At 51.6% G+C, this 89,830-nt stretch carries 80 protein-coding genes (1 of these 80 only partly in view); 35 read left to right on the top strand and 45 right to left on the bottom strand.

The annotated features are described in order from the left end of the window. Window positions 1–254 precede the first annotated feature (254 nt). On the top strand, window positions 255–1,862 hold the full coding sequence (locus ABC502_RS11425; RefSeq protein ID WP_345915971.1) for a serine hydrolase: 1,608 nt from the start codon (window positions 255–257) through the stop codon (window positions 1,860–1,862). 6 nt (window positions 1,863–1,868) lie between these two features. On the opposite strand, the gene trpA is transcribed toward ABC502_RS11425, so the two are convergent. Genes trpA through ABC502_RS11395 form a run of 6 tightly spaced genes read right to left on the bottom strand, consistent with a single transcriptional unit; the run spans window position 1,869 to window position 8,425 of the window. Beyond that, complete coding sequence (gene trpA, locus ABC502_RS11420) at window positions 1,869–2,675, bottom strand: tryptophan synthase subunit alpha (protein ID WP_345915970.1); 807 nt, start codon at window positions 2,673–2,675, stop codon at window positions 1,869–1,871. Beyond that, a complete protein-coding gene (gene trpB, locus ABC502_RS11415) occupies window positions 2,672–3,877 on the bottom strand; it encodes a tryptophan synthase subunit beta (protein WP_345915969.1) in 1,206 nt (401 codons plus the stop codon). Before trpB ends, trpA begins: the two co-directional genes overlap by 4 nt. Continuing rightward, window positions 3,864–5,249: a bifunctional indole-3-glycerol-phosphate synthase TrpC/phosphoribosylanthranilate isomerase TrpF gene (trpCF, locus tag ABC502_RS11410; RefSeq protein ID WP_345915968.1), complete on the bottom strand. Its 1,386-nt coding sequence runs from the start codon at window positions 5,247–5,249 to the stop codon at window positions 3,864–3,866. The genes trpB and trpCF overlap by 14 nt, the downstream gene beginning before the upstream one ends. Next, the gene (gene trpD, locus ABC502_RS11405) at window positions 5,242–6,252 is read right to left on the bottom strand and encodes an anthranilate phosphoribosyltransferase (RefSeq protein ID WP_345915967.1); all 1,011 of its coding nucleotides are present in this window, start codon (window positions 6,250–6,252) and stop codon (window positions 5,242–5,244) included. Before trpD ends, trpCF begins: the two co-directional genes overlap by 8 nt. Further along, the gene (locus tag ABC502_RS11400) at window positions 6,249–6,842 is read right to left on the bottom strand and encodes an aminodeoxychorismate/anthranilate synthase component II (RefSeq protein WP_330088306.1); all 594 of its coding nucleotides are present in this window, start codon (window positions 6,840–6,842) and stop codon (window positions 6,249–6,251) included. Before ABC502_RS11400 ends, trpD begins: the two co-directional genes overlap by 4 nt. Next, window positions 6,839–8,425 (bottom strand): anthranilate synthase component 1, encoded by a 1,587-nt coding sequence (locus ABC502_RS11395; RefSeq protein ID WP_345915966.1) that lies wholly within the window; start codon window positions 8,423–8,425, stop codon window positions 6,839–6,841. The genes ABC502_RS11400 and ABC502_RS11395 overlap by 4 nt, the downstream gene beginning before the upstream one ends. A 459-nt stretch (window positions 8,426–8,884) precedes the next feature. On the opposite strand from ABC502_RS11395, the gene ABC502_RS11390 reads away from it, so the two are divergent. Genes ABC502_RS11390 through rluB form a run of 6 tightly spaced genes read left to right on the top strand, consistent with a single transcriptional unit; the run spans window position 8,885 to window position 13,454 of the window. Then, window positions 8,885–9,448 (top strand): hypothetical protein, encoded by a 564-nt coding sequence (locus tag ABC502_RS11390; protein WP_345915965.1) that lies wholly within the window; start codon window positions 8,885–8,887, stop codon window positions 9,446–9,448. A gap of 51 nt (window positions 9,449–9,499) precedes the next feature. Continuing rightward, the gene (locus tag ABC502_RS11385; protein WP_345915964.1) at window positions 9,500–10,360 is read left to right on the top strand and encodes a PHP domain-containing protein; all 861 of its coding nucleotides are present in this window, start codon (window positions 9,500–9,502) and stop codon (window positions 10,358–10,360) included. Between the two features lie 49 nt (window positions 10,361–10,409). Continuing rightward, window positions 10,410–11,030 carry an L-threonylcarbamoyladenylate synthase gene (locus ABC502_RS11380; protein WP_345915963.1) on the top strand — a complete coding sequence of 207 codons (621 nt, stop codon included), beginning with the start codon at window positions 10,410–10,412 and terminating at the stop codon, window positions 11,028–11,030. A gap of 26 nt (window positions 11,031–11,056) precedes the next feature. After that, window positions 11,057–11,884 carry a segregation/condensation protein A gene (locus ABC502_RS11375; protein WP_330088302.1) on the top strand — a complete coding sequence of 276 codons (828 nt, stop codon included), beginning with the start codon at window positions 11,057–11,059 and terminating at the stop codon, window positions 11,882–11,884. After that, on the top strand, window positions 11,881–12,498 hold the full coding sequence (gene scpB / locus ABC502_RS11370) for an SMC-Scp complex subunit ScpB (protein WP_345915962.1): 618 nt from the start codon (window positions 11,881–11,883) through the stop codon (window positions 12,496–12,498). The genes ABC502_RS11375 and scpB overlap by 4 nt, the downstream gene beginning before the upstream one ends. Further along, entirely contained in the window at window positions 12,495–13,454 is a 960-nt protein-coding gene (rluB, locus tag ABC502_RS11365; RefSeq protein WP_330088300.1) for a 23S rRNA pseudouridine(2605) synthase RluB, read from the top strand. The genes scpB and rluB overlap by 4 nt, the downstream gene beginning before the upstream one ends. A gap of 59 nt (window positions 13,455–13,513) precedes the next feature. On the opposite strand, the gene galE is transcribed toward rluB, so the two are convergent. Then, window positions 13,514–14,530 carry a UDP-glucose 4-epimerase GalE gene (galE, locus tag ABC502_RS11360; protein WP_330088299.1) on the bottom strand — a complete coding sequence of 339 codons (1,017 nt, stop codon included), beginning with the start codon at window positions 14,528–14,530 and terminating at the stop codon, window positions 13,514–13,516. Between the two features lie 9 nt (window positions 14,531–14,539). Next, window positions 14,540–14,839 (bottom strand): YciI family protein, encoded by a 300-nt coding sequence (locus ABC502_RS11355; RefSeq protein ID WP_345915961.1) that lies wholly within the window; start codon window positions 14,837–14,839, stop codon window positions 14,540–14,542. 154 nt (window positions 14,840–14,993) lie between these two features. On the opposite strand from ABC502_RS11355, the gene ABC502_RS11350 reads away from it, so the two are divergent. After that, window positions 14,994–16,403 carry a sodium-dependent transporter gene (locus ABC502_RS11350; RefSeq protein WP_345915960.1) on the top strand — a complete coding sequence of 470 codons (1,410 nt, stop codon included), beginning with the start codon at window positions 14,994–14,996 and terminating at the stop codon, window positions 16,401–16,403. Window positions 16,404–16,629: 226 nt separating this feature from the next. Here ABC502_RS11350 and rne read toward each other — a convergent pair whose 3' ends face one another. Beyond that, the gene (gene rne, locus ABC502_RS11345) at window positions 16,630–19,929 is read right to left on the bottom strand and encodes a ribonuclease E (protein ID WP_345915959.1); all 3,300 of its coding nucleotides are present in this window, start codon (window positions 19,927–19,929) and stop codon (window positions 16,630–16,632) included. A 494-nt stretch (window positions 19,930–20,423) separates the two neighbouring features. Between rne and rluC the strand changes: the two genes are divergently transcribed. Together rluC and ABC502_RS11335 are read left to right on the top strand one after the other, a co-directional pair. Further along, window positions 20,424–21,377, top strand: a complete 954-nt coding sequence (gene rluC, locus ABC502_RS11340) for a 23S rRNA pseudouridine(955/2504/2580) synthase RluC (protein ID WP_345915958.1) — start codon at window positions 20,424–20,426, stop codon at window positions 21,375–21,377. A 1-nt stretch (window position 21,378) separates the two neighbouring features. Next, window positions 21,379–22,062 carry an HAD-IA family hydrolase gene (locus ABC502_RS11335; RefSeq protein WP_330088294.1) on the top strand — a complete coding sequence of 228 codons (684 nt, stop codon included), beginning with the start codon at window positions 21,379–21,381 and terminating at the stop codon, window positions 22,060–22,062. 5 nt (window positions 22,063–22,067) lie between these two features. Here the strand turns inward: ABC502_RS11335 and ABC502_RS11330 are convergent, their stop codons facing one another. Beyond that, window positions 22,068–22,664 carry a Maf family protein gene (locus tag ABC502_RS11330; protein ID WP_345915957.1) on the bottom strand — a complete coding sequence of 199 codons (597 nt, stop codon included), beginning with the start codon at window positions 22,662–22,664 and terminating at the stop codon, window positions 22,068–22,070. Window positions 22,665–22,796: 132 nt separating this feature from the next. On the opposite strand from ABC502_RS11330, the gene yceD reads away from it, so the two are divergent. From yceD to fabF, 8 genes are all read left to right on the top strand, one after another. Next, window positions 22,797–23,321, top strand: coding sequence for a 23S rRNA accumulation protein YceD (gene yceD / locus ABC502_RS11325; protein WP_330088292.1), 525 nt, complete (start codon window positions 22,797–22,799; stop codon window positions 23,319–23,321). Between the two features lie 17 nt (window positions 23,322–23,338). Next, a complete protein-coding gene (gene rpmF, locus ABC502_RS11320) occupies window positions 23,339–23,503 on the top strand; it encodes a 50S ribosomal protein L32 (protein ID WP_091340992.1) in 165 nt (54 codons plus the stop codon). A gap of 6 nt (window positions 23,504–23,509) precedes the next feature. After that, window positions 23,510–24,550, top strand: coding sequence for a phosphate acyltransferase PlsX (gene plsX / locus ABC502_RS11315; protein WP_330088291.1), 1,041 nt, complete (start codon window positions 23,510–23,512; stop codon window positions 24,548–24,550). Window positions 24,551–24,556: 6 nt separating this feature from the next. Beyond that, window positions 24,557–25,516, top strand: coding sequence for a beta-ketoacyl-ACP synthase III (locus ABC502_RS11310; RefSeq protein ID WP_330088290.1), 960 nt, complete (start codon window positions 24,557–24,559; stop codon window positions 25,514–25,516). 42 nt (window positions 25,517–25,558) lie between these two features. After that, on the top strand, window positions 25,559–26,494 hold the full coding sequence (fabD, locus tag ABC502_RS11305; protein WP_330088289.1) for an ACP S-malonyltransferase: 936 nt from the start codon (window positions 25,559–25,561) through the stop codon (window positions 26,492–26,494). Between the two features lie 18 nt (window positions 26,495–26,512). Next, window positions 26,513–27,259: a 3-oxoacyl-ACP reductase FabG gene (gene fabG, locus ABC502_RS11300; protein ID WP_345915956.1), complete on the top strand. Its 747-nt coding sequence runs from the start codon at window positions 26,513–26,515 to the stop codon at window positions 27,257–27,259. Between the two features lie 127 nt (window positions 27,260–27,386). Beyond that, on the top strand, window positions 27,387–27,623 hold the full coding sequence (gene acpP / locus ABC502_RS11295) for an acyl carrier protein (RefSeq protein WP_228590370.1): 237 nt from the start codon (window positions 27,387–27,389) through the stop codon (window positions 27,621–27,623). A gap of 167 nt (window positions 27,624–27,790) precedes the next feature. Further along, window positions 27,791–29,029: a beta-ketoacyl-ACP synthase II gene (gene fabF / locus ABC502_RS11290; protein WP_330088287.1), complete on the top strand. Its 1,239-nt coding sequence runs from the start codon at window positions 27,791–27,793 to the stop codon at window positions 29,027–29,029. Between the two features lie 207 nt (window positions 29,030–29,236). On the opposite strand, the gene ABC502_RS11285 is transcribed toward fabF, so the two are convergent. From ABC502_RS11285 to ABC502_RS11275, 3 genes are all read right to left on the bottom strand, one after another. After that, window positions 29,237–29,446: a cold-shock protein gene (locus ABC502_RS11285; protein WP_330088286.1), complete on the bottom strand. Its 210-nt coding sequence runs from the start codon at window positions 29,444–29,446 to the stop codon at window positions 29,237–29,239. Between the two features lie 232 nt (window positions 29,447–29,678). After that, on the bottom strand, window positions 29,679–30,032 hold the full coding sequence (locus ABC502_RS11280; protein WP_345915955.1) for a VOC family protein: 354 nt from the start codon (window positions 30,030–30,032) through the stop codon (window positions 29,679–29,681). 26 nt (window positions 30,033–30,058) lie between these two features. Further along, window positions 30,059–31,507: a S41 family peptidase gene (locus tag ABC502_RS11275; RefSeq protein WP_345915953.1), complete on the bottom strand. Its 1,449-nt coding sequence runs from the start codon at window positions 31,505–31,507 to the stop codon at window positions 30,059–30,061. A 134-nt stretch (window positions 31,508–31,641) separates the two neighbouring features. Here ABC502_RS11275 and ABC502_RS11270 point away from each other — a divergent pair, with 134 nt between their 5' ends. After that, window positions 31,642–31,980 carry a hypothetical protein gene (locus ABC502_RS11270; protein WP_345915952.1) on the top strand — a complete coding sequence of 113 codons (339 nt, stop codon included), beginning with the start codon at window positions 31,642–31,644 and terminating at the stop codon, window positions 31,978–31,980. 24 nt (window positions 31,981–32,004) lie between these two features. On the opposite strand, the gene ABC502_RS11265 is transcribed toward ABC502_RS11270, so the two are convergent. Both ABC502_RS11265 and ABC502_RS11260 read right to left on the bottom strand, forming a co-directional pair. Beyond that, a complete protein-coding gene (locus tag ABC502_RS11265; protein WP_345915951.1) occupies window positions 32,005–32,796 on the bottom strand; it encodes a PhzF family phenazine biosynthesis protein in 792 nt (263 codons plus the stop codon). Window positions 32,797–32,828: 32 nt separating this feature from the next. Next, window positions 32,829–34,271 (bottom strand): PLP-dependent aminotransferase family protein, encoded by a 1,443-nt coding sequence (locus ABC502_RS11260; RefSeq protein ID WP_345915950.1) that lies wholly within the window; start codon window positions 34,269–34,271, stop codon window positions 32,829–32,831. 84 nt (window positions 34,272–34,355) lie between these two features. Between ABC502_RS11260 and ABC502_RS11255 the strand changes: the two genes are divergently transcribed. The 3 genes from ABC502_RS11255 to hemN all read left to right on the top strand — a co-directional run bounded on the left by ABC502_RS11255 (window position 34,356) and on the right by hemN (window position 36,811). After that, window positions 34,356–34,754, top strand: coding sequence for a GNAT family N-acetyltransferase (locus ABC502_RS11255; RefSeq protein WP_345915949.1), 399 nt, complete (start codon window positions 34,356–34,358; stop codon window positions 34,752–34,754). Between the two features lie 3 nt (window positions 34,755–34,757). Further along, the gene (locus tag ABC502_RS11250; RefSeq protein ID WP_345915948.1) at window positions 34,758–35,369 is read left to right on the top strand and encodes an FMN-binding negative transcriptional regulator; all 612 of its coding nucleotides are present in this window, start codon (window positions 34,758–34,760) and stop codon (window positions 35,367–35,369) included. Between the two features lie 83 nt (window positions 35,370–35,452). Further along, a complete protein-coding gene (gene hemN / locus ABC502_RS11245; protein WP_345915947.1) occupies window positions 35,453–36,811 on the top strand; it encodes an oxygen-independent coproporphyrinogen III oxidase in 1,359 nt (452 codons plus the stop codon). A gap of 84 nt (window positions 36,812–36,895) precedes the next feature. Here hemN and ABC502_RS11240 read toward each other — a convergent pair whose 3' ends face one another. The 4 genes from ABC502_RS11240 to ABC502_RS11225 form a co-directional block, all read right to left on the bottom strand. Continuing rightward, window positions 36,896–37,993: a DUF3083 family protein gene (locus ABC502_RS11240; RefSeq protein ID WP_345915946.1), complete on the bottom strand. Its 1,098-nt coding sequence runs from the start codon at window positions 37,991–37,993 to the stop codon at window positions 36,896–36,898. A 128-nt stretch (window positions 37,994–38,121) separates the two neighbouring features. Beyond that, entirely contained in the window at window positions 38,122–39,342 is a 1,221-nt protein-coding gene (locus ABC502_RS11235) for a methyl-accepting chemotaxis protein (RefSeq protein ID WP_330088278.1), read from the bottom strand. A gap of 103 nt (window positions 39,343–39,445) precedes the next feature. Beyond that, window positions 39,446–40,231 carry an ABC transporter substrate-binding protein gene (locus ABC502_RS11230; RefSeq protein WP_330088277.1) on the bottom strand — a complete coding sequence of 262 codons (786 nt, stop codon included), beginning with the start codon at window positions 40,229–40,231 and terminating at the stop codon, window positions 39,446–39,448. Between the two features lie 30 nt (window positions 40,232–40,261). Then, window positions 40,262–40,705, bottom strand: coding sequence for a nucleoside deaminase (locus tag ABC502_RS11225; protein WP_330088276.1), 444 nt, complete (start codon window positions 40,703–40,705; stop codon window positions 40,262–40,264). A gap of 136 nt (window positions 40,706–40,841) precedes the next feature. On the opposite strand from ABC502_RS11225, the gene ABC502_RS11220 reads away from it, so the two are divergent. Continuing rightward, window positions 40,842–41,420 carry a hypothetical protein gene (locus ABC502_RS11220; protein ID WP_345915945.1) on the top strand — a complete coding sequence of 193 codons (579 nt, stop codon included), beginning with the start codon at window positions 40,842–40,844 and terminating at the stop codon, window positions 41,418–41,420. Between the two features lie 7 nt (window positions 41,421–41,427). On the opposite strand, the gene ABC502_RS11215 is transcribed toward ABC502_RS11220, so the two are convergent. The 8 genes from ABC502_RS11215 to ABC502_RS11180 all read right to left on the bottom strand — a co-directional run bounded on the left by ABC502_RS11215 (window position 41,428) and on the right by ABC502_RS11180 (window position 50,238). Continuing rightward, the gene (locus ABC502_RS11215) at window positions 41,428–42,462 is read right to left on the bottom strand and encodes a porin (protein ID WP_330088274.1); all 1,035 of its coding nucleotides are present in this window, start codon (window positions 42,460–42,462) and stop codon (window positions 41,428–41,430) included. Window positions 42,463–42,536: 74 nt separating this feature from the next. Beyond that, window positions 42,537–43,691 (bottom strand): cation diffusion facilitator family transporter, encoded by a 1,155-nt coding sequence (locus ABC502_RS11210; protein ID WP_345915944.1) that lies wholly within the window; start codon window positions 43,689–43,691, stop codon window positions 42,537–42,539. Beyond that, window positions 43,688–44,767 carry an efflux RND transporter periplasmic adaptor subunit gene (locus ABC502_RS11205; RefSeq protein WP_345915943.1) on the bottom strand — a complete coding sequence of 360 codons (1,080 nt, stop codon included), beginning with the start codon at window positions 44,765–44,767 and terminating at the stop codon, window positions 43,688–43,690. The genes ABC502_RS11210 and ABC502_RS11205 overlap by 4 nt, the downstream gene beginning before the upstream one ends. Beyond that, on the bottom strand, window positions 44,764–48,096 hold the full coding sequence (locus ABC502_RS11200; RefSeq protein ID WP_345915942.1) for an efflux RND transporter permease subunit: 3,333 nt from the start codon (window positions 48,094–48,096) through the stop codon (window positions 44,764–44,766). Before ABC502_RS11200 ends, ABC502_RS11205 begins: the two co-directional genes overlap by 4 nt. A gap of 106 nt (window positions 48,097–48,202) precedes the next feature. Continuing rightward, window positions 48,203–48,649, bottom strand: a complete 447-nt coding sequence (locus ABC502_RS11195) for a DUF6691 family protein (RefSeq protein WP_345915941.1) — start codon at window positions 48,647–48,649, stop codon at window positions 48,203–48,205. 10 nt (window positions 48,650–48,659) lie between these two features. Continuing rightward, window positions 48,660–49,061, bottom strand: a complete 402-nt coding sequence (locus ABC502_RS11190) for a YeeE/YedE thiosulfate transporter family protein (protein WP_345915940.1) — start codon at window positions 49,059–49,061, stop codon at window positions 48,660–48,662. Window positions 49,062–49,070: 9 nt separating this feature from the next. Next, a complete protein-coding gene (locus tag ABC502_RS11185; RefSeq protein WP_345915939.1) occupies window positions 49,071–49,472 on the bottom strand; it encodes a rhodanese-like domain-containing protein in 402 nt (133 codons plus the stop codon). A 16-nt stretch (window positions 49,473–49,488) separates the two neighbouring features. Then, complete coding sequence (locus ABC502_RS11180) at window positions 49,489–50,238, bottom strand: sulfite exporter TauE/SafE family protein (protein WP_330088269.1); 750 nt, start codon at window positions 50,236–50,238, stop codon at window positions 49,489–49,491. 111 nt (window positions 50,239–50,349) lie between these two features. Here ABC502_RS11180 and ABC502_RS11175 point away from each other — a divergent pair, with 111 nt between their 5' ends. Further along, window positions 50,350–51,240: an MBL fold metallo-hydrolase gene (locus ABC502_RS11175; protein ID WP_345915938.1), complete on the top strand. Its 891-nt coding sequence runs from the start codon at window positions 50,350–50,352 to the stop codon at window positions 51,238–51,240. A gap of 8 nt (window positions 51,241–51,248) precedes the next feature. Here ABC502_RS11175 and ABC502_RS11170 read toward each other — a convergent pair whose 3' ends face one another. The 5 genes from ABC502_RS11170 to ABC502_RS11150 form a co-directional block, all read right to left on the bottom strand. Then, window positions 51,249–51,575 (bottom strand): TraR/DksA family transcriptional regulator, encoded by a 327-nt coding sequence (locus ABC502_RS11170; RefSeq protein WP_345915937.1) that lies wholly within the window; start codon window positions 51,573–51,575, stop codon window positions 51,249–51,251. A 67-nt stretch (window positions 51,576–51,642) separates the two neighbouring features. Then, window positions 51,643–52,875, bottom strand: a complete 1,233-nt coding sequence (locus ABC502_RS11165; RefSeq protein WP_345915936.1) for an HlyD family efflux transporter periplasmic adaptor subunit — start codon at window positions 52,873–52,875, stop codon at window positions 51,643–51,645. Between the two features lie 4 nt (window positions 52,876–52,879). After that, window positions 52,880–55,234: an ABC transporter permease gene (locus ABC502_RS11160; protein ID WP_345915935.1), complete on the bottom strand. Its 2,355-nt coding sequence runs from the start codon at window positions 55,232–55,234 to the stop codon at window positions 52,880–52,882. Continuing rightward, a complete protein-coding gene (locus ABC502_RS11155) occupies window positions 55,234–55,893 on the bottom strand; it encodes an ABC transporter ATP-binding protein (RefSeq protein WP_345915983.1) in 660 nt (219 codons plus the stop codon). The genes ABC502_RS11160 and ABC502_RS11155 overlap by 1 nt, the downstream gene beginning before the upstream one ends. Window positions 55,894–56,110: 217 nt before the next feature. After that, window positions 56,111–58,909: a TonB-dependent receptor gene (locus ABC502_RS11150; RefSeq protein ID WP_345915934.1), complete on the bottom strand. Its 2,799-nt coding sequence runs from the start codon at window positions 58,907–58,909 to the stop codon at window positions 56,111–56,113. 318 nt (window positions 58,910–59,227) lie between these two features. Here ABC502_RS11150 and agaR point away from each other — a divergent pair, with 318 nt between their 5' ends. The 8 genes from agaR to ABC502_RS11110 all read left to right on the top strand — a co-directional run bounded on the left by agaR (window position 59,228) and on the right by ABC502_RS11110 (window position 70,537). Continuing rightward, the gene (gene agaR / locus ABC502_RS11145) at window positions 59,228–60,010 is read left to right on the top strand and encodes a transcriptional repressor AgaR (protein WP_330088263.1); all 783 of its coding nucleotides are present in this window, start codon (window positions 59,228–59,230) and stop codon (window positions 60,008–60,010) included. Window positions 60,011–60,023: 13 nt separating this feature from the next. Beyond that, window positions 60,024–61,394, top strand: a complete 1,371-nt coding sequence (locus tag ABC502_RS11140; RefSeq protein ID WP_330088262.1) for a Gfo/Idh/MocA family oxidoreductase — start codon at window positions 60,024–60,026, stop codon at window positions 61,392–61,394. Between the two features lie 80 nt (window positions 61,395–61,474). Beyond that, window positions 61,475–62,779, top strand: coding sequence for a D-tagatose-bisphosphate aldolase, class II, non-catalytic subunit (locus ABC502_RS11135; protein WP_345915933.1), 1,305 nt, complete (start codon window positions 61,475–61,477; stop codon window positions 62,777–62,779). Further along, window positions 62,776–63,930 carry an SIS domain-containing protein gene (locus tag ABC502_RS11130; RefSeq protein WP_330088260.1) on the top strand — a complete coding sequence of 385 codons (1,155 nt, stop codon included), beginning with the start codon at window positions 62,776–62,778 and terminating at the stop codon, window positions 63,928–63,930. Before ABC502_RS11135 ends, ABC502_RS11130 begins: the two co-directional genes overlap by 4 nt. 5 nt (window positions 63,931–63,935) lie before the next feature. Next, the gene (locus ABC502_RS11125; protein ID WP_345915932.1) at window positions 63,936–64,850 is read left to right on the top strand and encodes an ROK family protein; all 915 of its coding nucleotides are present in this window, start codon (window positions 63,936–63,938) and stop codon (window positions 64,848–64,850) included. Continuing rightward, window positions 64,843–66,009, top strand: coding sequence for an N-acetylglucosamine-6-phosphate deacetylase (gene nagA / locus ABC502_RS11120; RefSeq protein WP_345915931.1), 1,167 nt, complete (start codon window positions 64,843–64,845; stop codon window positions 66,007–66,009). The genes ABC502_RS11125 and nagA overlap by 8 nt, the downstream gene beginning before the upstream one ends. After that, complete coding sequence (locus ABC502_RS11115; RefSeq protein ID WP_330088257.1) at window positions 66,006–67,373, top strand: sugar MFS transporter; 1,368 nt, start codon at window positions 66,006–66,008, stop codon at window positions 67,371–67,373. The genes nagA and ABC502_RS11115 overlap by 4 nt, the downstream gene beginning before the upstream one ends. A gap of 95 nt (window positions 67,374–67,468) precedes the next feature. Then, the gene (locus tag ABC502_RS11110) at window positions 67,469–70,537 is read left to right on the top strand and encodes an ATP-binding protein (RefSeq protein ID WP_345915930.1); all 3,069 of its coding nucleotides are present in this window, start codon (window positions 67,469–67,471) and stop codon (window positions 70,535–70,537) included. A 51-nt stretch (window positions 70,538–70,588) separates the two neighbouring features. Here the strand turns inward: ABC502_RS11110 and ABC502_RS11105 are convergent, their stop codons facing one another. The 3 genes from ABC502_RS11105 to fadE form a co-directional block, all read right to left on the bottom strand. Then, window positions 70,589–71,149, bottom strand: a complete 561-nt coding sequence (locus ABC502_RS11105; RefSeq protein ID WP_330088255.1) for a PEP-CTERM sorting domain-containing protein — start codon at window positions 71,147–71,149, stop codon at window positions 70,589–70,591. Between the two features lie 15 nt (window positions 71,150–71,164). After that, window positions 71,165–74,275 (bottom strand): ExeM/NucH family extracellular endonuclease, encoded by a 3,111-nt coding sequence (locus ABC502_RS11100; protein WP_345915929.1) that lies wholly within the window; start codon window positions 74,273–74,275, stop codon window positions 71,165–71,167. Window positions 74,276–74,535: 260 nt separating this feature from the next. Beyond that, window positions 74,536–77,004, bottom strand: a complete 2,469-nt coding sequence (fadE, locus tag ABC502_RS11095; protein WP_330088253.1) for an acyl-CoA dehydrogenase FadE — start codon at window positions 77,002–77,004, stop codon at window positions 74,536–74,538. A 184-nt stretch (window positions 77,005–77,188) separates the two neighbouring features. Between fadE and ABC502_RS11090 the strand changes: the two genes are divergently transcribed. Continuing rightward, window positions 77,189–77,953, top strand: a complete 765-nt coding sequence (locus ABC502_RS11090) for a class II glutamine amidotransferase (RefSeq protein ID WP_345915928.1) — start codon at window positions 77,189–77,191, stop codon at window positions 77,951–77,953. Here the strand turns inward: ABC502_RS11090 and ABC502_RS11085 are convergent. The 10 genes from ABC502_RS11085 to ABC502_RS11040 form a co-directional block, all read right to left on the bottom strand. Further along, entirely contained in the window at window positions 77,950–78,732 is a 783-nt protein-coding gene (locus ABC502_RS11085) for a DUF3108 domain-containing protein (protein ID WP_345915927.1), read from the bottom strand. The two genes, ABC502_RS11090 and ABC502_RS11085, sit on opposite strands and share 4 nt — an antisense overlap. Continuing rightward, the gene (gene purN, locus ABC502_RS11080) at window positions 78,707–79,363 is read right to left on the bottom strand and encodes a phosphoribosylglycinamide formyltransferase (RefSeq protein WP_330088250.1); all 657 of its coding nucleotides are present in this window, start codon (window positions 79,361–79,363) and stop codon (window positions 78,707–78,709) included. Before purN ends, ABC502_RS11085 begins: the two co-directional genes overlap by 26 nt. Window positions 79,364–79,371: 8 nt before the next feature. Further along, window positions 79,372–80,412: a phosphoribosylformylglycinamidine cyclo-ligase gene (gene purM / locus ABC502_RS11075; protein WP_330088249.1), complete on the bottom strand. Its 1,041-nt coding sequence runs from the start codon at window positions 80,410–80,412 to the stop codon at window positions 79,372–79,374. A gap of 70 nt (window positions 80,413–80,482) precedes the next feature. Further along, window positions 80,483–80,890 (bottom strand): hypothetical protein, encoded by a 408-nt coding sequence (locus tag ABC502_RS11070; protein WP_330088248.1) that lies wholly within the window; start codon window positions 80,888–80,890, stop codon window positions 80,483–80,485. Next, window positions 80,863–81,795: a LysR family transcriptional regulator gene (locus tag ABC502_RS11065; protein ID WP_330088247.1), complete on the bottom strand. Its 933-nt coding sequence runs from the start codon at window positions 81,793–81,795 to the stop codon at window positions 80,863–80,865. Before ABC502_RS11065 ends, ABC502_RS11070 begins: the two co-directional genes overlap by 28 nt. Window positions 81,796–81,826: 31 nt before the next feature. Then, window positions 81,827–82,795 carry a tRNA 5-methoxyuridine(34)/uridine 5-oxyacetic acid(34) synthase CmoB gene (cmoB, locus tag ABC502_RS11060; protein WP_330088246.1) on the bottom strand — a complete coding sequence of 323 codons (969 nt, stop codon included), beginning with the start codon at window positions 82,793–82,795 and terminating at the stop codon, window positions 81,827–81,829. Between the two features lie 7 nt (window positions 82,796–82,802). Next, window positions 82,803–83,534: a carboxy-S-adenosyl-L-methionine synthase CmoA gene (cmoA, locus tag ABC502_RS11055; protein WP_330088245.1), complete on the bottom strand. Its 732-nt coding sequence runs from the start codon at window positions 83,532–83,534 to the stop codon at window positions 82,803–82,805. A gap of 82 nt (window positions 83,535–83,616) precedes the next feature. Further along, the gene (locus ABC502_RS11050) at window positions 83,617–83,988 is read right to left on the bottom strand and encodes a hypothetical protein (protein ID WP_330088244.1); all 372 of its coding nucleotides are present in this window, start codon (window positions 83,986–83,988) and stop codon (window positions 83,617–83,619) included. After that, window positions 83,985–85,538, bottom strand: a complete 1,554-nt coding sequence (locus ABC502_RS11045; RefSeq protein WP_330088243.1) for a carbon-nitrogen hydrolase family protein — start codon at window positions 85,536–85,538, stop codon at window positions 83,985–83,987. Before ABC502_RS11045 ends, ABC502_RS11050 begins: the two co-directional genes overlap by 4 nt. 28 nt (window positions 85,539–85,566) lie before the next feature. After that, window positions 85,567–87,582 (bottom strand): GGDEF domain-containing protein, encoded by a 2,016-nt coding sequence (locus tag ABC502_RS11040; protein WP_345915926.1) that lies wholly within the window; start codon window positions 87,580–87,582, stop codon window positions 85,567–85,569. 274 nt (window positions 87,583–87,856) lie between these two features. Here ABC502_RS11040 and ABC502_RS11035 point away from each other — a divergent pair, with 274 nt between their 5' ends. Together ABC502_RS11035 and ABC502_RS11030 are read left to right on the top strand one after the other, a co-directional pair. Beyond that, a complete protein-coding gene (locus ABC502_RS11035; protein WP_330088241.1) occupies window positions 87,857–89,089 on the top strand; it encodes an Nramp family divalent metal transporter in 1,233 nt (410 codons plus the stop codon). A gap of 82 nt (window positions 89,090–89,171) precedes the next feature. Beyond that, window positions 89,172–89,830, top strand: the 5' portion of a protein-coding gene (locus ABC502_RS11030; protein ID WP_345915925.1) for an ABC transporter substrate-binding protein. Its footprint extends 370 nt past the window's final position; 659 of the gene's 1,029 nt are visible here — the first part of the coding sequence; the start codon lies at window positions 89,172–89,174; its stop codon lies off the right edge, out of view.

The following is an 89,830-nucleotide window of genomic DNA, read 5'->3' as shown; positions in this document are numbered from 1 at the left end:
GCCGCTAAAATTTGATAGTCTGCTTCAGTGAGTGACCCTCTATAACGTAACCCTGCCAATCCTTGCAAGCCACCAGTATGAAAGAAACTAATACTACTGCCCTTGGGAAATGCGCCCTGTGCGATCATTTGTCGCCATGCCGGTTCAGTGCATCATCCAACTAGCCGAAGCCATCAGATGATCACAATGATGCACTGGATTGCATTCATCCTGCTGTGATAAGCTGGAATTATTCGTAATAAATTATTCCTATCATGAAATATTTAATTCCTACTATAAAACTGGTATCGGCTGCTGTTTGGTTGTCGTGCAGTGTGAGCCAGGCTGAGCCTGCCGTTGAGCTGTCCATCTCTGATTTAGTGACGCAATCCATGCAGGCGTTTGATACACCTGGTATGTCAGTCGCTGTGGTGCATCAGGGGGAAGTGGTGCATCTTGCTGGTTATGGCTACCGGGATTTGGCAAACCAGTTACCGGTTGCTGCCGACAGCTACTTCCGGCTGGCTTCTGCCAGCAAAGCTTTTACGGCGGCCAGTGTGGCGATCTTGGTGGATGAGGGTAAGCTGAGCTGGGATGACAAGGTGGTCGATCACCTGCCGGAGTTTCGGCTGCAGGATCCCTGGGTCACCAGTGAGTTTACCATTCGTGATTTGCTATCGCATCGCAGCGGCCTGGTTGGTGGTGCTGGTGATAGTATGATTTGGCCTGAACCTTCCGGTTTTAGCCGCCAGGAAGTGATCCACAATCTACGCTATCTGACCCCTGAATTTAGCTTTCGTAGCAATTACGGTTACAGCAATGTGTTCTACATTACAGCTGCAGAACTGGTCGCCCGTGTCGCGCAGCAAGCCTGGGAAGATTTTGTAGCAGAACGTATTTTCCAGCCGCTTGGTATGGCCTGTTATGCCGGTGATATGCCGGCAGAGGCGGTGGCCAACAGTGCGGTAGGTTATGGCACTCGTAATGGTGACTTTTTTAGTATTCCGCGCAATGGCATTGATGGCAAAGGACTGATGTCGGCAGCAGCAGGTGGCTTGGTATGTAGCGCGGCGGAGATGACCAAATGGCTGCAGTATCTGCTCGAGCAGTCTCAGGCATCAACCAATAGCTTCCGGGTATTTAGTCAGCAGCAACTGCAGGAAATGTGGTCACCGAATACACTGATGGCCGTGACTAATCGCACCCGACAGCTGCATCAAACCCATTTCAGTGCCTATGGTCTTGGCTGGCGGATGCAGGACATGCATGGCCATAAGGTGGTGCACCATACCGGTACCTTATCCGGTTATCAGGCCTATGTTGCTTTGGTACCAGAGCTGGATCTGGGTGTGGTGGTACTGAATAATGGCTCGGACAGTGGTGCCAGGATGGCAGTGATGCAGTCCATTCTGGATAGCTATCTGGTAGTACCTGAGCCACAAAACTGGGTTGCGTTTTTACAACAAGAACGTGAAGAGCGCGAGCAAAGAGCGGCCAGCCGGACGCCGGATTTGCCGGTCGGGACCGGCGAAGTGTTACTTCCACTCAGTGCTTACGCCGGTTATTTTGTCGATCGCTGGTTTGGTGGGATTGAGATCCTGCACAGTCCCGAAGGCCTGAGCTTTCGTTCTGAGCGGATGATAAATAAAGTAGGCAGTATGGAGCCTTTTGTCGATCACAGCTTTGTGATCCGCTGGCAGGATCCCAATGTGGCAGCAGATACGCTGATCCAGTTTCAACTGAATGCAAAGCGTCAAGTTACCGGCTTTGAATTGATGCCGCACCGGGTGCAGGTTGGAAGCCGCCATGCCTATCGTGATATGGCGTTTAGCAAGGTTGCGGATTCAGCCCCGGTAGCTGCAGAAGCTACCGGGGATGACTAAGCTAAGTTAACGCTGCGTAGCCGCTTTCATCTGCCGGACGAAAGCGGTGAGCTCTTGCAACAGCTCTTCTGGCTGGTGTTGCAGCTTTTCAATCCGCTGCACAATGGCTGAGCCTGAAATAGCCCCTGCGGCGCCACTATCCAGCGCATCTTTCACATGCTCTGGTGCTGAGATGCCAAAGCCGAGTAAGGTGGGCGCTGCATGGTATTCGGCCAGTTTCTCAATCAGGTGATGGGCAGGTGCTGCTGCTTTGGTTTCAGTACCTGTAACGCCGGCCCGGCTTAGCAGGTAGGTATAACCACGGCCGTACGACGCCACCTGACGCAGGCTGTCATCATCGCAGTTTGGCGGCACAATAAAAATGGGTGCTACGCCATGCTGCATGGCGGCCTGGCGAAAGCGTTTGCTCTCATGCAGCGGCACATCGGCAATCAGCACCGAATCAACGCCGGCAGCGGCTGCCTGTTGGTAAAAGGCATCAATTCCCCTGGCCATCACCAGGTTGCTGTAGAGCAGAAGGCCAATAGGTAAGTCTGGATATTTGGCGCGCAGCTGGCTGATCAGTCCGAGCGCACCGCCTGGGGTGACCCCTGCGGCTAAAGCACGGATATTCGCACCCTGAATGGTGGGACCATCGGCCACCGGATCAGAAAATGGAATACCCAGCTCCAGCGCATCAGCGCCACCTTCGATCAGGGCTTCAATGATCTGATACGATAGCTCTAGGTTCGGATCCCCGATGGTAACAAAAGGAACAAAGGCGCCTTGTTGCTGCTGCTCCAGGCGATTAAACATCTGCTGATAACGGCTCATGCCTGCTCCTCCTGTGCGCTTTGCGCAGTTAAAATGCTATGCACATGGGTTAAGTCCTTATCACCCCGCCCGGATAAATTGACCAGTAGGATTTGCTCTTTATCAGCTTGCTGAGCCAGCTTCAGGGCATAGGCCAGTGCATGCGAGCTTTCCAGGGCTGGGATAATGCCTTCGTGTCTGGCCAATGCCTGAAAGGCAGCCAGTGCTTCGTCATCGTTGATGGCGACATAACTGGCCCGACCGGATTGCTGCAGGTGGGTATGTTGCGGCCCAACCGCCGGGTAATCGAGGCCGGCAGAAACCGAGTAGGACTCTTCAATCTGGCCATCAGCTGTTTGCATAATAGCGGTATAGGCACCGTGCAAAATGCCGTAACTGCCGGTACTGAGCGCAGCGCCGTGTTGGTGGGTATCGATGCCCATCCCGCCGGGTTCAACACCAATCAGTTGCACCGATGGCTCGTCAATAAAGTCGGCAAACATGCCAATGGCATTGGAGCCACCACCGACACAGGCGATCACTGCATCCGGCAATCGTTCTTCTTCAGATAGGATCTGCTGTTTGGCTTCTTCACCAATCATGCGCTGGAATTCACGTACGATGGTTGGGAAGGGGTGAGGACCTGCGGCTGTGCCGAGCAGATAATGGCTTTCCTCATAGGTTGCAGACCAGTCGCGCATGGCTTCATTCACGGCATCTTTTAAGGTACCAGAGCCTGCGGTGACGGGGATCACGGTAGCACCCATCAACTTCATACGAAACACATTGGGTTGCTGCCGCTCGATGTCTTTCGCGCCCATGTAAATGCGGCACTTTAAGCCGAGTAATGCACAAGCGAGAGCGGTGGCTACACCATGTTGGCCAGCACCGGTCTCAGCAATAATATCGTGTTTCCCCATACGCTTGGCAAGTAAAGCCTGGCCCAAAACCTGATTGGTTTTATGCGCACCGCCATGCAGTAAGTCTTCACGCTTTAAGTAAATTTTAACCTTGGGGTTGGGAGATATGTTGCGGCACAGTGTTAGCGGTGTGGGCCGGCCGGCATAGCTGGAGAGCAGATGCTGGAACTCGGCATGAAACTCAGCATCATCCTGAGCATCGATAAAAGCCTGCTCCAATTGCTTTAAGGCGGGTACCAGTAACTCTGGGACAAACATGCCGCCATAATCGCCAAAATAGGCGGATAAACTACGCTTTGTCATAAGAAAACTCTCTGATACGGTTAAAAGCAGTCAATAATAGGTCGTGATCTTTGATGCCAGGTGCTTGCTCAATGCCGGAGTTGATATCCAGCCCGGCAACCGGCAAGGCCAGTGCATCCGAAATGTTGTCAGGGGTTAAGCCACCTGCCAGCATCACAGGTATTTTGCTTTGCAGTTTGCTTAGCAATTGCCAGTTAAAACGCTCGCCAGTACCGCCGGCAACTCCGGGCTGGTAGGTATCGAGCAACAGGCGGTCGGCTTGGGTGGTAAAGTTGGGCAAGCTATCGGCTATGCGGTAAGCGCGCCAGATTTCGGTTCCGGCTGGCAGCAGGGCCCGCAGGCGCTCCAGGTAGGCATCGTCTTCATCGCCGTGTAGCTGCACGGCTGCCAGTGACAACTCGGCAGCGATGCTGGCCACCTGCTGCTCGCTTTCATTGACAAAGACACCAACAAATTGCAGAGGTGCGGTTTCGACCAGGGATTTGGCCTGAGCAAGCGTCACTGCCCGAGGTGATTTGCTGTAAAAAATCAAGCCAGCATAACAGGCACCGGCTTGCTGCACTGCGAGCACATCTTCCGGTCGGGTCAGACCACAGACTTTATGCTCTCCCCGGGTCAGGCGCTTGCAGGCCAGAGCCAGATTGGCTTGTGCCATTAAAGAGCTGCCGACCAAAAAGGCATCGGCGACCTGGCTTAGCTGGCGTACCTGTTGATTGGTGTAAATGCCAGACTCCGATACCAGGGTCACATCGGCTGGCAGCAGTTTGCTGAGCCTGAAGCTGGTATTGAGATCGGTGGATAAATCGCGTAAATCGCGGTTATTGATACCAATCAATTTAGCGCCAAGCTGCACGGCCCGTTTGGTTTCTTCTTCGTTACTGACTTCGGTTAATACCGTCATAGCGAGCGCATCGGCAACCTGATGCAGCTCCTGGTATTCGTCATCGGTCAGTACTGACAGCATCAGCAGTACAGCATCGGCGCCACTTAAGCGGCCAAGATACATCTGATAGCTATCGATAATAAAGTCTTTGTGCAGCAAGGGCTGATTGACTAAAGCGCGGATCTGACTCAGGTTGTCGTAGCTGCCCTGGAAAAACTCGGCATCGGTCAGTACCGAGATGCAATCGGCGTACTGGCCATACACCTCTGCCAGTTCATCCAAATCAAAGTTAGGCCGGATCAACCCTTTGGAAGGGGAGGCCTTTTTGCACTCTAAAATAAAGCGAGGCCCAGCTTGTTGCAGTGCTGCCAGGAAGTTACGGTTACTCGGTTTGACCTGAGCTAAAAAACTCTCCAGCGGGCGCTCGGTTTTAAAACGGGCTACTTCCTGCCGTTTAAAATCAACGATTTTCTTTAAAATATCAGCCATGGGACGCTTCCTTCATCAATTGCAGGGTGCGGTAGCCCTGGTCGGTGCTAAGCAGCTGCTTTATATGGGCCACGTTGTCTTTAAGATCAGCGTTCACCCCGGTAATCGCCATCATGGCAGCAACATTGGCGGCAATCGCATCCTGATGTGCCGGCAGACCCTTGCCCTGCAGTATGGCCAGGCTGGCGGCGGCATTCTCAGCCGGATCGCCCCCAGCCAGTTCAGCAAGGTCGCGTTCAGGCAAACCAAAGTCGGCGGGTGTCAGTGTAAACTGGCGGATAACGCCATTATGCAGCTCAGTGACCTCGGTGGGCCCATGCAAGGCAATTTCGTCGCAACCACTGCCATGCACCACCCAGGCTGTACGGACATCCAATTGCTCCAGTGCCTGTGCCATTACAGGCCCCAAGGCCGGATCATAGACGCCAAGCAATTGAAAACCCGGCGCCGCAGGGTTTAACAGTGGCCCCAGCACATTAAACAGAGTGCGGGTTTTCAGTTGTTGACGCACTGGCATCGCATGTCGGATCCCAGCATGGTAGAGGGGAGCGAATAAAAATGCGCAACCAGCCTGCTGCAGGCTGTGGGCTGCCTGTTCGGGCGAAAGCTGAATATTCACACCCAGGCTTTCCAGTAAATCGGCCGAGCCGGACTTGCTGGAAACACTGCGATTGCCATGTTTGGCCACCGAAAGCCCGGCAGCGGCGGCAACGATCGCGGCTGTGGTGGAAATATTGATGGTATTGCTGCCATCACCGCCGGTACCACAGCAATCGATGCTGTTGTGTGCCTGTACCGGGAAAGGCGTGGCGGCAGCACGCAGGGCCTGCGCCGCTCCGGCCACTTCATCGGCCTGAATGCCTTGCAGTTTACCGGCAACCAGCACAGCAGTCAGGTCTATCGGATCTACTTCACCTGCCACTACGGCTGAAAAAAATTGCTGAGCTTCTTGTTGGCTGAAATTGCCGCCATTCAGGCGCTTTTGCACCAGTTCTGCAATCATGAAGGGCTCCTTGACATCAAATAATCCAGACTCTGTTTTAGCAAGGGCTTGCCAAGTGTGGTCAGGATGGACTCGGGATGAAACTGAAAACCGAGGATTGGCAGGCTACGATGCGCGATGGCCATCGGTATGCTGTTAAAGTGGGCGATCACCTGCAAAGACTCCGGTACTGTAGTGGCAATCAACGAGTGATAGCGTGCTACCGGAAAGGGTTGTGGCAGACCGGCAAAGACCGGATGCTCAGTCAGTGCAATGGCGGAGGTTTTGCCGTGCACGGTTTCGCCAGCCTGACCCACCACGCCACCAAAATGCTCCACCAGCGCCTGATGACCCAGGCAAATGCCAAGCAAAGGCACCTTACCAACGGCCTGACGAATCAACTCTGGCATGCAGCCGGCGTGCTCAGGCGCACCCGGTCCGGGAGAGAGCACCAGAGCAGTGGGAACTGGCTCGCTGGTTAGTTGCTGCATAATAAAATCAGCCGGCACGGTATTGCGGTACAGTTTCAGCTGATAGCCCAGTTGTTCAAACTCATCCACCAGATTGTAGGTAAAGGAGTCGATATTATCGAGCATGTACAAGGTGGTCATAGCGCCTCCTGCTGAGCGGCTGTTTGAATGGCGCGGATCACTGCCTGAGCTTTATTGCGGGTTTCGTCGGCTTCGGCCTGCGGATCGGAGTCGAACACCACACCGGCACCGGCCTGGATGGAGGCCATCCCATCTTGCACATAGGCAGAGCGGATCACAATGCAACTGTCAAAGCTGCCATCACCGCTCAGGTAGCCGACAGCACCGCCATAACTGCCTCGGCGTTTTTGTTCCACCAATCGAATTAGTTCTGCGGCTTTGACTTTCGGCGCCCCCACCAAAGTGCCCATATTCATGCATGCCTGATAGGCATGCAATGCATCCAGTTCTGGTTTCAGCGTGCCAATGACCCGGGAAACCAGGTGCATGACGTAGGAGTAGCGATCTACTTTGAGCAGCTCTTTGACATAGCGTGTACCTGGCACGGAAATCCGGGCCACATCGTTGCGGGCTAAATCTACCAGCATCAGATGCTCGGCTTTTTCTTTTTCATCCTGGCGCAGCTCCAGCTCAATGCGGCTATCCAGATCGGCATCGATGCTGCCATCGGCATGAAAACCACGGCGGCGGGTGCCGGCAATCGGGTAAATCTCGACCTGACGATTGCTGGCATCGAATTTAAGTGCCGACTCGGGCGAGGCGCCAAACAGGGTAAAGGTCCGATCCTGCAGGTAAAACATATAGGGGCTTGGGTTCAGCTGTTTCAGCCGGGCATAAGCGGCCAATGGCTCAGGGCAAGGCAGTTGAAAGCAACGTGAAGGCACCACCTGGAAAATATCACCACAGACAATATGCTGCTTTAACCGTGTTACTTCGGCTTTAAAGGCATCATCACTGATATCAACTTGCACCTCGCCTGTACCAGCTGCGGATACTGCGCGCTTAAAAGGCTGCTGTTGTTGGGTCAGTTGCTTAAGTTGCTCCAGACGCTTACCAATGGCAAAACAGTTGGCTGCGGCTTGCTCACCGCAAAACACATTGCCGATCAGCTTGCTGCTACGGGCCTGATGATCGGTGATCAGCAAGGTTTCGGCCAGATAAAACAAGTAGTCAGGGCATTGATTATCACCAACTGCTACTTCCGGCAATTGTTCAACCGTCGCAATCATGTCGTAGCCAATGGCGCCGCCTAAGAAAATCGCGAACTGCTCGTCACTCTGATTGTTTAGTTGCGACTGAATGCAGCGCAGCACACTAAAAGGGTTAGCGACCTGCAAGCGGCTCGCTTCATCCAGCAGCGGATCCGCTTTGGCATAGCGCACGGTCAACTGTTCTGGCAGCAGGCTCACTTCGGCTTCAGCTTGCAACTTGTCGGCTAAAAAGGGCAGCAGGGTGACGCCATTGGCACTGAGAGCTTCAATCAGCACGGTATCAGCATTGCACTCGATGCGAAGGGCTGCATCAATCAGCAATAAGCTCTTCAGGTTATCTTTGCTGTCGATTTCAGCCGACTCGAGCAACAAAGAGCATGGATTGACGGCAGCCAGTTGCTGGTAACAGGTCAACGGATCCTGTTGGTAGTCGATGGCCATGGCGATGCTGGCGACTTCCCCGGCTTGTTCTGTTATGTGACTGAAAATCATAATATTCTCTAAATTTACACCAAAAAAAAGCCCGTTTCATCGAAACGGGCTCAGGTTATTAAAGCTAAAACAACGCCTACAACACACGCCCGTTGGGAGTGTGCCACCACCAGTTGATTGCAGTGAATGAACAAACATTGAGAAGTTGCATTAGCTTTAATCACGTTCTTGATTATCGTTTGTGCTATCAAACCGCGATTTTCAGTTCAGGTCAAGAGCTCTGCAGAAAAAAAACGGTTCATTGTATGTCCAGCATTATAAACCTATAAATGTCTGGATGGCTAATATGTTTTAAAGGCATGTTCAGATCCCATTCAGTAAACAGCAATTAAGGTGCATTTTTTTTACAATTGTATGGAAGCTGTTGTTATGCCTGTGTTGTTTCGATTATTTGTTTGGAGTAGCTGCTTGTGCCTGCCGCTGACGCTTGTTGCTGGCCCTACCAATGCGCATTCGTCCGTGCCATCACGGATTCAAGATGCATATGACTTTCACGCCCGGGACGCCATTACCCCCTATGTACGTTATCGGGCCAGCCCTATCAAAAAAAAGCAACGTCTTCATGGGGTGATGGGGGTGAGTACCGATTTGTTGGATGATACCTTGCATCGGGGAGGCTATGTGGCGGCACAAGTCCGTTTTGCTGACTACTTTACCGAAATAGGTGTGCTTGGGCAGCGGCTACCGCGAGCTGGCGCCGAGCAGCCGGATAAAACCCGCTATTTTATGACGGTGCGCTTTACCCTGAATCAGCCAATCAGCCCATACGGTATGATTGGCTTTAATCCATTGCAGTGGCTGGATAGCGTGGAGGAGATGCGTCTTGATTTGCATGCTCAGGCAGGCCTGAGCTGGCAGAGTTCCGGCTCCTCTCTACGTCTGGATGCTTATGGTGCCATGTACTCTTTTGAAAGCCGCCGGCCTTATGACCCAACGGAATCCAGGTTTGATCGGGACCGAAAAGGTGACTTTGTACGCAGCACTCAATGGGGGGCAGGACTTCGGTTAAGCCTTATGTTTTGAATCGTTATTACCCCTAAAGTGTGCGATAATGCAAGCTCGCTAGGAGTTTGTATGAAAATCGATTTGCATAGCCACACCCGCTATTCTGATGGTTTGCTCACGCCACAGGAGCTGCTGCAAAGAGCTGAGCTGCGTGGTGTGAATGTGCTGGCCATCACCGACCATGACACCGTTGCTGCCATTCCGGAGGCCCGACAGTATCTGGCAGAGCACGGAACTGGTTTGCAACTGATTGCCGGAGTGGAGCTGTCTACCAACTGGCAAAGCTTTGAAATTCATGTGGTCGGTCTGAATATCGATCCGGATTGCGCTGTGCTGCAAGGTCGCTTGCAACAGCAATTGCAAAAACGCACCGAGCGGGTGGCTGCCATTGCTGAGCGGCTAAGCCGTCGTTGTAAGCTCCCTGATATTTATGCCGGGGTTGAAGCCATGGCCAATGGCGCCGCCTTAACCCGGGCTCATGTGGCACGCTATCTGGTGCAGCAAGGCATGGTTGAGCATATGGGCAAAGCCTTTGATAAGTACCTGGGGCGGGGCAAGCCTGGTTATGTGCCACCCAGTTGGGTTGAGCTGGCTGAAGCCATTGGCTGGATCCAGCAAGCCGGTGGTCAGGCCGTGCTGGCGCATCCGCTAAAGTACAAGTTATCTGGGAAATGGTTGCGCCGCCTGGTGGTTGATTTTGCAGCTGCTGGCGGAGACGCGATGGAAGTGGTTTCCCCTCAGCAAACACCGCAGCAACGCGCTGAATTATGGGCTTTGTGCCAGCAATATGGTTTGCTGGCATCGGTTGGCTCCGATTTTCATCAGCCAACGCCTTGGAATGAGCTGGGAAAAAATCTATATTTAACAGAAGAGATGACACCAGTCTGGGCTAATTGGCCGTTGGTAGGGCAACAGGCACTTCCGCTGTAATCCTTATGTCGACGGCTGCGCCGTTTTACCTGTAATAAGAAGAATAAACATGAGTCAGTTTTTTCATATTCATCCCGATACACCCCAGCAGCGCCTGATCAAACAAGCGGTGCAGATCATTCAGCGCGGTGGTGTGGTGGTGTATCCGACCGACAGTGGTTATGCGCTGGCCTGTCATTTGGGCGATAAAACCGCCCATGACCGTATTTTGCGCATCCGGCAAATCAGCGGGGATCACCATTTTACTTTGATGTGCCGCGATCTGTCCGAGCTATCCCTCTTTGCCAAAGTGGACAATACTGCTTTTCGGCTGATTAAAAACAACACCCCGGGCGCGTACACCTTTATTTTGAAAGGAACGAAGGAAGTACCCCGGCGTTTTTTGAATGACAAGAAGAAAACCATCGGCTTGCGTATTCCGGAAAACCGCATTGCGCTGGCGCTGCTGGAAGAGCTGGGTGAGCCTTTGATGTCTACTTCTTTATTACTTCCTGGCCAGCAGTTTGCGGAAGCGGATCCTGATGAGATGCGTCCGCAGTTGGAAAAGCAGGTCGATCTTATTCTGCACGGTGGCGTTATCGCTGAAGCACCCACCACTGTGGTGGATCTATCGGATGGCGACCCTGTGATTGTGCGTGAAGGTGTGGGCAATACGGCTCCTTTTCGTTAATGATGCCCGTTCGTTGAAGCTGCCTGATGGATGAACTAAGCTCACTCGACCCCTTAACCGTCCAGCAACCCTTGCCGCTGGCATTTGTTCGTGGCGAGGCAGTACTGGAGCGGCCGGAAGATCTCTACATCCCACCCGATGCGCTCGAAGTATTACTGGATGCTTTTGAAGGGCCGCTCGATTTTCTGCTGTATCTGATTCGAAAGCACAAGTTCGACATCGTGCAACTGCCGGTATTGGAAATTACCCAACAGTACATGGAATACATCGAATTGATGCAGGAAATGAACTTTGAGCTGGCAGCTGAATACCTGGTGATGGCGGCCATGCTGGCAGAAATTAAATCCCGCTTGTTGTTGCCTAAGCATCGGGAGTCGGATGAAGATGAAGCGGACCCAAGAGCCGAGCTGATCCGCCGGCTGCAGGAGTATGAAGTATTCAAACAAGCCGCCAGCGATCTGGATGAATTGCCCCGCCAGGAACGCGATTATTTTAGCGGTCAGGCCAAGCTGGCCGATAACTTTCAGCCGCTGGTGATCTTGCCGGAGGTTGCGTTGGAAGAGTTGGTGTTGGCTCTGAAAGATATTATGAAGCGGGCCAGTGATTTTCAGCACCATCACATCAAGCGTGAGCAGATGTCGACCCGGGAGCGGATGAGCCGTATCCTCATGCTGTTGCAGCACAAAGATTACTTACCTTTTGAAGCCTGCTTTGAGCTCGAGGAGGGCCGTGAAGGTGTAGTGGTGAGCTTTCTCGCCATTCTGGAGTTAAGCAAAGAAAAACTGATTACACTGACCCAGGTAGCGTTGTTTGGGCCTATTCACCTGAAAGTTGCCACCGGAGCCAAAGCATGAAGCGGGCTATTTCCGACAGCCAATTGCTGCAATTGGTAGAGGCAGCTATTTTCACCGCTGAGCAGCCGTTGTCGCTGCAGGACTTGCAAAGTACAGTGCTCGAAGACTTTGCTCCCAGCAAGAAGAAATTGCAGGCAATCCTGGCGCAAATTACTCAGGATTATGCCGGTCGTGGTGTACAATTGCAGGAAACCGCGTCGGGCTATCATTTCCAAAGCCGGCCAGAGCTTAGCGAGTTCCTGGCAAAGCTTTGGCCAGAGCGTTCGCCCCGTTACTCGCGTGCAGTGCTGGAGACGTTGGCATTGATTGCTTATCGTCAACCCATCACCCGTGGTGAGATTGAAGATATCCGTGGCGTCAGTGTCAGCTCGCAGATCATGCGTACCTTGCTGGATCGGGGCTGGGTCAAAGTGGTTGGGCACAAAGAAGTACCAGGGCGGCCAGGGCTCTATGCCACCACAGCAGAATTTTTAGATTACTTTGGGTTACAAAGTTTAAGCCAGTTGCCTGAGTTAACCACTTTTAGGCAGCTATCGTTAGCAGAAAATGAGGCCGGTGCCGAAGATGGCATGGCCGCTACACCACCGTCGGGACGACAGGAGAGCATAGTATGAGTGAGAAACTACAGAAAGTTTTAGCCAGGGCAGGCGTGGGTTCACGCCGGGAAATGGAGGCCATGATCAGTGCCGGCCGGGTGTCGGTTGATGGCAAGGTGGCTTATTTGGGCGATCGGGTCGAGCCGCAGCAAGTACTCCGGGTCGATGGGCATGTGGTGAAAACCATCAGCGAAGACGCACAAGTCTGTCGGGTGCTGGCGTACCATAAACCGGAAGGAGAGATTTGTTCACGGCATGATCCAGAAGGGCGGCCAACGGTATTTGATCGCTTACCGAAGTTGCAGGGCTCGCGCTGGATTGCTATTGGCCGCCTGGATATCAATACTTCTGGGCTGTTGCTTTTTACCACCGATGGCGAGTTGGCTAACCGGCTGATGCACCCCAAGTTTGAAGTAGAGCGCGAATACGCGGTGCGGGTGTTTGGTGAAGTCACCGATGCCATTATTCAAAAGCTGCGTACCGGGGTGATGCTGGAAGATGGTCAGGCCAACTTTAAGAAAATCAAAGTATTGCCAGGCGAAGGGTTAAATCGCTGGTTTCATGTGATGCTAACTGAAGGCCGCAACCGTGAAGTGCGCCGGATGTGGGAGTCGCAGGGCACTGTGGTCAACCGGTTAATACGGGTGCGCTACGGTGATTTGCATTTGCCAAAACACATTCCTGCCGGTGGTTACGCCGAATGCAGCCTGGATGAAGTCAACTATCTACGGGAGCTGGTGAAGTTACCAGCCGAAACGCAGAGCCTGATCAAAGCCGAAGACCGCAGTGAGCGTCGCCGCCGCATTGCTGGTATGCGCCGTGCCGTGCGTAAACACCAGATCGCAGAAAAAACACCGGGGCGAAACACTGAAACCAAGGCTAAGCCAAAGCCGAAAGTGAAAGAGGACAAACCGGCGAAGCGCCCGGCAGCAAAGCCAGCCAATAAAAAACCAAGCCGGGCTGGCCGGGGCTAAGCGCTAAATAGTGGGATTAGCAGCAAAATGCTAAATGAAACATTTTGCTGCTCGGGTGATTACGACTGATAGCCATCCGGGTTTTGTTGCTGCCAGCGCCAGCTATCTTGCACCATATCATCCAGGCTAAGCTTTGCTTGCCAGCCCAGTAATTGGCTGGCTTTGCCCGGGTCAGCGTAGCAGGTGGCAATATCGCCAGGGCGGCGGGCGACAATGCGATAAGGCACTGGTACTTTATTCTTATCGGTAAAAGCCTGTACCATATCCAGTACGCTGTAACCTACTCCGGTACCCAGGTTAAAGGCATCAATGCCGGAGTGCTGCTGCACATATTCCAGGGCCTTTAAATGGCCTTCGGCTAAATCAACTACATGGATATAATCCCGCACGCCAGTGCCATCCTTGGTGGGGTAATCATTACCAAAGACACTGAGTTCGGCTCGTTTACCTACGGCTACCTGACTGATAAAAGGCATCAGGTTGTTAGGAATACCATTAGGATCTTCACCAATCAGGCCGCTTTTATCGGCACCGACCGGGTTAAAATACCGCAGTAAGGCAATGGACCAGGCAGGATCAGAAGCAGTCAGATCTTCAAGTATGTGTTCAATCATCAACTTGCTCTGGCCATAGGGGTTGGTAGCAGAGCGGGGCGCGGTTTCAACAATGGGCATGGTTTTGGCGTCACCGTAGACAGTGGCTGATGAGCTAAATACCAGACGTTTCACCCCGGCTTGTTGCATCACCCGACACAAGGTAATAGTACCCGCGACATTGTTGTCGTAATATGCCAGAGGCTGCTCAGTAGACTCGCCCACGGCTTTTAAGCCAGCAAAATGTACCACAGCGCTAATTGCATGCTCTGCAAAAAGCTTTGTTAGCGCTTGTTCATCTCGGATATCTATTTGCAGACTAAGCAGAGAGCGGCCAGTCAATTGTTGCACCCGTTTAAGTGCCTCATCGCTACTGTTGCTAAAGTTATCAATGCTAATCACAGCAAAGCCTGCCCGCAGCAGTGCCAGTGCGGTATGGCTGCCAATGTAGCCGGCACCACCGGTCAATAAAATTGCACTCATCAAAGCTCCTTAGGGCAACACTTTTTTAAATGGCTTGACCGTCGAGCGTGCGTAAACACCGGCTGCCAGATAAGGATCCGCATCGGCCCAAGCCTGGGCTTCGGTTAGAGACTCAAATTCAGCCACCACCAAAGAGCCGGTAAAACCAGCTTCGCCGGGTTCCAGGCTGTCTATGGCAGGTAGCGGTCCGGCCAAAAGCAGCCGACCGGCCGATTTTAACTGTTCCAGCCGAGCCAAATGGGCTGGGCGGCTAGCCAGTCGCTTGCTCAGGCTAGCCTGGACGTCTTCCGAGTAAATCATATAGAACATGGTCATTCCTTGAATATAAGCCGGTTGAAACTGAAAAAACGATGGCTGCCTGCATGCAGCGACCGAAAAGCTAGGATTTCAGCACGGGCCCTGATAGCATGCTGAAAAAACGAAAAACAATTCTAACAATAAATGTCAGGGAGTCCCAACCAAAATGAAACGTGAGCTGTTTAGTTCTAAGATTGGCTTTATTCTGGCCGCGGCAGGTTCTGCTGTTGGTATCGGTAATTTGGTCGCCTTTCCGGTAATGGCTAGCCAGAATGGTGGCGCCGCTTTTTTAATCATGTACGCCTTCTTTGTATTTTTTATCTGCCTGCCGGTAATGCTGGCTGAAATGAGCCTGGGTCGCCATACCCGGCAGAACCCACATGGTGCCTACAGTAAAATCGGGCAAAGCCCACTCTGGAATGGCGTTGGCTGGTTGGCTGTTATTACGCCCTTTATGATAGGGGTGTTTTATCTGGTAATTACGGTCTGGATTTTTGGCTATCTGGCCAAGGCGGTGATGGGGCAGTTGGATACGCTGGCACAGGATGGCGCTTTTGGTCTATTCATCAACAGCAATGAGCTTTATCTGTACATGGCGGTGGTGATTGGCCTGACTTTCTTAATTTTGCAGAGTGGGGTCAAGCAGGGCATCGAGCGGGCGGCTACTTATTTGATGCCTGCGTTGTTCGTGATGCTGCTGTTGTTGGTGGGCTACGTGCTGACGCTGGACAACGCCATGCTCGGTGTGCAGTTCTTTTTAATCCCTGATTTTAGCAAGATCAATGTGCAGGTACTTACCGATTCGCTGGCGCAGGCGTTTTTTTCCTTATCGCTGGCGATGGGCATTTTGATTACCTACGGCTCTTACATTCAGAAGAACAATGATATCGTTGGTGCCGGTAAGATGGTGGCAGGTTTATCCTTGTTGGTGGCCTGTTGTGCCGGCTTGCTTATTTTACCTGCGGTGTTCTGGTCGGATCCAACGATTGATCCATCAGAGCTGACTGATTCCAGTATTGGCATGATTTTTATGGTATTGCCAAAAATATTCCTGGCATTGCAGCAGGATATTGGTTTCTTTGGGGCATCTTTTGTCGCGTCTTTCTTCTTTTTGCTGGTGTTCTTCGCTGCTATGACCTCACTGATTTCGATCATTGAAGTGCCGGTAGCCAGCCTGATGGATACCAAAGGCATTTCCCGCCGCCGCTCTCTGATTACTTTGGGTGTTGTGATGGTGGCCCTGTCGGTACTATCGGCTTTGTCTTTTGGCCGGGTCGACTGGCTCACCAGCTTCCTGAGCTATGGTGGCGCGGACAAGTCGTTCTTTGATGTGATTATGGATGTGTTCTATTACAGCATCCTGCCGCTCAATGGCTTGTTATTATGTTTGTTTGTAATTTACCGCTGGCAGAAAGTGAATCTGCACGCCGAGATGCGAGAAGGCAACCCTGATTTTGAAGGCAGCCTGATGCAGAAATACATCGATGTCTCGCTGGGTACCTTTATTCCAGCCATCCTGGCGGTGATTTTCCTGCTCAATGTATTGGGCCGTTTCTTTGGCGTACAGGTGTTTTAAGCTAATACCCTTGCAGGGCATAGCATCCAACCCCAGCTTCGGCTGGGGTTTTTTATAGGGTTGATGTGGCTCAATCAAGCGGTAACCCAAGGACTGACGTTTGGGCCTGCAGTATATCGTGGTAAGGACAGGAATGTAGTAGCTGAACAACTGCAAATGATAAGCAGAGACAAAATAAAAAGGTGCCCCGCAGGACACCTTTTTTGTTTTGTGCTAAACGCTAAGCTTAATCGGCTTTGGTTTTACTCATCGGGGCTGTGGCTGCCTGACGAGCAGAGCCGGTGCCCGCTTTACGCTCTGAGCTTTGAACCGCTGGGCGTGCTTCGGCTGGCATCGCCGTTGGCAGCTCCGCAGCTGGCTCGTCAGTCACCTTTACCGGCTTGGCCATTTGCGATACCACCATTTGTTGGTAGCGATTGGCTCGGGCTGGTGCTGCCGGGGCTGGTGTGCTGGCTACCGAAGCAGCATGCTCTGCTGCTGGTGCAGGAGCAACTGCTTCAGTTACTTTTACGTCAGCTTTGCTTTCCGGTGCTGCTTCAGTGGTCGGTTTTGTCACCTCGGCTTGTTCAACCTTCTCAGCTTTCTGTGCTTTCTCAGCTTTCACGGCCGTTTCTACGGCTTTAGCAGGTGCTGCTTCGACTTGTCCGGTTTCAGACTTATCCGCTTTCACTGCTTTGGGTGCAGAGGCTTCAGCATCATCAGCTGGTTTTGCTTTGGCTTTACGGGCCGGCGCACGTTTGCGTGGTTTTTTGGCCGGCGCTTCATCTGGTGCCTTGTCCGTAGTTGTTGGTTCCGCTACTTCAGTGCCACTGGCCGCGTCAGCTTTAACCGCAGCATCTTCGGTGGTGGTCGCTGGCTCAGCCGGCTGTTCAGTGCTTGCTTCACTGCTTGTTGCTGCCTCACTGATCTTAGCTGGCTTAGCAGGTGCAGACGTTTCGAACGTATCAACTTGTGGGCTGGCCAGTAAGTCGAGCTGCTCGGTGGTTGGCTCTGCTGACGTTTCTTCCGCATCGCCATTTTGCTCTTTCTTGCGCTTTTGACCGGCAGCACGCAAATGACGTGGCGAGCGGCGGGCACGTTTGCGCTGATCGCTTTGCTCTTTGTCTTCTGTTTCGCTATCGACAGCATCGCTTTCAGTTGCATCTTTGTCGGTAGTATGACTGTCAGCTGCATCGGTAGGCTTGGTGGCCTGCTCAGCCTCTACAGTTTCGTCAACCGGCTGTACCTTCTTTGCCGCTTTGGCATTCGCTTCAGCTTGCTCCGGAACGCTTTGCTCAGCTGTCGGCTGATCGGCTTCTGTGCTCGTCACAGGCTGCGGCATAGTCGCTTCAGCTGCTGTATTTGCTGCTGGTATAGCATCAGTCGTTTCTGTGTTGGTCACAACAGTTTTAGTGGCAGTTGTATCCTGAACTTCGGCTACTGCAGGTTGCTGTTGAGGCTCTGCAGCTGCCTTTTCCAGGCGGACTGACTTTTGCAACTGACGACGCTGGCGACGTTCAGCGGCTTTACGCGGCTGAGCTGGCTTTTCCTCCGTGCGGTCGGCAGTGTTTTTGGCATCTGGTTTTGCCTCTTGTTTAGCTTCTGCTTTTGGTTCTTGTTTTTTGGCCTGCTCAGCTGCTCTGCCTGGTTTGGCAGTTTGTTTCTGCTGTGGAGCCGTTTGCTGCGTTTGCTCTTGCTCTGGGCTGCGACGACTATCCTGACCACCGCGACGGCGGTTGTTATTACGACGACGGTTGTTGTTTTGGTTGGCGCGACGGCTTTGCTCATTGCGTTGCTCGGCCGCTGGCTTTTCCGCAGGCTTGGTTTCTTTGCTCTCACTGCTGCCAAACAGTTGGCTAACCCAGCTCGACAAGCGTGCCAGCAAACCAGGTGTTGCGTCTACTTTGCTGGTAGCTGGCTGGGCTACAGGAGTAGCGGCAGGAGCAGGCGCGGTTGCATCGGGAATGCTGATAGCTGCCAACGCGGGCTTCTCTCTGGCAACACTTTCCTGAGTTAGTGGCTGGTACAGATCTTTGCTCAGATCCGGTGTTTTTACCATCTGGTAGCTGCTTTCATCCAGTTCTTCATCGATCCGAACCCGGATTACTTCAAAGTGAGGGGTTTCCATGTGCTCATTTGGAATAATGAACACATCAATACCATGACGCTTTTCAATGCGGCGCACGGCATCACGCTTTTCATTCATCAGGTAGGTGGCTACCGAAATAGGCACTTGCGCCTGAATTTGGCTGGTATTGTCTTTAATGGACTCTTCTTCAATCAGGCGCAGAATCGACAATGCGGATGATTCAGTGCTGCGAATAGTGCCGCGACCGTGACAACGTGGACACAGATGACCTGCAGACTCACCCAAGGATGGGCGCAGACGCTGACGGGACATTTCCAACAAACCAAAACGCGAAATCCGGCCAATCTGAACCCGGGCCCGATCCTGCTTTACCGCATCTTTTAAACGGTTTTCCACTTCACGCTGGTGACGTACCGGCGTCATATCGATAAAGTCGATAACAATCAGGCCACCCAAGTCACGCAAACGCAATTGGCGGGCAATTTCATCGGCTGCTTCTAAGTTGGTATTAAAAGCAGTTTCCTCGATGTCACCACCTTTGGTGGCTTTGGCCGAGTTGATATCAATTGCGGTCAGCGCTTCGGTGCTGTCAATCACGATGGAGCCGCCGGATGGCAAGCGTACTTCACGGTGGAAAGCCGATTCAATCTGATTTTCAATCTGGAAGTGCATAAAAAGTGGCACATCACCGGTGTACAATTTCACCCGATGAGCAAAGTCCGGCCGGAATTGCTGGATATAGAGGCGCGCTTCGTCGAAAATTTTCTGGCTGTCGATCAGGATCTCGCCGATATCACGGCGCAGGTAATCGCGGATGGCGCGAAACACCACATTACTTTCCTGGTGAATTAAGAATGGAGCCGGGCGGTTGGCAGCGGCATCGCTGATCGCAGCCCAATGTTTCAGCAAGGACTTTAAGTCGTAATCCAGTTCTTCAAACGATTTGCCAACCCCGGCAGTACGCACAATCAATCCCATGCCATCGGGCATGGTTAACTGACTTAATGCATCTTTTAAATCCTGGCGCTCGTCGCCTTCAATGCGGCGGGAAATACCACCGGCACGCGGGTTGTTGGGCATTAACACCAGGTAGGAACCAGCCAGGCTGACAAACGTCGTTAAGGCAGCACCTTTTTGGCCACGCTCTTCTTTGTCAATCTGGATAATAACTTCCTGGCCTTCTTTCACCACTTCTTTGATGTTGGGACGGCCGTCAAATTTATAACCAGAAGGGAAGTACTCGCGGGAGATTTCTTTTAGTGGCAGGAAGCCATGGCGGTCGGCACCGTAGTCAACAAAAGCGGCCTCAAGGCTGGGTTCAACCCGGGTGATTTTGCCTTTGTAGATGTTGGCTTTCTTTTGTTCGTGACCAGGGCTTTCGATATCCAGATCAAACAGACGCTGGCCATCGACCAGCGCAACGCGGATTTCTTCTTCCTGCGTTGCATTAATTAGCATTCTTTTCATTGTGTAGTGACTCTGTATTCAAGCCACAACGCAAGGACTCCGATCAACGGGTGCTCAGACGCTTTCAAACATCAAATGGTGCAGTCTCCCGACTGGAATGCTTGAGGAAACCTATTGTTAAAATTGACAGTTATCGCTGTAATTCATCAAATCTGACACACACCGCATTTCGCTGCGCTGCGTTATAGCATTTTTATTCAATTTTTGCTCTGCTGACCGGATCCTGTGTTTTGTCGGTGTTGGCAATAAATTACTCAGCATTGCCTCAGACAAAGTGGCGATTAATTTGCGCTGGGGGAGGAAAAACGTTGGTTTTCACCACGATTTCGGTATGATCCGCCCAGGTAGCGGTGCCGCACAGCATCTCTTATGTCGCTCAGAGCGCCCTAATTGCCATCATTCTGGCTGAATTAGCCCGGGCATTATCCCACTAATCAACCAGTAATAGCAACTTAAATGTAATTTTAGCAGAGTTCAAAGCCTTCATGACGGAAGACATAAAATTAGGTGTGCAAATTGTTGAAATAGAATCAGAATTTTCTGGTCAACGGGTAGATAACTTCCTGATCGCCAGGCTGAAAGGCGTCCCTAAAAGTGTGATTTATCGGGTGTTACGCAAAGGTGAGGTCCGAATAAACAAAAAGCGGGTCAAACCTGAGTACAAATTGCAAGCAGGTGACTTGCTCCGAATTCCACCAATCTCTGTACGCAAAGAGCCCGATGCGGTTTCTACCCAATTGGCTGTGGTGAAGCAATTGGAGCATAAAATTCTGTTTGAAGATGAGCACCTGTTAATCATCAACAAGCCATCCGGCATGGCAGTGCATGGCGGCAGTGGCTTGAACTTTGGTGTGATTGAAGCGTTGCGTGCGTTGCGCCCGGATGCGCGCCATCTGGAGCTGGTTCACCGGCTGGATCGGGATACTTCTGGCTGCCTGATGATTGCCAAAAAACGTTCGGTACTGCGGCATTTGCATCAGCAACTGCGTGATAAAACCGTAGAAAAAAAATACCAGGCACTGGTAGCCGGTGATTGGTCGGCTAAATTGCGTAAAGTGACAGAGCCACTGCGCAAAAACACCCTGCAATCTGGTGAGCGGGTCGTGCGGGTGGATGCCGTAGAAGGCAAAGAGTCTGAAACCCGCTTTCGGATTTTGCAGCGCTATCAGCAAGGCACCTTAATCGAAGCCTTTCCGGTGACCGGTCGTACCCACCAAATCCGGGTGCACACGGCTTGTAAAGGCCATCCGATCGCCTGTGATGATAAATATGGCGATAGCGATTTTACTCAGCAGATGAAAGCGCTGGGGCTGTCGCGATTATTTTTGCATGCATTTAGCTTACGGGTGCTACACCCGATCACAGAAACCACCTTAAGTATCGAAGCACCGTTGGACGATGATCTTGCCATGCTGCTTCAGCAGTTGCAGAGGGTTTAGTATGGCGTTTGAGATAGAACGTATCGAATTGGTTATTTTTGATTGGGATGGCACTGTGATGGACTCTGTCGGCCGTATTGTCTCTGCCATGCAAAGCGCTGCGCAGTTGACTGAATTGCCGGTACCATCTGATCATAGCGTGAAACAAATTATAGGTTTGAGTTTGGATCTGGCCTTTAGCACCTTGTTTCCTGCCATGACTGCAGCCCAGCATCAACGCTTGTTTGAGCATTACCGTGAACAATACGTGGAGCGCGATCCGACCCCGACGCCAATGTTTGCGGGTGCCGAAGCCCTATTTTTGCAATTGCGCCAGCAGCAAAAACGGTTGGCGGTAGCAACCGGCAAGGCGCGAAAAGGCCTGGATCGTATCTTTGCCGAAACCGGCCTGGCGCACTACTTTGATACTACCCGCTGTGCCGACGATGCCAAATCCAAACCTGATCCGGATATGCTGCTGCAAATTCTGGCAGAAACCCGTCTGCACCCAGAGCAAGCGTTGATGGTGGGGGATACCAGCCACGATATGTTGATGGCGCAGCAGGCCGGTATACCGCGCGTTGGCGTCACGCATGGGGTGCATGGTATTGAGGTACTGTCACAGTTCCAACCGTTGGCTATCGTTGATAATTTACCCCAGCTGCAGCGGTTATTTACCCAACCTGCAGTTACGTTGCCACTTTAAACCGGTTATGCCAGCGGGTTGATGTCATGCTGGCGCAACATTTCAAGCAATCGAATTAACGGTAAGCCGATCAAGCTGTTTGGGTCGGCTCCTTCGAGCTTTGCAAACAAGCTAATACCAAGACCTTCACTTTTAAAGCTACCGGCACAGTCCAGCGGTTGTTCAATGGCCACATAATTGGCAATTTCGGCATGGCTTAATTGACGAAAGTGTACATGAAATGGCTCGCAGCAAAGCTGGCTTTGCCCTGTAGCGGCATCAACCAACGCCAGCCCGGTTAAAAAGGTGACTGTGTTGCCACTGAATGCTTGCAACTGCGCCATGGCGCGTTCCGCGGTATGCGGCTTGCCAAGAATGTCGCCATTAAAAACCGCGACCTGATCTGATCCTATCACCAATCCATTGGTAAGGGTGCCCGCTACTTTGCTGGCTTTGGCCAGGGCCAGTCGTTGTACCAGCGTAGCTGGTGCTTCACCAGCTATCGGGGTTTCATCAATGTTCGGAGTGGCGACCTGAAATAGCAAGCCGATTTTTTGCAATAATTGCTGGCGGTACGGGGAGGTGGAAGCCAGCCAAAGCTCAGTTTGGAAGGGTTTACGCATACATCAACCTTGAACAAAACAACATCATGAGCTGTTACTATACGGATCTGGCTTTACAAATGCGATAAAATAGCCGAAAAGGATGCAGAATCCTTTGACAGCTTTGCAGTGGATCTATATGATGCGCGCCTTATGCAAAAAGTAAAAATTCCAGTTACCTTAGACCCGGTGCGGGCGGCCCAGAAACGATCATCGTATGATGGTGTGGTGCCGCTTAAAAATTTAAGCCGGTTATCAGAGCAACTGCTGGATACCAGTGGTGAGGTAACTGTACGGATTGATTGTGATATCGACGAGCAAAAGCTGGTCGTGCTATCAGGGGAAGCGAATTGTGACGTGCAGCTAAGCTGCGAGCGTTGTCGACAACCGATGAACCTGTCATTGCATTGTCAGTTTGCGTTTACGCCGGTTCGCAGCGATAATACAGCGCTGGATCATATTCCTGAGCGCTATGACGTGGTCGTTCCGGACGAACACGGTGAAGTGAATTTGCAGCAAATGGTAGAGGATGAGTTAATCCTGACCCTGCCAATGTATCCGGTGCATGACGAAAGCTTTTGTTCAGCATCGGATCAGCTTAGCAGCTTTGGTGTGGTGATTGATGAGCCGGAAAAACCGAACCCTTTTGCAGTATTGCAAGAATTAAAGAAAAAGTGATTTATTAGGAGAAAGCCATGGCTGTTCAGCAAAACAAAAAATCTCGTTCACGGCGTGATATGCGTCGCTCACACGACGCACTGACAGGCCCTACGCTGTCTGTCGACGCTACCACTGGTGAAACGCATCGTCGTCACCACATGACTGATAGCGGCTTCTTCAAAGGCCGTAAAGTCAAGTAAGTCTGGATGCACCTGGTGCAGCCAACACAAATACATATCGCGTTAGATATGATGGGGGGCGATCACGGCCCCCTTGCTACTTTACCTGCAGCCATTCTGGCTGTGCAGGAATTCCCTTATCTGTTACTTACCCTCTGCGGTGATGCAGCTTTGTTGCAGCGTGAGCTCAGCCAGCTTGGTTTTGGCAATCATCCCCGTTTACGTATTCAACACTGCTCTCAGCAAGTGAGTATGTGCGAAAAACCCAGCTCAGCGTTGCGAAATAAGCGTGACTCCTCAATGCGTGTAGCTCTTGACTTGGTAGAACAAGGACAAGCCGCAGCTTGTGTCAGTGCAGGCAATACCGGTGCATTAATCGCTATGGCGCATTTCGCATTGAAAATGTTGTCAGGTGTCGAGCGTCCTGCCCTCATAAGCACCTTGCCGTCTACAGCAGCACAGCCTGTCTACATGCTGGATTTAGGTGCTACTGTAAACTGCGATGCCGACACCTTGTTTCAGTTTGCCGTGATGGGGTCGGTGATGGCGGAAGAAGTAGAAGGTCTGGATGCCCCAAGGGTGGCTTTGCTGAATATGGGGGAAGAGGAAATTAAAGGCTCCGATCAAATTAAGCAAGCAGCGGTGTTGCTTAGTGAGTGCGATGAGCTGAATTATATCGGCTACATCGAAGGCAACGATATTTTTTCCGGCAAAGCCGATGTAATCATTTGCGATGGTTTTGTCGGCAATGTGGCTTTGAAGACTTGCGAGGGCGTGGCCAAGTTGATTGTAAATCAAATCCGGACCACACTGCTGAGCAGCTTGATTGGACGAATTGTCGGCAAACTGGCGCAACCCTGGTTAAAAAGCATGGTCAAAGGGGTGAACCCCGACCAGTATAATGGCGCAAGTCTGATAGGATTGCGCGGAATTGTCGTGAAAAGTCATGGAAATGCCTCCAAAGAGGCCTTTTTCAGTGCTATCCGGCAAGCTGTCCTAGAGGTTGAACGTCAGGTCCCGGCCAAAATTAAAGATCGGCTGGAACAGGTATTAATTGGAAAAGCGTAGGTTGCCATGTATTCTCGCATTATCGGAACCGGAAGTTATTTCCCGTCTCAAGTAAGAACCAACACCGATCTGGAAACCATGGTCGAAACTACCGATGAGTGGATCATTGAGCGCACTGGTATTCGTGAACGTCGTATCATTGCCAAAGATGAGAGTGTCGCTACCATGGGGGCAGCCGCTGCCCGCCAGGCCATCGAAGCCGCTGATATTGATAAGAACAGCCTGGATATGATTATTGTCGCTACCACCAGTGGGGCGCGTTCATTACCCAGCTCAGCCTGTGAAGTGCAGCGTGAACTGGATATTCCTGCTATTCCTGCCTTTGATGTGGCCGCAGCCTGTGCTGGTTTTTGTTATGCACTTAGTGTGGCGGATCAATACATCAAAAGTGGTATGGCGAAACGCATTCTGGTGATAGGCTCCGACTGCTTGTCCCAGTTGATAAGCCCGGAAGACCGAAGCATGGTGATCCTGTTTGGTGATGCTGCCGGTGCTGTGATTTTAGAAGCGTCTGAGCAGCCAGGGATTTTATCTACTCATATTCATGCCGATGGCAAATATTCAGAGTTACTTTATGTGGATAATCCAATCCGTGGTGATGTCGAGTCTGTGCATAATTCCTGGGGCTCGATGAAGGGCAACGATGTCTTTAAAGTCGCCGTCACTAAGCTATCGGAAGTTGTAGAGCAGACACTGGCTGCCAATAAGATGGATAAATCTGAAATTGATTGGTTGGTACCACACCAGGCCAACCTGAGAATTATATCTGCTGTCGCCCGTAAGCTGAACTTACCGATGGAGCAGGTGGTGATAAACCTGGACCGTTATGGCAATACGTCTGCGGCAACGGTGCCAACTGCCCTGGATGAGGCTATCCGTGATGGTCGCATTAAGCGTGGTCAAACTTTACTGCTAGAGGCTTTTGGTGGTGGTTTTGCCTGGGCATCTGCGTTGGTTAAGTACTAGCCCGCTTACTCATGGCACCGGTTTTACTACAGGATTAAGATTATGACAAAGAAAATTGCCATTGTGTTTCCAGGGCAGGGCTCACAAAGCCTTGGTATGCTTAGTGAGCTTTACGCTGCTCATGCCGTGGTTCGTGAAACCTTTGCTGAAGCGTCAGTTGCTTTGGGTTACAATCTTTGGGCATTAGTTGCGGAAGGGCCGGAAGAGCAACTAAATGAAACCGATAAAACCCAACCCGCTTTATTGACTGCTTCTGTGGCCTGCTGGCGTCTCTGGCAACAGCAGGGTGGAGCCAGTCCAGCCTATCTTGCCGGTCACTCCCTGGGCGAGTATTCAGCACTGGTTTGTGCAGGCGTACTCTCGCTGGCGGAAGCTGTTGTTTTGGTTGCCAATAGAGGTCGTTACATGCTGCAAGCCGTGCCTGCTGGCACCGGGGCTATGTACGCTATCATCGGTTTGGACGATCAGGCCGTTGCCGAAAGTTGTGCTCAGGTTGCGAACAATGAAGTCGTGGCTCCAGTGAACTATAACTCACCTGGTCAGGTTGTTATTGCTGGCCATAAAGCGGCGGTAGAACGGGCTGCTGAAGCATGCAAGGCTGCAGGTGCCAAACGGGCATTACCTCTTGCTGTTAGTGTGCCGTCGCATTGTGCCCTGATGAAGCCTGCTGCCAATACGTTGGCACAGGATATGGCTGCTATGGATTTTCAGCCAGCGACTCTTGCGGTGGTTAATAATGTGGATGTGGCTGTATGCTACGACAGTGCAGCCATTCAGGATGCCTTGGTGCGGCAGCTGTATAGCCCGGTGCGCTGGACTGAAACCATCGAGTGGTTAGCTGCTCAGGGGGTGACTGATGTTATTGAGCTGGGAGCTGGCAAAGTACTCTCTGGCTTGATTAAGCGCATTGATAAATCCCTGGCCGCTGTTTCTGTCAATGACAGCGCCTCATTAGCTCAGGCACTGGCCAACGAATAACACAAGAAAGGATTTTTTATGACAGCTTTATTTTCTTTAGAAGGCAAAGTTGCCCTGGTGACAGGTGCCAGCCGTGGTATTGGCCGGGCGATTGCGGAGCAATTAAAAGCACAGGGAGCTACTGTTGTTGGTACTGCGACCAGTGAAAAAGGGGCCGCTGCCATTACTGAGTACCTTGGTCAGCCAAATACTGGTTTGGTGCTGAATGTGACCGATACTGATTCGATTGAAGCTTGCCTTACCAGTATTAAAAATAATTTTGGTGATATTGATATTCTGGTCAATAATGCCGGTATCACCCGGGACAATCTGCTGATGCGCATGAAAGACGACGAATGGTTTGATATCATGCAAACCAACCTGACATCGGTGTTTCGTCTGAGTAAGGCCGTGTTGCGCAGCATGATGAAAAAGCGTTATGGTCGTATTATCACTATTGGTTCGGTAGTGGGTAGTATGGGCAATGCGGGTCAAACTAACTACGCAGCCGCCAAAGCTGGCGTACTGGGTTTCACCAAGTCACTGGCACGAGAGGTCGCTTCGCGTGGTGTTACGGTGAACGCAGTGGCTCCGGGGTTTATTGATACGGACATGACCAAAGAGTTATCGGATGAGCAAAAAGAAGCTATTTTTGGCCAGGTGCCTGCCAATCGCTTAGGACAGCCTGCTGAAATTGCTGCAACTGTTGCCTTTTTGGCATCAGAACCTGCAGCCTACATTACTGGCGAAACGATTCATGTCAACGGCGGTATGTACATGGTGTAAGCCCAGCATGTCAGACCAGCAAAAAAATGCCGGTAGGACGACTTGCATCAATGCAGGCTTACGCATAAACTAGCGCCACATAAAATTGCACGAACTGTTGCGATTTAAATGAAAAAAGGAAGAAAAGATGAGCAACATCGAAGAACGCGTTAAAAAAATCATTGTTGAACAACTGGGTGTTAAAGAGGAAGAAGTCAAGCCTGAAGCTTCCTTTGTTGATGACCTGGGTGCAGACTCTCTGGATACCGTTGAGCTGGTAATGGCTTTAGAAGAAGAATTTGATACTGAAATTCCTGATGAAGAAGCAGAGAAAATCACCACGGTACAATCTGCGATTGACTACGTCAAAGCCAACGCAGAGTAAGCCGTTCTGGCTAAAAACGGGTAGCCTGGCTACCCGTTTTTTGTTGGATGCTTTTATCCGGCAACTCTTGCAGCAAGCTTAGTGTCGGTCCAGAATAAATTCTACTGCAGCATCGCCTGTTGATGCTGCAGTAGAATTTATTTTCATCAGCTCCATTGGAGGATGCAGTGTCAAAACGTCGAGTCGTAGTGACGGGGCTGGGTTTACTCACCCCGGTTGGTAATGATGTAGCCACCAGCTGGCAAGCCCTGCAACAAGGTAAAAGTGGTGCAGGCTTGATTGAGCACTTTGATACCGAAGCCTACAGCACCAAATTCGCTGCCATGGTCAAAGACTTTGATGTCGAGCCCTACTTTCCGGCGAAAGAAGCCAAAAAGATGGATTTGTTTATCCAATACGGTGTTGCGGCAGGTATCCAGGCGTTTCGCGACGCTGGTATCGAAGTGACCGAGCAAAACGCTGGCCGCATAGGTGCAGCCGTTGGTTCTGGTATCGGTGGCCTTGGTTTGATTGAGGAAAACCATACCAAGCTATTAAACAGCGGCCCTCGTCGCTTATCGCCGTTTTTTGTGCCCTCGACCATTATCAACATGATCTCGGGTCAGTTGTCTATCATGTTGGGCCTGCAAGGCCCCAACATTAGTATTGTGACTGCCTGTACCACAGGCGTGCATAACATTGGTCAGGCGGCCAGGATGATTGCTTATGGTGATGCCGATGTCATGCTGGCTGGTGGTGCTGAAAAAGGCTCAACCCCACTGGGAATGGGGGGCTTTGGTGCGGCCCGGGCATTGTCTACCCGCAATGATGCACCGGAGCAGGCCAGTCGTCCCTGGGATAAAGACCGTGATGGCTTTGTGCTGGGCGATGGTGCTGGCGTGGTGGTACTGGAAGAGTACGAGCACGCAAAAGCCCGTGGCGCCAAAATTTATGCCGAGCTGGCTGGTTTTGGCATGAGCGGTGATGCTTTTCATATGACATCACCGCCGGAAAATGGCCGTGGTGGCGCTATGGCGATGCAAAATGCGCTGAATGATGCTGGGGTGAACCCGGAGCAAGTTGGTTATATCAATGCGCATGGTACCTCGACCAATGCCGGCGATTTAGCGGAAACCTGTGCGATTAAGTCGGTATTTGCGGCCAACAAAGACAGCATTATGGTGAGCTCCTCCAAGTCGATGATTGGTCACTTGCTGGGTGCGGCCGGTGCAGTTGAATCAATCATCACCATTTTATCGCTGCGCGATCAACTGGTGACGCCAACCATTAACCTGGATAATCCAGATGATGGTTGTGATTTGGATTATGTGCCACATACAGCTCGTGATGCCAAACTGGAGTATGCGCTTTGCAACTCTTTTGGCTTCGGTGGTACAAACGGCTCCATCCTATTTAAGAAAGTGTAACCCGCTTCTTGTGTGATCAAGCCCGCCTGGTGCGGGCTTTGCTGTATATGCAGTATGGAGGATCCCGTTTTATAACGGTAGTTTGCATGATTGAGAATTTAACTTTCTGACTGCCAATAAAAAAGGCAGCTGCATTGCAGTTGCCTTTTTTGACTAAGATGGCCGTAGGTTCAGAACAGTTTGAACTCAGCGGCGCTATCCTAACGATTAGATCGCAGTAATGTTAGACGCCTGTGGGCCTTTCTGGCCAGCAGTGACGCTGAACTGAACACGTTGGCCTTCAGCCAGGGTTTTAAAACCAGAGCTTTGGATTTCACTAAAGTGAGCGAAAACATCTGGTCCAGAAGCTTGTTCGATGAAACCAAAGCCTTTAGCTTCGTTAAACCATTTGACGGTGCCGGTAGTTGTATTAGACATGGTATGTACCTGTATTAATTAATAAATAAGATGCCTGATGTCAGGCGATTGTGCTGTGAGAGATGTTTTAACTTATGAATACAGGAAGAGTTACTAAAACGGCAATAACATTCGAGGTTTTGCATAAATAACGAACAAACTAATCAAGCACAGCCAGTGTATAGGTTTTCTTTGCGCTGTCAAACTTTATTTCTCATAGTTATAAAAAATAATGTTTTTATTTCTCTGCTGTCTATTGCTCCGACCAAACCGCGTATTCATTGCCACTAGGGTCGGTAAAGTGAAAACGCCGCCCGCCCGGAAAGTTGAAAATAGCTTGCAGGATCTGACCACCTGCCGCTTTCACATCAGCTAAGGTTTGCTCCAGCTCAGAGCTATACAGCACCACCAGGGCGCTGCCATGCTGAGTTAGCGCTAGGTGTTCACTTTGGTAATAACCACCATCAATGCCAGCATCGGTAATGGCCATATACTCCGGGCCGTGATCGACAAACCCCCAGCCAAATACCTTGCTAAAGAATGCTTTGGTCGCCGCCATATCCCGGCAGGGCAGTTCGATGTAATTGATTTTTCCACTTTGTTTCATGAGCTGTATCCTTGAGAAATGCCTCGCTATTCAGTGCGTAATTGCTGCAACAGCCAGCTACGAACTGCCTCCGTATTGTTGATATTGTCTGAGTATAGCCAACCAGCAGTTGGTGTGTAAGGCTCATTATGGCCGCGGGGTCGGTTGCGGTATACCTTTTGTGGAATAGCCAGGCTGCCTAATTGACTCGGTAGCTCTACATAACGAATGTCCATATAAACTGTATCTGCAAATGTAGGCTGACCAGCGTGAATGGCGCCAAGCGGTAGCAGCATATCGGCAAAATCAAGGCAGGCGCTGGCACAGGTACCATCTGTCAGCAGTATCACTTTGGCGGTGGTGAGTGAAGGGCTGGACGCAGCTGTACTGTCTTGCTGCGAGTCGCTGGTGCTTTGTGGTACCAACTCATTGGCATTGTGTTCAGCCATCCGACTTGCCAGCTGATGAAATAATTGAGTGATGTCGGCATCTGCGCCAAACTGTTCGGTCAACTCCTTTACAATTTCAGCAACTGCGGTGGTATTGTCGTCACTGGCTCGCCAGTAAGGCACAGCCTGCTCGAAGATTGGCATCAGCACGCTGTAACCATGCTCCTGGCCAAAGAGTGCTATGGCCAAATCTGCACCCCATTGTGAATTACCACCGCCATTGCCGCGAACATCAAACACTATCACCTTAGCATGGCGCAGCTCCTCCAACTGACTGGTCATTTGCTTTAACTGAACTTGTTGCAACGCTGAAGGTGCAAACGTAGGCAGGCTGAGCCAATAACTATTTGGAGCGAAGGAGTTCAAGCTGAAATCCTTGCTGGCAGTATGTGCTTCGTTGTGTTGTTGCCAGTTCTGTCTGGATGTTCTGCGCCAATGCAAGCGGTGCTGAACGCTTGCATCAGCATGCTCAAATACGCATTCTGTAAGCGCGTCGCCTTGCCAACTGCCATCCTCCCGCAGGATCAGTGGCGTAAAGTTGGCCTGAACGGCTAAAAGCTCAGGTAGCTGAATATGAAAAGGGAGCACCCGTTGCTCCAGCAACTGCTGGGGTGATAAACCATCGCAATGTTTTAGAACAGCACCTGTCGCCGGCAAAGCAATCGGCCATTCCTCAGCCGTTTGAGTCACTACCGTGTGTCTGCCTTGCTTCTGAACAATAAACCCAGGCCAACGCACCTGTGAGCGTTGGTGATTGAACGAGATAGCCACATGCCCATCGGCAAAACCCGCTATGTAGCGACGTTGTAAATTAAGCACCCCATCCAGATTATCTATCGCAGCGATACTACTGAGTGCTTGTTGATAGCCCTGTTCCAGCCAATGGTTGAAACCTGGATTTTGTTCATCAATCACGCCTGGGTGGTTGTCTTTCAGGTTCTGATAAACAAACTCCAAATCGGTTTTGGCCAATTGCTGCCATGGCTGACTGTTCGCACTCAGATGAAAGGTTGCAGCAACGCAAAGAAGAAGAGTCGTTTTTTTCATAAGAAATACTAAGTAAAGCATTGGATTACATCAATATAACCTGTTGCTTTGGTCAGCGCTACAGTTTCTAGGTCATAAGTAGCACCAGCATAAGCATATAGAACTAACCGGCAACAGCTGCTTTGAAGTTTTCTTTGAAACGAAGGGAAAGTGGTATCTGTTGGCCTTATCGCTATTTATCGCTGGCGAACCGGGCGGTATTTGCTTGCTACCTGCTGCATCAAACACTGCTGATTGTGGCCGCACTCTGGCTGACCCCTTATGCACTGGGAGGCTGGTTGGAAGCTGGTTTGGTGCTGTTGATCACAGTGCTTGGCTCTATCGGTTTTGTCTGGATCTTTTGGCAACTGCCCTGGTGCTCCGCTCTGGTGGGTTTAAAAACTGGCTATGTCTTTACTGAGCGTCAACGCACTATGGGCTATGCCTTGGTGCTGTTGCTGGTCAGCCCTTTGGCCATGACGTTATTGCTGTAATTTGCCCACAACTTGGTGCCAGTTTTAGATGTATATTTCGGCAATCATATAATCTACCGCATTGCCTGTCAGTTGCACCCGATCGCCCTTGAGTTCACAGCGCAGGGCGCCGCCTCTTTTGGATAGCTGGTAAGCACTCAGTTGCTGCTTGCCAAGCTTGTGGGCCCAGTAAGGGGTAAGCTCACAGTGCGCCGAGCCGGTGACCGGATCCTCGTTTACCCGCAGCTTGGGAAAGAAACAGCGGCTGACAAAATCAACGTCTTTATCTTTGTCAGAGGCTGGAGCGGTTGCTACCACGCCACGCAAGCCCAACTTTTTTAGTTGCTCAAAGTCGGGGGCCAGGGCTTTGATCTCATCGGCAGTTGGGTACACCGCAATGTAATCAAAGGCTGCCAGCACTTCCAGGGGGGCTTGGCCAAGCCCGGCAATCAGCTCTGCCGGCGCTGAAACTGGTTGTGGCATACTGGCTGGAAAGTCCAGCTGATAACCCTTATCAGTGCGTGTTACCCGCAAAAGGCCACTACGGGTACTAAACACCAGTTCTGGCTGATGAAAGCCAAGCTGGCTATACAACACATGGGCAGCAGCCAGAGTTGCATGGCCGCATAAATCTACTTCTTCTTCCGGAGTAAACCAGCGCAACTGGTAGCCATCGCCTGCAGGCACAAAAAAGGCGGTTTCCGATAAATTGTTCTCTTCAGCAATGCGTTGCAACAGCGCATCGTCCAACCAGTTGGTCAGTGGGCAGACCGCTGCCGGATTGCCACCAAACACCTGCTCGGTAAAGGCATCCACTTGAAACATTTGTAATTTCACCTTGACTACTCCTGGTTGAAAATCGGTTCAGTTTAACCGCTTAGCCACTGTTTGACGAGTGGGATCAAGGCTTCGATGGCAGCACCCTGGCTATCGGTGTTGGCATCGGCAATGCCTATGACCAGGCCACGCTCTGGCTCATGCATAAAACAATAGCGGCTAAAGGGCTGTACTTTAAAGCCGTGTTGCCAGAGCTTGTGGCTTAATGCCACATCGTCCGCCAGGTCGGGCAGCAGCAACGTCAGATGCAAGCCAGCATCCTGTGCCAGCAAGGTGGCATTTGGAAAGTGTTGCTGCAGCAGGGTTATCGCGTATTGCTTTTGCTGCTGATAGCAGCGACGCATTTTCCGAAGGTGGCGTAAAAAGTGCCCTTCAATGATAAAGTCGGCCAGCACGGCTTGGGGCAGTAAAGCCACATCGCCCTGCACCGCCTGCAGCAGGGCACTGGCGGTTTGGATCTGGGCTTTGGGTGCCACTAAATAACCAAGCCGTACGGCCGGAAACAGGGTTTTGCTGAAGGAGCCGACAAAGAGCACTCCTTCACCTCCGGCCAGTCCTTGCAAGCTGGCAATAGGCCGGTGGCGGTATTGAAACTCACTGTCGTAATCGTCTTCCACCAACCAGCACTGCTGTTGTCTGGCCCAGTGCAGTAATTCCAGTCGCCTGGCCAGGGGCATGATGCCGCCGCAAGGGTATTGGTGCGATGGTGTTAAAAAAATCGCTCTGGCCTTGCCATCGGTCGGCAGCTGGCTCAGATCCAACCCATCGGGGCCAGCCGCCGGCAGATGCTGTACTTTGAGCTCTGCCAATTGCAGTGCTTGTTTCAGCCGAGGATAGCCGGGGGACTCCATCAGTACCAACTCATGGCTTTTTGCCGCCAGCCTGGCCGCCAGAAACAATGCCTGCTGGGCACCCGCGGTGATAAGGATGTTGTCCTGATCACACTGCAGCTGACGCGACTGAGCTAAGTAGTGCGCCAAAGCTTGTCGTAGTGGCTGGTAGCCAAGCGGATCGGCCATGCCACAGAGCGCAGTCCGGTTGCCATGGCGCTGCAGCAATTGCTGCCAAATACGAAATGGAAAGGGTTGCACATTCGCCAGCCCTGGCTGCAGCCGGCCGCTGTGAGCCTGGCCTTTGGCTGATAGGCCGTAGTGCTGCATCGGCAGGGCCGCACCAGCGGACGACTTGACTGGTTCTGGCGTGAAGTAGTGATCGGGCAGGGCTGCAACGATCTGATAGCCCCGGCCCTGCTGTGCCTCGACATAGCCTTCTGCCACCAGTTGCTGCAGCGCTTGTTGCACTGTGGTGCGGCTAAGCGCAAGGTCACTGGCCAGTTGCCGCTCCGACGGCAGCAAGGCGCCAGCCGGCCAGCGGCCAGTCAGCAATTGCTGACGTAAGCACAGATAGAGTTGCTGCTGCAGCTCACCTTCTCCGGATAAACAGAGGGCATCGCTGCACAAACGGGTACCGGGCAACTGGATTGCTCCTTTTTCTAAAACTGGCTATTTCAATCAATCCAGTTTAGCAGTGAAATGATGTTTTCAGAACAGGAGACATTGATGATTTTAACATTTGCTATCGAAACACAGCTTGATCTTGATGAAGTCATAGGGCTGTATCAAAGCTCCGGCATCGCCCGGCCGGTAGAGCAACGTGAGCGGATGCAGCGGATGCTACAGCATGCCAATCTGACCGTTACCGCCAGGCGGGACGGCCAGTTGCTCGGGCTGGCTCGCTGTTTAACCGATTACAGCTGGGTGGTGTATATTGCCGATTTGCTGGTAGCCAAAGCGTATCAGCAGCAAGGGGTAGGGCGGCAGTTGCTGGCAGAGGTACAGCACATCACCGGCCCTGAAGTGCAGCAATTGCTCTTAAGTGCACCATCGGCCATGGCCTATTACCCGAAGGTGGGTTTTCAGCCGCTTAGCAATGCTTTTGCCATCGGCCGTAAGGAGTAGCCCATGCTGTATTGCCCCAAAGCCATGGCGTTTGCCAGCACGGACGCTTTGCATGATTTTATCGAACAGCATGCTTTTGGCTGCCTGGTGAGCCAGCCATTTTTTTGCAGTCATCTACCCTGGTTACTGAAGCGGCAGCAAGGCGAGCAAGGGGTGCTCTATGGTCATCTGGCCCGGCAAAATCCGCATGCCAAAGCCCTTAACGGCCAGCAGGTGCTGATTAATTTTACCGGCCCCCATGCCTACATTTCACCGGGCTGGTACCACAGTAAGCTGGCGGTGCCGACCTGGAATTATGCGGTGGCGCATGTGCAGGGCAAGGCACAGTTGCTGGAGCCAGAGGAAACGTTGGCAGTGCTGGAGGAGCAGGTGGCCAGTTATGAGTCTGAGCCGGCGGCATTGGCGAAGATGCCAACCCAGTACCGCGAGCAACTGGCCAGGGCCATTGTCGGGATCCGGGTGCCGATAAAGCAGCTGACAGGCAAGTTAAAGCTGGGTCAGCAGCGCTCAGCCGAGGATCAGCAAGGGGTTTTTGCTGCCTTGCAGCAGAGTGAGTCGCATCAGGCACAGGCTCTGGCGGCCTTGATGACCAACTGGCAACTCGGAGTTGGCTAAGTGGCCGCTTGTTGCGTCAGATCAAGGCCTGTTGCTGTGGTTTCGTTAGACTAAGCGCAGAGTTCATTGCTTTGAGAGTTCCTATGCCCAGTATCCAGTGGGATCCAGCTTTGATTGCCAAATACAACATCCATGGCCCACGCTACACCTCGTACCCGACGGCGCTGGCACTGCAGGCACCCTTTGATAGCCAACAAGTGCGCGACACCTTGCTGGCATCGGCCGGTGAACTGAGCCTCTATCTGCATCTGCCGTTTTGCCATCAGCTCTGTTACTACTGTGGCTGCAACAAGGTGGTTACCCGGCATCAGCACAAGGCGGATCGTTATCTGGATGCACTGGTGCAGGAAATGGCCATGTATCAGCCCTTGGTAGCGCACCGGCCCATTGGCCAGATTCATTTAGGCGGCGGCACCCCGACTTTTCTAACCGAGCAGCAGTTAAGCCGGTTAATGCAGCTATTTCATCAGTACTTCGATTGTACAGCGCTGGATGAGCTCAGTATTGAAATAGACCCGCGCAGTTGCAGCCTGGAAAAACTGGCGCACCTACGCCAGTTGGGCTTTAATCGGGTCAGTTTTGGCGTGCAGGATTTTGATCAGCAGGTGCAAATCACCATCAACCGGGTACAGGATGCCGATTTAATTCGTCAGTTGGTGCAAGCGGCCAAAGCACTTGGCTTTAGCTCCATTAATCTTGATTTGGTCTATGGTTTGCCTTACCAGCAGGCGGCTTCGTTTCAGCAGACGTTGGATCAGGTGGTGGCGTTGGAGCCGGATCGGGTGTCTTTATTTAGTTATGCCCACTTGCCAGCGCGCTTTGCTGCGCAGCGCAAGTTGCCGGAGGCCGCCTTGCCAGGCGCTGAAACCAAGCTGGCTTTGTTGCAGCAAGGCATCGCCACCTTCAGCCGGGCCGGTTATCAGTTTATTGGCATGGATCACTTTGCCAAGCCAGAAGATGGCTTAGCCAAAGCGCAGCGGGCAGGGCGGTTGCAACGTAATTTTCAGGGCTATACCACCCATGGTCAGAATGCGCTGCTGGGTCTTGGGGTTTCTTCGATTAGTCAGGTGGATGGTGTGCTGTGGCAACATGAAAAAGATCTGCCGGATTACTATCAGGCGATTGAAGCTAAGCAGTTACCACTGGCCAAAGGCTTTGTCTTGTCCAAAGACGATTGCATTCGTGCAGAGTTAATCGCACAGCTGATTTGCCATTTTGAGCTGGATACAGCGGCTTTTGCACAGCAGTGGCAGCTTGATTTTGACCAATACTTTGCTGATAGCCTGCAAAAGCTGTCCCCCTTTATCGAGGATGGTCTGGTTGAGTTAAGCCCGACAGGCATTAAGATAGCCGATGCAGGTCGGCTATGGGTGCGCAGCATTTGCAGCGCCTTTGATGTGTATTTACAGCAGGGCCAGCAGCGTTATTCCAAAGTGGTTTAATACAAAGAGTGGTTTAATACCAAGAATGGTGTAAGCCAAACAATAAAGCCACCTCGCGGTGGCTTTATGCGTATTTGCAGCGACTTACAGATGATAACTGATGTGCTGATGAAAACGCACTACCAGATCATCTCGCTCCGGATTCAGATTAACGCCTTTGGCAAAGCGGCGCAGGGCGGTTTCGACCTGATTCATAAAGCGTCCATAACCCATATCGGTGTAATCGTCTTTGGTTGCAAAGATAATAAACTGAGCGGATTCAACCAAGTTGCTATCATCCCAGTCAGCAATCAGTTGCCCTTCGCTGATGCTGGTATCAAAACCAATCATCTGCAATTCTTTGCCGGTACTCATTTTATCAAACTTGCTGTTACGAACCAGTGGCAGCAAGCCATTGGCCAGCACAGCTCTGTGGGTCAGTTTATTCAGGCTGGTGGCTTCAACAAACTGGTCCTGAATCAACTGGTACAACTCAGTGTAAGGACGATCAGATTTAGCATCAATGGTGACTTGCTCTTTGACATAGCGGCTAAGTGGCAAGTTAATAATGGCATAAGTCAGGGCACTGTGCTCAGCCGGTAGTTCACAATGGCGTGCCTTGTAGCGCGCATCCAAAGAGCGAAGTTTGTAGCCATAACTTTCTTTGACACCTTTTTGCTTAGCAAATAAGTCGTACGTCAGGTGTTGGTGGTCGCGAACTTTAATGGCGAGCTCTGGGCTGTTAATTTCATCGCTAAAGCGTTGCAACAAGGCGCGAACTTTATTGTGAAAATCTGCTGCGTTGGCACGAATGTTTGCATCTGTTGCCATAAATAGTAAGGAGATCTTACGGGCTTTTTCCGCCGGGTTAAAGAAGCTATTTTGCGCTTCATGGTAGGCCGGGTTGTAGAAAAACAGAATTTGTTCGGCGGTTTGCAGGGTATAGGCTTCGGTATGAAAACGCACCACCGGCGTTTTGCCATTGGCAATCAGGTGGACATTGCGTAAACCTGCTTGATCGGCCAGTTCGAAAAAAATCTTACTCAATTGCAGGTAAAATTCTTTGAAAGGCTCGGGACTATCAACCATTGGGGCGCCAAAGCGCGCCAAAATTGCATCTGTCAGGCTGAACTCTGCTAGCAGATATTGGTTGTCCCTGGAGCTGGTTGGAATATAAACTTTGTGTTGGCTGCTGACCGGCATAACTCCCCCGTTAAAGCTGTCCTTAATTGCTGGTTAGTGTAGCAAAATTTAATCAGCTGGACTTTCATTTTTTGTTGATTTTTCACAAAGATAGTAGCTGGTACACCAAACAGGTACACCAGCCGAGGTTAATGGCTGCTCCGTGCAAAGCGTCCCAGTTGTTGCTGTGTTCGGGCCGTTCCATCCAACAAAGCTTTGGCGGCATCATCAATAGAAGTCATCTGCACATTGGCTTCATTGGTCACATGCTCAATAGCTGATAAGTGCTTATGGGTTTGCTGGTAACGTTTTTCCAGTGCCCCTACGGTGTCATTGATACTGTGTACCCGGTTTTTGGCATCGGCCAACTGCTGTTGTAAATTAACAAATTCGTGGCTGGTTACCCCAGTTTGCTGTTGGGCATCTTTGGCTTGCTGGTGCAGACTTTCCGATTCGGTTCGGGTTTCCTGTACCAGCCGCTCCATATCGTTTAAAAAGCCTGATATTTGCCGGGTGGCATCGTTGACCTTGGCCGCCAGTGTGCGTACTTCATCAGCTACCACGGCAAAGCCACGGCCAGCCTCACCGGCTCGTGCCGCCTCTATGGCAGCATTAAGCGCCAGTAAGTTGGTTTGGTCGGAAAAGTTCTCTACCATCACCAGAATTTGCCGTACGTTCTCAGCATTTTGATGCAGACCATTGATGGTCTGACCAAAGGTATCCAGCAGCTTGACGATACTGGCTAACTGACCCGACAGCTGTTGCATCTGACTGCTGGCGCCCTGTGCACTTTTTACTGTCACTGATGCCACTTCACTCATTTGATCACCGTGCTGAACGATGTCAGACAAGTACTCCAGTACCTGATCACTTTCGCCGCGGATCTGATGGCTACGCTTCTCCGTATCCTGCAAGTGACTGCGGGTGGTGCGAACAGCTTTGGATACTTGCTCATTGGTTTCATGGGTGCGTTTAGCTTCCTGATGAATATCACCCAATAACTGCCCCAGTTGATTAACAAACTGATTGTACTGCTCAGACAAGGTTCGAAACTCGTCGTGGGTAAAAGCCGGCAGTCGGTGGTTCAAATCTGTTCCTTTACTGTTGGTTTCCTGCAAAGCGGATACCAGAGCATGTACTGGCCGAACGATTAAGTGATGTAAATAGAAAATGGTGAAGATAAAGGCTGCCGAACCCAGCAGCAACAAAAGCCACCACCCCGTGGTAGCCGCATCATCCGCCGGGTAAGCCAGATAGAGGGTCAGCGCAAAGAAGAGCGCCAAAAAACCAATGTTGCCGATGATTTTACGAGTGAGAGTATAGAAGAAAGTTTGTTCAATAAAGTTATACACTTTGGCAAAACTCCCCATAGCTTTTCCATGCATCAGTTACGAATCGAATAAATGCAGCATAGCATAACTGCTGCTGCTGACTATTGTTTCAGCACAGGTTTTCGTTCCTTTTTTGCGGCTATTAATTGGAAGTCACTTCCGGCAATAACTCCAAACCAAATCGGCGGAACTCATTGCTAAACGGTTCTTGCTGCAGTATGCGGTAAACCCATTGGTACAGTGTTTCTATGGCAAGATCATGTTCGGGATTGATCAACAACTGATGCTGGTAACTTTGATCAACCCGTTCGGAAACGATGATTTTCCTGGCATTCTGTTGGTTAGCCATTAAATACTGATGTAAAAAAGAACGGGTCACGATGGCTGTATCGGTGCGCTGCTTCAACACCAGCTCGATACTGGCCTGATGATCGTTGACCAAGGTCATTTGATAGTTGCTAGCTATTATATCAGGGGCGGTTTCATAGTTGGCTAGCCGATAATGATAACCTAGAATTCCGGCAACGGTTTTATCGGTAAGATCGTCAAACCAGGACTGAGTGCTGGCTTTACTGCTAAGTGCAATAAAAACTTCATCATCTTTGGCAAAGGGCGGTGAATGATCAATGCTTATGTTGCGTTGAATCCAACCCCAGCTCGGATCTTCAAAGAAAATTGCATCGTACAGGCCTTGTTGATAGTCCTGATGACGCCGTATGGGCGTTGTGAGTACCAACTCAAAGCGGTAGTCCTGTTGCAGGCGGTTAAGCTGAAGGATTAAATCCACGGTGAAGCCTTTAGCCAGCCCATGCTCTAGCTCGATATAAGGAGGAAATGGGTAGCCACCAACGCGCACCAGAGTTGTTGCAGACGCCTGATTAAAGAAAGTGACCAGGACAATTAACGTAGAAATCACAACAGACCGCATGATCGATTCCTTTTAACAGCGAAAGCTAATTCATTCCTTGCCTATATCTTCGTACCATAGTTCCGGTGAACTGGCAATAAAGTCTTCCATCAGTTGGATGCATTCTGCATTCTGTAATATAGTTAACTTTACCCCACGGCTGCGAATGTAATCTTCCGGTCCCTGAAAAGTTTTGTTTTCACCCACCACTATATTCGGAATACCGTATAGCAAGGCTGTACCACTGCACATATCGCAAGGGGATAAGGTAGAATAGAGTGTCGCTTTTTTGTAATCGGCTGGCGATAGACGGCCTGCTTGCTCCAGGCAGTGCATCTCAGCATGCAAGATGGCACTGCCTTGCTGCACCCGTTGGTTATGGCCACGGCTTACAATCTTATTATCGATCACCAATACGGAACCGATGGGAATACCTCCTGCAGCCAAGCCTTTTTTTGCTTCATCAATAGCTGCTTGCATAAAAAGATCTGTCATCGTTACCCCGACTTTTTATGAATGCCTGTGATTTAGCATAGTTGCTTTTCTGCTTTGCCGCGAGAGCAGTTTTGTTGAACATACCAGCTGTGGTAGATTGCATCAGAGTATGAGCTAGCAGAAAAGGCATAAACAGATGGAGTGGATACTGGCATTAGTTATCGGGGCAGCGATACCTGCTGTAGCAACGCAGAACGAAGCTGCAGCACAGTTTTGGTTGCATATGGCACAACACTGCGGTCAGGCTTATGAAGGGCGGCGCGTAGTAGCCCGGGATGACCGGCCGGATTTGCTGGAGGGTAATGAACGCCTGATTGTGCACTTTCGTGAGTGCTCCAGTGAATTACTGGCACTGCCATTTCATATTGGTGCGGTCGATGGCAGTTGGGATCGCTCCCGTACCTGGCGTTACAGTTGGCGGGATGGTCAGTTGGAACTGCGTCATGATCACCGGTTAAGCAGTGGTGAGCCTGATGAAAGCAATACCATGTATGGTGGTTTATCGATAGGGCGAGGCACACCGGAGCAACAACAGTTCTTATTTACTGAACGCACTGCTGACGATGGCTCAGCGCTTGGTTGGCGAATCGAAATCGTTCCTGGTGTGCGCTATACCTACGGTACTTTTAGTGGCGATAACTGGACCTGGCGGTTGGACTTTGATTTAAGCAAACCCTTGGATAGACTGCCCCCGGCACCCTGGGGGCATCAGTAAAAGAGCATTAGCTACCGAAGTTGGCCGAAAAATTGTAAATCACGCCCAGTGACAGTGCATAGGGATCCTGGCCAGGTTCAATGGCCAGTTGCTTACCATGGCCGCCTCCGGCCGATACATTAAAGTTGGCATTGTCGGCGTTGTTGGTGAAGGCCGCTGCTGCATAAAGCGTGAGCTGGCGGCCAAAGCGCCGGTCTAGACCTAATGCCAGCATGGTGGCTCTGCTGTTGTCAGCATCGGCGTTGCCGGCATGATAAAGCTGAGCTTTCACGCTGTAGGCGTCATTGATACGATAAGCAGCCCCGATGCCGTAAGCATCTCTGTTGCCACCAGCGAAGTTTTCACTGCTTTGCCAAAAGGCCGTCAGCCGCCATTGTTCGCTCAGGCGATAACTGGCGCCAGCACGAAAACCGCTCAGTGCGCTATTGTCCGGCCGGTTGCGCCGCTCGTAAGCCAGCATCAGCATTAGCGCTTTGTTATCAAAGGTGACTGAGCTACTGATGGCATCGTCTTTATTGTCACTGGTGCTGCCGGTGCGATCATGGGTGGAGTAGTGCAGATCGAAGGTCAATTGCTGAAAAGCAGGGGTTTGATAATGCAGGCCGTTGCGAAAGCGCCGGTCTAAATCGACTCCGCCACCCCGAACGATGTTGCGGGCATCACCTACCTGATCACCAAACAAATCGGTGCGGCTGCGTACGTTTTTCAAGGGAGTATCAAAAAATCCGGCCCGTACCAGGCCGAAATCGCCCTGTAATCCTAAAAAGCTGTTGCGCGAGGCCCAATCACCACTGCCTTCATCGAGGCGGATCAGGCTTTCGATTTGCAACAACACAGTCAGATTGTCCTGCACCTGATGCGAGCCGCGAATGCCAAAACGGCTGGCATTGCTGGATATATTCAGGCCATTGTCGTTGCCATTGTCCAACTGATCAACCGACAGGTGCGCCCGGCCGTAGATGCCAAACTCAGTGGCTTGAGCAGGGGGCAGTAAAAGGATGCTACTGACTGCCAGGCAGCCAAGGAGAAGGTGTTTTTTCATGGAAAAGTGATCCGTCATATTTTTGTCATAATGGTAGTTCGCTTAGGGGAGAAAATCAAAGATAAAACAGATAGCTAGCTGGTCTTGAGTAGATAAAAGCGGATATTCAAGGTCTTGGCTATTGGCCAGAGCAACTGCAATTGCTGTTCGAGCTGTTGCTGAGGGACATCATGGAGTGCCTGTTGGGCCTTTGCGTTAAGCAAGATATCGACCTGAATGGGGCTCTGATAGTAAAGGTTCAGTTCAACATCATTGCTGTTAAGTTGGTAGGAGTGCAGTAGTTGGTCGATAGCCCGGGTTAAAGCTGGCCGGATATTCAAAGCTTGTAGCGATGATGACACCTCTGAAGCTGAGCTATTGATGTGGACCAGGATATCGCCGATTTCGGGGAATTGTTGCTGCAGCTGCTGTTTAACCTGAGTACCCAGCAAGTGTGCTTCGGAAGCAGTAAGTCGTGGCGCAACTTCCAGTTTTAGTTCCAGCAGGACCTTGCCACCACTGGTTCGGCTGCGCAGGGAGTTGATGGCGTGGATCCCGTCTGTTTGTACAATCAACTGACGGTAGCTTTGTTGCTGTTGCTCGGGGATGGCGGTATCTATTAGCTCTGCCAGGCTGCCCGCTAGCAACTGCAAGCTGATCATGCCAATCAATACGGCCACCAGCACAGCAGCAACTGCATCCAGCCACCAGACACCCAGCATGGCACCGCCGGCACCGAGCAGCACCACGATGGAAGAGAACGCATCACTGCGGCTGTGCCAGGCATTGGCGCTCAGCAGCTCTGAGTGCAATGAGCGGGCAGCTTTGATGGTATACCAGTACAGTCCTTCTTTGATACCAAAGGAAAGGCCTGCTACCAGCAATACCGGCCAGATCGGTACAGTGCTGCTCTGGCCTTGCCATAAGCTGAAAGCATTCTGCCAGACCAACCCGATGGCAACGGCCAGCAGCATTAAGCCAAGGATCATCGTGCCCAGGGTTTCTATGCGCCTGTGGCCAAAGGGATGGCTTTGATCGGGGGCTCGCCCTCCCAGCCGGATGCTGATAAGGACTACCAGATCGGTTGCCAAATCCGACAAAGAATGCACACCATCGGCCACCAGGGCAGCAGAGTGGCCAAGCAGGCCGGTGATGATTTTCAGAACGCCAAGTAGGGTATCAAACAGGGCACCTACCAGGGTTACTTTGTTGGCTTGCGCATCTCTGGCACTGTGCTGGTGTTTGCTCATGGACGGATCAATTGCTCCCCAGCAGAAAGGCCGCTTACTACTTCCTGCATGACGTGCCCTTGCAGTCGATGTTGCTCGCCAAGCCGGATAAGCCGCCGCTCTTCACTCGCACTGGTGTACACCTGCACATAATACAATTGTCCACGCTGCTCAATGAAGTCGGCTGGAATTAACAACGCATCGCGTTCTCCAACAGGAACGGCCAGCCGGCCAAACATACCGGGATAGAGTCCTTCAGTGCGATCAATATCCAGCCGCACCCGAAAGCTGCGGGAGCCTGTATCGGCAGCCGGTTCAATCTCACTGACTGCAGCTGAAAGAGGCTGCTTGCTGGCGTCCAGCATGACTTCCAACTGCTGGCCAAATTGCAGCAAGCCAAGCACCGATTCACTGATAGCGGCTTCAAAACGCAGGCTATCCGGTGCATACAAGGTGAGAAGTAAAGCCCCCGGCGTGGCGGTATCACCGGCATAGGCCAGTCGCTGACTGACAATGCCAGTATAGGGAGCGACTATCATGCTAAAGCCTTCACTGGTTTGAGCTTCAAATAAAGCCGCCCGGCTGCGCTGCAGTTCTGCTTCAGCGGTATCACGATTGCTGCGCACTTCGTCCAACTGGGCTGCCGGCAATAAACCTTGCTCTACCAGCGCTATGGTGCGCTGGTACTGGCTGCGCGCTTCATTGGCTCTGGCCTGCGCCGAGGCCAGCGCTTGTTCCTGTTGTCGCACCCGTGCGCTTAAGTCGTCGTTATCCAACCGCAACAAGACATCGCCAGCTTGCACCCTGTTGCCTGCCTCTACCAGCACCTCTGCCACCCGGGCGGTGATCCGGGCCGATAAGGCGGTTTGCTGACGGGCTTGCAGGTTACCACTAAAATGGCGGTAATCTGCCAGCGGCTGTGACGTCACGGTATAAAGCGCTGCTGATGGTGCCTGCTGCACTATAGGACGCGTCTCTTCTGCTACTTTGCTAACAAAGGCGCCAGCCAGCCAGAGAAATATCAGGGATAAAAACAGAATAGCTGCCAGGATAGTCAGGGCAAAACGCCGACCAGGGGTTAAAAAAGTTGTTTTCATTCATCGTCTCCAGCAGTTTTCAGGCCATGGCTTGGGTGATTGCGGTACACCTGGTGATAGACCACCGGGATCACCAGCAGGGTAAAAATGGTGGAGGCACCAATACCAAAGATGATAGCCCAGGCCAGGCCGTTAAAGATTGGATCCAGTGTGATGACAATATTGGCCAGCATCGTGGTTCCGGCTGTTAGCAGGATAGGGCGGGTGCGTACTGCACCGGCTTCAAACAACGCTTCTTTCAGCTCACAGCCTTCGCGCAACCGCTGTTGAATAAACTCGATGAGGATCAGTGAGTTCCGCACGACAATGCCCGCCAGCGCTATCATGCCTATCATGGCTGTGGCGGTAAAAAGCGTGGGGTTGGGGTAGCCGGCGATGTCAGAGCTAAACAGATTCAGCAGCCAAAAGCCTGGCATGATGCCGATAATCGTCAGCGGAATAGCCAGCATCATCATGCCGGATACGGCTTTTAAGCCGGTTTGTAGCACCATCACCACAAAAACACCGAGCAAGGCAACGCCATAGGCAATACCCAGATCGCGAAACACATCCAGGGTGATCTTCCACTCGCCTTCACCGCTCCAGACCACCTGAATATCATCCGGTACCGACCAGCCAAGACCGGCTCCATTGCCAAAGTAGTGACGGCGCCACAGTGGCCGGTAACTGTCGCCCTCACGCCCCCGATCAACCATCACATCCACCACCGCATCGGCTGGTACCCGGCCGACGGTTTCGCCATAGACGTAGCTGACCGGGCGCAGGTTTTTATGAAATATAGGTCGATCCACAGCTATTTGTTCAAAGTGACCAAGCTCACTGAGTTGCACCATCGGCAAGGCGGCGTCGGCTACGCCCTGCACTTTCCGGGTGCGGCTTAAACCGGCTTCCCCACGTACATACAGCGATAGCAAGCGCTGCGGATTATCCCGCTGGCCACGCGGCAGACGAATTTCGATTGGCAGTGGGTTCACTTCGTCCGGTAGTTGCAAGTAATCGATCACCAGGCCGGAGGCGGCAGCGGCCAGTGTCTGATTGATTTGCTGCACGGAAACACCGGATAAAGCGGCTTTTTCCTGATCGACGACAAAGCGCCAGAGCATGGCTTCTTCTGGCACTGAGGTATCGACTTCGCGGACAAAGTCTTCGCGGCGCAGTCGCTCGGCAACCGTCAGAGCTGCCTGTTCCAGGGCCATATAGTCGCTGCTATCACTGCCATATATTTCAGCAACCAGGGTGCTGATCACCGGTGGACCCGGTGGCACCTGCACCAGTTTGAGTTTGGCATTATTGCTGTGCGCAATGGCCTCCAACTCATCGCGCAGCCGCAGCAGAATTTCGTGCGATTGCAGGCGGCGTTGTTTCTTATCGACCAGCACCACCCTAAGCTCGCCCTGGTGTGGTTGATGACGCAAAAAGTAGTGCCGCACCATGCCATTGAAGTCCATCGGTGAAGCCAAACCGGCAAAGCTTGATATGGAGCTGATTTCGGGCACTTGCTGCAGATGACGTGCCAGTTGCTCCAAGGTAGCTGCGGTCCGCTCGACGCTGCTGCCATAAGGCAGATCCACCACCAGCTGAAATTCATTCTTGTTGTCGTTGGGCAGCAGCTTGAGCGGCACTAAGCGCATGGCAGGCAGAGCCGCAGCCAGCACAAAAAGCCCGGCAACGGCCCATAAAAATAGTGAGCTGCGCTTTGGGCTCTGCAGCAACGGACCTAGCAGGGCTTTGTAGCCCCGATAGAGCAAGGTGCTTTGTGGCTGATAGTGGCCTTGCTGGCGTGCGCCCACCATGATGCGACGAGCCAGCCAGGGGGTGATAAGAAAAGCCACAGCGGTGGAGAAGATCACACTGATTGGCACGTTGAAGGCCATCGGCGCCATGTAGGGGCCCATCATGCCAGTGATAAAAAACATTGGCGTGAACACGATGACAATGGCCAGCGTCGACATCAACAGGGCGCTGCGAATTTCGGCCATTGCCAGCACGATGGAACGCTTGGGCGGCAGGCCTTTTTCCCGCAAAAACCGTTCGATGTTGTCAATGGAAGCAATGGGATCGTCGACAATCAAACCCAGTGCCAGAATCAAGGCGAATAAGGTCACCCGGTTAATGGTGTAGCCAAACAGCAAATCCATGCCCAGGGTAGCGCCATAGCTGATAGGGATGGCGATGGCGACCACCAGTGCTGCGCGCCAGTTCAGGAACAAGCCAACAAAAATCACCACCGTAATAATGGCGATGGCCAGGCTGGATACCAGATCCATCACCTTCTCATCAGCGGTTTCACCGTAGTTGCGGATCACCTCCAGTTTTACACCGGCAGGTAGCCAGTGTTGTTCCAACTCGGTAAAGGCTTGCAGCACATCGTTGGCGACCCAGACTGCATTGGCCCCTTTTTGCTTGCCCACTGCCAGGAATACGGCAGGCAGGCCCTGATGCTGGTTCAGCGTGGCTTCGCTAAAGGCGGCACCCGGGTAGAAGAAACTGTACTGGCTGGGCTCGGCGGGACCGTCGGTGACGGTGGCGATATCACGCAAATGAACCGGCTGGCCATTGATCACATTGACCACGGTTTGACCGACTTCGCTGGCAGAGCGCAAGAAGTCACCACTTTGCAAGGCAATGCTGCGATTATCCCGCTGCAATGTGCCGGCCTGCTGGCGCTGATTGCTTACGCGAATGGCCCGTTCGACATCCTGCACACTGGTGTGGTGGGCGGCCAGGGCTTCATTATCCAGTTCGATCTGGATCAGACGGGATAAACCACCACTGACGCTAACCTGATTGGTGTGGCGAATGGCTTTCAGTTTCTGGGTGGCTTGCTCGGCGAGACGCCGAAGCTGAAAGTGATCAATCGTCGGGTCGGTGCTGTACAAAGCAGCCACCAAAATAGGTACGTCGTCAATTTCAACCGGTTTGACCGACCAGTTGTGCACCACCGCCGGGATTTGATCCTGATTGGAGTAGAGCTTGTTGTACAACTTCACCAGGGAGTCTTCACGATCTTCACCGACATAAAAGCGCACAATCACCAAGGCCTGGCCGGTCATCGATTGGGAGTACACATACTCCACGCCATCGATCTGTGACAACAAGCGCTCTAGCGGCTCGGTGACCTGAGTGGCCACCTGCCGGGCAGACAAGCCAGGAGCCTCGATCAGTACATCGGCCATTGGCACCACAATTTGCGGATCTTCTTCTCGGGGAGTGAGCCAAAGTGATACAGCGCCAAGCACCAGCGCTAGCAAGATCAGCATCGGTGGGAAGTAGCTGGACATAAACCAGCCAATCACCCCCTGCGATGATGGAGTCGAGGTTGCCTTCATGCAGTTTTCCTGATTGGTTGAAAGCGCTTGCTACTTGAAGCAGAGGAGCCAGGAAAAATATTTTCCCCTGGCTCGTAAAATCATAATGTTTAACGCAACTTTTGTACTAACTATAGCAGTCTGTGGATTTTTTTGGGGCAACCTTAGCTAAAGGCAGTTTTCTGGCTATGTACCAACCAGCTATCATGGCTATGACAAAGCCAATAGTGCCGGTATTACCAGCGCTCAGAGCACTGATAGCAGGGCCTGGGCAATAGCCAACAAGGCCCCAACCTAAGCCGAAAACTGCCGCACCAATCAGGATAGGCTTGTCGATCTTGCTGGCGCTTGGCAACTGAAACTTTTCTGCCATCAAGGGGGCTGATCTTCCCCGGACTAAACGAAAACCAACACTGTACACGGCAAGAGCAGCGGCCATAACCAGAGCCAAGCTGGGATCCCAGTTGCCTGACAGGTTTAAAAAGCCCAATACTTTGGCCGGATCGATCATCATGGAAACGGCGATGCCGATGGACATCAATAAACCGGCAATAAAAGCAATAATGATTTGCATGGATGACTCCTTAAAACAAGCTGGCGACGAGAACACCTGCCGCCATGAATATAAGGGTGGCAGTAATGGAGCGCGGCGAGAAACGGCCAATGCCGCAAACGCCGTGCCCCGAGGTGCAACCACTGCCCCATGCGGTGCCCAACCCAACCAGCAAGCCGGCAATCAGAGTTCGAGGGCCTAGCTCAGGGGTGCTGAAACTAAAATCGCTGATAACCAGTGCCACCAGCAAAGGCCCTAGCAGCAAGCCGGCAACAAAAGCCAGCCGCCAGCTACGGTCTTGCTTTTGGAAAATGGCCTGGCTGGCAATGCCGGAAATCCCGGCAATTCTGCCAAGAGCGGCCATCAGCAATAAGGCTCCCAAGCCAATAAAGGTGCCACCAATCAAAGCGGATAGCGGAGTAAAGTTTTCCATGATCACCTCTTATTTCACGATAGGCAATTGGGCGTCCAGCCAGCCCTGCATGCCCGGTGCAACGGAGTACACCTTTGAAAAGCCCATGCGTTGCAGTGATTCTGTTGCCAGAGCGGATCGTGCACCAGAGCGGCAAATTAGATACAGTGGCTCTGCAGCCAGTTGCTCCAGTGCGACCTCTGCAGCACAACCACTGGCTGCGACGGCTGGATGGTTGGCCAACTGCATTTCAAGCACACCTCGGGGATAATTGACCGCCCCCGCAATATGGCCCTGAGCAAACTCTGCTGGCTCACGCACATCAATCAATCTGGGTTCAGGATGTGTGTTCAGGTAATTTGAAAGCTGATCAAGGTTGACTTCCTTTATGCCTGCTTTAGCTTCTGCTACCAATTGTTGTGCTGTTTTCATCTGTATCTCCAAGTTGTTAGATAACGGACTGCGTTACGACAACCACTGCCATAACGGCTAAAAATACCGCAAAACCCTTCTGCAGTTTTTCTTTAGGTAAACGGCGGCCTATCCAGGCCCCTAAATAACTGCCGGCAATACCTGCCACGATCATTAGAGCAATGACGGTCCAATCAAAACTTAACCCCTGGCCGGTAAAGACCACATAGTATTTGGCAAAGCCGACAAAGGATTTTAAGGCGATCACCACCAGACTGGTGGCAACCCCAATGACGATGGGTAAGCCGCCCATCAGCACCAATGCCGGCACGATAAGAAAGCCACCACCGACGCCGACAAAGCCAGTCACTGCCCCTACCACCAGGCCATCAGCCAGGACTTTGGCCTTGTTAAAAGCGAGTTGGTTGGCGGTATCTTTCAATTGGCTGCGCCACATAAAGAAAGCAGCGACGATCATCAAGAGGGCAAACACCAGCAACTGCCAACGGCTGTCGACCATAGTCCCGGCCCATGCCCCCAGATAGGTCCCAAACATACCCGGGATACCAAACCAAAAGACATGACGCCAGCTGATGAGTCGCTTAAAACCATTGTGAAAAGAGCCAAAAGCACTGATGGCTGCGACGATAAGCAAGGATGAAGCTATGGCTAACTCTGCCGGCATGCCCAACAGGTACAACAGCACCGGGACGGTCAGGATTGAACCGCCTGAACCAAATAAACCAAGACTAAGACCTATAATTAATGCGCCTAAGAGTGCTAACATAATTTTTATATTCCAAAAAAGAATATGCATATAACTGAATTGCATTTTAAACTGTGCTCAGCTATGATGCAATCACTATTTAGTGAAATCTAATTTAAAAGAGGTGCCCCGATGACCACGCAACAGCAGCCGATGCACATTGAGATGTTTTTTGATAACGATAGCAGTACTTTCAGCTATTTGCTGGTGGATAAGAGCAGTAAAGTGGCGGCATTGATTGATCCTGTGCTCGATTACGATGCCGCTGCCGGCGCAGTCGATACCTGCAGTGCCGATCAGGTATTGGCTTACCTGAATCAGCATGAGCTAAAGCTGCAATGGATTTTAGAAACTCATGCCCATGCCGATCATTTATCGGCTGCGCATTACCTGCGGCAAAAAACCGGCGCTCGGGTCGGTATTGGTGAGGGCATTCGCAAGGTGCAGCAGACCTTTAAGGTGGTGTTTAATATTGGCGACGAGGAGCTGACTGCCAGGGGGGAGTGCTTTGATCATTTGTTCCATGATGACGAGACTTTCCAGATTGGCGCTCTGACCGGACGGGTCATCAACACACCGGGGCACACCAACGATAGCGTCAGCTATCTGATAGCCGGTCATCTTTTTGTGGGTGACTCCTTGTTTATGCCGGATGCAGGCACGGCACGTTGCGATTTTCCGGGCGGCGATGCGGCTGTGCTCTATCAATCCATTCAGCGGTTGTATCAATTGCCGGATGAGACCCCGATGTACATGTGCCACGATTACCAGCCCAATGGCCGTGAACTGCGTTACAAAACCACGGTGGGGGAGCAAAAGCAGCAAAATATTCATGTTGCGGCGCAAACACCGCAACAGGATTTTGTGCAAAAGCGTACGGCACGCGATGCCACTCTGGCCGTGCCGCGGCTGATTTATCCTTCGGTGCAGGTGAATATCCGTGCGGGGCAGTTGCCATCAAAAGAAGGTAATGGCACGGCTTACATCAAGATCCCACTGAAAGGCACGGCTCAGCTTGACTGAGCCGAAGGCTATTGGCTTTGACGATTTGCACAGCTGATGCAAAGAGTAGTGTAAGGGATGGCGCTAAGCCGCTCGATAGCGATAACATCCTGGCACACTGAGCAGCGGTCATAGCTGCCTTGTTCCATCCGGGTCAAGGCACGATCGATGTGCTGCAGCTCCTGCTCGGCTTTAAGTTCAAGGGCAGTGAGTACGTCATCATTCTCTCGCTCTTGCGCTTGCTCGGCCAGATCGGAACTGCGGCCCTGGCGAAAGTCGTGTTCGATGGCAGCAATCTGACGTTCGAGCTTCATTTTGCGTTGCAGTAACTCTTGCTTTAGTTTTTGCAGAGGCATCGTACTCTCCTGTGGTTATGCTAAAAGCGTAGTGTAGTGGATTTTATCTGTATGAGCTTGATCTGTCTCAATGACTGCGCGAGTACTGAATGCGATCACCGGATTGCAGACTTGTCGGTGGATGAGTGATCACCAGCTCACCGGCTGTAAGGCCAGACTCCAGTTGTGTCACCAGTCCGCTACGACGGCCAATCTCGACAAATCGTAACTCTGCTTTGCCGTTTTTGGCAACGAACACCGCCCAGCCCGGTTGCTCATTCGTTTGTCCGGCATCGTTACGCTGCTCACGGAATAAAGCACTGGTGGGCAGGCTGAGCACATCATCGCCTTGCCAGAGGACAAAGCGGGCTTCTACCCGGTAGCCTTCGCCCAATTGCTGCCACAGCTCAGGGTTCGATTCAATGCTTACCAGTACCGGCACACGCTGCTCATCCACGCCCAGTGCCGACACGCGGGTAAAACCGGCTGGCTCCACCCGTCGGACCAGTCCCTGCAGGGTGCTATCACCCCCCCAGCGCTCCAGGTGCACCGTCATACCAGGACGCACCCGCACTGCATCGGCCGATAGCAAATCGACCTGAACTTCCAACTGATGCAAGTCGCCAAGGGTGAGCACCGGCACGCCGGCCATTATGACACCTTCGCAGCAGCGGTGGCGCTGCAGTACCAGGCCGCTAACCGGTGCCAGCACCTGCAACACACGTTCATCGCCGCTGCGGCTGCCATCGGTAATGGCCAATAGGGTACGAGCATTTTCCACTTCGTAGCGGGCGACATCCATGGCAGCCCTGGCCATACGTTCACCGGCTTGGGCGCGCTGCCATTCGTGGCGCAGTCGCTCCAGCTGAGTGGCAGATATCACGCCTTGTTGCTGCAGGCCTTGATGACGTTGGTATTCCTGCTCAGCGTAACGGCGTTCTTGCTCACTGCTGTCAAAACTGGCTTCAGCGGCCAGCAACCTGGCTTTGGCGGCAGAAAGCTGCTCTCTGGCCTGCTCCAGGCTGCGTGCATCCAGTGCCGGTGTTGGTGCAGGCTCCAGGGTGAGTAGCGGCTGACCGGCCTGCACAGCATCGCCCGGCTCAAGTTCGACCCGATGCAGGTAGCCGTCTATTGGTGCCGAAATGGTGTAGGTATCACGCAGCCGGGTTTTGCCTTCATCGGCCAGAGTTTCTGCAAAATAGCCGCTTTGTATCTCGCTGACCGACACCTGCACCGCAGCAGGCCGAAGGGCCAGCAACAGCGCCAGCAGCACAGCGGCGGCTAGTAAGCACAGAAACCAGTGTTTGGTTCGGATGATCATGAGGTTACTCCGTTTTTAAAGCCGAAATCATATCCAGTTGCTGAAAACGCCTGAGCATCAGGCTAAGTGACAAAACCGTTGCTACCAATACACCCAATGCTGCCAGCGCAAAGCTGGCTGGCTCCAGCACAAAGGGTAAGCGAAACAGATCCATGGTCAGCGCCTGTTGCAACGACCAGGCGAAACCGGTACCCAGCAGCCAACCCAAAGGGATCGCTAGCAGGGTCAGCAGTAGTACTTCACCGGCCAGCACCCAACCGACCTGATAGCGCTCGAACCCCAGCACCCGCAAGGTTGCCAACTCACGTGAGCGCTCAGCCAGCGCAATGCGGGCATTGTTGTAGATCACCGCAAAGGTGATGGAGCCTGCCATCAGTAGCAGGATAGCCATCATCCCAAGCAGTGTATCGGCAATGTAATTCCTCAGCTGCTGCTCAATATCAGCCATCTGACTAATACCGGCAATCTTGGGGCGCTGCTGCAGGCGTTGTTGCAATTCAGTACGCTTAAGCGGATCGGTCAGTAACCAGACGCCGGAAATAGCAGGGCCTTCCTGCAATAAGCGGTTTAAAGCTCTGCGCTCCATGTAGCCACTGACCCCAACCGGCTCATCCACCACAGCCGCCAGTGGCAGCTCCACCAAGCGGTTGGCGCCTTCCATTAGTTCTGCCTGCACGCTATCACCGGGTTTTAGCCCGAGGTAGTCGGCCAGGTACCGGGTTAATACCAGGCCTTCTGCGGGCAGTTCTATCGGTGTTAGTTCCTGGTCGAGCAGTTGCCTTAGTTGCGGCCTGGCTTCCAGTCCTTGCAGCACGGTGCGGTAGGAGGTACGTTGATGGTGCAGTCGCACCGGTACCATGCGAAAGGCTTCAGCGGCCAGTACACCAGGTTCTGCCCGTATTTCTGCCAGTACCCGCTCCGGACTTGCTTCGGTGAGCATCAGTTGGGTGTCCATCTGCAGAATGTGGCGATACTGAATATCCAGTAAGGCATGAAGGGCATGAAACTGAAAACTACCGACCAACAGCAAGGCTGAGGACAGCGCTATCCCCAACACCGATAGCAGGCTACGGCCGGGGTAACGCAGCAGGTTGCGCACAATGATTCGGTTTAGCTGGCCCAGCCAGGGGCGCAGCAACAGCTGCTCTGCCAGGCCTTGATGAAATTGCGGGGGGACAGCCGGGCGCATAGCTGCTGCGGGCTGCAGTCTGGCGACTTGTTGTAGCACACTAAATACGCCAACCATGGCGGCCAACAATGCCACCAATAAGGCCAGAGCCAGGTGGCGCAGTTGTACCCGCAACTCCATCTCGGGAAAATGAAAGTAAGCGGCATAGAGCTCAGCCAGGCCAGTTGCAGCCCAAAGCCCTAAGCCGATGCCAGTGATCACTCCAAGCACTACAATCACGCAGGCCAGTTGCAGGTAATGCAGTAGCAAAGCACTGTGGCTGTAGCCAAAAGCTTTTAGCACCGCAATTTGCTGCAATTGATTGCGCACCAGTCGGCCAATCAGCACATTGAGCAGGAAAGCAGCCACGCCAAGGAACAACAGCGGCAGTACCCAGGCCATCACGCTAAGCTGCTCCAGTTCCTCGGTTAAAAAGCGATGCGAGGCTTGTTCGGCTCTTAGGTAACTGCCCCGGCTGCCATAAGGCGCCAATACCAGATCCAGTGCATCCAGCACCGGCATTGGATTGGCGCCACGCTGCAGGCTCACACTCAAATGATTGAATGCGCCATCCATCTGAAAAGCATGGGCCAGCGCCTGTCGTGGCATCCAAAGCACACCAAAGCGCTGGTAGTCCGGCAGCAAGTCGGCCGGACCCAGTTGATAAATAAACTCAGGCGACAGCACGATGGCGCTGACTTGCAGGCGCTGCAGGCGCCCCTGAATCACGGCGGTGATGGTATCGCCGGGTTGCAACTGATGGGCGTTGGCAAAGGGCTCGGTGATGGCGACTTCATTGGCTTCGGCCGGAAAGTGCCCGTGCAGCAACACCAGTTGATTCAAACGCGGCAGGCCTTGCTCCGGCAGTGACAGCATCAGGCCCCGGATTGGAGCCTCAAAACCGGCCACCTCCAGCCGTACCGGAGCCCGAACCGAACTTTGCACCTGTTGCACTCCGGGTAGCCGTTGCAAATGAGGGATCAAGTGTTCTGGCGCTCTGGTCAAATCGACAAAGACATCACCAAAATGAGCCTGCTGGTAAAAGCGTTGTTGCGCCCGCTCCAGCATATCCAGGGTGGTGACCGCCAGGAACAGCACCATAACGCCGGCACCAATCACCGCTGCGATGGCCAGGATCTGACCTTTCATCGCCAGTAAGTCGCGCCATAGCTTTTGCTGCAGGGCTTGCATTACCAGCTGAGCTCCGAGGCGGATTTGGGAGCAGGGTTGTGCTGAATATCGACAATTTGCCCATCTTTTAACCGAATGACCCGATCCGCCATAGCGGCAATGGCTTCGTTGTGGGTGATCACCAGGGTGGTGGTACCCAATTGCTGATTAATCTGATGCAGTACAGCCATCACTTTGCTGCCGGTTTTGGAGTCCAGCGCGCCGGTTGGTTCATCGCACAGCAGCACCCTGGGCTTTTTGGCAATAGCGCGGGCAATCGCCACCCGCTGCTGTTCACCACCGGAGAGTTGTGACGGGAAGTGACCGCTGCGCTCAGTCAGATCCACCATCGCCAGAGCTTCGTGCGGCGACATCGGATTGGAGCTGATGTCGGTGACTAAGGCAACATTTTCCAGCGCGGTCAAACTGGGGATCAGGTTGTAAAACTGAAACACAAAGCCGACCTGTTCGCGACGATAGCGGGTTAATGCTTTGTCATCGGCCTGGCTTAATACCGTATTGCCATACCGCAGCTCACCACAGCTGGCCGTATCCAGCCCACCCAGAATATTGAGTAAGGTTGATTTACCAGAGCCGGAGGCGCCTAACAGTACCACAAACTCACCGCGGTACAGCTCCAGATCGACCCCACGCAGCGCCTGGATCAGCACATCCCCCATCTGGTAATGACGGGTTATCTGATGGGCAGAAAAAACCGGCTCTTTGCGTTCGGTTGTGACAGACACCACATTTCCTTATGTAAAAGCAATAGCTTAGTATGGCACAGCCTGATGCGAATTGGCTTGATCTACAGCAAGCTGGATGAACTGGTATTTTTGGATAAAAAAGGGCGCTGTAGCTGCGCCCAATGGGAGTATGATTTAGACGGCGCTATCTTTAGAAATAGGCTCGGATCCCCAATGAAAGTTGGGTTCCAAAGCGCTCCAGGTAGGCCACTTGATCGTCCCGGTCGATGTAGTGCCAGGCGCGGTTGTTGGTGATGTTGGAGGCTTCGGCAAACACCGTGACCTTGTCGTTGATGTCGTAGCTCAGGCTGGCATCCAGCTGCCCGTAGGCAGCATGCCAGGCAGGTCCACCCCAGGCATCCGGGTTTAACAGGTACTTGCTACGCCAGTTATAAGCCAGTCGTGCTTGCAGGCCATACTGCTCGTAATAAAGCACAGCGTTGTAGGAGTTTTTCGACATGTCTTGAAAGGGCAGGCCGGCAGCTTTTAGCTCTGGGTCTTCGTAGTTGCTGTCGACATAAGTGTAATTAAGCAAAAAGCCCAGTCCATCGAAAGGTGCCGGCAAAACATCAGCAAAGGATTGCTGCCAGGCCAGTTCATAACCACGCACTGAGGCGCCATAATCACCACTTACCGGCTCGTAAATTAAGTACTCAATACCTTCAACTACGCCTCTCTTACCCTCAGAGCTGATAAAGGACAGAATATCCTTATAGAAAACACCCACATTCAATGCACTGGCTTCGGCAAAGTACCAACCAAGCACCAAATCGCCCTGACGAGCCCGCTCAGGTTTAACACTGGCATTACCACGGGTCAGCACTGGTAAACCCTGCTCACGGCTGGTGAAGTTGGCCTCAGCCCATGGACGAAGGTAGCTGAGGCTTGGCCGGCTTAGTACCTCTGCAGCTGAAGCCCGAAGCTGCAAACTATCCGTTAACTGGATCCGGAAATTCATGCTCGGTAACACATTGGAGTAGTTGCCGCTGTAGCCTACACTCACCACCTCATCTTGCCAGTCATTATTTACCGGCTCTCCAGTCGCTGGATCCAGTTCAATGAAACTAAAATCGTAGCCAAAGCCTGATGCATCGACAGCCGTTCTGCTGGCCCGTAGCCCCAGGTTTAACACAAAAGGCAGGTTTGATAGTTCACTTTCAAAATCGGCTTGCAGATAGACAGCGCTAACCGCTTCAGTTACTTTGTAACTGTCTTGTGGCACTACACTGGCAACGATGCCGGCATTGGCAGCATCGGCATTGATACTGCGGTAATAGTCTACCAAATCGTCGTAATCAAAACTTGGCCAAGGGTTTGGCGTGATGCTGTTCTCGCCTTTTAAAAAGTTATCAAAATTGGCAGGGCGAAAGACATAAGAGGGGATTTCAAATAGCTCAAAAGCTCCTCTTTGAAATACGGTACTGTTGTCAAATGCGTAACCATCCCGCTCTAAAAAGAAGCCTCCGCGGCTAAACTGGCTTGGATTTCTGGAACGAAATCCATCTTGTTGCTTGGATTGACGTAGGTAGGTCAGACCTGCATCCAGTCGGGTTAATCGACTGCCAAAGGGTTGGTATTGCGTAATGAGCTTTAGATCGGTAACGGTATCTTTTACCCCAGTGCCAGAACTCAAACTGTAATGCGCACCATACTGCTGATCGGCGGTCAGACCTGGCTCAATCACCACATCGGGCAGCATGTTGCCGCTGCTGTAATCAATATCAATGGCATCAACAAAACCACGGGCAACAATAAAACGATTGTCGCCATTGTTTTTGTTCCGGGCTTCCGAATAGGCTGCATCTGCTTCCAACGTCCATTCATCATTCAGGTAATAACGGGCATTGGTGCCTAATTGCCAGGTATCGCTGTGTCGGGGGGTGGTGCGGTTTAATAGTTCCACCATGGTCTCGGGGCCGGTCTGGCGGATTTTATTGACCCTTCCCAGTTCATCAAAGCCCGGCTCAGTAAAGATGGGGGTACTGGGCGTCCAGTCCTCGTCGTAATTCACAAAACCTATCTCGTAGAAGCTGCCATCGGTAGTATATCGCGAGTACAGAGCATCCAGATTCAGATCCAACCGATCACTGGGTTGCCACTGCAAGGCCAGTGAGCCACCGATGCGGGTGCGCACATCCTGTGCATTGGCAAAATACATGTACATGGGGATTTGAGATGGAAAACGTTCGTCATCGCTGATGACGCCATCGCCATTCATATCCACATTGAGGAAGGCGTCCTCATCTTCATCCTCAAAGCCTGAGGCCCTGTAGGTATCAGCACGTAGGGTTTTACGTGAGTAAACCAGTGAGAATAACGCCCCCAAGCGGTTATCGGCCGTTTTATCGCCAAGAATAAAGGAGGCATGCGGATGAATATCACCGGAGCGGGATTCATGAATGCCTTTGACCGAAGCGGCCACGGTACGACCATCCAGAGCTAATGGTTTGCGGGTTTCAATATCAATCACTGCGCCAATGCCGCCATCAATCAACCTGGCTTCGGGCGATTTATACACGCTTAGCACATTGACCAATTCGGAGGCGATGGTGTCAAAATTGAAGTCCCTGCCAGCAAACTCGGATGCCAGTTTCCTGCCATTCAGGGTGGTGCTGTTGTAATTGCCACTTAAACCCCGAACCGAGATATTCTGGCCTTCGCCACTGTTGCGGGTGATGGTAATCCCTGGAATGCGTTGCAAGGCTTCAGCTAAATTCTCATCCGGAAATTTACCAATATCATCAGCCACCACCACATCAATCACACTGGTGGCGTGTTGCTTTAAAAAATGCGACTCGCTAATACTGCCGCGGATACCGCTAACCTGAATGCGCTCAACCTCCTCTTCTGTATTTTGTTGCTGTCCGGCCAGTAAAGCAGGTGTTTGCATACTGAAGAAACTGGCCAGCGCCAGCGCGACAGGTGTAGGTATAAATGAGCGTTGTATCATGATGTGTTCCCCTGTGTTCGTTATTGTGCGCTCTTGTCTTTTGAATCACTGCAATAAATCTTTATTCGAAACATATCGAAAGATGTATTTTGTTTCGATGTTATTCTTATAGCCTGTTTTTTGCTCAGCGATCAATACCGAAGGCAAAAAAAAATATTGCTTGCTTTTCTTTTTGGTGGCTGGTACATCTATAAAAGGCTGCTGGTAGAGCGGGGGACCGTAATTTGTTGGCTCGTATCTTTCGTAAGCATTTGAAAGTATCAACTGAGGTGTTATCTTAAGGTTAAATTTAGGCAGGAAACTAAGAGCAACGTTGATATGAGTGGATTAAATACGATTGAGCGGCAACAGCAAATTGTGCGGTTAACGCAAGAGCAGGGCAAGGTATCGGTCAAAGAGTTATCCGATCGTTTTCAAGTATCGGAAGTGACTATTCGTAACGATCTGGGGATATTGGATCGTAAAAAAATGCTGGTACGTTCCCGTGGTGGCGCTATGGTCAACTCGCAACTAAGTCGGGAGTTGTCACTGAAAGAGAAGAGCCACCACCGCCATGCGTTAAAGCAGTTGCTGGGTAAAGCAACTGCTCAATTGGTCGGCGATAACGAGCAAATTTTATTGGATTCCGGCACTACCACACAAGAAGTTGCAGCCAACCTGGTCGATCGGAAAAACCTGGTGGTGATGACCAATGGTTTGAATATCGGGTTGGAGCTTGCTCAAGCAGACGACGTTCAGGTGATGTTGACCGGCGGTGTGCTGCGGAAAAAATCGATGTCCTTTTATGGCCATCTGGCTGAGAAGAGTTTGCAGGATTTTCACTTTAACAAGTTGATCCTGGGTGTTGATGGCTTTGACCTGAAAACCGGGCTGGCAACACATTTTGAAAAAGAGGCGGTGCTTAATCGCATTATGTGCGAAATCGCTAGTGAAATCATAGTAGTAACCGACTCATCCAAATTCAATGCCCGGGCATTTCATCGCATTTGCCCCATTCAGCGGATCCATACCCTGGTTACCGATGATGGCATTCCGGATGAGTATGTGCAGGCATTAGAGCGACAGGGTGTGCGTTTACATCTGGTCAAACAAAATAAATAACAGGAGCATGGCAATGTCCAAACTGAATCGTCGATCGTTTTTAAAAGCCACCATGGCAACCGCAGCCCTGGGTGCTATGACTGCCTGCAGTAGCAGTCAGGCAGGAGGTGCCTATACACCTGCAGCAAAAGGCAAAAGCGTGATGGGCCTGGTCGCCCCAAAAATGGAGACGGTTCGGGTTGGGTTGATAGGCGTTGGTGAGCGTGGTGTGGGTTTTGTCCGCCATTTCTGCCATATCGACGGTGCTGTGGTGACGGCTGTCTGTGATACCGACCCAATTGTATTGGAGCGAGCGGCTGGTATTGTGACCTCGCTGGGTGGCGAAAAGCCAGCACTCTATGGTGAGCACCCCTATGCGTATCGGGACATGTTGGCGCGGGATGACATCGATATCGTCATTATTTCTACCCCCTGGGAATGGCACCATCCGATGGCCAAAGACAGCATGTTGGCCGGCAAGCATGCTTTTGTTGAAGTACCGCTAGCGCTGACTGTGGCAGAAATGTGGGATCTGGTCGATACCGCAGAGAAAACCCAGCGCAACTGCATGATGATGGAAAATGTCAATTACGGTCGGGATGAGCTGATGGTGCTGAATATGGTACGTCAGGGCCTGTTTGGTGAGCTGTTGCATGGCGAAGCGGCTTACATCCATGAACTACGCTGGCAAATGAAGCAAATGGATCGGAAAACCGGTTCCTGGCGCACCCATTACCATACCACCCACAATGGCAATATTTATCCGACCCATGGCCTTGGCCCCGTATCACAGTACATGAACATTAATCGCGGTGATCGCTTCGATTACCTGACCTCGATGAGCTCACCAGCCCTGGGGCGGGCAGCTTATGCCAAGCGCGAATTTCCAGCCGATCATCCGCGTAATCAACTGAACTTTGTGCATGGGGATATCAATACCAGCATCATCAAAACGGTAAAAGGCCGAACCATCATGGTGCAGCATGACACCACGACCCCGAGACCTTACAGCCGGCACAATCTGATCCAGGGGACCAATGGCGTCTTTGCCGGCTTCCCCAATCGTATTGCGTTGGAAACTGGCGGCCGGCTCGATTTTCATCACTGGGATTATGAGATGGAAGATTGGTATCAAAAATACGATCACCCGTTGTGGACCCGGATGGGCAAAGAAGCAGAAAAGCAGGGCGGCCATGGTGGCATGGATTTTCTGATGTGCTGGCGCATGATCTATTGCCTGCGCAATGGCGAGCCGTTGGATCAGGATGTGTACGACGGTGCTGCCTGGTCAGTGATTCTGCCACTGTCGGTGGCATCGGTGGCCGATCGCGGTAACTCAAAAGATATCCCGGACTTTACCCGTGGTGCCTGGCAAAGTGGCCAGCCGCTTGGGATAGTGAGTTAGCAGAGACAACCTATTGCTCACACCTTTCTGCCTTTTAGCCGGGGCTTGCCCCGGTCTTTTTTACATAGTTTGAGGATCGCATGCACGCATTGCACTCTATCTTTGCTGCCAACAAGGCTGGCCAGCAGCAAGGAATTTACTCCGTATGTTCCGCCCACCCGCTGGTCCTAAAAGCGGCTTTGCTCCAGGCGAAGCAGGATCACAGCTTGTTACTGATTGAAGCCACCGCCAATCAGGTCAATCAGTTTGGCGGTTACACCGGCATGCTGCCGGCCGATTTTATCGCCTTTGTAAAGCAACTGGCTGCAGAAGTAGGCTTCAATCCCGAACACCTGGTGTTTGGTGGCGATCACTTAGGGCCGGTCTGCTGGCAGGAATTGCCGGCGGCAGAGGCAATGCTTAAGGCGGAAGACCTGATTGCTGCTTTTGTCGCTGCGGGTTTTACCAAAATTCACCTGGATACCAGCATGCGCTGTGCCGATGATCCGCCTGTGCTGTCTGATCAACTAATAGCCAGCCGGGCGGCACGTTTGTGTCAGGTTGCTGAAGAAAATGCGCTTCGAACCAACCGAGTCGGGAGCCTGAGTTATGTGATTGGCACTGAAGTGCCACCACCAGGGGGCGTATCTGAGCTGGAGCAGGGTATTGTGCCGACCTCGTTGGACAGTGTGCAGGCGACTCTTTTGGCTCATCAGCAAGCTTTTGTCAGGCAGGGTTTATCGGCTGAGGTCTGGTCTAGGGTGATTGCTGTGGTGGTGCAGCCTGGCGTCGAGTTTGATAACAGCAGGGTGCATGCCTTTGATGCTAAGAAAGCCAATGCTTTGAGTGCATTTATTGCCAGCCAGCCAGGTCTGGTGTTTGAAGCCCATTCTACCGATTATCAAACCGAAGCGGCTTACCACGCTCTGGTGCAAGGTCACTTTGCTATTTTGAAGGTTGGGCCACAGTTAACCTTTGCGTTGCGTGAAGCATTATTTGCATTGGCACAGCTGGAGCAGCAACTATTGCCCGCTGCTGAGTGCTCGCAACTGCAAACTAAGTGTCTTGAGCTGATGCAGGCTAAACCTGCTTACTGGCAAAAGTTCTACCAGGGGCAAGATACCAGGCTATCGGAGTTGCTGCTATACAGCTACAGCGATCGCATTCGTTACTATTGGCCTGAGCCTGAGCTGCAACAGGCAGTGCAGCGTTTATTTGACAATATACGGCACTTGGAAGTCAGTCAGCCAGTTCTGCATCAGTTTTTACCGCAGCATGCGTTGCCTGAGACCGGGAGTGAGCTGGTGAATGATCCAGAGCAACTGGTGATTCGCCATATACAATTAGTACTGGCACGCTATGCCAGTGCTTGTGGTTTGCGCTACCAACAGGAGCAATCGTCATGACAACGGCTTTGAATCACGATGCAGGTTTGATGCTGGGATTATCGCAGGCTGAGTTACGTCAGGCCGGTGCCCAGGCGACCGCGAAAGAAATTAGTCAGCAGCCAGAGTTATGGCGCACTCTGCTTGATGGTTTTGAGCAGGAAACCGCGGGCTGGTTACCTTGGCTGACTAAGGTACTGCAACAGCCAGGGCTGCGCTTGATTTTGACCGGTGCCGGTACCTCTGCTTACATCGGAGAGGCACTGGCTCCTTATTTGCAACAGCAACTCGGAAGTCAGGCTCAGGTGCAGGCACTGGCAACCACCGATTTGGTCAGTCACCCACAGCTTTATCTGGCAGGGGATCAGCCGGTGTTGCTGGTATCGTATGGTCGCTCGGGCAACAGCCCGGAGAGTGTGGCGGCTGCACAGATGGTGCGTCAGTTGCACCCTGACAGCCACCATCTGGTGCTCAGTTGCAATGCCGATGGCAAACTGGCTCAAATGGCTGTAGATGATGCCGCTACTCAGCTTTGGCTCATGCCTGCCGAAGCCAACGATCAGAGCTTTGCCATGACCAGCAGTTACAGCTGCATGTTGTTTGCTACCATGCTGTTGTTTGGTGCTGACAAGGCGCAGGCAAGCCGGATGATTGCATTAAGTCAGCATCTTTTGCAGCACAGTGTAACCCGCTTAAAAAGCTTATCGGCGCACAGCTGTGATCGTATTGTTTTCCTGGGTTCCGGACCCTTAAAGGCGGTGGCAAGGGAGTTGGCTTTGAAGTATCTGGAGCTGACGGCCGGCCAAATTCCAAGCTTTTATGAAACGTCCCTGGGTTTTCGGCATGGCCCGAAATCTTTAGTCAATCAGAGCACTCAGATTGTACTGCTGGATGCGCTTGACCCATACAGTCGGCGCTACGATCTGGATATGCAGCAGGAGCTTTGCCAAGACCAGCAGGCCTTGTCGGTGCAACTGTGTTCGGAGTTGCTGGATACTGGCTTACTACCAGATGATGATAGCTGGCTTTGCTTTCCTTATGCGTTGTGCGGTCAGTTGTTGGCATTTTTCAAAGCCATTGAGCTTGGAATATCGCCGGATAATCCGTGCCCGACTGGCCTGGTCAATCGGGTGGTGCAGGGCGTGACCATCTATCCTTTATTCGAGCGGTAAGGACCATGAAGCTTTGTTATGGCCTCGATATTGGTGGTACCAAAATGGAGCTGGCCATTTTTGACCAGCAGATGCAGTTGCAACAAGAATGGCGGTTGGCTACGCCAACTACCAACTATGCCGATTTTCTGCAGCAACTTTGTGATCAAATTACCCAAGCCGATCAGTTCAGTGGGCAGAAGGGGCAGCTGGGCATCGCGCTGCCGGGCATTCAGGATGCAAACGGTCGGGTTGTTTCAAGTAATGTGCCTTGTTTAAACGGTCGGCAGGTTGTGGCTGATTTGCAGCAGCTGCTGCAGCGCCCGGTGGCCATTGGCAATGATTGCCGCTGCTTTGTGCTCTCCGAAGCTGTGCTTGGCGCAGGCCGTGGTTTTGTACGGGTGCTAGGTGTTATTTTGGGTACGGGGTGTGGCGGTGGCTTTTATGCTGATGGCGCCTTGCAACAAGGCAGGCAGCAGTTGGTAGGGGAGTTTGGTCATCAAAACCTGGCAGCCCGGGTGGTGCAGCAGCACCGGCTACCTCTTTATTCGTGTGGCTGTGGTCTGGTAGGTTGTGCGGAGACCTATGTCTCCGGGCGAGGGCTGGAGCGGTTGTATCAGCACTTTGCCGGTGAGCCAAAGAGTACCTATCAATGGCTGGAAGATTACCGGGCCGGGCAGCCCGCAGCTGTTCATACGTTTGCCGCTTATATGGATGCGCTTGGTTCAGTGCTGGCAGCACAGCTGCTTGCTTACGATCCGGATGTAATCGTGCTCGGTGGTGGCTTGTCCGATATTGCTGAAATAGTTGCCGCAGCACCAGAGGCAACACAGGCACATCTCTTTGCCGGTGTTCAAGTACCGCCAATCAAAGTGGCAGAAGGCGGTGCAGCCAGTGGCAAACGTGGTGCTGCGCTGTTAGGAGCAAAGGCCAATGGTTAATGTCTTTCAAATTCTGGCGCCAAAAATTTTGACCCCAACTGGTTGGCTGTACCATGGCTATGTCACTATTCAGCATGATCGTATTCTCAGCATAGGGCAAGACTCCGATGCTGATTTGCCATTGCTTACCTTGGAGGAAGGCAGCCTGGTACCTGGGCTGATCGATGTGCAAGTCAATGGTGGTGGGGGTGTCTTGTTTAATCAGGCACCCAACTGTCAGGCACTACGTACCATGCTCAAAGCCCATGCCCAGTTCGGCACCACAGCGATGCTTCCCACTGTGATTACCGACTCTATCGCCGTGATGCGCCAGGCTGCAGATACTATCGCCACAGCCATTGCCGAGCAAGAGCCTGGCGTGGTGGGCATTCACTTTGAAGGGCCTCATCTGTCACTGGCAAAAAAAGGGGTGCATCCGCCTGGTCATATTCGCTCCTTGTCAGATGCCGAGTGGCAGCTGTATCGACGGAAAGATCTGGGCATTAAAGTCGTGACCTTGGCTCCGGAAACGGTCGCTCCTGAGCTGATAGCGGCACTGGTGGCCGAGGATGTCCGGGTATGTCTGGGGCACTCCAATGCCGAAAGTGCCACGGTACAGGCGGCTCTGAACGCCGGAGCGACCGGTTTTACCCATCTGTACAATGGCATGTCCCCACTGACATCGCGTGAGCCAGGCATGGTGGGGACTGCTCTTACCGACAGCCGTAGCTGGTGTGGCATTATTCTGGATGGCCATCATCTGCATCCGCTCGCTGCTTTACTGGCCTATCAGGCCAAACCCAAAGGCAAGTTAATGCTGGTCACCGATGCGATGACGCCGGTAGGTACCGAGCAGCAGCAGTTTGATTTTTTTAGCGGCAAGGTGGTGCGTGATGGCAGTCGTTTGACGGATCCATCCGGCTCTTTAGCGGGCTCTGTGCTGGATATGATCACCGCTGTGCAGCAGGCGAGCCAACAACTTGGTATCAGCTTTGCCGAAGCGCTGATGATGGCTTCGGCTTATCCGGCAGACTTTCTGGGCTGTGCCGACCGGCTGGGTCGTTTGGCACCGGGTAAACAGGCCGATCTGGTCTGGCTGGACGACTCGCAGCAAGTTCGACAAAGCTGGGTCGCCGGTCGGCCATTTTATGTTCATCCACAATCGAAGGTAGCGTTATGACCACAAGCTCCAGGCAACAAAGCAGCTTTTTCCCCATGCTGCTGATTGGTATCTTGTTCTTTGTGTTTGGTTTTGTCACCTGGCTAAACGGTGCCTTGATCCCTTTCTTAAAAATTGTCTGCGAACTAAACGAGTTTCAGGCGCTGTTGGTGGCATTTGCGTTTTACATTGCCTATGTGGTGATGGCACTGCCGATGTCCACCTTATTAACCCGCTTTGGTTATCGCAACGGCATGACCATTGGTTTGGGAATTATGGTGGTTGGCTCCTTACTGTTTATCCCAGCGGCGCAAAGCGCACACTATGCTTTCTTCTTGCTTGCGCTCTTTGTGCTTGGTACCGGCCTGACTATCTTGCAAACGGCAGCCAACCCTTACATCGTCTGCATTGGACCGCGTGAAAGCGCCGCTATGCGTATCAGCATTATGGGCATTGTGAACAAAGGTGCCGGTTTTATTGTGCCTTTGGTATTTGCCGCATGGATCCTGACCGGGATGGAACAATACAGTGAGGAAGCATTGGCACTGCTTAGCCCAGAGCAGCAGGCCGAACAGTTGCAAGCTTTATCCAATCGCTTGGTGGTGCCTTACCTTTACATGACAGCTGCGTTGCTGGGTCTGATGGTGTTTGTGCATTTCTCCCGTTTGCCCGAGCCGGATTTATCTGAGCCGGAGCCTGCGACCGATGCCGTCACGACTCTGGTAGCAGAAACCGAGCACGCAACCAATGCCGTGCATCACAGAGAATCCGACTGGCGGGCTATCTGGCGCCATCCTCAATTGGTATTCGGCTTTATCGCACTGTTCTTTTATGTTGGCGTCGAGGTGATAGCCGGCGACAGCATTGGACTCTATGGCCAAGGGCTTGGTGTAGCCCACTTTGGTATTCTTACTTCCTACACCATGGCTTTTATGGTGGCTGGTTATCTGCTTGGGATTTTGCTGATACCTCGCTACGTATCTCAATCGACTGCATTGGTTTGTTCGGCCTTGGCTGGGATCTTGTTTAGTTTCGGTATTTTACTGGGCTCCAGCGAGAGCTCAGCGTTGTCGGCATGGAGTCTGGGTTTACTGGGCATTCCGCTGGTTCCAGATACCGTGCTTTTTGTTGCCCTGTTGGGATTTGCCAATGCTCTGGTGTGGCCAGCTGTCTGGCCGTTGGCGCTGCAGGGGCTGGGTCGTTTAACGGCGACAGGTTCTGCTTTGCTGATTATGGGGATCGCCGGCGGTGCTTTATTGCCTTTGCTGTATGGGTATCTGGCCCACAGCAGTGGGAACAGCCAGTCAGCTTACTGGATGCTGATCCCTTGTTATGCTTTTATCCTGTTTTATGCGCTCAAAGGCCATAAAATAAGACGCTGGTAATAAACCCTTGAGCTAAAAGCAATTCCACAGCTTTTTCCTGGCAAGAAAGCAGCTATACTCAGTGACAGAGTTTTTACCTGCACTGAGGATGCTGCTTGCTCACTCCGTACACTACGCTCAAGAGCTATAAGACCTTCAGCCGGCGTCAGCTATGGCTATGGTGCTACATCAGTGCAGTTGGGCTGATCAGCAACTTACTGGCACTGCAAATGCCTTTGCTGGCTCCTTTGCTGCTGGGCAATGTGGCATTCTTGGTTATTTTGCTGCGACTTGGCCCAATTTGGGGGCTGGCCTCTTTTGCCTTAGTAGTGCTGCCGCTTTGGGGGACCTGGCTGTGGTGGTTGAGTCTAGCCGAGTTTAGCCTGGTATTTCTGGCCTGGCGGGCAGGAAAACTGCATATTGCACAGCTTTATGTGCGTTGCTGGTTCTTGCTGACACCGGCTGTGTTTTTGTATCTCTGGTTGTGGCAAACCCATGCTGCAGGTTTTGCTTTGCTAATTAGCCTGGTCGTAAGCTTGGCAGGCGCACTTAATTTGGTGGGTGCCAAGCTGATTCTGAATGTGGCTATCAGTACACGCTTAAGCCGCCTGCAACCATTACCTCAGCAACTGGCAGGGCGAATTACCGTCTATTCGGCTGTACCCACCTTATTGCTTATTCTGGCAGTGTTGCATGCCTTTGTGATTTGGGATTTGAATAAACGTCACGATGAGCTATTGCGCTTAGAACAGCAGTTACTTACCTACAGCGAGGACCAATTGCAACAGTTCCGTGCTGCAGTGCAGTTGGTTGCCTTAGGCTATCCACGCTATCAGGATGACAGTATGCTGGATGATTTACTGCAGTTACAGCCTCATTTTATTTCAGCGGCTATTACCGATCAGCATGGAGATGTGACCAGCTATCGTAGCCGTAGTAACTTAGTGCTGACACGATCGGTAAATGTAGCGGATCGGGACTACTTTAAGCACTTGCAGTTAAAACCAGTCGGTAGCTATGTCAGTGATGCTTATGTTGGGCGGGGGTTAGGGCAGGACCTGCTGTTTGCTGTCAGTGCACCTATGCTAAATAGCCAGCGGCAGTTTATTGGTGTGGTACAGGCTTCAGTGTTATTGTCTTCACTGGCAGAGCAATTGCAGCCTTCCTCGGGTTCGACACGGATCCGGGCGGTTTTGTTGGATAGCCAGGATCATTTAATTTGGTCGGTTCCTGCTTCTCCTGCATATGGTCAGCCATTTTCAATTGAATCTGGCTTGCAACCAGGGCAGTCAGTATTTGCCAGCTCCTGGTTAACGCCATCTACCGGCATGCAACTGAACCAGGATGGACGTGGTTTTATTCGTCGTTATCAAACTGATGATGGTTGGTTGTTGCTAATGAAGTATGGGCTGGATGCCGTGCTTATCGGCTATAACCTGCTTACCTTAATGGTTATTTTGCTGGCGATACTGGCGCTTTGGTTACTGAACCGTACCTCTTTTTATTTTGTGCGTTTTTACACCCGGCCGTTGCAGCATTTGGTGCAGTCCATTCAGCGGCTGGAGCTGCAGGGCGGAGCTCCTTTTTGCGATCTTTCAGCCAGAGCCAGCGGGTTGGAGGTGCAGCAGCTGTTTGATGAATACAATGCCATGGTTTCGCGCCTGCATCAGGCTGGTAGCCGGCTGGAGGAGTTGAATACCAGTCTGGAACAGCGGGTAAAACAGCGTACAGAAGAATTGGCCAGTGAGCGTGACAGAGCTACCCACTTGGCTGAGGTTAAGTCGCGTTTTCTAGCCACCATGAGCCATGAGCTGCGTACGCCTCTGACGGCTATTATCGGTTATACCGAACAGTTGCAACGCAGTACAGATTTGCAAGTAAAACAGCAGCAACAGTTGCAGGTTATCGCCAGAAACAGCCGTTATTTACTGGGAGTGGTGAACGATATACTGGATGCCGCCAAACTGGAAGAGGGCAAGCTGTCGATTGAAACCCAAGCGGTTGCAATTCAGCCGCTGCTGCAGGAACTATGTGCTGATATGGCCAGTCAGGCCAGCAGCAAAGATTTGTTCTTAGACTTTCATTATGATGAGCAGTTGCCGGACTGGTTGGTGCTGGATCCACTTCGCTTGCGGCAAGTTTTGCTTAATTTGCTAAGCAATGCCATTAAGTTTACTGAAAAAGGCAGGGTAACCGTACAAGCTCGCCGCAGTGCAGCTCATCGTATGCAGATTGTCGTCTCGGATACCGGTATCGGTATGACGATGGAGCAACTGGAAAAGGTGTTCAGTGCTTTTGAACAGGCCGATAGCGGTACCAGCCGAAAATATGGCGGTACTGGACTCGGGCTGCATATCAGCTATCAGTTGGCTGAGCTGATGCAAGGGGAGCTGTCGGTAAGTAGTACGCTTGGTAGCGGTAGCAGCTTTATACTGGAGCTGCCGCTGCATGAGCCGGAGCCTGGTCAACTTACCCGGAATCATCAGGGTGAATCAGACGCTATTCAACCACCTGCATTAACCGGCCAGGTATTGGTGGCGGATGATGTGCTGGATATTCGTTTGCTGATCACCGAGCTGCTGGAACAATGTGGTTTGGTGGTACAGCAGGTAGAAAATGGCATGGCAGCGGTGCAGTTAGCACAGCAGCAGCCTTTTGACCTTATCCTGATGGATATGAATATGCCGGTACTTGATGGCGCTGAGGCCACACGTCAATTGCGAGCATCCGGCCTGTCCTTACCAATTTTGGCGCTTACTGCGGATGTACTGCCAGAAGATAAAGCGCACTTTTTACAAGCAGGATGCAATGAAGTGCTTACTAAACCTATTCAGCCAGGCTTGTTGTATAAGGCGCTGAGTCACTACCTGGCTATGTCCCGCAAACGCCAGGATGCTACAACCACCCCTGGTAAAACTGCTACAGAGCGTATTGCCGAGTTAAAGCAAGTGTATGTGCAGCAACTACCTACTCAGTATCAACAATTGCTGACCTGGTTGAAGAATGCGGATGACCAGGCCGCATTGGCGCTGTTGCACCAACTAAAAGGTACATCCGGAAGCTTTGGTTTGCGTGAAATTTCTGAGTTGGCAGCTGCCATGGAACTACAGCTAAAGCAAGGGGAAAGGATAAAACCGGAGCAATTGGCACAGCTGCAGCGTTGTTGTTCTGGCAAAACAGGTTAAAGCTGGATGGATAATCAGGGAGAGCCAAAGCTCTCCCTGACAAGCACCCCATTAACGGCGGCGATACAGCAATCCAAGACCAGCCAGTAATAAGAAGGCTGTTGCAGGCACTGGGACCTGAGTGGGCTGGATGCGCAGGCTTAAATCCGCAAAGCTGGCGTCGATAAAAGTTCCGGCAAAGTTTTCTACCCCAAACCAGCCCGGATTAAAGCTTAGTAAGAAATCACCAGCTTCAAGCGCAATAAAGTTTAGCTGAGCAAGCACAAAGCCGGTGCCTTGTTGTGCCGCGAGTATGGACTCGTCTGCATCCCAAAAAGCGTAGTCATCCAGTGTAATACTTCCTACTACCGCATCATGATCTGCAAATTGCAGGCTACCAAAGCCATCATCAAGGCCGTTACCAAACTGCCAGCTTTGCAGTAAGAAAGCGGATGGCTGATAGAATACTTCGGACCAAAAAGCGCCAAGGGTTTCACTCAGCCCGCTAATTGTCATACTCAGCTGGATACTGTCACCTACCCGATACTCGTTTTGATCCGGTTGCAGCTGGATAAGCGCGGCATGGCTCAGGCCGCTCATCACTAAACAAAAAGTAAGAAATAAAGCTTTCATTCGTATTTTCTCCAATTAATTTGCGACAGCACAACGAGGCAAGTCGCATAGAGCCATCATGGCTCGAACATCCAACTGATTAACAACTCCGTCACCATTAAAGTCCAGTGTCAGCGGCAGTTCGCCGCCTTGACGCAAACGTTGCTGAAACAGCTGGATATCGTGCTGATCCACAACACCGTCTTGGTTTAGGTCTGCTGGGTGGAAGCTAGAACTTAACTGCAAAGCGATCACCAAGGGATCATGATCCGAGGTGCGGAATGGGTCAGCCTGATAGAAGTTATCGGGTTTCACCAGGCCACCTTGCAGCGGCCCTTCGCTGTAGTTAAAGGCAGGGATCTCATCCGAGTTGATGTGCCAGGATTTGGCCTGCAACACTTTAGTCGCCAAGGAAGGGCTGGCAAAGGCATGATCCAGACTGCCGGACTCGCCCATAAAGGTGTAGCTGTACACCCGGTAATCGTTGTCGTTGCTCTGCACCGCCAGATTGACAAACCCTGCTGCTTCCATCGCAGCCAGCGGATCTTCTTTGGCGTAGGCATTGAAGTCACCCAATACCAACATATCGTTGTTACCAGAATTGGTTGGGTCGGTTTCTAACCAACGCAACAAAGCCCGGGCAGAAAGGGTGCGCCAATTGTTCCAACAGCCCTGGCCGTCGCCTTGGTCAGCATTAATTCCACTGGCACTGCCACAAGATTTGGCTCGTAAATGTATTGCCACGGCAGTAAACACAGCCCCTTGCTCAGTAGCAAAGCTTTGTGCCAACGCCGGGCGTTGCCGGGAAGTATCAAAGTCTGGATCCACGCTTGAATCTAATACAGCAAAGTCACCATGCAGGCTGACCCGGTTGGCGCGATAGATAAAGGCAGGCTTGATGGCATCAGTGCCAAGCCAGCCAGTAGCAACATAGCTCCAGTCTGCAGTAGTGGCTGCAGCATTGAGTGCCGCCACCAAATGCTCCAGAGTAGAGTCATCGGCATCATTTTCGATTTCGATCAAAGCCAGTACATCGGCTTCCAGAGCCTGAATGGCGGGTACCAGTTTATCCAACTGCCGTGCCAGTTCGCTTTCAGAGCTGGCTCCACGGCAAGCTAATGCATTCGGGCCACAACTGTTGCCGGGCAGATCGAAGGTGGTAAAGAGGTTTTCGACATTAAAGGTCGCTACTTTGATATCCCCTTGCTCCACGAGCTCAGGAGCATTCGTTCTTGGGTTGCTGCTGGTGATAAAGTTGGGTGTGCTCAGATAGCGAACGCGGTAGGCACCAAAGGCATAGCTCATTACACCATCCAAACCAGCTTGCAGCAAATAACCATTTCGGATCGGGTTGTTGGCGGAAATTTCGTTGATGCCATCTTCACCGGTGATGAAAGGCTGACGGTTCACGCCGGTCAGGCCATTATCAATGATGATTCGGTTTAGCCGGTTGCTGGCGATGACCGCTTGAGCCTCTGTACCAGGTGCGACCACCTGGGTCGGATTGTATAAGCGGCCATTCGACACTGTAAATTCGCCAAAACGTACCGCATTAAACACATCGGTAACGGTTAAGTCATTAGCGGTTTGAACCCACATGCCGGCGATGCTCTCCAGCTGTTCAAAGCTGGCCACAGGTAAACTAAGCTCTGCCGGGCTTACCAGATGCAGGCGGTTGGTATCACAAACGGCCAACTCACTGACATTGGACAGCTGCGTTTCTTCAAAAAACTCGGCGACAGTGCCGCGTACCCGTACCAAATCACCCAGCTGTACCGGTGTACCAAAGCCATTGTCGTAGACAAAAATACCTTCGGATGTCATCGGGTTATTGTCACGATGCTGATCTTTTTCCTGCAGATAAAAGCCACCCAGACCACCGTTGTCGGTCTGTTGGAATACGGCCGTGACTACAGCTTGCAACTGCACTTCAGCACCTTGCAGCGGGCTTTGGAAGCCGGCACCTTGCACCTGATGGATGCGGGTGACTGGGTTGTCACAGGCAAAAGTCTCTGATGCAATCGGGTTTTCTGCGGTGAGCTGAATATTCGACAAACGCCAGGTACTGCAGTTGCCGCTGTCAAATTGATAACGCAATGCCAGATGCACCGAGCCATTTAATGCTGAAAGTTGCTCAAAGCCATCAAAGCGAACCGGCACATTGTTGCTGCTAAAATCATCCGGGCTGATGCTGGTGAGTAATACCCAGTCTGCCGGGTTCAACTCTGAGCCGGTAAATTGGGTAGAATAGTAAATATCCAAATTATTCACACCAGCAAAACCGCGGGCAATATCAATGGCCAGGCGTTCACCGGTTTGGTTGTCGACATCAAAGGCTGGTGATACCAACCAGCTGTCATTGGCACTGCAGCTGCCATCGACAAAACCAGAAAAGCTTACATTGTTAAAGCCGCCATCCCACTGCCACTGCTGCTCACCCTGCAAACTCCATTGTTGCCAGCCCTTCTCAAAGGGGTTGCTGGCAAAATCACGCTGATACAGGGTAATGCGATCGGCATCAGCAGTCAGCGTTCCAGTGACCAGCAGGTTGTCAAAGCGGTTGTTGCCTGTGGCATTGCTGGCACCATCGAGCGTGATACGAAAATAGACGCTGGCCTGGTTATTCAATGCTTCCACGGCTGAAAAATCGTAGCTGCGAAGTTGAAAGCTGCTGCCAAGGGCACCTGGATCCACTGCGAACTCTGTGAAGTTTTCACCATCAAGTGACCAACTGATACGGCGCTCATTAAAACCTGTGGCCGTGCCACGTTGTGCCCAACTTAGCTGCAGGTCCTGATAACCTTCGCTATTAATTTGAATAACGATAGCTGCGCCATTGTTGCTGGTGCCAGGGCCACCTTGTACTGACAGGCTACCACCAGCGATATAGCCTGGCAGTGCATTAATGGTACTGCCGGCAAAAGACTGAATAGTGATGTAGGTACCATTGTTGTCAGTATCCTGATTAAAGTTGGTCAGGTAAATTGTGCCGGCACCAATATCCGGTTGTTGCGGAAAGGTGTCTGGACTAAAACCAAAACTACCATCGGGCAATTCATTGAAGTTTTGTGACCAGTAGGCGATAGGTGTTTGCGCCCACAGGCCAAAGGTGCAGAGTAGCAGCACCAGAGCTAGTAGTTGTTTCATCGTTCGGTATCCATGTTTTTATTGTATCATTTTGACGTGGTACGGCTGTACGTCCTGGTCAGCACTTGTCGGCATCTATCTGCGGCCATGCATGCAGAGCCATAGGCAACAAAGTGAGGCCAATACTATAGAAGTGTTTTGTGTCAGTTTCATTAATTTTTTTAGCAAAGGCTAAGGTAGAAGCAGATAGGGCGTTTAGCTGTTAACAATACAGGCATAAAAAACCCGGCTTGCACCGGGTTTTTAAAGATTTACTTAGCTTAGGCGGCATTCACCTTGGCCAGCTGTTGTTGTTCAGAAGCCAGCAGCTCTTTATCTGCGGCCAGATAGTTGAAGTCAAAGTCATCGACATTGATGGTGCGTAAGCGGCTTATCTCGGCTTGACGCAACACCTGTGCTTCCTGTTCAGAAATCACCTTTAACTCCAGGCCTAAGTCGGCCACTTCGTTTAAGCGAAAGAAAGGCAGGCGTTTGTTTGCAGCCTGGCTAACTTTATCAAACAGTGGCTCTGCAGCCAAAATATCGCGCAGTGCCTGCTCAACCATGCCGATAGGGTTGTTGTCTTTGCCTGCCAGATACAAGTGGTGGCCCAGCCTAGAGCGTGCTTCGCATGGGGTTTGCATAATGCGGGCAACCTGATGCTCTACTTTGTCACTTGGACGGCGCAGAGTACGGCCCCATGGGAACACCACACGTTTTAGTACCACGCCAACCAACCGGTTGGGGAAGTTATCAAACAACTCGTTCAGAGCTAGTTGTGCTTTGGCTAGGTTATCTTCACAGGCCCACTGTACTAATGGCAGATCCTGAGCCTGACGGCCTTCATCCTGATAACGTTTTAACACACTGGATGTCAGATACAGCATGCTCAGGATATCACCTAGTCGGGCAGAAATACGCTCACGACGTTTCAGATCACCACCCAGAGTGCCCATGGCCACATCCGACATCAAAGCCAGTGCCGCACTGAACCGGTTCATTTGTTTGTAGTACCTGGCTGTGGCATCACCGTATGGAGCGCTGCTGAACACACCACCGGTAAAAGACAACCAGAAGGTGCGGAAGAAGTTGCTAATGGCAAAGCCAATATGGCCAAACAAAGCTTTATCAAAAGCAGTAACAGCGGCTCTGTTGTCTTCATTGTATGCTGCCTGTAACTCTGCCAGGACATAAGGATGGCAGCGAATGGCACCCTGACCATAGATGATCATATTACGGGTCAGAATATTGGCACCTTCAACGGTAATGGCAACAGGAGCGCCCTGATAGCCACGTGCCAGGTAGTTGTCCGGACCCATGCAGATGCCTTTACCGCCATGCACATCCATGGCATCAATCATTGCCAGGCGCATGCGCTCGGTTATGTGGTACTTGGTAATGGCAGAGATAACCGATGGTTTTTCACCCAGGTCAATGGAGCCGACCGACATAGTGGTGGAGGCACATGCCATATAGGCGGAGCCGCCAATACGAGCCATGGCTTCTTCCACTCCTTCCATTTTACCAATAGGGATTTTGAACTGACGACGAATGCGGGCATAAGCACCCGTTGACATTGCCGCAGCTTTAATGCCGGCTGTGCTGTTGGAAGGCAGGGTAATAGCGCGGCCTACCGACAAACACTCAACCAGCATGCGCCAGCCCTGACCAGCCATTTTTGCACCACCAATGATGTAATCCAGTGGTACAAATACATCGCTGCCCTGGGTCGGACCATTCTGGAATGGCACATTGAGTGGAAAGTGGCGACGGCCTATTTTCACGCCTGGTGTATCGGCAGGGATCAGTGCACAGGTGATGCCTAAGTCTTCTTTATCCCCTAACAACTTGTCTGGATCCTGCAATTTAAAGGCCAGGCCAAGCACGGTAGCAATAGGTGCCAGCGTAATGTAGCGTTTGTTCCAGGTTAGGCGCATCCCCAGCACTTCTTTGCCTTGCCACTGGCCTTTGCAGACAATACCAAAATCAGGAATTGAGCCTGCATCCGAACCAGCTTCCGGGCTGGTCAATGCAAAGCAGGGCACATCAATACCCTTAGCCAAGCGGGGCAGGTAGTGATTTTTTTGCTCGTCAGTACCGTAATGCTGTAACAGTTCGCCTGGCCCTAACGAGTTAGGTACGCCAACAATACTGGATAAAACCATGCTTTTACTGGTCAGTTTTTGCAGGACACAGGATTGCGCATAGGCAGAGAATTCCAGACCGCCGTATTGCTTTTTGATGATCATGGCAAAGAAGCCGTTGTCTTTCAGGTATTGGTACACCTTCGGTGACAAATCGGCACGTTCGTGCGTGATTTCCCAATCATCAACCATATCCAGCAACTCTTCCACCGGGCCATCCAGAAAGGCTTGTTCTTCTGCACTTAACCGTGGGATTGGGAAGTTATGCAGTTTTTGCCAATCTGGGTTGCCACGAAACAGGTCGGCTTCCCACCAGGTAGTGCCGGCATCAATGGCTTCTTTTTCTGTACTGGACATTTCCGGCATGATTTTCCGATAAACGCCAAGCAATGGTTTCGTTATCAGCATTTGGCGGATAAAAGCAATGTTCAGGGGCAAGGCAATCACCAGGAATACCACCCAACTGACGACACCGACCGGGCCGATAAAGGTACCTACTGCCAGAACAGCTGCAATGGCAGCAGTGAACAGCGTAAGGCTGGCACGGTAATATGCCAGCACGCCAATCACAACCAGAAGTAACAGGCTAAACACTAACCCTTCCATACATATCTCCTAAGAGGTCTGACCACTATTTTGTTTAGGGTATAATCTTCCAAAGCAAGTTGCAAGTGTTTCAACGCTGACGAAAAAAGCTGCGTACAAAGCGCTTTACATCTATTCATACGAATGAGTATAGTCGTTTGGCTCACTTTTAGCGTAGCAGTCTGACAAAGGAGTACAGTGGTTTATGTGTGAGTTGCTTGGGATGTCGGCCAATGTACCCACCGATATTTGCTTCAGTTTTAAAGGCTTAAAAGAGCGGGGAGGCCGAACAGGTCCTCACCGGGATGGCTGGGGCGTGGCTTTTTATGAAGGAAAAGGGGTTTGTACCTTTAAAGATGCACTGCCAAGTTATGAGTCTGAGATTGCCCGTTTGGTAAGTGATTATCCAATTAAAAGCTGTGCTGTGGTAGCTCATATTCGTCAGGCCAATCGAGGCCGGGTTAGTTTGCAAAACACTCATCCCTTTACCAGAGAACTTTGGGGGCGTTACTGGACTTATGCGCACAATGGTCAGTTGCATGATTACAAAGATCTGCCGGTAGCACGTTTTCAACCCGTTGGTACCACCGACAGTGAGCGAGCATTTTGCTTTTTAATGAGTGAGTTGGATAAGCGTTATCCGAATAAGCCGCGTACCCGGCAGGCGGCTTTTCGTTTTTTGCAAAAAAGGGCCTCTGAGCTGCAAAAGCTGGGTGTCTTTAATATGCTGCTGACGGATGGCGAGTACCTGCTGACATACTGTACCACCAAACTACACTGGATCACCCGGCGGGCACCTTTTGGTATCGCCCGCTTATCGGATGTGGATGTGGATATTGATTTCTCCCGTGAGACCACACCAAAAGATGTGGTAACGGTGATAGCGACAGAGCCTCTGACACTGAATGAGCAGTGGCATAAGATGCAGCCTGGTGAGAGTCAGTTATTCCGTTATGGTGAGCCGATTTAACGCAGCCTGGCAGCAGCCGTAGTGGCATCCGGTTGCTGCCAGTGCACTTTGTGCAACTGGACATCGACTTGCTCCACATTATTTTCGCCATGCCAGATCCGCACCAGCAGGTAGTCGAGATCTGGCGCTACCCAGGCGTAAATTTGCCGCTCAGAATCTTCCTCTACGCGCTCAATTCGGTACGCCATCACATTGCCATAAGGCAATGGCAGTAGCTCTTTGGTGACAACCCGAAAGTCATAGGTTTTGGGATCACCACGCCGATTTAACACTTCATAGCTGAAAGCGCGCTTGCCTGCAGCCAGATCTATCGCCAGTTGTTGATGATAACTAAGCTGATCGAGCCAGCTATCATCCCAGCTGTGGGATTTCAGCTCGCCTTTAGCCCCCTCACGCAGCTCTTCTTTCTGCGGATCCAAGGTTAATACATAATTGCGGCTTGGACCTGTGCCACTTCGGTTCATACGGTATTCAAGTGGTTGTACCTGTGAGCCCTGAATGTGAAACCTTGTTTGCTCTTCCCTACGGTCACGGAATACCATCCAACTGATTTCACTGCGGTAGCGCAAGGTATAAACACCATCCACTTGTTTCAGTTCTCGCTCGGCTTTGCCATGGCTTCGACCATTACGGTAGACCACATACTCGGCCTGGTAGGGCGTTAGCTCCAGCGGTAGTGGCTCTGAAGCCGGTTCAGCCATTGCGGGCATTGCCAGCAATGGCAAGCATAAAAAAGGCGCCCGTTGGCGCCATTTAGAGATCGTACTCATCATCGTCATGGGCATATCCGTGTTGCGGTAAAGGCTCATTATCCAACAAGGCCTGCTGACCTTGTTGCTGCAAACGTCCCTGACAAAACCAGCGGATCACCAGCGGATAAATCCGGTACTCTTGTTCATGTACCCGCTCCGCCACAGTTGCTGCATCGTCGTCAGCAAACACAGGGACTTTGGCTTGCAATACCACCGGCCCGCCATCCAGCTCTTCGGTAACAAAGTGCACACTGCAACCATGCACAGTATCACCGGCTTCGATGGCTCGCTGGTGGGTGTGCAAGCCCTGATACTTTGGCAACAAGGATGGGTGAATGTTCAATAATTTTCCGGAAAAGTGTTGTACAAAGTCTGGAGTCAGGATCCGCATAAAACCAGCCAACACAACCAAATCAGGTGCAAAACTATCGATCAATTGTTGCAGTGCCAGATCGTAGTTATCGCGATTAGCATAGTCGGTATGTGCCAGGCAGTGGGTAACACTGCCTGCTTCACGTGCTCTGACCAGGCCATACGCATCCGCTTTATTGGATATCACGGCGGTTACTTTGCCGGCAATAAAGCCAGAGGCGCAGGCATCAAGAATTGCCTGCAGGTTGCTGCCATTGCCGGAAATCAGTACAACGATGGATTTCATGCCAGCCCTTAGCGAATAATCACACGCTCATCATCAGCGGTGGCGTGTTGGATTTCGCCCAGATGCCAGGCTGTTTCGCCAGCCTGCTGCAGCAACTGCAGGGTTGCTGCAAGTGTCTCTGCCGGTACCACAACGATCATGCCAACACCGCAATTAAAAGTACGGTACATTTCATGCGTACTGACATTGCCTTGTTGTTGCAACCAATTGAAAATCGCTGGCCATTGCCAACTTGTGCCATCTATCACCGCTTTGCTGTGCTCTGGCAGCACGCGCGGAATGTTCTCCCAAAAACCACCACCGGTAATATGGCATAGCGCGTGTACCGGTTGCTGTTTGATCAGGCTCAGTAAGTTTTTCACATAAATGCGGGTTGGCTCCAGTAAATGATCTGCAATGGATTTTCCTTCCAACTCACTGTCAGGAGACTGGCCGCTTACTTCCAGAATTTTTCGAATTAACGAAAAACCATTGGAGTGTGGGCCGGAAGAGGCCAGGGCAATCAGTTGATCACCGGCTTGCACCTTACTACCATCAATCAGTTCAGATTTTTCAACCACGCCAACGCAAAAGCCGGCAATGTCGTAATCATCACCATGGTACATGCCTGGCATTTCTGCTGTTTCTCCGCCTACCAGAGCACAACCTGATTGAGCACAACCATCGGCAATGCCTTCAACCACAGTCGCTGCGGTATTTACATCCAGTTTGCCAGTGGCGTAGTAATCCAGGAAAAACAGCGGTTCGGCACCTTGCACAATCAGATCATTGACGCACATTGCAACCAGGTCAATGCCGACGCCTTGATGGCGCTTTAAATCCATCGCCAACCGTAATTTGGTGCCGACACCATCGGTACCTGATACCAACACCGGCTCTTTATAGCCTGCCGGGATTTGGCACAGGGCACCGAAACCACCTAAGCCACCCATGACTTCAGGGCGATGAGTGCGTTTGACGGCACCCTTAATACGATCGACCAGAGCGTTACCAGCATCAATATCGACACCGGCATCTTTGTAACTTAAGGATGGATTTTGGTTGCTCACGGCATTCCTCAATTGGACAAGGGCTGAAAATGGTCGCTATTTTACCTGCATAATCCCTGTGACAAAAGCATTACTGGGTAGCATTTGATATTGCCAGCTCTACATAGCTGGCAATACTGATACTGTCGTCTTGCATGATTTTATGGTAAACGATTGATGCAAAAGGAAATTCCTTATCCAGGTAGGTCAGGCAAAGGTAAGGTGCATCCTGGCTGCTTTTATCGTGAAACCACTCGCCTCCCAACTCTCGGCGAAAGACTTCGCCAGTGTAAGCACCCAGGATGGTACACAAAGTAAACAGCAGGTCCTGAGCATGGGCCTGTTTTTTCTGTCGCTGATGGAGGTTTGAAATCAAAGTGTCCAGTTGCAGCAGGCTGGACCTGGTAAAGTCCAGTTCAAGCTGGAACTCTTCTTTGGCATAATTGACGGCATCGTCGGCTGACTGAACCATCAGGTCCCTGAGCTGTTGATCGTGCATAGATTCTCCTTGGTTTGTTCGGATTGATGAGCGCTTAGCAGGCATTGCCGCAATAGTTTGCTGCCGGGACCCAGTTGTTCTTCGTATGGGCTTAATAAAGCCATCGGGGCTAATTTTTCACCACCGCTGGCAAGTTGCACTACTTTAAGGCTGCCGTCTTGTAAGCCGGTTTGTACGGTGTAATCCGGTAGCCAGCAAAAGCCAAGCCCCAACTGCAAGATTTCGATGGCCTCGTAAAAGTTATCGACGGTCCAGCGTTGCTCGGACTTCAACCAGCCGCCTTGTTCTTGCGGCTTTTGAGCGGTATCGCGAATGACAATTTGCAGTTGTTGGCTCAGCTCTGCCAACTCGAGCTTACTATGGCCGGCCAGGGGATGCTGACTACCAACTACAGGAATAAAGCGGGTCACATACAAGGGTTCACCAAGGTGGCCTTTGGGTATCAGGCCGGTGATTACCAGATCGGCACGTTTGTCACGGATGATCTCGGCTGTACCTGTGAGCACGGCATCAATGATTTGCACCCGGCTGCCTCGGCTTTGGGGATAAAACTGCAGTAGGGCCTGATAAAGATACTGCTTGGGGTACGCCAGCTCAACGGCAATACGGATTTCCGGCTCCCAGCCTTTGTCTATGGTGTCGGCCAGCCGTTCCAGATCTTCGATTTGCTGGGTCACCATGCGCGATCGGCGTAGCATCACTTCACCAGCTTCAGTTAAAAAGGCTTTGCGGCCTTTTACTTCCAATAATTCCACTCCAAGCATGCTTTGTAATTTAGCGACGGCATGATTTAGCGAGGATTGACTTTTGTTCAAGAGGGTAGCAGCTTGTGCATAGCCACCGGCGTCAACAACGGCTTGTAAGATGCGCCATTGTTCGATGGTAGTTTTTGGACGATATGGCATGGAAGAGTCACTCTCCTGTAGGCGTTAGCAGTTAACGCTCAGCAACAATCACGGCACGAAGTGGTGCCGGGTAGCCTTCTATCGTTTTACTATGGTCATTTGGGTCGAGAAAATCAATTAAACTTTCATTTTCCATCCAGGACGTGGCGCGCTGTTCAGTCAGGCTGGTTACACTGCTATCCACCTGCCGTGGATTTTTAAAGCCTAATCGCTTAAGCCAATGACAAAGAGCTGCACTGCTTGGGATAAACCAGACGTTACGCATTTTAGCGTAGCGATCACCTGGCACCAGTACCGTCTGCTCATCGCCTTCAACCACCAGTGTTTCCAGCACCAGTTCCCCCCCTGGGCGCAGTTGCATTTTTAATTGGTTTAAAAAATCCAGTGGTGAGCGACGATGGTAGAGTACCCCCATAGAAAACACGGTATCAAAGGCTTGCAGCTCAGGCAGTTCGTCACAGCCTATGGGCAGCAGATGCACCTTAGGATCTGGATAGAAGTGTTTAATGGCTTCAAATTGACTGTAAAAAAGTTGCGAAGGATCGATGCCAACTACAAAGGCGGCATTTGCTTCGCGCATACGCCACAGATGATAGCCACTGCCACAGCCGACATCCAGCACAAAGCGATTTTCCAACGGCTGAATATGGGGAAGCAGGCGTTGCCATTTCCAGTCTGAACGCCATTCTGTGTCAATGTGGATGCCATGAATTGCGAAAGGCCCTTTACGCCATGGCATTAATTGACGAAGTAAGTGCTCAATGCGTTTGCGTTGGCCATCATCAATCGCATCAGGCAAGCCGAGAGTGATAGTATCTCCAAGCTCTATTTTAGAAACTTTGGTTGCTGGCAGCTGTGCCAGTACTTTTTGCCAGCGATGAAAGTCGCCATGCAAAGCCTCTTTTTGCCAATGCGCCAGTTGTGCTGGCAATGTTTGCAGCCAATGTGCCAGGCGATTGCCAGCGATTTGCTGGTAAAAAGGAGTAAACAAATCGGTCATCGGTGCCTCAGGGCTGTTTAAAAGCAATCATGGAGCAGAAATTAAAACACTGGAACCAGACGGTACTCTCAGTAAAGCCTACCTGCTCTAATCGTTGTTGGTGTGCGGCGATGCTATCGGGTTGCATTACATTTTCCAGCGCGGTGCGCTTTTGGCTGATCTCAAGCTCGCTGTAGCCATTAGCTCGTTTAAAGTCGTGATGCAAGTCCACCAACAATTGATTGCTGCGGCTATGAGCGCTGATGATTTTTTCCGATAAGACTAAAATGCCGCCCGGCTTGAGCGCTTGATACACTTTTTTCAATAAAGGGCTTCGGTCTTGCTTAGCGAGGAACTGCAAGGTGAAATTAATGACTACCATGGCTGCGTTTTCGAACGCGACTTCACGAATATCGCCTTCGAGCACAGTAACGGGTACTTCAGAGCGGAAGGCTTCGAGGTGCCGCTGACAACGCTGTACCATGGCTGGGCTGTTATCGACGGCAATAATTTTACAACCAGCAGCACTGATATTGCGCCGCATTGCTAAGCTGGCAGCTCCAAGCGAGCAGCCTAAATCGTAAAAGTGGCTGTTGGCTTGCTGATAACGGCTGGCTAGCTGCCCAATGGTTTGAATAATGCTTTGATAGCCAGGGACTGAACGTTGGATCATATCCGGAAAAACGTCGGCTACCTGATCGTCAAAGCGGAAATCCTGAATGTGCGCCAATGGTTCGGCATAAATATGATCTTTGTGCATAGAAAAAAGGGATAAACACGCATGGGCTAAGTGTATCCGATTTTGTGACGGAACACGATGAGCTTGTGGTGTTCCCCTTGTTTTACTGGGCAACCAGCCGTTTGGTGGCCTCGCGACGTCGGACATAATCGATAAGACCAACAATGAGTAGCGCCAGGCTTTGATACAAAGGAACCATGGCCAGAATCAACACAGCGCGTTCACCTTCAGCCTGATTGGTCACCAGGCCGGCATAGGGCAGTAACGCCAGTAGATGAACAAGGAGTGCAGCCAGCGGAAACAACTTTTTCAGCGAATACTTACAATGCAAAAAAACACTAATACCGGCGGCCACTACTGCGGGAAGTACCAACCAGAAGGAGAGTAGTGGTAGTGTATGCAGCCCGGCTGTCAGGCTAAGTACCAGCCAACAATGCAGCGCCAGCAACGCCAGGGTGGTGATTAAAAGTTTCATGACGAAGGGCTCTCTTTGGGTTTACTCGTGCCAAGCCAGCTTACTTGATACAAATCATGGCGTCGATCTTTTAAATTGGTGACGGAGCCTTCATTGCGGATTTGGGTTAAACGGTCCAAATCCAGATCGGAAAACATCAGCATTTCCGTGTTCGGCGTGGTTTCCGACATCACGGCATCGTGTGGGAAGGCAAAGTCTGATGGGGAGAAAACCGCCGACTGTGCATACTGTACATCCAGATTATCGACAGATGGTAGGTTGCCGCAACTGCCGCAAATGACCACATAACACTCATCTTCAATGGCCCTGGCCTGGGCGCAGTGCCGTACTCGCAAGTAGCCATTTTTGGTGTCGGTCCAAAAAGGTACAAAGAGTACATCCATGTCTTGTTCAGCCAGCAAGCGGCTAAGCTCTGGAAATTCGACATCGTAGCAAATCAGAATACCAACACGGCCGGCATCGGTCTGAAACACCTGCAAAGTATCTCCACCCTGAATGACCCAGTCGCGCCGCTCGTGGGGTGTAATATGGATTTTGCTTTGCATGTCAACGGTGCCATCACGGCGGCATAAATAACTGACATTGAATAAGTCATCTCCCAGCAATAAAGGCATAGAGCCAGTAATGATGTTGATGTTGTAGCTAACCGCCATATTGGACATTTCCTGGCGAAAACGCTCAGTAAAGCCAGCCAGAAAGCGAATAGCTTCCGTTTGGTTGGATTTGTTGTCACAGAGGCCCATTAAGGGGGCATTAAAAAACTCCGGGAAAAGGGCGAAATCACTTTTATAATCAGACAGAGCATCAACAAAGTACTCCACTTGTTGCAGCACTTCATCGACTGAGCGGGCCTGACGCATTTGCCATTGCACGGCACCTACCCGAATCTGGGTTTTACGGCTCTCTATCAGGCGGCCAGGCGGTTCGTAGAAGATATTGTTCCATTCCAGCAAGGTGGCGTAGCCTTGCGATTTTTCATCTTCAGGCAGGTACTTTTTCAGTAAACGCTTTAGTTGAAAATCATTGGACAGCTGAAAGGTGAGAATAGGATCGTAAATTTCCCGACGTTTTACGGCCTCCAGATAGTCGGCAGCCGACATCTCATCAACGTATTGGTGAAAGTTTGGGATCCGTCCTCCGGCTAAAATGGCTCGCAGGTTCTGCTGGCGGCACAGCTCTTTTCGAACTTCGTAAAGGCGGCGGCCTAAGCGATAGCCGCGGTAATCCGGGTCTATCAGTACATCCAGGCCGTAGAGGGCATCACCATGAGGGTTATTCAGAATGGTCATGCGCTGGCTGATCAGTTCATCGTAGGTGTGTGGGTTACTGAAACGGTCGTAATCCACCTGTAACGAGAGGGCAACGCCAACAATGTCATCGTGATCTATCACGCAGACCTGGCCATCCGGAAAATCCTGGATTAGTTTCTCAATGGTATGTCTGGGCCAGGCACCACCGAGATCGGTATAGATCCGGTCCATTAGGCGCTTTAATTGTGGGTAATCGCTGACTTCGAGGTTGCGGATTTTAATATGCAGTTCTTCTTGCACCTGTGAGCTCTCCCTTAGGTTGAGGCAACTATGTACGATGGACGCTAGGGCCGGCAATTGTGCTGCAGGTCAGTTGTTGCAGCGTCAGAGGTTGACTCTGGTCCTGCTCAAAACACTGCATGATATCAGCCAAAGGTACGCGAAGACCGGTGACACCGCAAGCCTGGTTCCGCCCTTTTGCTTTGCCGGAATACAGTGCCAAATCGGCCAGTTGCAATGCTTTTTCCCAGTTCAGTTTTTCTTCCGGAATGTTGTCAAATGGCAGGGTAATAAAGCCAGCCGTAGCGGTGACCACTATGGATTGCCCATTGACCAAAAATGGTTTTTCGGCCAGCAGATACAAGGTGCGCTCGACCAGGGTGCTTAAATCTTTTGGCTTGATTCGGTGCAAATAAAGTAAAAACTCTTCACCGCCCCAGCGAATGGCCTGATCATGTTGTCGTAGCGATTGGCTAAGACGTTTTGCAACCTCTATCAGGATATCATCGCCAGCAGCATGACCGTGTTGGTCGTTGATCTGTTTAAAGTGATCGATATCCAGCAGGATCAATGCATCACGCTCTTGACCATGATGGCGGTGTTCTTTGTGTTGCCAGCGCTTGGCCATGCGTTGCTGGAATGAACGCCGGTTAAACAAGCCTGTGAGGGGATCGCGTAACGATTGAAATTCAAGTTGCTTGTTGGCTTCTTTCAGCCTGCGATTGGTATGCCGGACCTTTCGATACAATTGCCACATCAGGACCCCAGCCAGAGCTGTGGCAAAAGCAGCCAGTAAAATCAACCGGTTTTGCAGTTGCTTGTTCTCTATGGTGCGTTCCTGCAACGCATTGGTTTGTTCCAGCCGTTGTATACGGTGCGCCTGCTCGCGGGCCAGAAAGCGCTGTTGCATTTCACTGAGTATTCTATGACGGTCGCTTTGAAACAGTTCATTGCTCAGATCGCGTTGCTCGCGCAAAATTGCGGCTTCTTCAAGATGGTAGCCCGCATGTTGCAGTGCATTGGCAAACTCGCCTAAAAAGCGCTCCAGATCACTGCGTCTGGCATGTTCACGAAAGTAGTTAATGCTTTCGCGCATTTGTGTCAAACCTTGCTCAGTCCTGCCTTGTTGTACGTCAATATAAGCCAGGTTCAATAAAACCAACTGGTAGGTGTTCTCGTCGTCCAACGCCTTGGCCAGTTTTTTAGCCTGGTGCAATGGCTCTATTGCAGCATCATACTGATGCAACAGGATATAGGATGCACCTATGTTGTTCAGGCTGAGCAGGATAATATCTTGCCGGTCGATAATTTCTGCTTGCACAATGGCTTGATGATGGGTGAGGGCAGACGCTTCATGGTTACCCTGTTCTCCTTCAATATATCCTTTGAGTAGCAGATAGTCGGCCAAAAACTCCGTGGAAGCTATCTGGTCGGCATAGCTTAGTGCTTGCTGCATCAGTTCTTCAGCCAGCTCCCAGTTTTTCATATCGGCATGCAGGCGGGTTAACTGTCCCAACAAAAAGGTAGAGCGAAGCAGAGTACGATCATCATTCGTCTCCTGAACGGCTTCAAGCGCCCGGTACAAATGCTCACTGGCCAGTTCAAAATGATTATCCTGCATGTAGATTCGCCCCAGCAGGTTGTTGGCGTAATAGCGGACCCTGGGTTGTTGCGCATGGGCAAGGTAAGGCTCCAGCTCGACTATGATCCGATAAGCCTCATTCAGACGTTGCTGAACAAAACATACTTCTACCTTTGTTGCCAGTGCTTCGACCATGCTATCGGTGCTGCCGTGTATCCTGGCGTAAGTCAGTAAACGCTCTAATGCCGGCTCAACCTGCTCCGTTTGACCTGTGTGCAGGTAGTGCAGTGTGAAGCTGGCGTAGAGGCGGGTTAATGAATCCGTGGCGGTTTGATCATTGACCTGAGCATGCAATGCATCCAACTGCAGATAGGCCTCTTCGGGTGAGGTATAAAGCAGCATAAGATAAGTATCAATGCCTTGTTCTAGCCAATCTGTGGTCTGTTCTTGAGCCGACAGGACGCATACAAGCAGCAGGGACATCAGCCATGCTTTGATAGGCAATGAGCCGCAACGAAATAGCGAGGTTAGGGCTGTTCTAGGCAAAGGTGCTCTCATGCTCGTACAAAGGCACTTCAAATGTAGCAAGGTTTGATTGGAAAACCAACAGCTTCATTTTATTTCAGTTTTGTGTTTTGAGTTTGCTCTTTCAGCAGCCCATGTTAGGACTACTCATCTATTCACACCTGGCAATTGCATTGTCGCAGCGAGCCGGCATACTAAGCGATAACACTTTGATGTAAGGATATCCATCGGTATGCGCTCTTGGTTTCGTCTTGGTCCGGCAACGCTGGTTGCTGCGGCCTTTATTGGCCCTGGAACAGTGGTAACGGCATCGCTGGCTGGTGCGAATTTCGGTTATGCTTTGCTTTGGGCACTGTTTTTTTCTGTACTGGCTACGATGATTTTGCAGGAAATGGCTGCCCGGCTTGGTATTGTGACAGGACAAGGGCTGGGCGAAAACCTGCGTTTGCTGGTAGCACAGCCCGTGCTACGATTCGTGTTATTTGTGCTAGTCATTGCTGCCATTGTGATTGGTAACAGTGCCTATCAAGGTGGCAACATTAGCGGTGCCAGTTTAGGGGCCGATGCCATCTGGGGAAATACCCGCTTCATCTCGGCGATTCGCCAGTACAGTGGCCTGAATCCATGGGCTCTGATGATTGGTATTGTTGCTGCAGCCGTTCTATGGCGTGGCAATTACCGGTTGATAGAACGTTGTCTGATTGCTTTGGTGCTGCTAATGAGCCTGGCTTTTATCAGCACCATGTTTTTAACCCGTCCTGATTATGCAGCCATGCTGCGTGGTGTATTTATACCAACAATTCCGAGTGGGGCCACGCTCACCGTGATAGCACTGATTGGTACGACTGTCGTGCCTTACTCGCTGTTTCTGCATGCAGCCAGTGCAGCCAGCAAATGGCAGAATACGGCAGATAAAGCACTGGCATTGCAAGCATCAAGTGCGGATTTGCGTACGTCCATCCCGTTAGGAGGGCTAATTTCGGTCGCTGTGGTATCGACGGCTGCGACGGCATACTTTGGGCATGGTTTGGCGATAGAAAATGCCGGGGATTTGGCTGTGTCGCTGGAGCCCCTGTTTGGCCGCTCAGCCACCTACCTGATGGCACTTGGTTTGTTAGCCGCCGGGCTGTCATCGGCGGTGACGGCTCCGCTAGCTGCTGCCTTTGCGCTTAAAGGGATACTCCAGCTTTCGAACGTTCAGTTCAAAGCCACCTGGCTTGGTATCATCGGCATTGGTGTGCTGGTTTCTTCGCTGGGTTTAAGGCCAGTGTCGGTGATCTGGTTTGCTCAGGTTGCCAATGGTATTTTGTTGCCGGTGTTGGTTTTCATCCTGTTGCTGGCAGCGAACTCTTCTATACTGGGTAAGTACCGCAATGGTTTGCGTCAGAATGTACTTGCATCTGTTGTTTTGGTTTCAACTTTGGTGTTGAGCGGGCGCAGTTTGTGGGTTGCTTTTAGTGGCTAGAGACCACAAATCGTAAGGAGACTTTGTAGTGTCAGGTCATTGCCGATTATTGCTTCTTATCATGGGATTTAGCCTGGGGTCTATGCCTGTGCTCTTTGCTGCACCCAAGGTGCTTTTTGTATCCCCTTCCCATGCCGGAGATCCTTTTTTTCAGTATGTAGAGCAATATGCTCGCATTGCATCTGAAGATCTGGGGCTGGAACTCGAGGTGATTTACGGTGATGGGAATCGTTTATTGCAATTACAACAGTTGGAGTCTTACCTTAAACAGCAGCAGCCCCATTACATAGTGGTTCAGCCATACTCTGGTGGAGCCAAGGCTTTGATGGACTTGCTGGCAGGCTATCCTCAATTGAAGGTTATCACCTTTGAGCGAATTTTGCTGGCGTCGGAGGAGATGAGCATTGGTGTTCCCGGTCAGCATTATTCAAACTGGATTGCTGAAATATATTTTGACAATGCCCGTGCCAGTTTGGCCCTGAGCAAAGCTCTGTTAGAGGCTTGCCGTTCACAAGCCAAAGCGGGGCGACATGATGTGATTGGATTGAATGGGGCTCATGGTTTCGAGTCTGAAGAGCGCGGACGCATGATTGTTGAGTTAAGCCGGCATGACCCGGATTATCGTTTTCAGCAATTGGTCTACTCACAATGGCAGCGTGATCTTGCAGCCAGACAAAGCCAGCAATTGCTAAGGCGTTATCCGAAAACCAGTGTGATCTGGGCTGCATCTGATTGGATAGC

It is taken from the genome of Alkalimonas sp. NCh-2 (assembly GCF_039631345.1).
GTDB lineage: Bacteria > Pseudomonadota > Gammaproteobacteria > Enterobacterales > Alteromonadaceae > Alkalimonas > Alkalimonas mucilaginosa.
This window is presented reverse-complemented; position numbering and strand designations above follow the sequence as displayed.

Bases quoted from the DNA above. Each gene is read 5' to 3' on its own strand.
- fadE (WP_330088253.1), bottom strand. From the start codon at position 77,004: ATGGAAGGGTTAGTGTTTAGCCTGTTACTTCTGGTTGTGATTGGCGTG.
- ABC502_RS11190 (WP_345915940.1), bottom strand. From the start codon at position 49,061: ATGGAAAACTTTACTCCGCTATCCGCTTTGATTGGTGGCACCTTTATT.
- cmoA (WP_330088245.1), bottom strand. From the start codon at position 83,534: ATGCACAAAGATCATATTTATGCCGAACCATTGGCGCACATTCAGGAT.
- ABC502_RS11085 (WP_345915927.1), bottom strand. From the start codon at position 78,732: ATGACGATGATGAGTACGATCTCTAAATGGCGCCAACGGGCGCCTTTT.
- fabG (WP_345915956.1), top strand. From the start codon at position 26,513: ATGACAGCTTTATTTTCTTTAGAAGGCAAAGTTGCCCTGGTGACAGGT.
- ABC502_RS11335 (WP_330088294.1), top strand. From the start codon at position 21,379: ATGGCGTTTGAGATAGAACGTATCGAATTGGTTATTTTTGATTGGGAT.
- ABC502_RS11115 (WP_330088257.1), top strand. From the start codon at position 66,006: ATGACCACAAGCTCCAGGCAACAAAGCAGCTTTTTCCCCATGCTGCTG.
- ABC502_RS11105 (WP_330088255.1), bottom strand. From the start codon at position 71,149: ATGAAAGCTTTATTTCTTACTTTTTGTTTAGTGATGAGCGGCCTGAGC.
- ABC502_RS11310 (WP_330088290.1), top strand. From the start codon at position 24,557: ATGTATTCTCGCATTATCGGAACCGGAAGTTATTTCCCGTCTCAAGTA.
- galE (WP_330088299.1), bottom strand. From the start codon at position 14,530: ATGAGTGCAATTTTATTGACCGGTGGTGCCGGCTACATTGGCAGCCAT.
- trpCF (WP_345915968.1), bottom strand. From the start codon at position 5,249: ATGGCTGATATTTTAAAGAAAATCGTTGATTTTAAACGGCAGGAAGTA.
- trpD (WP_345915967.1), bottom strand. From the start codon at position 6,252: ATGATTGCAGAACTGGTGCAAAAGCGCCTGAATGGCGGCAATTTCAGC.
- ABC502_RS11425 (WP_345915971.1), top strand. From the start codon at position 255: ATGAAATATTTAATTCCTACTATAAAACTGGTATCGGCTGCTGTTTGG.
- ABC502_RS11395 (WP_345915966.1), bottom strand. From the start codon at position 8,425: ATGATTTTCAGTCACATAACAGAACAAGCCGGGGAAGTCGCCAGCATC.
- trpA (WP_345915970.1), bottom strand. From the start codon at position 2,675: ATGAGCCGTTATCAGCAGATGTTTAATCGCCTGGAGCAGCAGCAACAA.
- ABC502_RS11255 (WP_345915949.1), top strand. From the start codon at position 34,356: ATGATTTTAACATTTGCTATCGAAACACAGCTTGATCTTGATGAAGTC.
- ABC502_RS11170 (WP_345915937.1), bottom strand. From the start codon at position 51,575: ATGCCTCTGCAAAAACTAAAGCAAGAGTTACTGCAACGCAAAATGAAG.
- ABC502_RS11330 (WP_345915957.1), bottom strand. From the start codon at position 22,664: ATGCGTAAACCCTTCCAAACTGAGCTTTGGCTGGCTTCCACCTCCCCG.
- ABC502_RS11035 (WP_330088241.1), top strand. From the start codon at position 87,857: ATGCGCTCTTGGTTTCGTCTTGGTCCGGCAACGCTGGTTGCTGCGGCC.
- ABC502_RS11040 (WP_345915926.1), bottom strand. From the start codon at position 87,582: ATGTCCCTGCTGCTTGTATGCGTCCTGTCGGCTCAAGAACAGACCACA.
- ABC502_RS11200 (WP_345915942.1), bottom strand. From the start codon at position 48,096: ATGAAGGCAACCTCGACTCCATCATCGCAGGGGGTGATTGGCTGGTTT.
- ABC502_RS11210 (WP_345915944.1), bottom strand. From the start codon at position 43,691: ATGAGCAAACACCAGCACAGTGCCAGAGATGCGCAAGCCAACAAAGTA.
- rpmF (WP_091340992.1), top strand. From the start codon at position 23,339: ATGGCTGTTCAGCAAAACAAAAAATCTCGTTCACGGCGTGATATGCGT.
- ABC502_RS11195 (WP_345915941.1), bottom strand. From the start codon at position 48,649: ATGCAAATCATTATTGCTTTTATTGCCGGTTTATTGATGTCCATCGGC.
- yceD (WP_330088292.1), top strand. From the start codon at position 22,797: ATGCAAAAAGTAAAAATTCCAGTTACCTTAGACCCGGTGCGGGCGGCC.
- ABC502_RS11350 (WP_345915960.1), top strand. From the start codon at position 14,994: ATGAAACGTGAGCTGTTTAGTTCTAAGATTGGCTTTATTCTGGCCGCG.
- rluB (WP_330088300.1), top strand. From the start codon at position 12,495: ATGAGTGAGAAACTACAGAAAGTTTTAGCCAGGGCAGGCGTGGGTTCA.
- plsX (WP_330088291.1), top strand. From the start codon at position 23,510: ATGCACCTGGTGCAGCCAACACAAATACATATCGCGTTAGATATGATG.
- ABC502_RS11205 (WP_345915943.1), bottom strand. From the start codon at position 44,767: ATGAAAACAACTTTTTTAACCCCTGGTCGGCGTTTTGCCCTGACTATC.
- ABC502_RS11050 (WP_330088244.1), bottom strand. From the start codon at position 83,988: ATGAAACTTTTAATCACCACCCTGGCGTTGCTGGCGCTGCATTGTTGG.
- ABC502_RS11180 (WP_330088269.1), bottom strand. From the start codon at position 50,238: ATGTTAGCACTCTTAGGCGCATTAATTATAGGTCTTAGTCTTGGTTTA.
- ABC502_RS11250 (WP_345915948.1), top strand. From the start codon at position 34,758: ATGCTGTATTGCCCCAAAGCCATGGCGTTTGCCAGCACGGACGCTTTG.
- ABC502_RS11155 (WP_345915983.1), bottom strand. From the start codon at position 55,893: ATGGGGGATGTGCTGATCCAGGCGCTGCGTGGGGTCGATCTGGAGCTG.
- trpB (WP_345915969.1), bottom strand. From the start codon at position 3,877: ATGACAAAGCGTAGTTTATCCGCCTATTTTGGCGATTATGGCGGCATG.
- ABC502_RS11230 (WP_330088277.1), bottom strand. From the start codon at position 40,231: ATGCGGTCTGTTGTGATTTCTACGTTAATTGTCCTGGTCACTTTCTTT.
- ABC502_RS11355 (WP_345915961.1), bottom strand. From the start codon at position 14,839: ATGTTCTATATGATTTACTCGGAAGACGTCCAGGCTAGCCTGAGCAAG.
- ABC502_RS11215 (WP_330088274.1), bottom strand. From the start codon at position 42,462: ATGAAAAAACACCTTCTCCTTGGCTGCCTGGCAGTCAGTAGCATCCTT.
- nagA (WP_345915931.1), top strand. From the start codon at position 64,843: ATGGTTAATGTCTTTCAAATTCTGGCGCCAAAAATTTTGACCCCAACT.
- ABC502_RS11135 (WP_345915933.1), top strand. From the start codon at position 61,475: ATGCACGCATTGCACTCTATCTTTGCTGCCAACAAGGCTGGCCAGCAG.
- ABC502_RS11185 (WP_345915939.1), bottom strand. From the start codon at position 49,472: ATGAAAACAGCACAACAATTGGTAGCAGAAGCTAAAGCAGGCATAAAG.
- ABC502_RS11130 (WP_330088260.1), top strand. From the start codon at position 62,776: ATGACAACGGCTTTGAATCACGATGCAGGTTTGATGCTGGGATTATCG.
- ABC502_RS11225 (WP_330088276.1), bottom strand. From the start codon at position 40,705: ATGACAGATCTTTTTATGCAAGCAGCTATTGATGAAGCAAAAAAAGGC.
- ABC502_RS11285 (WP_330088286.1), bottom strand. From the start codon at position 29,446: ATGTCTAATACAACTACCGGCACCGTCAAATGGTTTAACGAAGCTAAA.
- ABC502_RS11100 (WP_345915929.1), bottom strand. From the start codon at position 74,275: ATGAAACAACTACTAGCTCTGGTGCTGCTACTCTGCACCTTTGGCCTG.
- ABC502_RS11235 (WP_330088278.1), bottom strand. From the start codon at position 39,342: ATGGGGAGTTTTGCCAAAGTGTATAACTTTATTGAACAAACTTTCTTC.
- agaR (WP_330088263.1), top strand. From the start codon at position 59,228: ATGAGTGGATTAAATACGATTGAGCGGCAACAGCAAATTGTGCGGTTA.
- ABC502_RS11160 (WP_345915935.1), bottom strand. From the start codon at position 55,234: ATGCAAGCCCTGCAGCAAAAGCTATGGCGCGACTTACTGGCGATGAAA.
- ABC502_RS11220 (WP_345915945.1), top strand. From the start codon at position 40,842: ATGGAGTGGATACTGGCATTAGTTATCGGGGCAGCGATACCTGCTGTA.
- ABC502_RS11375 (WP_330088302.1), top strand. From the start codon at position 11,057: ATGGATGAACTAAGCTCACTCGACCCCTTAACCGTCCAGCAACCCTTG.
- ABC502_RS11275 (WP_345915953.1), bottom strand. From the start codon at position 31,507: ATGAAAAAAACGACTCTTCTTCTTTGCGTTGCTGCAACCTTTCATCTG.
- ABC502_RS11065 (WP_330088247.1), bottom strand. From the start codon at position 81,795: ATGCCATATCGTCCAAAAACTACCATCGAACAATGGCGCATCTTACAA.
- ABC502_RS11380 (WP_345915963.1), top strand. From the start codon at position 10,410: ATGAGTCAGTTTTTTCATATTCATCCCGATACACCCCAGCAGCGCCTG.
- ABC502_RS11400 (WP_330088306.1), bottom strand. From the start codon at position 6,842: ATGACCACCTTGTACATGCTCGATAATATCGACTCCTTTACCTACAAT.
- ABC502_RS11090 (WP_345915928.1), top strand. From the start codon at position 77,189: ATGTGTGAGTTGCTTGGGATGTCGGCCAATGTACCCACCGATATTTGC.
- purN (WP_330088250.1), bottom strand. From the start codon at position 79,363: ATGAAATCCATCGTTGTACTGATTTCCGGCAATGGCAGCAACCTGCAG.
- ABC502_RS11280 (WP_345915955.1), bottom strand. From the start codon at position 30,032: ATGAAACAAAGTGGAAAAATCAATTACATCGAACTGCCCTGCCGGGAT.
- hemN (WP_345915947.1), top strand. From the start codon at position 35,453: ATGCCCAGTATCCAGTGGGATCCAGCTTTGATTGCCAAATACAACATC.
- fabD (WP_330088289.1), top strand. From the start codon at position 25,559: ATGACAAAGAAAATTGCCATTGTGTTTCCAGGGCAGGGCTCACAAAGC.
- ABC502_RS11070 (WP_330088248.1), bottom strand. From the start codon at position 80,890: ATGCACGATCAACAGCTCAGGGACCTGATGGTTCAGTCAGCCGACGAT.
- acpP (WP_228590370.1), top strand. From the start codon at position 27,387: ATGAGCAACATCGAAGAACGCGTTAAAAAAATCATTGTTGAACAACTG.
- rluC (WP_345915958.1), top strand. From the start codon at position 20,424: ATGACGGAAGACATAAAATTAGGTGTGCAAATTGTTGAAATAGAATCA.
- ABC502_RS11240 (WP_345915946.1), bottom strand. From the start codon at position 37,993: ATGCCGGTCAGCAGCCAACACAAAGTTTATATTCCAACCAGCTCCAGG.
- ABC502_RS11385 (WP_345915964.1), top strand. From the start codon at position 9,500: ATGAAAATCGATTTGCATAGCCACACCCGCTATTCTGATGGTTTGCTC.
- ABC502_RS11125 (WP_345915932.1), top strand. From the start codon at position 63,936: ATGAAGCTTTGTTATGGCCTCGATATTGGTGGTACCAAAATGGAGCTG.
- rne (WP_345915959.1), bottom strand. From the start codon at position 19,929: ATGCTAATTAATGCAACGCAGGAAGAAGAAATCCGCGTTGCGCTGGTC.
- ABC502_RS11165 (WP_345915936.1), bottom strand. From the start codon at position 52,875: ATGATCATCCGAACCAAACACTGGTTTCTGTGCTTACTAGCCGCCGCT.
- ABC502_RS11150 (WP_345915934.1), bottom strand. From the start codon at position 58,909: ATGATACAACGCTCATTTATACCTACACCTGTCGCGCTGGCGCTGGCC.
- cmoB (WP_330088246.1), bottom strand. From the start codon at position 82,795: ATGACCGATTTGTTTACTCCTTTTTACCAGCAAATCGCTGGCAATCGC.
- scpB (WP_345915962.1), top strand. From the start codon at position 11,881: ATGAAGCGGGCTATTTCCGACAGCCAATTGCTGCAATTGGTAGAGGCA.
- ABC502_RS11175 (WP_345915938.1), top strand. From the start codon at position 50,350: ATGACCACGCAACAGCAGCCGATGCACATTGAGATGTTTTTTGATAAC.
- ABC502_RS11140 (WP_330088262.1), top strand. From the start codon at position 60,024: ATGTCCAAACTGAATCGTCGATCGTTTTTAAAAGCCACCATGGCAACC.